103 protein-coding genes and 1 pseudogene (1 of these 104 running past the window's edge) are annotated in these 113,048 nt (G+C 64.2%); 53 read left to right on the top strand and 51 right to left on the bottom strand.

Annotation, left to right across the window (positions count from 1 at the left end):
• The 9 genes from ABIE56_RS09030 to ABIE56_RS08990 form a co-directional block, all read left to right on the top strand.
• Positions 1–339, top strand: the 3' end of a protein-coding gene (locus ABIE56_RS09030; protein WP_429243477.1) for a UDP-glucuronic acid decarboxylase family protein. Its footprint begins 612 nt before the window's first position; only the last 339 of its 951 coding nucleotides appear in the window; its start codon lies beyond the left edge, outside the window; its stop codon occupies positions 337–339.
• Positions 340–341: 2 nt separating this feature from the next.
• A complete protein-coding gene (locus ABIE56_RS09025; protein WP_429243476.1) occupies positions 342–1,289 on the top strand; it encodes a glycosyltransferase in 948 nt (315 codons plus the stop codon).
• Between the two features lie 222 nt (positions 1,290–1,511).
• Positions 1,512–1,949 carry a hypothetical protein gene (locus ABIE56_RS09020; RefSeq protein ID WP_429243475.1) on the top strand — a complete coding sequence of 146 codons (438 nt, stop codon included), beginning with the start codon at positions 1,512–1,514 and terminating at the stop codon, positions 1,947–1,949.
• Positions 1,950–1,964: 15 nt separating this feature from the next.
• Positions 1,965–4,013, top strand: coding sequence for a hypothetical protein (locus tag ABIE56_RS09015; protein WP_429243474.1), 2,049 nt, complete (start codon positions 1,965–1,967; stop codon positions 4,011–4,013).
• Positions 4,014–4,095: 82 nt separating this feature from the next.
• Positions 4,096–5,730 carry a hypothetical protein gene (locus ABIE56_RS09010; RefSeq protein WP_429243473.1) on the top strand — a complete coding sequence of 545 codons (1,635 nt, stop codon included), beginning with the start codon at positions 4,096–4,098 and terminating at the stop codon, positions 5,728–5,730.
• A 2-nt stretch (positions 5,731–5,732) separates the two neighbouring features.
• A complete protein-coding gene (locus ABIE56_RS09005) occupies positions 5,733–6,899 on the top strand; it encodes a nucleotide sugar dehydrogenase (RefSeq protein ID WP_429243567.1) in 1,167 nt (388 codons plus the stop codon).
• A gap of 48 nt (positions 6,900–6,947) precedes the next feature.
• Positions 6,948–8,945, top strand: coding sequence for an ArnT family glycosyltransferase (locus tag ABIE56_RS09000; RefSeq protein WP_429243472.1), 1,998 nt, complete (start codon positions 6,948–6,950; stop codon positions 8,943–8,945).
• A gap of 101 nt (positions 8,946–9,046) precedes the next feature.
• Positions 9,047–10,399: a hypothetical protein gene (locus ABIE56_RS08995; protein ID WP_429243471.1), complete on the top strand. Its 1,353-nt coding sequence runs from the start codon at positions 9,047–9,049 to the stop codon at positions 10,397–10,399.
• A gap of 105 nt (positions 10,400–10,504) precedes the next feature.
• Positions 10,505–11,671, top strand: a complete 1,167-nt coding sequence (locus ABIE56_RS08990) for an acyltransferase family protein (RefSeq protein WP_429243470.1) — start codon at positions 10,505–10,507, stop codon at positions 11,669–11,671.
• A 122-nt stretch (positions 11,672–11,793) separates the two neighbouring features.
• Here the strand turns inward: ABIE56_RS08990 and ABIE56_RS08985 are convergent, their stop codons facing one another.
• Both ABIE56_RS08985 and ABIE56_RS08980 read right to left on the bottom strand, forming a co-directional pair.
• Positions 11,794–12,735 (bottom strand): electron transfer flavoprotein subunit alpha/FixB family protein, encoded by a 942-nt coding sequence (locus ABIE56_RS08985; protein ID WP_429243469.1) that lies wholly within the window; start codon positions 12,733–12,735, stop codon positions 11,794–11,796.
• 24 nt (positions 12,736–12,759) lie between these two features.
• A complete protein-coding gene (locus ABIE56_RS08980; protein ID WP_429243468.1) occupies positions 12,760–13,506 on the bottom strand; it encodes an electron transfer flavoprotein subunit beta/FixA family protein in 747 nt (248 codons plus the stop codon).
• A 276-nt stretch (positions 13,507–13,782) separates the two neighbouring features.
• On the opposite strand from ABIE56_RS08980, the gene ABIE56_RS08975 reads away from it, so the two are divergent.
• The 4 genes from ABIE56_RS08975 to ABIE56_RS08960 are packed head-to-tail and all read left to right on the top strand — an operon-like array spanning position 13,783 to position 18,541.
• The gene (locus ABIE56_RS08975) at positions 13,783–14,754 is read left to right on the top strand and encodes a glycosyltransferase family 2 protein (RefSeq protein ID WP_429243467.1); all 972 of its coding nucleotides are present in this window, start codon (positions 13,783–13,785) and stop codon (positions 14,752–14,754) included.
• Positions 14,744–15,388 (top strand): class I SAM-dependent methyltransferase, encoded by a 645-nt coding sequence (locus ABIE56_RS08970; protein WP_429243466.1) that lies wholly within the window; start codon positions 14,744–14,746, stop codon positions 15,386–15,388. The genes ABIE56_RS08975 and ABIE56_RS08970 overlap by 11 nt, the downstream gene beginning before the upstream one ends.
• The gene (locus ABIE56_RS08965; protein WP_429243465.1) at positions 15,381–16,274 is read left to right on the top strand and encodes a hypothetical protein; all 894 of its coding nucleotides are present in this window, start codon (positions 15,381–15,383) and stop codon (positions 16,272–16,274) included. The genes ABIE56_RS08970 and ABIE56_RS08965 overlap by 8 nt, the downstream gene beginning before the upstream one ends.
• Complete coding sequence (locus ABIE56_RS08960; protein ID WP_429243464.1) at positions 16,271–18,541, top strand: hypothetical protein; 2,271 nt, start codon at positions 16,271–16,273, stop codon at positions 18,539–18,541. The genes ABIE56_RS08965 and ABIE56_RS08960 overlap by 4 nt, the downstream gene beginning before the upstream one ends.
• Here the strand turns inward: ABIE56_RS08960 and ABIE56_RS08955 are convergent, their stop codons facing one another.
• The 4 genes from ABIE56_RS08955 to ABIE56_RS08940 are packed head-to-tail and all read right to left on the bottom strand — an operon-like array spanning position 18,542 to position 24,451.
• A complete protein-coding gene (locus ABIE56_RS08955) occupies positions 18,542–21,331 on the bottom strand; it encodes a glycosyltransferase family 4 protein (protein WP_429243463.1) in 2,790 nt (929 codons plus the stop codon).
• 23 nt (positions 21,332–21,354) lie between these two features.
• Positions 21,355–21,591, bottom strand: a complete 237-nt coding sequence (locus tag ABIE56_RS08950) for a hypothetical protein (RefSeq protein ID WP_429243462.1) — start codon at positions 21,589–21,591, stop codon at positions 21,355–21,357.
• Positions 21,588–22,844: a glycosyltransferase gene (locus tag ABIE56_RS08945; RefSeq protein WP_429243461.1), complete on the bottom strand. Its 1,257-nt coding sequence runs from the start codon at positions 22,842–22,844 to the stop codon at positions 21,588–21,590. Before ABIE56_RS08945 ends, ABIE56_RS08950 begins: the two co-directional genes overlap by 4 nt.
• A complete protein-coding gene (locus ABIE56_RS08940) occupies positions 22,844–24,451 on the bottom strand; it encodes an electron transfer flavoprotein-ubiquinone oxidoreductase (RefSeq protein WP_429243460.1) in 1,608 nt (535 codons plus the stop codon). The genes ABIE56_RS08945 and ABIE56_RS08940 overlap by 1 nt, the downstream gene beginning before the upstream one ends.
• Positions 24,452–24,604: 153 nt before the next feature.
• Here ABIE56_RS08940 and ABIE56_RS08935 point away from each other — a divergent pair, with 153 nt between their 5' ends.
• Positions 24,605–26,005, top strand: coding sequence for an amidase (locus ABIE56_RS08935; RefSeq protein WP_429243459.1), 1,401 nt, complete (start codon positions 24,605–24,607; stop codon positions 26,003–26,005).
• A gap of 134 nt (positions 26,006–26,139) precedes the next feature.
• Here ABIE56_RS08935 and ABIE56_RS08930 read toward each other — a convergent pair whose 3' ends face one another.
• The 4 genes from ABIE56_RS08930 to ABIE56_RS08915 are packed head-to-tail and all read right to left on the bottom strand — an operon-like array spanning position 26,140 to position 29,614.
• On the bottom strand, positions 26,140–26,754 hold the full coding sequence (locus ABIE56_RS08930; protein ID WP_429243458.1) for an ABC-type transport auxiliary lipoprotein family protein: 615 nt from the start codon (positions 26,752–26,754) through the stop codon (positions 26,140–26,142).
• On the bottom strand, positions 26,751–27,689 hold the full coding sequence (locus ABIE56_RS08925; protein ID WP_429243457.1) for an MlaD family protein: 939 nt from the start codon (positions 27,687–27,689) through the stop codon (positions 26,751–26,753). Before ABIE56_RS08925 ends, ABIE56_RS08930 begins: the two co-directional genes overlap by 4 nt.
• Before the next feature lie 3 nt (positions 27,690–27,692).
• The gene (locus ABIE56_RS08920; protein WP_429243456.1) at positions 27,693–28,475 is read right to left on the bottom strand and encodes an ABC transporter ATP-binding protein; all 783 of its coding nucleotides are present in this window, start codon (positions 28,473–28,475) and stop codon (positions 27,693–27,695) included.
• Positions 28,472–29,614, bottom strand: a complete 1,143-nt coding sequence (locus ABIE56_RS08915; RefSeq protein WP_429243455.1) for an MlaE family ABC transporter permease — start codon at positions 29,612–29,614, stop codon at positions 28,472–28,474. Before ABIE56_RS08915 ends, ABIE56_RS08920 begins: the two co-directional genes overlap by 4 nt.
• A 106-nt stretch (positions 29,615–29,720) precedes the next feature.
• On the opposite strand from ABIE56_RS08915, the gene gcvT reads away from it, so the two are divergent.
• A complete protein-coding gene (gene gcvT / locus ABIE56_RS08910) occupies positions 29,721–30,827 on the top strand; it encodes a glycine cleavage system aminomethyltransferase GcvT (protein WP_429243454.1) in 1,107 nt (368 codons plus the stop codon).
• Between the two features lie 65 nt (positions 30,828–30,892).
• On the opposite strand, the gene ABIE56_RS08905 is transcribed toward gcvT, so the two are convergent.
• Complete coding sequence (locus ABIE56_RS08905; RefSeq protein WP_429243453.1) at positions 30,893–31,609, bottom strand: DUF3103 family protein; 717 nt, start codon at positions 31,607–31,609, stop codon at positions 30,893–30,895.
• A 272-nt stretch (positions 31,610–31,881) separates the two neighbouring features.
• Here ABIE56_RS08905 and gcvH point away from each other — a divergent pair, with 272 nt between their 5' ends.
• The 3 genes from gcvH (at position 31,882) to ABIE56_RS08890 (ending at position 34,691) form a co-directional block, all read left to right on the top strand.
• Entirely contained in the window at positions 31,882–32,283 is a 402-nt protein-coding gene (gcvH, locus tag ABIE56_RS08900; RefSeq protein ID WP_429243452.1) for a glycine cleavage system protein GcvH, read from the top strand.
• A 435-nt stretch (positions 32,284–32,718) separates the two neighbouring features.
• Positions 32,719–33,381, top strand: a complete 663-nt coding sequence (gene metJ / locus ABIE56_RS08895) for a met regulon transcriptional regulator MetJ (RefSeq protein WP_429243451.1) — start codon at positions 32,719–32,721, stop codon at positions 33,379–33,381.
• 224 nt (positions 33,382–33,605) lie between these two features.
• On the top strand, positions 33,606–34,691 hold the full coding sequence (locus ABIE56_RS08890) for an energy transducer TonB (RefSeq protein WP_429243450.1): 1,086 nt from the start codon (positions 33,606–33,608) through the stop codon (positions 34,689–34,691).
• Between the two features lie 88 nt (positions 34,692–34,779).
• Here ABIE56_RS08890 and ABIE56_RS08885 read toward each other — a convergent pair whose 3' ends face one another.
• Positions 34,780–36,102, bottom strand: a complete 1,323-nt coding sequence (locus ABIE56_RS08885; protein WP_429243449.1) for a serine hydrolase domain-containing protein — start codon at positions 36,100–36,102, stop codon at positions 34,780–34,782.
• A 53-nt stretch (positions 36,103–36,155) separates the two neighbouring features.
• Between ABIE56_RS08885 and ABIE56_RS08880 the strand changes: the two genes are divergently transcribed.
• The 3 genes from ABIE56_RS08880 to ABIE56_RS08870 are packed head-to-tail and all read left to right on the top strand — an operon-like array spanning position 36,156 to position 39,978.
• Positions 36,156–36,737, top strand: a complete 582-nt coding sequence (locus tag ABIE56_RS08880) for a LemA family protein (protein ID WP_429243448.1) — start codon at positions 36,156–36,158, stop codon at positions 36,735–36,737.
• 15 nt (positions 36,738–36,752) lie between these two features.
• A complete protein-coding gene (locus tag ABIE56_RS08875; protein ID WP_429243447.1) occupies positions 36,753–38,657 on the top strand; it encodes a M48 family metallopeptidase in 1,905 nt (634 codons plus the stop codon).
• 46 nt (positions 38,658–38,703) lie between these two features.
• On the top strand, positions 38,704–39,978 hold the full coding sequence (locus ABIE56_RS08870) for an NTP/NDP exchange transporter (RefSeq protein WP_429243446.1): 1,275 nt from the start codon (positions 38,704–38,706) through the stop codon (positions 39,976–39,978).
• Here the strand turns inward: ABIE56_RS08870 and ABIE56_RS08865 are convergent.
• The 3 genes from ABIE56_RS08865 to mtgA are packed head-to-tail and all read right to left on the bottom strand — an operon-like array spanning position 39,975 to position 42,176.
• A complete protein-coding gene (locus ABIE56_RS08865; protein ID WP_429243445.1) occupies positions 39,975–40,403 on the bottom strand; it encodes a CBS domain-containing protein in 429 nt (142 codons plus the stop codon). The two genes, ABIE56_RS08870 and ABIE56_RS08865, sit on opposite strands and share 4 nt — an antisense overlap.
• A gap of 49 nt (positions 40,404–40,452) precedes the next feature.
• Positions 40,453–41,427, bottom strand: a complete 975-nt coding sequence (locus tag ABIE56_RS08860) for a glycosyltransferase family 2 protein (RefSeq protein WP_429243444.1) — start codon at positions 41,425–41,427, stop codon at positions 40,453–40,455.
• A gap of 8 nt (positions 41,428–41,435) precedes the next feature.
• Complete coding sequence (mtgA, locus tag ABIE56_RS08855) at positions 41,436–42,176, bottom strand: monofunctional biosynthetic peptidoglycan transglycosylase (protein ID WP_429243443.1); 741 nt, start codon at positions 42,174–42,176, stop codon at positions 41,436–41,438.
• A gap of 104 nt (positions 42,177–42,280) precedes the next feature.
• Between mtgA and ABIE56_RS08850 the strand changes: the two genes are divergently transcribed.
• A complete protein-coding gene (locus tag ABIE56_RS08850) occupies positions 42,281–43,216 on the top strand; it encodes an Hsp33 family molecular chaperone HslO (protein ID WP_429243442.1) in 936 nt (311 codons plus the stop codon).
• A gap of 110 nt (positions 43,217–43,326) precedes the next feature.
• Here ABIE56_RS08850 and ABIE56_RS08845 read toward each other — a convergent pair whose 3' ends face one another.
• Entirely contained in the window at positions 43,327–46,221 is a 2,895-nt protein-coding gene (locus ABIE56_RS08845; RefSeq protein WP_429243441.1) for an EAL domain-containing protein, read from the bottom strand.
• A 268-nt stretch (positions 46,222–46,489) separates the two neighbouring features.
• Here ABIE56_RS08845 and ABIE56_RS08840 point away from each other — a divergent pair, with 268 nt between their 5' ends.
• Positions 46,490–47,452 (top strand): hypothetical protein, encoded by a 963-nt coding sequence (locus ABIE56_RS08840; protein WP_429243440.1) that lies wholly within the window; start codon positions 46,490–46,492, stop codon positions 47,450–47,452.
• Between the two features lie 52 nt (positions 47,453–47,504).
• Here the strand turns inward: ABIE56_RS08840 and ABIE56_RS08835 are convergent, their stop codons facing one another.
• The 5 genes from ABIE56_RS08835 to ABIE56_RS08815 all read right to left on the bottom strand — a co-directional run bounded on the left by ABIE56_RS08835 (position 47,505) and on the right by ABIE56_RS08815 (position 51,124).
• Entirely contained in the window at positions 47,505–48,416 is a 912-nt protein-coding gene (locus tag ABIE56_RS08835; protein ID WP_429243439.1) for a DUF4097 family beta strand repeat-containing protein, read from the bottom strand.
• A 28-nt stretch (positions 48,417–48,444) separates the two neighbouring features.
• Positions 48,445–48,867, bottom strand: coding sequence for a hypothetical protein (locus ABIE56_RS08830; protein ID WP_429243438.1), 423 nt, complete (start codon positions 48,865–48,867; stop codon positions 48,445–48,447).
• Positions 48,864–49,451, bottom strand: a complete 588-nt coding sequence (locus ABIE56_RS08825; protein WP_429243437.1) for an RNA polymerase sigma factor — start codon at positions 49,449–49,451, stop codon at positions 48,864–48,866. Before ABIE56_RS08825 ends, ABIE56_RS08830 begins: the two co-directional genes overlap by 4 nt.
• A gap of 258 nt (positions 49,452–49,709) precedes the next feature.
• Positions 49,710–50,636, bottom strand: a complete 927-nt coding sequence (locus ABIE56_RS08820; RefSeq protein ID WP_429243436.1) for a Nudix family hydrolase — start codon at positions 50,634–50,636, stop codon at positions 49,710–49,712.
• Positions 50,636–51,124 (bottom strand): dihydrofolate reductase, encoded by a 489-nt coding sequence (locus ABIE56_RS08815; protein ID WP_429243435.1) that lies wholly within the window; start codon positions 51,122–51,124, stop codon positions 50,636–50,638. Before ABIE56_RS08815 ends, ABIE56_RS08820 begins: the two co-directional genes overlap by 1 nt.
• A 203-nt stretch (positions 51,125–51,327) precedes the next feature.
• Here ABIE56_RS08815 and ABIE56_RS08810 point away from each other — a divergent pair, with 203 nt between their 5' ends.
• Positions 51,328–51,873, top strand: a complete 546-nt coding sequence (locus ABIE56_RS08810) for a DUF4142 domain-containing protein (RefSeq protein WP_429243434.1) — start codon at positions 51,328–51,330, stop codon at positions 51,871–51,873.
• Positions 51,874–51,880: 7 nt separating this feature from the next.
• On the opposite strand, the gene ABIE56_RS08805 is transcribed toward ABIE56_RS08810, so the two are convergent.
• Together ABIE56_RS08805 and ABIE56_RS08800 are read right to left on the bottom strand one after the other, a co-directional pair.
• Positions 51,881–52,900 (bottom strand): hypothetical protein, encoded by a 1,020-nt coding sequence (locus tag ABIE56_RS08805; protein WP_429243433.1) that lies wholly within the window; start codon positions 52,898–52,900, stop codon positions 51,881–51,883.
• 136 nt (positions 52,901–53,036) lie between these two features.
• A complete protein-coding gene (locus ABIE56_RS08800; protein ID WP_429243432.1) occupies positions 53,037–53,909 on the bottom strand; it encodes a LysR family transcriptional regulator in 873 nt (290 codons plus the stop codon).
• 93 nt (positions 53,910–54,002) lie between these two features.
• Between ABIE56_RS08800 and ABIE56_RS08795 the strand changes: the two are divergent.
• Positions 54,003–55,010: pseudogene (locus tag ABIE56_RS08795) on the top strand (NADH:flavin oxidoreductase/NADH oxidase); the annotation flags it as partial.
• A 231-nt stretch (positions 55,011–55,241) separates the two neighbouring features.
• Here ABIE56_RS08795 and ABIE56_RS08790 read toward each other — a convergent pair.
• Complete coding sequence (locus tag ABIE56_RS08790; protein WP_429243431.1) at positions 55,242–55,817, bottom strand: TetR/AcrR family transcriptional regulator; 576 nt, start codon at positions 55,815–55,817, stop codon at positions 55,242–55,244.
• Between the two features lie 255 nt (positions 55,818–56,072).
• Here ABIE56_RS08790 and ABIE56_RS08785 point away from each other — a divergent pair, with 255 nt between their 5' ends.
• Positions 56,073–57,500, top strand: a complete 1,428-nt coding sequence (locus ABIE56_RS08785; RefSeq protein WP_429243430.1) for an amidase — start codon at positions 56,073–56,075, stop codon at positions 57,498–57,500.
• Between the two features lie 88 nt (positions 57,501–57,588).
• Here ABIE56_RS08785 and ABIE56_RS08780 read toward each other — a convergent pair whose 3' ends face one another.
• The 4 genes from ABIE56_RS08780 to paoA are packed head-to-tail and all read right to left on the bottom strand — an operon-like array spanning position 57,589 to position 62,370.
• On the bottom strand, positions 57,589–58,611 hold the full coding sequence (locus ABIE56_RS08780) for an XdhC family protein (protein WP_429243429.1): 1,023 nt from the start codon (positions 58,609–58,611) through the stop codon (positions 57,589–57,591).
• Positions 58,608–60,803: an aldehyde oxidoreductase molybdenum-binding subunit PaoC gene (gene paoC / locus ABIE56_RS08775; RefSeq protein ID WP_429243428.1), complete on the bottom strand. Its 2,196-nt coding sequence runs from the start codon at positions 60,801–60,803 to the stop codon at positions 58,608–58,610. Before paoC ends, ABIE56_RS08780 begins: the two co-directional genes overlap by 4 nt.
• Entirely contained in the window at positions 60,800–61,756 is a 957-nt protein-coding gene (locus ABIE56_RS08770; RefSeq protein ID WP_429243427.1) for an FAD binding domain-containing protein, read from the bottom strand. Before ABIE56_RS08770 ends, paoC begins: the two co-directional genes overlap by 4 nt.
• Positions 61,753–62,370, bottom strand: coding sequence for an aldehyde dehydrogenase iron-sulfur subunit PaoA (paoA, locus tag ABIE56_RS08765; protein ID WP_429243566.1), 618 nt, complete (start codon positions 62,368–62,370; stop codon positions 61,753–61,755). The genes ABIE56_RS08770 and paoA overlap by 4 nt, the downstream gene beginning before the upstream one ends.
• Positions 62,371–62,660: 290 nt before the next feature.
• Between paoA and ABIE56_RS08760 the strand changes: the two genes are divergently transcribed.
• Genes ABIE56_RS08760 through ABIE56_RS08745 form a run of 4 tightly spaced genes read left to right on the top strand, consistent with a single transcriptional unit; the run spans position 62,661 to position 66,462 of the window.
• Complete coding sequence (locus tag ABIE56_RS08760; RefSeq protein ID WP_429243426.1) at positions 62,661–63,659, top strand: sulfate ABC transporter substrate-binding protein; 999 nt, start codon at positions 62,661–62,663, stop codon at positions 63,657–63,659.
• Between the two features lie 2 nt (positions 63,660–63,661).
• A complete protein-coding gene (gene cysT, locus ABIE56_RS08755) occupies positions 63,662–64,486 on the top strand; it encodes a sulfate ABC transporter permease subunit CysT (protein ID WP_429243425.1) in 825 nt (274 codons plus the stop codon).
• Positions 64,483–65,346 carry a sulfate ABC transporter permease subunit CysW gene (cysW, locus tag ABIE56_RS08750; protein WP_429243424.1) on the top strand — a complete coding sequence of 288 codons (864 nt, stop codon included), beginning with the start codon at positions 64,483–64,485 and terminating at the stop codon, positions 65,344–65,346. Before cysT ends, cysW begins: the two co-directional genes overlap by 4 nt.
• Positions 65,347–65,355: 9 nt before the next feature.
• Positions 65,356–66,462 carry a sulfate/molybdate ABC transporter ATP-binding protein gene (locus ABIE56_RS08745; protein WP_429243423.1) on the top strand — a complete coding sequence of 369 codons (1,107 nt, stop codon included), beginning with the start codon at positions 65,356–65,358 and terminating at the stop codon, positions 66,460–66,462.
• 82 nt (positions 66,463–66,544) lie between these two features.
• Here ABIE56_RS08745 and ABIE56_RS08740 read toward each other — a convergent pair whose 3' ends face one another.
• Genes ABIE56_RS08740 through ABIE56_RS08725 form a run of 4 tightly spaced genes read right to left on the bottom strand, consistent with a single transcriptional unit; the run spans position 66,545 to position 68,812 of the window.
• Positions 66,545–67,438, bottom strand: a complete 894-nt coding sequence (locus ABIE56_RS08740) for an NAD(P)/FAD-dependent oxidoreductase (protein ID WP_429243422.1) — start codon at positions 67,436–67,438, stop codon at positions 66,545–66,547.
• A 1-nt stretch (position 67,439) separates the two neighbouring features.
• Positions 67,440–67,889, bottom strand: a complete 450-nt coding sequence (locus ABIE56_RS08735; RefSeq protein WP_429243421.1) for an RrF2 family transcriptional regulator — start codon at positions 67,887–67,889, stop codon at positions 67,440–67,442.
• 42 nt (positions 67,890–67,931) lie between these two features.
• Positions 67,932–68,399, bottom strand: a complete 468-nt coding sequence (locus ABIE56_RS08730) for an N-acetyltransferase family protein (protein WP_429243420.1) — start codon at positions 68,397–68,399, stop codon at positions 67,932–67,934.
• Positions 68,396–68,812 (bottom strand): rhodanese-like domain-containing protein, encoded by a 417-nt coding sequence (locus tag ABIE56_RS08725; protein ID WP_429243419.1) that lies wholly within the window; start codon positions 68,810–68,812, stop codon positions 68,396–68,398. Before ABIE56_RS08725 ends, ABIE56_RS08730 begins: the two co-directional genes overlap by 4 nt.
• 65 nt (positions 68,813–68,877) lie before the next feature.
• Here ABIE56_RS08725 and ABIE56_RS08720 point away from each other — a divergent pair, with 65 nt between their 5' ends.
• Positions 68,878–69,885 (top strand): helix-turn-helix domain-containing protein, encoded by a 1,008-nt coding sequence (locus ABIE56_RS08720; RefSeq protein ID WP_429243418.1) that lies wholly within the window; start codon positions 68,878–68,880, stop codon positions 69,883–69,885.
• 59 nt (positions 69,886–69,944) lie between these two features.
• Here the strand turns inward: ABIE56_RS08720 and ABIE56_RS08715 are convergent, their stop codons facing one another.
• Positions 69,945–70,424 (bottom strand): DMT family transporter, encoded by a 480-nt coding sequence (locus tag ABIE56_RS08715; RefSeq protein WP_429243417.1) that lies wholly within the window; start codon positions 70,422–70,424, stop codon positions 69,945–69,947.
• A gap of 11 nt (positions 70,425–70,435) precedes the next feature.
• Positions 70,436–70,864 carry a DMT family transporter gene (locus ABIE56_RS08710; protein ID WP_429243416.1) on the bottom strand — a complete coding sequence of 143 codons (429 nt, stop codon included), beginning with the start codon at positions 70,862–70,864 and terminating at the stop codon, positions 70,436–70,438.
• Between the two features lie 100 nt (positions 70,865–70,964).
• On the opposite strand from ABIE56_RS08710, the gene ABIE56_RS08705 reads away from it, so the two are divergent.
• Positions 70,965–71,894 (top strand): LysR family transcriptional regulator, encoded by a 930-nt coding sequence (locus ABIE56_RS08705; RefSeq protein ID WP_429243415.1) that lies wholly within the window; start codon positions 70,965–70,967, stop codon positions 71,892–71,894.
• Between the two features lie 24 nt (positions 71,895–71,918).
• Here ABIE56_RS08705 and ABIE56_RS08700 read toward each other — a convergent pair whose 3' ends face one another.
• Positions 71,919–72,599, bottom strand: coding sequence for a type 1 glutamine amidotransferase domain-containing protein (locus ABIE56_RS08700; protein ID WP_429243414.1), 681 nt, complete (start codon positions 72,597–72,599; stop codon positions 71,919–71,921).
• Positions 72,600–72,692: 93 nt separating this feature from the next.
• Positions 72,693–73,301 carry a TetR/AcrR family transcriptional regulator gene (locus tag ABIE56_RS08695; protein ID WP_429243413.1) on the bottom strand — a complete coding sequence of 203 codons (609 nt, stop codon included), beginning with the start codon at positions 73,299–73,301 and terminating at the stop codon, positions 72,693–72,695.
• A 133-nt stretch (positions 73,302–73,434) separates the two neighbouring features.
• Between ABIE56_RS08695 and ABIE56_RS08690 the strand changes: the two genes are divergently transcribed.
• Entirely contained in the window at positions 73,435–74,328 is an 894-nt protein-coding gene (locus ABIE56_RS08690) for a LysR family transcriptional regulator (RefSeq protein WP_429243412.1), read from the top strand.
• Here ABIE56_RS08690 and ABIE56_RS08685 read toward each other — a convergent pair.
• Positions 74,281–75,534, bottom strand: coding sequence for a multidrug effflux MFS transporter (locus ABIE56_RS08685; protein WP_429243411.1), 1,254 nt, complete (start codon positions 75,532–75,534; stop codon positions 74,281–74,283). The two genes, ABIE56_RS08690 and ABIE56_RS08685, sit on opposite strands and share 48 nt — an antisense overlap.
• A gap of 358 nt (positions 75,535–75,892) precedes the next feature.
• Between ABIE56_RS08685 and ABIE56_RS08680 the strand changes: the two genes are divergently transcribed.
• Genes ABIE56_RS08680 through ABIE56_RS08670 form a run of 3 tightly spaced genes read left to right on the top strand, consistent with a single transcriptional unit; the run spans position 75,893 to position 77,847 of the window.
• Positions 75,893–76,654, top strand: coding sequence for a glucose 1-dehydrogenase (locus ABIE56_RS08680; RefSeq protein WP_429243410.1), 762 nt, complete (start codon positions 75,893–75,895; stop codon positions 76,652–76,654).
• Between the two features lie 19 nt (positions 76,655–76,673).
• On the top strand, positions 76,674–77,420 hold the full coding sequence (locus ABIE56_RS08675; protein ID WP_429243409.1) for a carboxymuconolactone decarboxylase family protein: 747 nt from the start codon (positions 76,674–76,676) through the stop codon (positions 77,418–77,420).
• A 19-nt stretch (positions 77,421–77,439) separates the two neighbouring features.
• Positions 77,440–77,847: a (R)-mandelonitrile lyase gene (locus ABIE56_RS08670; protein ID WP_429243408.1), complete on the top strand. Its 408-nt coding sequence runs from the start codon at positions 77,440–77,442 to the stop codon at positions 77,845–77,847.
• Positions 77,848–77,979: 132 nt separating this feature from the next.
• Here the strand turns inward: ABIE56_RS08670 and ABIE56_RS08665 are convergent, their stop codons facing one another.
• Both ABIE56_RS08665 and ABIE56_RS08660 read right to left on the bottom strand, forming a co-directional pair.
• Positions 77,980–78,411 (bottom strand): hypothetical protein, encoded by a 432-nt coding sequence (locus ABIE56_RS08665; RefSeq protein WP_429243407.1) that lies wholly within the window; start codon positions 78,409–78,411, stop codon positions 77,980–77,982.
• 74 nt (positions 78,412–78,485) lie between these two features.
• A complete protein-coding gene (locus ABIE56_RS08660) occupies positions 78,486–78,935 on the bottom strand; it encodes a DUF4265 domain-containing protein (protein ID WP_429243406.1) in 450 nt (149 codons plus the stop codon).
• Positions 78,936–79,054: 119 nt separating this feature from the next.
• Here ABIE56_RS08660 and ABIE56_RS08655 point away from each other — a divergent pair, with 119 nt between their 5' ends.
• From ABIE56_RS08655 to ABIE56_RS08635, 5 genes are all read left to right on the top strand, one after another.
• Positions 79,055–79,573 carry a sigma-70 family RNA polymerase sigma factor gene (locus tag ABIE56_RS08655; protein WP_429243405.1) on the top strand — a complete coding sequence of 173 codons (519 nt, stop codon included), beginning with the start codon at positions 79,055–79,057 and terminating at the stop codon, positions 79,571–79,573.
• Complete coding sequence (locus tag ABIE56_RS08650) at positions 79,570–80,544, top strand: FecR family protein (RefSeq protein ID WP_429243404.1); 975 nt, start codon at positions 79,570–79,572, stop codon at positions 80,542–80,544. Before ABIE56_RS08655 ends, ABIE56_RS08650 begins: the two co-directional genes overlap by 4 nt.
• Positions 80,545–80,612: 68 nt before the next feature.
• Positions 80,613–83,048: a TonB-dependent siderophore receptor gene (locus ABIE56_RS08645; RefSeq protein ID WP_429243403.1), complete on the top strand. Its 2,436-nt coding sequence runs from the start codon at positions 80,613–80,615 to the stop codon at positions 83,046–83,048.
• Positions 83,049–83,052: 4 nt separating this feature from the next.
• Positions 83,053–84,210: a PepSY-associated TM helix domain-containing protein gene (locus ABIE56_RS08640; RefSeq protein WP_429243402.1), complete on the top strand. Its 1,158-nt coding sequence runs from the start codon at positions 83,053–83,055 to the stop codon at positions 84,208–84,210.
• Positions 84,211–84,230: 20 nt separating this feature from the next.
• A complete protein-coding gene (locus tag ABIE56_RS08635; RefSeq protein ID WP_429243401.1) occupies positions 84,231–84,380 on the top strand; it encodes a hypothetical protein in 150 nt (49 codons plus the stop codon).
• A 98-nt stretch (positions 84,381–84,478) separates the two neighbouring features.
• Here ABIE56_RS08635 and ABIE56_RS08630 read toward each other — a convergent pair whose 3' ends face one another.
• Both ABIE56_RS08630 and lgt read right to left on the bottom strand, forming a co-directional pair.
• Positions 84,479–85,273, bottom strand: a complete 795-nt coding sequence (locus ABIE56_RS08630) for a thymidylate synthase (RefSeq protein ID WP_429243400.1) — start codon at positions 85,271–85,273, stop codon at positions 84,479–84,481.
• A 14-nt stretch (positions 85,274–85,287) separates the two neighbouring features.
• A complete protein-coding gene (lgt, locus tag ABIE56_RS08625) occupies positions 85,288–86,115 on the bottom strand; it encodes a prolipoprotein diacylglyceryl transferase (RefSeq protein WP_429243399.1) in 828 nt (275 codons plus the stop codon).
• A 148-nt stretch (positions 86,116–86,263) separates the two neighbouring features.
• Here lgt and ABIE56_RS08620 point away from each other — a divergent pair, with 148 nt between their 5' ends.
• The 3 genes from ABIE56_RS08620 to ABIE56_RS08610 all read left to right on the top strand — a co-directional run bounded on the left by ABIE56_RS08620 (position 86,264) and on the right by ABIE56_RS08610 (position 94,656).
• The gene (locus ABIE56_RS08620) at positions 86,264–88,246 is read left to right on the top strand and encodes an alpha/beta hydrolase family protein (protein WP_429243398.1); all 1,983 of its coding nucleotides are present in this window, start codon (positions 86,264–86,266) and stop codon (positions 88,244–88,246) included.
• Between the two features lie 117 nt (positions 88,247–88,363).
• Complete coding sequence (locus ABIE56_RS08615; protein WP_429243397.1) at positions 88,364–91,276, top strand: TonB-dependent receptor domain-containing protein; 2,913 nt, start codon at positions 88,364–88,366, stop codon at positions 91,274–91,276.
• 359 nt (positions 91,277–91,635) lie between these two features.
• The gene (locus tag ABIE56_RS08610; RefSeq protein ID WP_429243396.1) at positions 91,636–94,656 is read left to right on the top strand and encodes a TonB-dependent receptor; all 3,021 of its coding nucleotides are present in this window, start codon (positions 91,636–91,638) and stop codon (positions 94,654–94,656) included.
• Positions 94,657–94,928: 272 nt separating this feature from the next.
• On the opposite strand, the gene ABIE56_RS08605 is transcribed toward ABIE56_RS08610, so the two are convergent.
• From ABIE56_RS08605 to ABIE56_RS08590, 4 genes are all read right to left on the bottom strand, one after another.
• Positions 94,929–95,429 (bottom strand): TPM domain-containing protein, encoded by a 501-nt coding sequence (locus ABIE56_RS08605; RefSeq protein ID WP_429243395.1) that lies wholly within the window; start codon positions 95,427–95,429, stop codon positions 94,929–94,931.
• Positions 95,429–96,328: a TPM domain-containing protein gene (locus ABIE56_RS08600; protein WP_429243394.1), complete on the bottom strand. Its 900-nt coding sequence runs from the start codon at positions 96,326–96,328 to the stop codon at positions 95,429–95,431. The genes ABIE56_RS08605 and ABIE56_RS08600 overlap by 1 nt, the downstream gene beginning before the upstream one ends.
• Positions 96,328–96,951: a LemA family protein gene (locus ABIE56_RS08595; RefSeq protein ID WP_429243393.1), complete on the bottom strand. Its 624-nt coding sequence runs from the start codon at positions 96,949–96,951 to the stop codon at positions 96,328–96,330. The genes ABIE56_RS08600 and ABIE56_RS08595 overlap by 1 nt, the downstream gene beginning before the upstream one ends.
• A gap of 121 nt (positions 96,952–97,072) precedes the next feature.
• Positions 97,073–97,444 carry a diacylglycerol kinase gene (locus tag ABIE56_RS08590; protein WP_247428672.1) on the bottom strand — a complete coding sequence of 124 codons (372 nt, stop codon included), beginning with the start codon at positions 97,442–97,444 and terminating at the stop codon, positions 97,073–97,075.
• A 304-nt stretch (positions 97,445–97,748) separates the two neighbouring features.
• Between ABIE56_RS08590 and ABIE56_RS08585 the strand changes: the two genes are divergently transcribed.
• The 5 genes from ABIE56_RS08585 to ABIE56_RS08565 all read left to right on the top strand — a co-directional run bounded on the left by ABIE56_RS08585 (position 97,749) and on the right by ABIE56_RS08565 (position 102,869).
• The gene (locus ABIE56_RS08585) at positions 97,749–99,284 is read left to right on the top strand and encodes a peptide MFS transporter (protein ID WP_429243392.1); all 1,536 of its coding nucleotides are present in this window, start codon (positions 97,749–97,751) and stop codon (positions 99,282–99,284) included.
• Between the two features lie 48 nt (positions 99,285–99,332).
• On the top strand, positions 99,333–100,613 hold the full coding sequence (locus ABIE56_RS08580; RefSeq protein WP_429243391.1) for an ATP-binding protein: 1,281 nt from the start codon (positions 99,333–99,335) through the stop codon (positions 100,611–100,613).
• Complete coding sequence (locus tag ABIE56_RS08575) at positions 100,610–101,191, top strand: response regulator transcription factor (protein WP_429243390.1); 582 nt, start codon at positions 100,610–100,612, stop codon at positions 101,189–101,191. Before ABIE56_RS08580 ends, ABIE56_RS08575 begins: the two co-directional genes overlap by 4 nt.
• Positions 101,192–101,262: 71 nt before the next feature.
• Positions 101,263–102,414 carry a sialidase family protein gene (locus ABIE56_RS08570; RefSeq protein ID WP_429243565.1) on the top strand — a complete coding sequence of 384 codons (1,152 nt, stop codon included), beginning with the start codon at positions 101,263–101,265 and terminating at the stop codon, positions 102,412–102,414.
• Positions 102,411–102,869 carry a TlpA family protein disulfide reductase gene (locus ABIE56_RS08565; RefSeq protein ID WP_429243389.1) on the top strand — a complete coding sequence of 153 codons (459 nt, stop codon included), beginning with the start codon at positions 102,411–102,413 and terminating at the stop codon, positions 102,867–102,869. Before ABIE56_RS08570 ends, ABIE56_RS08565 begins: the two co-directional genes overlap by 4 nt.
• A 60-nt stretch (positions 102,870–102,929) precedes the next feature.
• Here the strand turns inward: ABIE56_RS08565 and ABIE56_RS08560 are convergent, their stop codons facing one another.
• The 3 genes from ABIE56_RS08560 to ABIE56_RS08550 form a co-directional block, all read right to left on the bottom strand.
• Positions 102,930–103,931: a sensor histidine kinase gene (locus ABIE56_RS08560; RefSeq protein ID WP_429243388.1), complete on the bottom strand. Its 1,002-nt coding sequence runs from the start codon at positions 103,929–103,931 to the stop codon at positions 102,930–102,932.
• A gap of 27 nt (positions 103,932–103,958) precedes the next feature.
• A complete protein-coding gene (locus tag ABIE56_RS08555) occupies positions 103,959–104,687 on the bottom strand; it encodes a response regulator transcription factor (protein WP_045831332.1) in 729 nt (242 codons plus the stop codon).
• A 121-nt stretch (positions 104,688–104,808) separates the two neighbouring features.
• Positions 104,809–105,423 (bottom strand): arylesterase, encoded by a 615-nt coding sequence (locus tag ABIE56_RS08550; protein ID WP_429243387.1) that lies wholly within the window; start codon positions 105,421–105,423, stop codon positions 104,809–104,811.
• Between ABIE56_RS08550 and ABIE56_RS08545 the strand changes: the two genes are divergently transcribed.
• Together ABIE56_RS08545 and ABIE56_RS08540 are read left to right on the top strand one after the other, a co-directional pair.
• Complete coding sequence (locus ABIE56_RS08545; protein WP_429243386.1) at positions 105,422–106,108, top strand: ABC transporter ATP-binding protein; 687 nt, start codon at positions 105,422–105,424, stop codon at positions 106,106–106,108. The genes ABIE56_RS08550 and ABIE56_RS08545 overlap by 2 nt on opposite strands.
• Positions 106,105–108,588 (top strand): ABC transporter permease, encoded by a 2,484-nt coding sequence (locus tag ABIE56_RS08540; RefSeq protein ID WP_429243385.1) that lies wholly within the window; start codon positions 106,105–106,107, stop codon positions 108,586–108,588. The genes ABIE56_RS08545 and ABIE56_RS08540 overlap by 4 nt, the downstream gene beginning before the upstream one ends.
• A gap of 91 nt (positions 108,589–108,679) precedes the next feature.
• Here the strand turns inward: ABIE56_RS08540 and rimI are convergent, their stop codons facing one another.
• The 3 genes from rimI to pssA are packed head-to-tail and all read right to left on the bottom strand — an operon-like array spanning position 108,680 to position 110,417.
• Entirely contained in the window at positions 108,680–109,153 is a 474-nt protein-coding gene (gene rimI / locus ABIE56_RS08535; RefSeq protein ID WP_429243384.1) for a ribosomal protein S18-alanine N-acetyltransferase, read from the bottom strand.
• 4 nt (positions 109,154–109,157) lie between these two features.
• Entirely contained in the window at positions 109,158–109,628 is a 471-nt protein-coding gene (locus tag ABIE56_RS08530) for a hypothetical protein (RefSeq protein ID WP_429243383.1), read from the bottom strand.
• A gap of 3 nt (positions 109,629–109,631) precedes the next feature.
• Positions 109,632–110,417 (bottom strand): CDP-diacylglycerol--serine O-phosphatidyltransferase, encoded by a 786-nt coding sequence (gene pssA, locus ABIE56_RS08525; protein WP_429243382.1) that lies wholly within the window; start codon positions 110,415–110,417, stop codon positions 109,632–109,634.
• 155 nt (positions 110,418–110,572) lie between these two features.
• On the opposite strand from pssA, the gene ABIE56_RS08520 reads away from it, so the two are divergent.
• Together ABIE56_RS08520 and ABIE56_RS08515 are read left to right on the top strand one after the other, a co-directional pair.
• On the top strand, positions 110,573–110,995 hold the full coding sequence (locus tag ABIE56_RS08520) for a DUF4124 domain-containing protein (protein ID WP_429243381.1): 423 nt from the start codon (positions 110,573–110,575) through the stop codon (positions 110,993–110,995).
• Between the two features lie 39 nt (positions 110,996–111,034).
• Entirely contained in the window at positions 111,035–112,735 is a 1,701-nt protein-coding gene (locus tag ABIE56_RS08515) for a proline--tRNA ligase (protein ID WP_429243380.1), read from the top strand.
• The last annotated feature ends 313 nt before the right edge of the window (positions 112,736–113,048 follow it).

The following is a 113,048-nucleotide window of genomic DNA, read 5'->3' as shown; positions in this document are numbered from 1 at the left end:
ACGATCTACGGTGATGGTAAGCAGACCCGCAGCTTCTGTTATGTGGACGACCTGATTGAAGGCATGCTTCGCCTGATGGATTCGCCGGCGGATTTCACCGGGCCGGTGAACATCGGTAACCCGGGCGAATTCACCATGCTTGAACTCGCGGAAACCGTTGTGCGCCTGGTCGGCGGCAAGTCGACGATCGAGCACCGCCCCTTGCCTTCAGATGATCCGAAGCAGCGCCAGCCCGACATCAGCCTGGCGAAGGCGACGTTCGACTGGGAGCCGAAGGTCAATCTCGAAGATGGCCTCAAGGAAACGATCGCCTACTTTCGACACCGTCTGCAGGCATGAGTATGGCAGGCGCGCAAAAAGTCGTGGTCATGCCGGTCTACGAAGATGTCGAGGCATCGACCCGGCTCTTCCAGGAGTTGGCAAGGACACAAGGCGCCGGCACCTACGTCGTCGCAGTCGACGACGGATCAGTGCGCCAGCCTCTTGATGTGGCTGCTATCGCGGCGGCGGGGCTGGATGGCGTGGTCGTGAAGCTGCGACGCAACGTAGGCCATCAGCGTGCCATCGCCATTGGCCTGAGTTACGTTGCCGAGCACTTCGGCGACGACGTCATCGTCGTCGTCATGGATTCCGACGGCGAAGACACTCCTGAAAGCATCACCGAGCTTGTCGCGGGGCTGGCCTCGCGAGAGGTCGATGTCGTGGTCGGGGCTCGAAAGAGCCGCGTCGAATCGCTTAAGTTCAAAGCCTTCTACGTCGTCTACAAGACACTGTTCTCGCTCCTTAGTGGTCGCAAGATCAGCTTCGGGAACTTCATGGCGGCGAAGATGCCGGCGGTGCGGCGACTCGCATCCATGCAGGAGCTATGGACTCACGTCGCGGCCTGCGTGCTTGGTTCAAAGCTGCGCGTAGGAAGCTGTGCTCTGGACCGTGGTCCGCGCTACGCGGGTAAGAGCAAGATGAACTTTGTTGGTTTGGCGTTGCACGGATTCAGGGCGCTGATGGTGTTCGCGGAGGACGTGCTGGTGCGTGTTGGCATTGCCTGCACCCTCGTCGCGGGCCTCTCCGTCGTCGGCGGAGTGACCGCCATGGTGTTGAAAGCACTCGGTTTCGCTACGCCGGGCTGGTTCTCGCTGGCCTTCGGCATCCTGCTTCTCGTCTTCCTGCAGACCGCCGCGCTTACGCTGATTATCCTGATGCTTTCTGGGATGGTTCGCAGCGGTGGCGTGCTGGGTATTGGCAGCTATCGCGAATTCGTCGACAAAGTACTGCATGCACGTGAGCGCTGATATGGCGCTCGACGTGTTGTTCGTTCGCCGTGCCCTCGCGAACACAGACTTGGTATCAAAATGAACAAGTACCTTCGCGCGCTGATAGCGTCAGTTGCCTATGTGGTCGTCCTACTTTTGACTTACTACATTCACATGCGGAATTTTCGCGTGAATGTAGTGTTCTATGCGACGATTCTTGACGCGGTAATCGCGTTAGTCGTTGTGGGGGCTGTATGCGCGGTGTCACGCTGGTTTGGTGACTTCTCCCGCCTGGAGTTGATCCAGCTTTGCCTGATCTGGCTTCTGGGTGGGTATGCCTTCGCGATCTCTGTGCCGACGGTGATTGATCGTTCGCTTTCCTTCTACATCCTGGAGAAGCTCGAACAGCGAGGCGGTGGCATACGCGAGGACGCGTTTCACCAGGTGTTCACCGAGGAATACGTCAAGGAGCACCATTTGGTCGAGGTCCGACTCACGGAGCAACTGCAGTCAGGCACGATCAAGATCGAAAATGGTTGCGTAACGTTGACGCCATGGGGTGAACGACTGGCGACGTTCAGCCGGTTCTACCGGAAGAACTTGCTCCCGACGCACCGGCTACTCATGGGCAAGTACACCGATGCCCTCACTGATCCCTTCCGTGATAGCCACATGGCTACCGATTACCGCTGCCACTGACGGTCTGGTTTCTGAATGTTCCCGAAGAACAATGCCCCGGAATCGGTCTGGAGTGGCAGGGTAGCTCGCTGGCTAGTCCCCGCCGCGCTCCTTGCACTTGGGTTTTGCCTCATTCCCTTGCTGCAAACGTGTGGGCTCAAGTGCTTTCCTGGAGATCTTGGGGACGCGCGTTTCAACGACGTCGTTCTCGAGCACTTCTATCGCTGGATGACGGGACAGCAGCGTAGCCTTATCAGCCCCTCGTACTTCTACCCGATGCCGGGCGCCTTGACGTTCTCCGATAACCACTGGGGATCCGCCTGGATCTATTCGATCTTTCGCATGATTGGAGCGGATCGCTACCAGGCGTTCGATCTTTGGTATCTGTCGGCATTCATTGCCAACTTTGTGGCAACGAACTACGTTTTTCGTCGACTCGGCTTTTCGGTCGTAGCGTCTGCCGTAGGCGCGTTCGCGTTTACGTTCGCCATGCCCGTGGTAGCCAAATACGGCCATGCGCAGCTGGTCTGGCGCGCACTCATCCCGTTAGCACTGTTGTGCTGGCAGCGCTTTCGCGAGACATCGGCCGTACGCTGGGTCGGGCGACTGGCAATCACGGTTGCCCTGCAGTTCTTCGTTTCCATCTATCTCGGATACTTCCTTCTTTTGTTCATTGCCGCCTGGGCGGTGTGCCAGTGGCTTATCGAAGGCTGGGGGCCGCGCAAATGGCTGGAGCCGTGGCTCCAATGGAGAGCGGCGGGAGGTCGGAAGGAACTCGTGACGGCGGGTGTCACGATCCTACTGGCGCTAATCGCGGTTGCCTGGTTGATGGCGCCATACCTGCATTTCGCCCATCTCTATGGTTTCCGTCGTTCGCGCGATGAAATCGCGTCGATGTTGCCGCGCCCGCAAAGCTACCTGATAGCGGATCTCTCTAATATCTGGCGAACGTTTAGCTATTGGGTCGGTTCGACGATTCCCATGCGCGCCGAGCAACAGATGTTCTTTGGTGCGGGAGCCATTGGGCTAGCTGTACTCGGAATTATCCGCTCGCCATCGCGCATGCGTTGGATTGCCGCTCTTTCGTTCATGGTTCTGGTCGTCCTGACGCTGAGCGTCGGTGGCCATTCCCTGTACCTCTGGCTCGTGCGGGTCCCAGGCGTCGATTCAATCCGGGCAGTCGCCAGGATCGGCCTGGTCCTGACACTTCCGCTCGCGCTGCTTATTGCCATGGCAATCGATACAGCGAGGGATTCGGGCGGTGCCGTTCGCATTCTCGCGGTGGCGCTTGTGGTGGTCATGATTTGTGAGTCGTCGACCATAAGTGTGCGCACGGTGGAGATCACAAGCGCGCGCGATCGCATCACGCGTCTCGCAGCCCAAGTGCCTGACGATCTTCCTCCGAGGACAGTCCTGTTCAATCCACTTCGCGCCGACGAATACTTCTACGTCAGCGAGCTTGATGGTGTCATTTTGGCCCAGGAAACGGGGCGACCGACACTCAATGGATACTCTGGGAACATCCCTCCGGGTTATGAACCGCGTTCCGAGCTTTCTCCATGCGCGCAGGTGCTGGCGAGGATGCGCGGATCGGCCGACTTTTTCATCGGGCGGCTGAAAAGGCCTCGCCCCCGTGGCGCTGAGAACATGCCGTTTGTTTTTGGCGCACCCGCCGGGTGTGATGAAGAAGTCATGCGGGAGCCGAGCGACGCTGAACTGGGCAAAATCTCCATGCGCGTCGAAACACTTGGCCGGGGAAGCGGTGGGATACTCGTGCGCGTCCGTGTCCACAACGGCTCAGAGCATGCGGTCAGTACCCTGGATGGTGCAAGGCATCCGCTTCGACTGTCCTGGCAGACGCTGAGCAATGACGCCGCTAGCGATCCCAGCGCCTGGGTCCCAAGAATCGTGATCCCGGGAGCGGATCCGATGATGCCGGGCGAAGATCGTGTTGCGCGATTTGTCGTCCCAGAGTCCGCAGTGCCGGCATCCAGAGTCGCCATTAGCGCCGTCCTTGAAGGGCGCGCCTGGCTGCATGATCACGGAGCGGCTCCCGTCATCGCGTCCCTCTCCGCCGGGATTTGACCAGACGTATTTGGGGAATGATTTGGAAGTCTACGCAATCTCAGCGCAAAGGCGACCGTCGCGAAAACTGGTACTTGCCCTTGTGGCTGTGCTGTTTGCCGCTCTGCTCGCCACGATCGTGGCGATCAGGCCGTTTAACAACACGCCAGATATTCGCTCCGATGGCGTTGGATATCATGCATGGGCTCACGCTATCGCGCATGGGGATGTAACGTTCTGCAAATACGGGCAGATGCTTCGCTATGTGGGCGCTATTTCTGAGCAAAGCGATGATGGCCTGCGTTGCAGAAACAAGTACCCGCCTGGGGTTGGCTTGCTACAGCTCGCGTTCTCGTGGCCTTTTCTCGCAGCGCATCCTGATGAGACCGGGTACTCAGTAGGCGAGAACCGCGTGGTCCTGTGGGGTGGTTCCGTCCTGCTGTTTGTCAGCTGCGTCTTGCTGTGTGCGACCGTTCTTCGTCGAGGTGCGTCTGCGACGGTGTCGCTTGTGGCCGTGGCGGCCATGGTATTTGGCACGGGGCTATTCCATTACGCGACGTACGATGCATCATTCAGTCACATCTACAGCGCGTTCGGTTTATCCGTTCTTCTCTGGCTGGTATATGGCCGGCCAGGCATCAGCAACGGGCGGATCGTCGCGTTCGCCCTGGTTGCCGCATGGCTCTATTCCGTGCGGCAGACGAATGCCGCCGTGAGCCTCGCCGTCGTATACGTGTACCTACGCGAGACCCCGGGCCCGCTCAGGTGGCGTGTCCTGTATGCGTGGCTTTCAGGGACGGGTTTCGCTGCGGCCGTGTTGCTGATATACGGCAAGTACGTCAGTGGGCATTCGTCGCTTTCAAGTTACGGTTCCGAAGGGTTTCCCTCATTCGGTGCGCATTTTCTGGACGTGCTCGTCTCATACGAGCGCGGACTTATTAGCTACTACCCAGCATTCGGCGTCGCGGTGATACTCGCGCTGTTCTACATCAGGAAGCCTGTCCACCACGCGTTCGTCGGCCTTGTTTGTATCTTCGCGCTTCTCTATGGATCGTGGCACGCATGGAGCCTCGGCGCCGGCTTTGGTCATCGCGGGTTCGTGGAGTTGGCGCCCTTCGGAGTGATCGTCCTGGCGGACGCGCTCAGGTCAATGTCGGCAGTCGCGCGAAAAGGGTGCTTCGCGATCCTGATCATTTGCTGCATGGCGACGACGTTTGCGATGTCGGCTTATTGGCGTGGCGAACTCCCGTTTGAGGGAGCGACGGCTGGCCAATACTGGCGGAGTGTGGTGCCTACGAGCCTCTTTCATCATCGAAAAATGGAATACACGAAGACGGATATCCAGCAAGTACGCCTTGGGTTTGACAGCGCCGAGCGTTTGGCGGACGGGCAATGGGAAGTTCGGATATCCATCAAGAACGGCAACCGTAAGACGCCCATCCTCGGCAAAGGTAGTGGTTTGCCACCACTGCGAGCTTCTTGGCGCGTCGTGTCCGCGCGGGCTGATGTTCACCAGGGGTGGGACCCGAGGCTTGAAATTCCCGAGCTAGAGCCAGGACAGGGTGCGGTCATTGTCGCGCGCGTGCCAGGCCCGGCCGAACCCGGGTCAGATCAACATTTGCAGTTCTCGCTGGTCCAGGAAGGGGTGTTCTGGGCTCATGATATTGGAGTCGCTCCTTTGGACATTCCGTGGAGCACCGACCGACTTTCCTCGTTCCAGGAGCTGAAACAACCATGACCATGAAGATCGCTATTGTTGGCACCGGCTATGTCGGCTTGTCGAACGGCGTACTCCTTTCACGCGCTAACGAAGTCGTGGCCCTGGACATCGTCGAATCCAAGGTCGCGATGCTCAACAAGGGGCAGTCGCCGATTGTCGACGCCGAACTTGAGGCTGCCCTAAAGACGGGCACGTTGAACTTTAGGGCGACGCTCGATCCAGAGGACGCGTATAAGGACGCATCATTCGTCATCATCGCCACTCCGACCGATTACGACCCCGAGACCAATTACTTCAACACGGGATCGATCGAAACCGTCGTTGCACAGGTTCTGAAGATCAATCCTGCGGCGACCATGGTGATCAAGTCGACCATTCCGGTGGGCTATACGGCGAAGCTGCGTGAGAAATTCGGCGTCAGTAACATTGTCTTTTCGCCGGAATTCCTCCGAGAAGGCAGGGCTCTGTACGACAACTTGCATCCGTCCCGCATTATCGTCGGCGATCATTCGGTTGCAGCAAAGACCTTTGCTCGGCTGCTCCAGGATGGGGCGGAGAAGAAAGACGTCCCGGTGCTATTTACTGATTCGACTGAAGCCGAGGCTATCAAGCTTTTCGCCAATACATACCTCGCGATGCGCGTGTCCTACTTCAATGAACTGGATACGTATGCCGTCACGCATGGGCTGGATAGCCGCCACATTATCGAAGGTATTTGTCTGGATCCGCGGATCGGCGGAGGCTATAACAATCCCTCATTTGGGTATGGTGGGTATTGTCTGCCGAAGGACACGAAGCAGCTGCTGGCGAACTACCAGAGTGTGCCGCAGACGCTCATTCGCGCAATTGTTGATTCGAACACGACTCGTAAAGATTTTATCGCGGATGACATTCTCAAGCGAAAGCCCAAGGTGGTCGGTATCTATCGTCTCATCATGAAGAGTGGGTCCGATAATTTCCGCTCGTCGAGCATCCAGGGGATCATGAAGCGCATCAAGGCCAAAGGCGTGGAAGTGATCGTCCACGAGCCTGTGTTGGAGACTTCGGAGTTCTTCCACTCAAGGGTCGTCAATGATCTTGAAAAGTTCAAGAGCGAGGCTGACGTCATCATCAGTAATCGGATGGCGGATGCCCTCAATGACGTCGCCGACAAGGTGTACACGCGCGACCTCTTTGGCGACAACTGAGGTCGCCGCCGCTTCGCCGGGGTTGGTTCGGAAAGGGATGTCGTGAGTATGACCAAAAGCTATACGAAGATCATCGCGCCGTTGCTGTTTGTCATCTATCTCATAATCGGTGTGCTAGTGCACGCCGATTATGGCGTCTCGTGGGACGAACCAATCTCGCGGATGAATGGATTGGTGAACCTAAAATATGTCGAGGGCATCTTTGCTCCGCAGTTGCTCGACGATGGCATGAAGAACGTTCCTGATCTGGGCCAGTGGCCGGATCGGGACTACGGTGTGGCCTTCGAATTGCCATTGGTTGCGCTTGAGAAGGCGTTTGCCGTTAATGACGACGACCTTTACGCTTTTCGCCATTTGATCATTTTCTTGTTCTCGTCGCTCGGCGTTTTGGCGATATACAAGACCGCCAGGTTGGTCTATGGAGACTACCGGTTAGGGATGCTGGCAGCGGCGTTCCTGGTTTTATCACCACGATTTTTCGCAGAGTCGTTCTATAATTCAAAGGACATCGTGTTCATGGCATCCGTAGCGATGGCCATGTATACGTTCACTCGCGTCATCTTGAGACCGAGCGTTCGATCCTCGCTGCTTCATGGCGCGATGACCGCAGTTGCAATCGATATTCGCATCATGGGGATCATGATCGTTGCGGCGACGCTGGGCGTACTGGCGGCAAAAGCGATAAAGAAAGAGATCTCCTGGGTCCATTTTATCGTGTGCTCAATCGCGTATCTCGCCGCGACCGTCCTCGTTGTCTACGCGATCTTCCCGTACCTTTGGGCAGATCCGATCGGACACTTCAGCGAAGCGCTGTCCAACATGGCGAAGTTCCGGTGGAACAGCTCGGTCCTTTATCTCGGTACCGTGTACCAGGCGACAGCGTTGCCTTGGCACTACATCCCTGTATGGATTCTAATAACTACGCCGATCGTGTTCACCGTATGCATGGTGGCTGGGGTAATCCGGTGTCTTCGATTGCTTGCACGGAATCGATTCGCACTGTGGCGTTCCAATACCGAAATGGCTGAGCTAGCCTATCTCGCTCTTCTGGTTTGTCCCATTCTCGCGATCATGGCGCTTCACTCGGTAGTCTATGACGGGTGGCGGCATTTGTATTTCGTGTATCCAGCATTCGTCCTCGTAGCGATCGGTGGCTTCGCCGGTCTGGTCAGGGCGAAGAGCGTGGGGATGGGTTGGGGGCGGCCTCTGGTGCTGGTAGTGGTCGGGTTGTCCTTGCTGGGCAACTGTTACTGGATAGTCAGGGCGCATCCGCTGCAGAACGTGTACTTCAATCGTCTCGCCGGCGGCGACTGGAAGAATCGCTTCGAGCTTGACTACTGGGGTGTGGGTAACTGGGCGGCGCTGGAATCAATCCTGAGCCGCACCGATAGCCAGGCGATTACCGTCAAGGCGATAAGCGCGACACCATTGGACCGTGCGCTACTCTCCATGCCTCGCAAGGAGAGTGATCGATTCATCCTGTCGTCTCCTGAGGCGAAGACGGAATACATACTGGATAACTATCGATTCACCGGGAAGGCGGACCTGAGCGATTACGATCTGTTCTACCAGCGTAAGGTCTCCGGGGAGAAGGTCGTATCGATTTATCGGATACGCGATGAATCGCTCGCTGACAAGGTCACTCGTAACGATCGAGCTTACACACCTGAAGAGTTCAGGCAGCTAAGTTATCAAGTGCAGCGCCGATACAAGGCGGGTGCGCAGACATATGTTGATGTCCGGATAGGTAACGCGTCTTCCAACTCGGTGGCCGTGGCATCGTCTGTCGGTAAGCCGGTCCGTGTTTCGTGGCGCTTCCTGGATGCGAGTGGCCGTCCTACCGATGGATGGAATAACCGGAGGGACCTGCCGCGTGACATTCCTGGACATGGAGGGATCATCGTGAAAATACCCATCTCGAATCGTGAGGAAGTTCCTGGGGGCACGCTCCAGATCGCGCTCCTGCAGGAAGGTGTTTTTTGGTCACATGATGTCGGCATGCCTCCGGCGTCGTTCAAATGGGCGGCGGACGACAGCGTTGAGTAACCAAGTTGCCTGGTGAAGTGCCAGGGCATGCGGTACATGACGACTATCAAGACGGCGAGCGAGTGCCCGCGCAGGGAAACGTTTGTGCAAAAGGAACTGCTGTGAGTCACGCGGAATCGAATCGTCGAGTTTTCTTCTTTGGCTGGTTTCTTGCGATTGCAATGCTGTGGCTAGCCTTTCGCGGCTCTCAGCGGCACGCAGATTTCTTGGTTACGGATCTCGCTGCGTGGCAGGGCGACTGGCAAGGCCTCATTGGCTGTCTCACGCGGGCGAGTGCCGCGGTTCCCTGCTTTGGACAGGTGAGCAAGTTTCCGTTGGCCTACCTGATCAATTCACTAATGCTTGGCGTGTCACCGGGACGTGCCCAGTTGCTTCTCACGTTAGTCAATGGCTTCGCGCTTGTTTTGCCGATCGTGGTGCTTGCGTTGACTCAGGGGCTGTCAGTCGTGCGTCACGTCGGTTGGCCATATCTGCTTGCGTTGGCCCTAAGCCCGTTGCCGATGTTTTATGTTGCCAGCGGCGCACTTGAGGTCCAGGCCGGTGTGTTCTGCGGTATCTACCTCGGTGGGCTCGCGCGAATCCTTACGTCGTCCCATCTCGACGCCGGCAAACGGACGGCGTGGGTTGTCGCCATAGCGGGATTGGTATTCCCGCTGTACAAAGACACGGCCGCCGTACTCGTCGGCTTCGGGGTGCTCGTCACGCTTGCATGGCATGCCAACGGGCTCCGTGAAGTTGCATCGACGCCGGTTGGGCGCGCACGATTGTGGCGCTGCGGATTGCTGTTTACGGGCCCCGTGCTCCTGGGACAGTTGCTTGACCTCAGCTACTGTTGGGTCAAATTCGGCGTACCGTTGCCACTGGCCTACATGAACGAAGCGGCTGAGGCCGGTCCGTCGTACGCCAGAAGCGCTGAGTTCCTAGCTGGATCCCTACTTTCCCCCAATGGGGGGGTGCTCATCTTTTGGTGCTTTCCGCTGTTTATCGCCATTGCCGGGTGGCGCGTGGCTGGCTTTATTCCCCGGCGAACGGTCGTCTTCCTGGCGATCACGTCGGCGGCTGTGTTCCTGGTTGCGCTGTCTCGCTGGTGGACACCGTTCGGCTGGGATGGTTGGGGCAATCGATTGATGATCCCGGTGATGGTAGCGACGCTTGCTGCGTTCCCATTTGCCATGCGTCCGCGGCAACTCGCGACGGAGCCTATGCTGAGCCGGCGCGTATGCCTTACATGCGCGCCATTGGTTGCGGCGTCCTTTTATTACGTGGCATTGCCCTATACGCAATCGCAGGCTCGTTCATTGCGTGATTCACTGCGGCCTGGGATGCACTGCATGCGTATGAGCGACTTCCAGGCGACGCCCCAGCCGTTGGCATTCTGGCGAAGCGATATTTATTACTCGTGCGCACGCGAGCGAATGCTTTACATACCTTGGCGGCACAGCCGCGTGCGTTGAGATCCACGAACTTCGCGTTGACAGCTCCGGTATCGCGCAGGTGTCGGTGCTGCATGACCACGTTATAGTCTGACGGTAGAATCACATGATTTGCGAAGGGCTGCGATGAGAAAGGATGCAAGTGCGGACGGACTTCGAGGCGTGGCCGCGGTCAACGTCGTGCTGTGTCACCTGTTGTTCACGATTTTCCCTGTCGGCTTCCAGTACCTGTGGCCGCATGCAGCCGAGGCTACGATACAACTTGGAGCAATGGAGCGGATCCTTTCAGCTCCTTTTCTCTCGGTCTTCTGGAATGGGAACTTCCCCGTTTGCATCTTTTTCGTGCTCAGTGGCTACGTGCTAACGGCTGTTTTTTCCGCTAACGGCGACCTTGACCAGTTGACCACGCAGGCACTCAGGCGGTATTTCAGGCTCGGCGTTCCCGTGCTTGGCAGCGTCCTTCTGGCGTACGTCGCGATGCATTTTGGCATTGCTTCGCGCCAACACGTAGTGAGCCTAACCGGCAATCACTGGCTCGCGACCTTCTGGAAGTTTGATCCCACGATTGGCATGGCCGTTAAGGATGGCGCCTACCAAGCCATGCTCACGGGCGCATCGGCATTCGTGCCGGTCCTTTGGACCATGCGCATCGAGTTACTCGGGTCGTTCCTCGTGTTCGGTTACGCTGCACTCGCGCCACGTGGTCCGTTGGCACTGCTCTTTTTTGCTGTGGTAACGGTGGCGATCTCCTCAATCGCTCCGGAGACGTGGCCTTTCTATGCGGGGTTTCTGGTCGGCGTTCATATCGGCCGGGTACGAACGTCTAATCGGAAAGCCCTCGCCATGGCAGTTGTCGGCGCCATTGTGTTCGGCAGCTTCGATGCTTCGCCGTTGTTCGACTGGTCGGTGGGTATCTCGAGCGACTTTTACTGGCGAAAGAACTTTTTCAATATGCTAGGTGGTGCATGCGCGGTGTACGCCGTGCGCTGCGGGTTTGGTGCACGGGTCCTCACCTGCCCGCCCGTTCAGTTCGTAGGTCGTATTTCCTACGCCCTATATCTTGTTCACTTTTCCCTGGTGCTAAGCCTCGAGCCGATCCTGTATGCGAGCCTGAGCGGATGGGGTTTGTCCCGGGCGCCGGCGGCCGCGATGTCCATTGCCGCCACGCTTTTTGCGACCTTCATTGTGGCGGTGATGTTTCGGCGGACCTTTGACGCTTGGGGCATTGCCCTTAGCCATCGGCTGTTTCCGGGCACGAGCCGCGTCGAATCAATCCCTAAGGTCGCGCGTTAATCACACAGGCCATGACGTCGAGGCGCGCCTCTGACTGAAATGGCAAAAAAATTGGCCTGGATGCGATCCAGGCCAATTTTCATAGCGCCAGAATCCCGTGGCGCGCTACCTGCGAGCTGGTCTCAGCCCAGGGCGGCCTCAAGTTCCGGCAGGATCTTGAACAGATCCCCCACCAGGCCGATATCGGCGATCTCGAAGATCGGCGCCTCGCCATCCTTGTTGATGGCAACGATGGTGCCGGCATCCTTGATACCCGTCAGGTGCTGGATGGCGCCCGAGATACCCACGGCGATGTACAGCTCCGGGGCGATGATCTTGCCGGTCTGGCCGACCTGCATCTCGTTGGGCACGTAGCCGGCATCCACCGCGGCGCGGGAGGCGCCCACGGCCGCACCGATCTTGTCGGCGAACTTGTAAATGATCTCGAAGTTTTCCTTCGAGCCCACGCCACGGCCGCCCGAGACCACCTTGGGGGCGCCCTGCAGGTCGGGGCGGTCGCTCTTGCCCTGCTGCAAGTTCACGAAACGGGTGTGCGAGGGCAGGGCGACGTCCAGGCTGAGCGCCTCGATCGGGGCATTGCCGGTGCTGGCCGCGGCCGGCCAGGAGGCCGTGCGGATGGTGGCGACCACCGTGGAACCGGCGTCGACCTCGACCGTGACAATGGCATTGCCGGCGTAGATCGGGCGCTTGAAGCTGTGCGGGCCTTCCACGGTCATGACGTCGCTGACCTGCGAGACGCCCAGCAGGGCGGCCACGCGGGGGGCGAGGTCCTTGCCAAAGGTGGTGGACGGGGCGAAGACGTGGGTGTACCCGGCCGCGGCCTTGGCCACCTGCGGCGCGATCACGGCCGCCAGGGCGTGGGCGTTCTCGGCGCGGGCCACGGCCAGCACCTTGGTCACGCCGTCGATCTTCGCGGCTTCAGCCGCGATGGCGTCCGGGGCATCCGAAAGGACGATGACGTCGATGGCATCGGGCTTGGCGGCGGCGGCGGCGCTCACCGCGCGCGCGGTCGAACCGTTGAGCTTGCCATCCAGGTGCTCGGCGATAACGAGGATCTTGCTCATGCTATGTGCTCCTGTCCGGCTGCTTTACAGCAGGCCCTTCTGCTTGAGGGCCGCGACCAGCTCGGCGGCATCGTTCACCATCACGCCCTTGCTGCGCTTGGGCGGCGCGGCGAAATGCGTGGTCTTGATGTGGTCGGCGGCATCCACGCCCAGCGAGCCCAGCTCGATCACATCGATGGGCTTGGACTTGGCCTTCATGATGTCCGGCAGCTTGATGAAGCGCGGCTCGTTCAGGCGCAGGTCGGTGGTGACCACGGCGGGCAGGTCGGCTTCGATGGTTTCCAGGCCGGCATCGACTTCGCGGGTGACCGTAGCCTTGCCGTCGGCGATCTCCACCTTGCTGGCAAACGTGGCCTGCGGGCGGTCCCACAGGGCGGCCAGCATCTGGCCGGTCTGGTTCGCATCGTCATCGATAGCCTGCTTGCCCAGGATCACCAGGCCCGGCTGCTCCTTTTCGACCAGCTTCAGGAAGGTGCGGGCGGCCGTCAGGGGCGAGACGGCATCGGCGGTCTGCACGTGGATGGCGCGGTTGGCACCCATGGCCAGGCCATTACGCAGGTGGGCGGTGAGGTCCGCCGGGCCGATACCGACCACGATCACTTCCTCGGCCACGCCCTTCTCGCGCAGGCGCAGGGCCTCTTCGAGGGCGATATCGTCAAACGGGTTGGCGGAGAGCTTCACGCCATCGGTCACGACGCCCGTGCCATCGGGCTTTACCTGGATGCGGACGTTGTAGTCCACGACGCGCTTGTAGCCGACCAGAATCTTCATTCGGGGGTTCCTGTACGTGGAGCGGCCGCAATGGTGGCCGCCTCTTGGGAACCCCGCATTCTAGCGAATCTTCAAACCAGCGTTTGACGCGATGCGGTAGGGGCCGATAGCCGTTGGGATGGAACCTACGGAGGAGGAGCCAACAAACTTTTAACTGACTAGGCAGTAATTACGAAAGCTTGTCATCCAGATCACGTTTGTTGCGTTTGTGTGACTGGGGACCTTTCTTGTAGCTTTCACAGGGTGGCGCCGGATGCGCCGCCGCAAGGGCAGAAAATGAAACTAATTATCCAGATCCCGTGCCTTAACGAGGAGGCCACGTTAGGGACAGCGCTCGCCGATCTGCCGAGGCAGGTGGAGGGATTCGAGACCGTCGAGTGGCTGATCATTGATGACGGCAGTTCGGATGAGACTGCGGCCGTGGCAAGGGCGCACGGCGTGGACCACGTGGTGACCCACGCGTGTAATCAGGGGCTTGCGCGGGCCTTTATCTCGGGCATCGAGGAGTGCCTGCGCTGTGGCGCGGATGTCATCGTCAATACCGATGCAGATAACCAGTACAGCGCCGCCGACATTCCATTGCTGACCGCCCCCGTGGTGGCCGGGCGCGCCGATATGGTTGTTGGTTCGCGGCCCATCAGCTCAATCGACCACTTCTCGCGCGTAAAAAAAATGTTGCAAGAGCTGGGGAGCAAAGTCGTCCGCCTGGCAAGCGGCTCCCAGGTGACCGACGCCCCGAGCGGATTCCGCGCCATTAGCCGCGCTGCCGCTCAGCAATTGATTGTCTTCAACCGTTATACCTACACGCTCGAAACCATTATCCAGGCGGGACAGCGTGGCCTTGTGCTGGAATCGGTGCCTATCCACGTCAACGACGACCTCCGGCCGTCACGCCTGGTCCGAAGTATTCCGTCCTATGTCAGGCGGAGCATCGTCACGATCGTCCGGATATTCGTGGTCTATCGGCCGTTTCGGTTCTTCGCATCGATTGGTATCGCGCTTTTCGTGGCCGGACTCATCCCCGGGATCCGGTTTGTCGTGAAATACCTGCAAGGCGATGGCGATGGCCACATTCAGTCGTTGATCCTGGCTGCCATCCTGCTGGGCATGGGTTTCCAGACCATGCTGATTGCCTTTGTGGCCGACCTTCTGGCGGCAAACCGAAGGTTGCTCGAGGATGTGCGGTACAAGCAGGCACTTGCGGACGATCGCGCGTCCGCAGCAATGGGCGATGATCATGACGCATAAGGTGGCGGGTGGCACCATCGATGCCCAAGGGCTGGTCATCGGTAACACCTTCGATAAGTATGGCTCGCGGAACATCGTGGTCAGGCGCCTCATGCAAGGCTTTCACGACGCGCTCGATGCGCTGGTGGCGCGTGCCAGCCCAGCGGCGATCCACGAGGTAGGCTGTGGCGAAGGCTATTGGATCGCTCAGTGGCACGCTGCGGGCTTCACGGTTTCTGGCTGCGATATCTCATCGGAGGTGGTAGCTCTGGCCCGTGAGAACACGGCGACTCTCGGCCTGGCGGAAGCTACGTTCGAGGTTCGCAACATCTATGACCTGGCTGGGCGCCGTGATCCCGACGAACTCGTCGTTTGCTGCGAAGTGCTAGAGCATCTCGACGATCCCGAGCGAGGCCTGCGCGCACTCCAAGCCATCGTAGACGACTACGTCATCGTAAGCGTGCCGCGAGAACCCATCTGGCGTGCGCTGAACATGGTTCGGGGAAAGTACCTCGCAGACCTTGGCAATACCCCGGGGCACATCCAGCATTGGTCCGCCGATGCATTTAAGAAGCTCGTCGTTCGTTACTTCGATATCGTCGAGGTGCGCAACCCGCTGCCGTGGACCATGATCCTGGCCCGCGCACGTGGCTGACGGGCAATCGCGCGCTCCACGCTGGAAGCGTTACGCGCATGCGGTGGGCGGACTGTTCGCTGTAGGGGGCCTTGTATTTGTTGTCGTGCAGCTCCGCCGTTACGGCGCTTCGCTTGATGCGGTCAGCGTTCGGGGCGCGGATTGGCTGGCCTTCGGCTGCCTGATCCTTGCAGGGGTTGGGATGAATGCGTGTCTGGCGCTGGCCTGGCGCGCCGTCTTGTCTGCGGAAGGAACGTACGTCACCCGACGCTGGGCCGTCGCGACGTACGCCACGACGCACGTCGCGCGCTACATACCGGGGAATATCTTTCATTATGCAGGACGCCAGGCTGTGGGGATGGCAGTCGGGTTATCCGGACGATCCCTGGCCAAGGCGTCGCTGCTTGAGCTCGTCATGGTCGGGGCGTGCGGTGTCTTGCTTGGACTCTATGCAACGCCGCTGTTGCTTCCCGCATTGGCGGTGCCCGCATGGTTTCTGGCTGTGTCGTGCATCGTCGTACTGGCGCCGTGGCTGGTCCGGCGGGTGGCTGGGCCCGCATACGCAAGGGCTACCGCCCTATACCTGGCCTACCTGATGGCGTCGGCGGCCACGTTTATCACCGTCGTATGTGTTCGCGGGGCGATCATGCCTGGTGGCGCGGCTGGGTTCGCCGCGGTGGCTGGAGCCTACGTGGCCGCATGGCTAATTGGTATGGTCACGCCGGGCGCGCCAGCCGGCCTCGGCGTCCGCGAAGCGGTCGTGCTTTATTTCCTAAGGACATCCATGGACGCGTCGACGCTTCTTTTCGCGGTCTTGGCAACGCGGATTATCGCCGTATGCGCTGACGCACTCGCTTGCCTGGTGGGGCTCGCATTACGCGGCCGGCGGCAGGAGACCATGGCATGACGGCCTGGCATCGATCGCGAGCAGCCTACGGCACGTTTGCCACCCTGGTTTTCGTGGTGGCTCTGTTCGTGAATGGAGCGATACCCGGTGTCACGGTCCCTACCCTGGGCCAGGCACTTTGGACAGCAAGCTTTGCGCAGTCATTCGCTAATAGTGGGCTGTTTTCCATCTACGCCCATAACTTCGGCGCTCCCATGCCGGCCGCGATATCGTTCGGCCTCGCGGGCGCACTGCCGTGCGCCTGGCTGATCGGCGTAGGTATGAAGCCGCTCGTTGCCTACACAGCCATGTTCGCACTGTGGCTGGCCATTGCTTACGTGGGAGCCATCGCATCTTGTTGGCGGCTTGGCACGCGCGGTTGGTTGGCATGCGCGCTAGCAGGCCTGTGGCTTTGTCTGCCCATCGTATACATGCATGCCGGGTACAGCATGCTCGGCTTGGGCATCGCGCTCTTGCCCGCCTACATGTGGGCTATCGCTGGGCTGCTTGACCGTCCGACCCTGCGTGCCGCTGCCGTGCTGGTCGCCGCCACCCTCATTTCGGCGTTCATGGATGGATACACATTCGTCATGTTCGCTGCGGGCGCGGCCGTGCTGAGCCTCGGAAAGCTCTGGGATACGCGGCGATTACCCGACGTACGCCGCCGCTTGCTCACGGTGGCTGCGCCTGCGGTGGTTATTTCGTTCGGCGGCGCGGCGGCCCTTTATAGACTCTACGTCCACGGTGGCCACTACGATACTGCGCCCCTGGCGATGTTCCGCGCATGGGGCATGGACATTACATTCGCTTGGCTACCAACGTCGGGCGAATTCTGGCTGTGGGATGTACTGGGGATTGGCCAGTTACGCGATGAAGCCACGATGTACGGTGATCGCTCGGTGTGGATAACCACGTTCGCGGCGCCGCTCCTGATTTTTGCATGCTATGCGGCCTGGCGCACGCGAAAGCACACATTGACGCGCTGGATCGTGCTGATCGCCATGGCGAGCCTTTTTCTATCGCTCGGCCCGTCGCTGAAAGTCAATTCGCATAAGCCACCTGACGTGTCAGATCCCCTGATGCCGTCGCACGCAGCCGTAACGCGAACGCATACGGCCTACCTAACGACGCACCTGCCCGCAATCCGCATGATGCGAGCGCCTTATCGTTGGGCGGCGCTTGGCTATTGTGCATGCTGGATGCTGGTAGTGATTTATTGCAGCCGCCGCCGGGAGGGGACTCGTTGGTCGGATACCGTGCTCGTCCTCGCACTCGTCGTTATGGTGTTTCCGCACCCGCGCGAGAAGTGGCACGAAGGTTTGGCGTATCGACGGATGGCCGACGCCATCGACGTGGACTGGGTCGGTGGCATGCGCCATGCGGGACTCGGACCAACAGTCGCATTTGTTCCCGTTGGCAACGATTTCCTCGCTGGCTACGCGGCCGCCAGGCTTGGCATCCGTACCTACAATGTCGGTGGTGATAAGAACGTTGGACAAGCGGTCGCTGAGTGGCCGACCGCCATGACCAACCTGGGAGATCCTGTTCGGCCCGAATTCACCGATCTTGCTACCTTCTTCCTGCTCGACGGCACGGGCGATCAGATCATCGTGCCTTACGTCGATCTATTGCGCTCGGCACTCAACTGGCCGTGTTTTGACGGTGCGAGTATTCCGGCGCACCGGCAAGTGTCGACGGCATGCATCGAAACACAGCGGGCACACTATGCGGCAGCCCTCGTAGATGTCAGCAAATCGCCTTACCTTAGCGTGGTCGATGGCCCGTTATTCGCGACCATCTCACTGAAGCCTGCGTTCAGGGATCCTGATGCGCGCAAGCAGGCACGGACTGCGGACATCGCCGCCATCAGCTACCCCGTCGTCATTGCCAGTCAGTTGCACGCGGCGCGGTTTATGCTGACCAGCGGATGGAACCCGGAGGAACCTGGCGTGCGGTGGTCCCAGGCAAAGGCGCGGATCAGCTTGCCGGTTCCCGCCGCATGCAAGGGGCAGCCTTGCAAGGTATCGCTCGGCTTCGGAGCGTTCGCGGCCTCCCCGGAACGGCCCGTGACCCTGGCCGCGCGTTCGCTCGATCGGCCTGGCATCAGTGCAACCACGACAGTAAGGGACTTGGCGAACCACGAGCTGTCGCTGACCGTCCCTGGTGACCGCGATCTGCTCGATATCGCCTTGGATATCCCGGAGGCTACCTCCCCGGCTGCCCTTGGCCTGAGCGTCGATGGTCGTGTCATTGGTATTGATTTGCGAGTCATCGATGTCCACCCCTGATCAGGGGTGATACCGGTCATCCAGGATGTGCGCCGCAAGGGTCGATGCGGACTGATCCCAACTGGGCCACTCATCCTGTGCCTCGCGTACGGGGCGCTCCGTTAGCCAGCGCGCGAGATGCGTCGCAAGTGCTGCTGGCGTCGTCCCCGAGAAGTACGAAGGGTAATCGCCTGCCACTTCCCGGAACACCTTCAACGATCGGGCTATCACCGGTTTGCCCCGTTGCGCAGCTTCGATCACCGGCAGGCCAAAGCCTTCACCGAGCGACGGCGCCAGGAGCGCCGTGCTGGCTTCGTAGATGGCATCGAGCGTGGCATCGTCGCAGCCTTCGAACCAGAACAGCCGCTTGCCTCGTTCGCTATGCCGCTCGATGCGTTCGATCAGCGGGCCGACGAGCCAGCCGCGCTTTCCGACGATAGCCAGGTTCAGGTCGGCATTGGATGCCCAGAGTAGTTCGACGGCATCCAGGGCCTGCTCGTGCCCCTTGCGCGGCTCAATCGTGCCTACCATTAGGAGTGTCGGGCGCGCCGCAAATGCCGCTTCCGTCGCCGCTGAAAGGGTGCCGCGGGCAGGCGGCGCAAGCGGCGCGACACCCGGAGAAAATACACGCAGACGTGGCGGGTGGCCTGGGTGATCCGTACCGAACCAATGGGCGAAGTCATCTGCCGTGCTCTGTGAAACGCAGTGCACGACATCTGCCAGGCTCGCCATGGCCTGTAGCCAGCGCAGAAAGGCCTCGCGCGTCTGGGGATGGAACGCCTCGGGCAAGGTGATGGGTAGCAGGTCGTGGGCGACGAAATGCATAGCGACGCCAGCGCGACGCCACGTGTGGAGCAACGGTGCGGTCGAGGGCAGACTCTCCATGGCCCAATCGAGGCCGACAAACACGTCACTTTCCGTGACAGCCACGGTATCGGCAGAAAGCCCCGCAGGCACAGCGACGTCGAGTAAGGCTGCCGCATACGCATGCGCATGCTCATAGCGCCCGTCGCGGAACGCGATTGGCTCGATGCGTACGCCGGGAGGGGGAGCCGCTAGCCACCGGGTGAGAACATTGCGGACGACGCGCTGTACCCCCGTCTTGAGGTCGTTGCGAGAGATGTGCGTGACGTCGATCAGCCATCGGTGGCCTGTGCGTGGCCGGACGCGGTCCAGCGCGTCCGCGATTCGGGCCAGGTCGCCGTCATCAAGCTGGGCGGCAAGCCGCGTGGCGATCGTGTCCTCGACGGCGCGTTGACGGACCATGGGATGGCCGGCGAAGCGTGCCACCCACGCGGCGCGGGATGCCTCGCCGTCGGTGTGCGTCACCACGGATCTCATGCCGATGGCAGCGGTGCCCCACGCGTCCGCCCGATCAACCGAAGCGGGCGCCACGATCGCGTGCCAGCCAAACGCGCGGTACATATCGAGCGGGCTCATGATGGTGCTGGCGGGGGCGGCCAGGCCTCGCCACTCGACCAGTCCTGGCCAATCGCGAAGGCGGGACGGCAGCGCCCCGATGTTGGTTGCGTCCGCGAGGTACACCGGCACCTCCACATCCACCGGGGGGGCGGACGCGGGTTCGCACGCCCGCCAGCCGGGAGGCGACGGAGGACGCGGGTGCGCTTGCTTGCCGGCCGATTCTTCGATGGCAGCGAGCGCGCGCCCTGCAACCTTCGCCCAGGTGAAGTCGCTGGCACGCGTTCGTCCGGACTTCCTTAGCTCTGCTGCGAATAAGGGATCGTCGAGGACCCGGAGCATCGCGTCACTCAACGAGGTGACATCCTCCGCGTCGAATAACGCGGCCGGATTCCCGATGACTTCTGGCAGGCTGGTCGCATGGTTTGCGATGACCGGCGCGCCGCAGGCCATCGCTTCCAGTGGCGGGAGGCCGAAGCCCTCGCGCGCGGACGGAAAAACAAACAGATCGCATGCCTGATAAAGGCGTACCAGGTCCGCATCGGCGACGTAGCCCGTGAAACGGACCTCGTGCGACTGTAACCTGGCGTCGCGGATTGCCAGGTCGAGGCGCGCTTGAGTGGCCTCATCCAGGCTGCCGGCGATGACGAGTTGATACCGTTCGCGCGTCGCTCGCGGCAGTTGCGCGAACGCCGGAAAGAGCTTCTCCACGTTCTTTCGCGAATCCGTGCCGCCGCTATAGAGAATAAACGGGTGGTCGAGGCCCAGTGGGCGAGCCAAGTCATCGCTGTGCCCCGCTCCCGCCGCACTGGGCTGGAACTGGGCATCGACGCCAGCGCCGATCGTGACGATGCGTGACGGATCGATGCCCAGGCGTTCGATTGCGTCCTTACGTACCCACTCGGATATCGCGAGCAGGAGATCGCAGGCGCGTAATGCCTCCACGCGGCGCATGTACCAGTCCCGTGCGCGCGACTGCCCAAGCTGCGCAGGCTCGTGCAGCGGAATCAGGTCGTAAAGAGTGGCGACGGTGAACTGGCGCGGGAGCCCATGGGGCATGAGCGCATCACTGCCAAACCCTTCAATCAAGCTGCTTAGCCAGACCACGTCCGCGCCATCTATGTCCAGTGCGTGAGCGAATACTCGCTCGGCCGCCTCGCGTCGCGCATCGTTTCCGGCCTTGTCGGCGGATGTATCCCGCAGGGGGCCATAGGCCCGTCGATGGGGGCGCAGGCCCGCTTCGGCAAGGTTCTCGAGCATCTCGTCTACGCCGTCGAGCGCCGCGTTGAACAGCAAATCCACCTGGTGGTGGCCTTCGGCGAGCCGTAGGAATTCGATCGTCGTGGCACGAGTGTACCGACCGATGCCGCGATGGCGGCTGGCGGTCTGCACTCCTTGCATATCGATCTGTATCTTCATTCTCGCGCCCTTGCGCGCATGCGCGTAAGGCATCGTTCGCTTCCATCGGCGAGCTGCGTGGGGTCCACGTCAAGCACTGCCTCAGGGTGCTCCACACGGTAGGCCAGGTTGCGCAAACGTGTGTCCATCCAGGGAACGCGATAGGCCAGATCGACCAAGGCTCGCTTTAGGCGTGGATGGCGCGCGATGCTGCCCAGCAGGTATCGGAGCAGCTTGCGCGGTGTGGTTGTCATGCGGTCGTTCCCAATGCATGGCGGAGGGCGTGGCGGGCGTTATCGACGGAGAAATGCCGACGTACGTTTTCAACGCTGGCATCCGACATCGCGGTCCAGATCCTCTCATCGCTGGACAGCCGGACAATGGCGGCAGCGAACGCCTCAGGGGTGTCGGCGACCAGGGCATCGACGCCATCACGCAGATGCATGCCTTCGGCCGCGATCGTGGTCAGAACGACGGGCAGGCCATGGCTCATTGCCTGATTTACCTTTCCCTTCACCCCCGCCCCGAAACGTAGCGGGGCGATCGACACCAGGGTTTGTTCGTGTAGCGGTGCGAGATCGGCCACTCGGCCGTGCACAAGCACGGCGTCGCTTTCGATCGCACGGCGTGCGATCGCGTCGATATCGCCGACCACATGCAGCCTCATGTGGGGAACGGCACTGCGCACGCGCGGGAGCACGTCGGCGATAAACCAGCGCACAGCGTCCTCGTTGGGTGGATGCCCAAAGCCACCTACGAAGAGCATGCCGTGCCGTCCAACGAAACCTCGCCTGCGGCCATGTGCATCGTGGATATTGCTGAGGAGCGCTACTTTGGATTCAGGGGCTTCACGCGCTAGAACGTCGCGCTCCTCATCGCTCACCACCAGCGTGATATCGCAACGCGCCACCATGGCCAGCTCACGATCACGCGATCGGCGCGCCTGGCGCATCAGCGCGGGGTTGCCCGTGAGCTCCGCTGCCCGCTGTTCACGGATGAAATGCAGGTCCACGGTATCGAATACCGCGCGTGCCTGCGGCGCAAAGCGGCGCACTACGTCGATGTATTGATCGGCCACCGGCAGGCGGCAAAGCATCACGGCATCCAGCGCTGCCCCTTCGCGGGCCAGCCAACGCAGGGCGGGCTCGCGAATGACGCGCACACCCAGCGTCCCCAGCCGGGCAGCATCGGCCGACGAGGCATCGGCATCGTCGGCCAGGAAATCGACCTGCCAGCCATCGCTGTTGAGCAGGGTGAAGATCTGCGAAAGCCGTACGGAGCCCGAATCGCGCGAGGGATCCGGGGTCATGGTCTCGATAACCAGGATGCGCCGTGGCGCATGGCCTGCGGCGGGCGCGCGCACCGTCACTTCCGCCGGCGCGTCGTTCCCTTCAGCTCGCGGGCGCAACGCGCGGCGCAGCGTGCCACCCCAGCCGCGGATGGCAATGCTGCCTTTGGCCCGCTGCGCGAGCCGAACCAGCCGGCGCAGCTTCCACCCTAATTCCATCACAGGTTCTGGTAATTCGGCCCGGACCCGCCCTCAGGCGTGACCCAGGTAATGATCTGGTACGGATCCTTGATATCGCACGTCTTGCAATGCACGCAGTTGGCCGAATTGATCTGCAACCGCTTGCCCGCCTCGTCATTCACGATTTCGTAGACACCTGCGGGGCAGAACCGTTGGCACGGGTTGCCGTACTCAACCGTGCACCGCTCGATACAAATTGACGTATCAGCCACCTTCAAATGAACCGGCTGGTCTTCGTCGTGCTCAGTAGCCGCGAAATACACCGACGCCAACCGATCGCGCGGCGCCAGGGTCCGATCCACATAATCCTTCTTCGGGGCTTCGTACTGGCCCAGCTTCTCCAGCGACGACCAGTCGGCGTGGTTCTTCAGCGTCCATGGCGAGGCGCCGCCCGTGAGGGTTTCCCAGGCGGCGTTGATCAGCCCGCGCCACAGGCCCTTGTTGAAGCCCGGGCGGATGTTGCGCACTTTCTTGAGTTCGGCGACGACCGCTGAGCCGCGTAGTGCAGCGTCCCAGCCAGCCGGATTCAGTTGCGACGCCACCAGATGCTCCGCAGCCAGCATGCCCGAGGCAATCGCCTGGTGCGTGCCCTTGATCTTCGGCACGTTCACGAGGCCCGCGGAATCACCAATGAGGATCGCCCCCGGCATCTCCACCTTCGGCAGCGACTGGAAGCCACCTTCGATGATGGCGCGCGCGCCGGCCGAGACGATGGTGCCGCCCTCAAGCAGGCCCTTCACGTTCGGGTGGTGCTTGAACTGCTGGAACGCCTCGAACGGGGAGAAGTTCGGATCGGGATAGTCCAGGCCGACCACGAAACCGACCGCCACCCGATCGTTATCCAGGTGGTAAAGGAAGCTGCCGCCATAGGTATCGTTCGCGAGCGGCCAGCCGGTGGTGTGCACCACCTTGCCCGCTTCGCCGCGGCCTGGCGGGAGCTGCCACAGCTCCTTGATGCCGATGCCGTAGGTCTGCGGGTCACTCGCCGCGTCGAGGTCGAACTTCTTGATCAGCGTTTTGCTGATATGACCACGGCAGCCTTCGGCCAGCACGGTGACCTTGGCCCGGATGTCGATGCCTTCGGTGTATCCCGGCTTATGCGTGCCGTCGCGCGCAATGCCCATGTCACCAATGCGTACGCCGTTCACGGCGCCGCTTTCATCGAACAGCGCCTCGGCGGCCGCATAGCCGGGGAATACATCCACGCCCAGCGCCTCGGCCTGCGGGGCCAGCCATGCGCACAGGGCGCCCAGGCTGACGATCACATTGCCGTGGTTGTTCATCTGCGGCGGAGCAATGGGCGCCTTGATGCCCGACTGGTGATCCTTGAGCCACCAGAACTCATCCTTCGTCACCGGCACACAGACCGGGGGCGGCGCCTTGCGCCATTCAGGCAGCAGCCGGTCGAGCGGGGCGGTTTCAATCACGGCGCCGGAGAGGATCTGCGCGCCGATCGTCGAGGCCTTCTCGATGACGCAGACCGCGACCTCCGGGTTGAGCTGTTTCGTACGAATCGCGAACGCGAGGCCGGCAGGGCCGGCGCCGACGACGACGAGGTCGTATTCCATGGTTTCGCGTTCGCTCATCGCTGGCTCTCGAATCTGGCTGGCAGGATCAAACGGTTATTGTCCTGTTTCCCCCCAACCCGGGCAAATCGCCGTTTGAAACAGGCCGCCCAGGGGGATTGCACGTCTTTCACATACGGGGTTTATAGTCGTCTCCAAGCGCAAGGAGATTCCATGAATACGATGTTGCCTGTCACCGCCACGGATATGCGCCGGGCCTCGCTGCTGCAGATCATGCACTGGTTGGCTATCGGCCGGGCGCAGCCGCAGGCCCTTTCCGATGCCTACCAGGACGCGATCGAGCGCCTGAATCCGGTGCTCAATGCCTACACGGATGTCAGCGTATCGCTAATCCAGGAGCAGGCCCTGGCTGCTGACCGGCGCCGCCGCGACGGCGTCATGGGCCGTCTGGATGGTCTGCCGATCGCCATCAAGGATAATTTCGATGTGGCCGGGGTACCCACGCGCGCAGGCATGCGGCGGCGCACCGTGGTGCCCGAACAGGATGCACACGCCATCGCGCGGCTGCGTGCCTCAGGTGCCGTGCTGCTTGGCAAGACCAACATGGATGAAGGCGCGCTCGGCCTCACCACGAATAATCCGTTTTATGGCGCAACGCACAATCCGCATCGCCTGGGTTACACGGCCGGCGGTTCGTCCGGCGGTGCCGCTGCGGCGGTGGCCGCGGGCATGGCGGTAGCGGCCATCGGCTCGGATACCCTGGGCTCGATCCGCGTCCCCGCCAGCTATTGCGGCGTGTACGCGCTGAAGCCCACCCACGGCGAAATCTCGGCCCGCGGCCTGGTGCCGGCCGCCCGGCGCCTGGATGCCGTGGGCTTGCTGGCGCGCGGCGTGGACGACCTCACCGTGCTGCTACAGACCCTGGCGGGGTACGACGCCGACGATGCGCGTTCGCGCCGCCGCCGCGTGGCGTTCCAGCCGCCCGATTGGGAACCGGGCAACCTGCGCACCGGTTTTCTGCCTGACCTGGCGTCGTTGGGTGTCGAACGCGACGTTATCGATGTATTCGACAACGCGCTTTCCCAACTGAAGGGCGAGTTGGGCGAACGTCGCGCCGTAGACTTCTCCGACTGGGATTTCGCCCGCACACGCCGTGCCGGGTTGCTCCTGATGGAAGCGGAGATGCTCAACACGTTTGCCGACGAGCTGGCCGATGAGGCCTACCCGGTATCGCCCGGGTTCCGTCAGATGGTGGACTTCGCGGCGAAGAAATCCGCGGCAGACTACGTCGCGGCCGACCTTGTGCTCGATGCCGCTACGCTGAAGATGCGCCGCTTGTTCGCCCAGGTCGATGTGCTGGTCATGCCGACCACATCGCAGGGTGCGTTCCCATTGGATCAGCCGGCACCGGCATCGCAGGCCGATTTGTGCAGCTTCGCGAGCCTCGCGGGTTGCCCCTCGGTGAGCATTCCCATGGGCACGCTGCCCAATGGTTTGCCCATCGGCATGCAGCTGGTGGGTGCGCGCGGTTCCGATCTGCGCCTGCTCGAACTGGCGGCGGTATGCGCTTCGTCGCTGGATGCCGAGCCGGCGTACCCCGTCGAACCCAAATAACCGGCGGCTGTTGTAGGAGCGCGCTTGCGCGCGATTCAAGGTTGCCGCGAGCACCCATCGCGCGCAAGCGCGCTCCTACAGTACACAGCGGCGCGACCAGTACGCAGCGGCGCGACCAGTACACAGCGGCGCGATTATTTGCTGGGCGCGGCCTGGTACGTCCAGCCCATCACATCCCGCGACAGCTTATCCATCGCCCGCCCAAAGGCCTGCACCACCTGCGGCACCTCTTTGCCGTCCACCGGTTCCCGAACCTCAAACCGCTGGCTGGCCACGATCTGGTGCTTGTGCGAATTGGCCAGCATGGCATCGAAGCGGATCACCACCTCCGGCTTGCCATCGGCGTAGTCGGTCTGGAAAGCCGCGAGGTTCCCGCCAAGCTCGTAGTCGGCGGCCAGGTTGCTGTCATCGGTGCTCAGCGCCGTCACGCGGCCGCTGTCGCGGAACGCATCGGTCAGGCGGTCACGGAACACATGGGGCGCACTGTCGTTCCAACGCGCGCCTGCATACACCGTAATCGTGTTGTCCGAGGGCACCACGGCGATCCGTGCGTTATCCAGCGAGCGCGGTGCGTTCGGCGTGGCGACGCGCAGGCCCCATGGCACCGGCGCGGCAGCGGCGGCGGTCGGTCGGGCGCCCGGTGCGGCCGGCAACGTATAAACGCTGGGCTGCTCGGCCTTCGGCAGGATGGAGCAACCCGCGAGCGCGGCAAGCATCAAAGCGGAAAGGGTGAACCGCATACGGCTCATGGGGTGAACTCCTTGGTTTTCTCGCGCCCGAACAGGTAGCCGCTGGGGTTCTCATCCAGGCGCCGCGTGATCGAACGCAGCGATGAAAGGGTGTCGCGCAGTTCGCGCAGGGCCGGCGCCAGGTCGCCCAGGCTGGCGGCGCCGCCATTCAGCGCATCGCTGTTGTCGTTGATCAGGCGATCGATCGAGGCCATGGAATGTTCGAGCGACGCCATGGCGCGCTGCGCGCTTTCCAGGGTGGCCTTGCCCTGGCCCTGGACCAGGCCGTTGGCGTTGTGCACAAGATCCTTGCTCTCGGCCAGGGTTTCGTTGGCCTGCTTCGTCGCCACGTCCAGCTGCTTGATCAGCGAGCGGATGTCCTCGCGCTCATCGGCGATCACCCCGGTGGTTTTGTCCAGGTGATCCAGCGTGCGCTCGATCCGGTGCACGTTCTCGGGCGATAGCAACTCGCTGGCGTGCGCCGCCGCCTGGTTGATATTGGTAATGAGGTCTTCGCTGTTGGAGAGCAGCTTGGCCAGCTGCGAGGTATCCGCATTAATGATGGGCACCTCGCCATCATGCCCCACCAGCAGCGGGCTGCCGGGCGAGCCGCCGGAAAGCTGGATGATCGCCACGCCAGTCACGCCGGTCAGCGCGAGCTTGGCGTGCGTATCCTTGCGCAGCGGTGTATCGCCACTCACGCGGATGCGCGCGAGCACCCGCCGCGGATCATTCGGGTCCAGCCGCAGCTGGTTCACATCGCCAAGGCGGATGCCGTTGTACTGCACCGCGGAACCCCGCGACAGGCCGGTGACCGCCTCGTTGAAAACCACGTCGTAGTAATTCCACTCCTGGTCGGAGTGCGCCTTGGCCAGCCACACCCCGAAGAGCAGGCCGCCTATGACGATGACAAGGGTGAAGATGCCGATGAGGATGTGGTGCGCGCGGGTTTCCATGTGTCAGTCCTTGCCTTGGCGGGCGGCGAAGGTGGCCGCGCGGCCGCGCGGTCCGTTGAAGTACGCCTGCACCCAGGGATCATCGGTGCGGGCCACTTCATCGATCGGGCCTACGGCGAGCACGCGGCGCTGGGAAAGCACGGCGACCCGGTCGCAGGTGGAATACAGCGTGTCCAGGTCGTGGGTGACCAGGAACACGGTGAGCCCCAACGCATCGCGCAGGGTGACGATTAGGCTATCGAAGGCGGCCGCACTGATCGGGTCGAGCCCGGCCGTGGGTTCGTCGAGGAAGACGATTTCCGGATCGAGCGCGAGCGCGCGGGCCAGGGCGGCACGCTTGATCATGCCGCCGGAAAGCTGGGCGGGCCATTTACGCCCCGCATCCACGGGCAACCCCGAAAGCGCGAGCTTCACGCCGGCCAGGCGCGTGGCATCGGCGCGATCAAGCTTTGCGTGTTCGACCATGGGCAGCGCCACGTTCTCGGCCACCGTCAGTGAGGAGAACAATGCGCCGCTCTGGAACAGCACCCCGAAGCGGCGTTCCACCAGCGAGCGTTTCTCCTCGGGCAGAGAAAGCAGGTTCTCGCCGAACACGCGCACCTCGCCGGACACGGGGCGTACCAGGCCGATGATCGTCCGCAGCAGTACGGATTTGCCGGTGCCCGAACCGCCGACGATGCCGATGATCTCGCCGCGCCGTACATCCAGGTCCAGGTTCTCGTGCACGGTCTGCGTGCCGAACCGGTTGGTGAGGCCGCGCACTTCAATGACGGTTTCGGTGCTCACCAGCCCATCTCCATATAGAAGAGGGCCGCCACCGCATCGAGCAGGATCACGACGAAGATGGATTGCACCACGGCCGAGGTGGTGTGTTCGCCCACGGACTGGGCGCTACCGGATACCTTGAAGCCCTCCATGCAGCCGATCACCGAGATCATGAAGGCGAACACCGGCGCCTTGGCGATGCCGACCAGGAACTGGCGCAGCTGCATGTCCTCCTGGAACATGTTCAGGAACATGGAGGGCGACATCTTCAGTGTGGCCAGGCAAACCACGCCGCCGCCGACGATGCCGGCAATCATGGCGACGAAGGTGAGCAGGGGCAGGGCGATGAGCAGGGCCAGCACGCGCGGCAGTACCAACAGCTCCACCGGGTCCAGCCCCAGCGTGCGGATCGCGTCGATCTCCTCGCGCGCCTTCATCGAGCCGATCTGCGCCGTGAACGCACTGGCCGTGCGGCCCGCCAACAGGATGGCAGTGAGCAGCACGCCGAACTCGCGGAGGAAGGCGAAGCCGACCAGGTCGACCGTGAAGACGCTGGCGCCGTAGGCGGCCAGGGCGGTGGAGCCCAGGAAGGCGACAACGGCGCCGACCATGAAGGACAGCAGGGCCAGGATGGGCACGGCATCCAGGCCGGTCTGCTCCAGGTGGGACACCAGCGAGGTGACCCGCCACCGGCTGGGGCGCCAGGCCGTCGCGGCAAACCCCTGCAGGGTGATGCCGATGAATCCCAGCAGCTTCGCCGTCTGCTTCCAGAACGAGGCCACCGCACGGCCAATCCGCTCCAGCATCACCACGAACCCGGCATCGCGCTTGCGCGGTACGCCCTTGCAGTACGTATCGATCGCGTCGCCCACGGTCTTCAGCAGGGCACGCCGCGCCGCCGGCAGGGCCTCGTCCTGGGCCAGCGCCTGGGTGCGCGAGCTGCCCAGCAGTTCGGCGATAACGAACGCCCCGGACGTATCCATGGCGTGGACATCGTGGATATCCACCTGCACCCCGGCACCGAGGGAGCCGGCCAGTTCGTTGGCCCGCTTCTGCAGGGCCTCGTAAAAGGGCAGGGTCCAGTCCCCGCGGAGCACGAGACGCTCGCCGCCGGTATCGCGGGTGAGGGTGACCGTGCCGGGCAGCGAAGGGGTATCCATGGAGCCGAAGGCTAGCAGGAAGATGTTGCGGCGCGCTTGGACTTGGCGCTCGCTGCCGGGATAATGCCGGGCTGGCCCCCATGCCCTATCCCCTGAAGGTAAGACAATGACCGACAAGACCGAACTCAACGCCACCCACCGCGAGCTCGGTGCCCGCATGGTCGATTTCGGCGGCTGGGATATGCCCATCGCCTATGGGTCGCAGATCGAAGAGCACCATGCCGTGCGTAACGATGCCGGCATGTTCGATGTGTCGCACATGACCGTGGTGGACCTGACCGGCGAAAAGACCCGCGATTTCCTTCGCAAGCTGGTCGCCAACAATGTCGACAAGCTGGCCAAGCCGGGCAAGGCCCTCTACACCTGCATGCTGGACGAGACCGGCGGCGTCATCGACGACCTGATCGTTTATTTCCTGCGTGAAGATTTCTTCCGCCTGGTGGTGAACGCGGCCACCCGCGCGAAGGACCTGGCCTGGATCGAGAAGCAGGCTGGCGCGTTTGGCGTCAGCGTCCGCGAGCGCCCGGAGTTCGGCATGATCGCGGTGCAGGGCCCGAACGCGCGCGAGAAGCTGATCGGCCTGCTGCCGGCGGAAGTGCAGGAGAAGGCCCGCAAGCTTGGCAAGTTCGCCGCGCTGGAAACGGAAGGCCCCGATGGCATGCCGCTGTTCCTGGCCCGCACCGGCTACACCGGCGAAGATGGTTTCGAAGTGGTGGTGCCGAACACCCGCGTGGTCGAGCTGTGGAACGCCCTGCGCGAAGCCGGTGTGGCGCCGGCCGGCCTGGGCGCGCGCGATACGCTCCGCCTCGAGGCGGGCATGAACCTCTACGGCCAGGATATGGATGAATCCGTATCGCCGTGGGAAGCCGCACTGGCCTGGACCATCTCCCTGGATGAGGGCCGTGACTTCATCGGCCGCGACGCGCTGGAGAAGCACAAGGCCGATGGCGTGAAGCGCGTGATGGTGGGCCTGGTGATGGATGACAAGGGCGTGCTGCGCCACGGCCAGAAAGTTCTCACGGCGGCGGGTGAGGGCGAGATCCTCTCCGGCGGTTTCGCCCCCACGCTCGGCAAGTCCATCGCGTTCGCACGCGTGCCCGCCGGCGAGCTGGGCGATGTGCGTGTCGATATCCGCGGCAAGGAAGTGCCGGTGCGCGTGGTGAAGTTCCCGTTCGTGCGCGATGGCAAGCCGATGGAAGGCATCGCCGGCTGATCACATACATATATATACGTATGTGAAAGAGAGGGCGGCCCTGGGCCGCCCTCTTTGTTTCCGCTTCAGCCGATGGCCACGGGCTTCAGCGTGACCTTGGCGTTGCGGGCGGCGCCAAGGCGATCCTTGTAATACTCGCCTCGCTCGATCGTATAGAACGAGTCCACGTAGTCGTGATCGTCCTTCAGCCAGCGGGTGCCCATGCTATCGAGCACGGCATCGCCGATTTTACTGACGAGGCTGAGCGCCGCTGCCGTGCGGCCCGTCGCCACCGATAGCACCTTGCCTGCCGCATCGCTGATGTCGCGGACCACCGAGCCGTTAGCGTCCTTCGTTCCCTGGTCGCTATCACCCTTGTCCTTCTCCACCGGCGTGTCGGTTCCGGCGGCGGTGGTGCCGCCGGTGTCCGTCGCGTTCGCTGGCGCGCCCGGAATGAGCAAGCCACCCAGGTCACCGACCGAGCCGACCAGCGTGCGGGCGAGCACGTTGAAGTCCAGGTCACCGTCGCGCTCGAACAGGTGGATGTTCACATACCGGGATGCGAAGTCGCTCCAGTGGATCAGATCCATATTCGGCGTACGTGGCTGGTTTGCCGCCGTGAGAAATGGCAGCTGGTGGACGGTGACCTTGGGCTGGCCACCCATGCCGACACCCGAGATCACGGCGAAGATCTCCGCATCGCCCTTGGGGAAGGATTCCTTTGCATCTTTCAGTTCGATGCGCTGCAAAACGGTGAGGGCTTCTTCACCTGCCGCATCCGTGCGGGGGGTCTGTGCATCCATGGCAATTCCTTGTGTCGTTGGGGGAAGCACCCGCCGGGTGGGCGGGTGTGGCCAAGACTTTGCCGTGGCGCACGCCCACGCTCTGTCGGCCGGCGCCGACGCGTGCGTGCGAATTCGATGTGTCAAAAGTCCGTCACCGCCTGCGTGCTGGTCGGGCAATGACTGATGGCAGGGCCAGACGCCGGTGCGACGCAGGGCGCTTCCGCATCGCGCCCGGACCGGTACAATTACGGCTGCTACCACCGCCCCCTCCCGAGAACGAGGCATACCCCATGAGCGAAATCCCAGGCGATCTGCATTTTCTTAAGTCCCACGAGTGGGTGCGCATCAACGATGACGGCACCGCCACCGTTGGCATTTCCGACCACGCCCAGGGCGCACTCGGCGATCTCGTATATGTCGAGTTGCCGGAAGTGGGTAGCACGGTCGAGGCGGGCAACGACAAGGGCGTTGCCGTCGTCGAGTCCGTGAAGGCCGCGTCGGATATCTACTCGCCGCTCTCGGGTGAAGTCGTCGAGGTGAACGAGAAGCTCTCGGACGCGCCGGAAACGATCAACAGCGATGCCTACGGCGACGGCTGGATCTTCAAGATCAAGTACGCCGACCGGAGCGAAATCGACGACCTCCTGGGTCCCGATGAGTACAACGAACTGGTCGAAAACGAAGACCACTGACGGTCGGTCGGAACGTTCGAACCTGGTGCCGGTCGTCTTCGACCGGCATTTTTTTGTCCGCGGCACCCCTTTGGGGAAAATTTTTTTTGGCCGTCAGTCGACTTCCGTTCATCCCCGCGAAGCGCCCTTCGAGGTCACTCGGCAGCACGCCGATTGACCGTGCGACAACTCGACGGCCGCGCGTACGCGTTTCGCAAATCGGTTCACGAAATGCCTTTATTCAAGGTGTTTTTGTAAACGTGCGAATCGCTGAAAATGATTTGCGAGCAAACGGAAAATCGATTGAGGGAGGTCCGCAAACCTCCCTCCGGTTATCTCCCGACGCCCTTCGGGGTCGCGTGATCTAGCCGCAAGGTCTTCAATCTAGAGCCAAAATTTATTGACAGCGGATTTGTTCAGGAATAGCTTTTGCGTCAATTGACGGGGAACCCGGAAATGGAAACTGATAACTTCATCCGACCGTATGTGGAGCACGGTTCGAAAGCGGGAGCGGTACGCAAGATCACGGTATCGATTCCGCTGCACATCCTCCGCCTGCTTTCTGATGAACGCACCCGCCGACAGGTCAACAATTTAAGGCACGCAACGAACAGCGATTTGCTGGTTGAAGCGTTCCTACATGCTTTTACTGGGCAACCACTGCCAACTGATGAGGAGCTGAGACGAACCATGGCCACTGCCAAGAAAGCCACTGCCAAGAAGTCGGCCGCCAAAAAGGCGACCAAGAAGTCCACCGTGAAGCGCACGGCTGCCCGCAAGGCACCGGCGAAGAAGACTGCGGCCCGTAAGGCTGCGGTGAAGAAGACCGCCCGCAAGGCTGCGGTCAAGAAGACCGCCCGCAAGACGGCGGTGAAGAAGGCTTCGACCCGTAAGGTCGCTGCCAAGAAGGCCGTCAAGAAGGCCGTCCGCAAGGCTGCGCCGAAGAAGGCTGCAGTGAAGAAGACCGTCCGTAAGGCTGCCGCGAAGAAGGTTGCCCGCAAGGCTGCTCCGCGCAAGGCTGCTGCGAAGAAGGTTGCCGCTGCCAAGGCTCCTCGTGCGACCAAGGCGGCCAAGGCCCCCAAGGCGCCGAAGGCCGTCAAGGCACCGAAGGCTGCGTAAGCAAAGCACCACCTTCTAATAAGAAAGCTGTTTGCGAATTAGCTCCCCGCGGTGCCCAGCGCGGGGAGCCACTTCGAAAATTGACCCCGGCCCGGCCGGGGTTATTCATTTCCAGCGCCAGCGTATATTCCTGCCCCCGGAAAACCTCCTAGGCCCGCGGGCTGGATTCACGCCCCCATTACGGTTACCTTTCCTGCCACGCGCTGCGTGGGACGGGGGGTCCCATGCGTCAAGCCATCAGGGGGCGCGCGTTCATTCCGGAGTCCAGTCCCGCCGCCATGGATACCCGTCATCGATTCCCGGTGCGCCACCGCATGCGCGGTGCCATCAATCCGGTCACGCTCGCCGTCCTCGCCATCGTCGTGGTGCTTGGCGTGGCTGCGTATTTCCTCATTATTAAGCCGTACCACGATGCCAACGTGGACCTGACCCAGCAGGGCGCGACCAGCGCGACCAAGCAGGGTGCATCCCGCGAGGCACCGCCGGCCAACGTCGATGCGCTGAGTGTCGACCAGCTGCTGGCCGAGGCGCGCACTGCCATGAACGACCAGCGCCTGGTCGCCCCGGCAGGCAACAACGCCTTCGAGTTTTATATGAAGGTGCTGCAGAAGCAGCCGGGCAACGCCGTGGCCGCCGATGCGCTGCGTGAAACCTTCTCGTACGGCGCTGCCGCGACCGAGCAGACGATTAACGCCCGCGACTTCAACGAGGCGCAGCGCGAGATCGACCTGCTGGCCAAGGCCGACCCGGCGAACTACACGCTCACGATCCTTCGCTCCAAACTGGATGCGCAGCGCAAGACGTTGGATCGCGAGCAGCAGCAGGCCCAGGATGCGCAGAAGGCGCAGCTCGCCCAGCAGAACGCAGCGGCAACGGCGAAGGCCCAGGCTGAGCAGCAGGCGGCCGCTGCGGCGGAAGCGCAGCGCCAGCAGGCCGCACGTGACCAGGCGGCGCGCGTGGCGCAACAGCAGCCGGCAGCACAGCCACAGCAGGTTGCCCGCCCCGTCGCGCCGACGCGCACGGCCGATGCGGAAGCCATTACCGATGCCGTGCTGGTGCGCCAGGTGAACCCGCGCTACCCGACGGCGGCGATGCGTTCGAACCAGGAAGGCTGGGTGGACGTGGAGCTTACGGTCGGCACCGATGGCACTGTCAGCAATGTGAACGTGGTGGATGCCCAGCCCAAGCACATCTTCGACCGCTCGGCGATCGATGCGGTGAGCCGCTGGGAGTTCAAGCCGGCCATGCGCAACGGCGAGCCGATGACGGTGACCCTGCGCCGCAGGTTGCAGTTCAACCTGGGCCGCTGACCGAAACAGCGATCCAAGAAAAAGGGCCCCTTCACAGGGGCCCTTTTTTTTGCGCCCGTCGTCACCGGGCATTTTTCCAACAAAGGCCTTATTTCTTCTTCTTGGGGGCTGCTTTCTTCTTGGCCGGGGCGGCCTTGGTCTTCGTCGCCGCCTTGGCCGGTGCCTTGGCAACGGGCGCCGTGTGCACGCTGCCCTCCACGCCCGCCCAATCCACGTGGGGCAGGCCGAGCAGATCATCGAACACCATGGGCATCAGGCCTGCCGGGATAGGCGCCGCGGCATTCCACATGGTGACCACGCCCGCGTGGTACTTCGGGAAGAAGCCGATCATGGTGCGGTAACCCGAGACGGCGCCGGCGTGGTAGACCAGATCCTCGTTCGCATAGGTGAAGACGCGCCAGCCGAGCGCATAGTGCGCATCGGTCACGCGCGCGCGGCGCCAGGGCTGCGAGTGTTCTTCCGAAGGTGTGGCCACGCCCGGCGCGTGCAGCACATCGAGCGACGGCGTGGGCAGCACATCGGGGCGGCCGCCCATCTGCGCCATCAGCCACTGTTCCATATCGCGCAGGCTGGCGTTCACGCCGGCCGCAGGGGCCACGCGGTAGTACGCATCGTTCGGCTCGTACGGGATCCAGTTGTGCGGGCCGCCACGGTGCGGGCGTGCCCAGCTCTTGCTGGCCTCCAGGGCATCGCGGCCGTAGCTCGCGGTGGTCATGCCCAGCGGCGCGAAGATGCGCCGTTCCACCTGGCGGAAGAAGTAGTCGCCGGTGGTCGCGTAGATCACGTCGCCGATCATGCTGAAGGCGACGTTCTGGTAGCCGTAGCACGCGCCGACCTTGCACGACAGGTCCACCTCATCGAGCTTGCGGACCAGCTCCTCGTAGGGTGCATCGGCCTCGAGCATGGCATCGTAGGTATTACGTGGCAGGCCCAGGCGCTGGCCGAGGATGTCGCGCACCGTCGCTTGTTGCGCCGCCTGCACATCCTTCAGTTTGAAGTAGGGCAGCGTATCGGTGAGCTTGGTATCCCAGTTCAGGAAACCGTCGCGGACCAGCACGGCAGTGACGCCCGTGGCGAACGCCTTGGAGAGCGAGGCCAGGCGGAACACGGTTTCCGGCGTCGCCGGTTCCTTCGTCTTCGCGTTGGCGTAGCCGATGGCGCGCTCGTAGACAACCTTGTCGTCGACGATGATCGCCGTAACGATCGCCGGGGCGGCGTCGCGGGCTTCGGCGGCATCGAGCCAGCGTTTGTAGTCCTCGACGGTCTGCTTCACGCGATCGGCGGGAATCTTCGCCGCTTCCGGATCCACGTGGACGACGGGTGGTTTCGGCGGGGGTGCCGCGAGGGCGGCAGGGACGGCAAGTGCAGCGGCAAGCGCGCAGGCGAGCAAGGAGGCGGAACGAAACGGCATGCTATTCTCGCGGCACATCAGGCGTGGGGGCACGCCGCGGAGGGAAGGGGACCATGGCACTGATCGTGTTGCTGATCATCGTGATTGGCATTGTCGTGTACTTCATCGGCATCTACAACGGACTGGTGACGGCGCGTAACGGCTACAAGAACGCCTTTGCGCAGATTGACGTTCAGCTAACGCGGCGCCACGACCTCATTCCCAACCTTGTGGAAACGGCCAAGGGCTACCTCGCCCACGAGCGCGGCACGCTGGAAGCCGTGGTGCAGGCGCGAAACGCCGCCGTGGCGGGCCTGGCGGCGGCGAAGGGTCATCCCGGCGAGGCTGCTGCGATGCAGCGCGTGGCGGAAAGTGAAAATGCCCTCGGCCAGACGCTCGGGCGGTTGTTCGCGCTTCAGGAAGCCTACCCGGACCTGAAGGCCAACCAGACCATGATGCAGCTTTCGGAAGAACTTGCTTCGACCGAGAACCGCGTCGCTTTCGCCCGGCAGGCCTACAACGACGCCGTGATGACTTATAACAACCGCCGCGAGACGTTCCCGAACTCGCTGGTGGCGGGTGGCTTCCCGGCCGCTGAACCGCTGCAGATCGAACAGCCCGCCATGCGCGAGGCACCGAAGGTGTCGTTCACGTAAGGGCGGCGCGCGCGCATGGATTTCTTCCAGCGCCAGGAACAGTCGCGCCGCATGGGGCGCTGGCTCGTCGTGCTGTTCATCCTGGCCGTGCTCGGCACGGTGCTCGCCGTGGATGCCGTGGCGTACCTCGCCGGCATGATCTTCAGGAAACAGACGCCGCCGTGGTTCTGGGCCGCCTGCGCCACGCCGGCGGTGCTGCTCGTGATCGGGGTCGCCATGGCGTGGCGCATGGGCAGCCTGTCGGCGGGCGGCGCCGTCGTGGCCAGCGATCTCGGGGGCGTGCCGGTGGATCCCGCGACCGCGGATCCTGCGCTACGGCGTCTGCGCAACGTGGTCGAGGAGACCGCGATCGCCGCCGGCATGCCGGTACCGCGCCTGTTCGTCATGGAGGGCGAGGCATCGATCAACGCGTTCGCCGCGGGCTACGGGCCCGACGATGCCGCCATCTGCGTCACGCGCGGATGCCTGGACCAGCTCGATCGTGACGAGCTGCAGGGCGTCATCGGGCATGAGTTCAGCCATATCCTCAATGGCGATATGCGGCTGAATATCCGGCTCATGGGCTTGCTGTTCGGGATCCTGGTGCTTTCGGTGGTCGGGCGCGAGGTCATGAGCTTTACCGGGCGCGGCCGCGACAATTCGGTGCGCGTGGTGGCGTTGCTTGGCCTGGGGCTGTGGCTGGTCGGGTCGATCGGCTTGTTCTTCGCGCGGCTCATTCAGGCGGGCGTCTCGCGTTCGCGCGAGTCGCTGGCGGATGCATCCGCCGTGCAGTTCACCCGGCAGACCCGGGGCCTCGCGGGCGCCCTGAAAAAAATCGCTGGCCTGCCTGGCGGTTCGACGCTCACCTCGCCCAAGCGCGCTGAAGTCGCGCACATGCTGTTCGGCGAAGCGTCGGCGGTGACCTCATGGTTCGCCACCCACCCGCCGATCATCGAACGGATCAAGGCGCTCGATCCTGCGTTTCGTGAGGCGGATCTTGCCGATGCGGTGGCTGCGGCCGCCGCGCATGCCGACGCTGGCGTACCCGACGAAGACGTGCAGGCAGCCACACGTGGCTTTGCCGCGACCACTGCCGGCGGCGTTGCCTACGCCACCGCGGTGGCCAGCCGCGTCGGCACGGCCGAACCGCGGGACCTGGAACACGCGGGAAGCGTGCGCGCCGGCCTGCCGCCCGCGCTGGTGGCGGCGGCGCACGATCCGGTGAGGGCGCGCGCGCTGGTGCTCGCGATGCTGCTGGCGCCCGCCGGTCAGGCCGATGTCCACGCGCAACAGGTGAACGCACTGCGCGTGGTGCTCGGCGAGGCGGACGTGGGTCGGCTCATGGAGCTGCAGCCGCTGGTGGCTTTGCTCGCGCCCGCGGCACGCCTTCCGCTCGTCGATATCGCCGCCCCCGCGTTGCGCACATTGGCCGCGCAGGACCGCGAGGCGCTGCTGACCCTCGTTCGCGAGTTCGTCATGGCGGACCGCCAGGTGGATCTGTTCGAGTACGCGCTCTCGCGCCTGTTGCGCGCGCGGCTGGTGGGCATGGGCGACCCGCGAGCGGCAGCAAGGCCGGGTGAGCGCAAGCTGCGTGATGCGCGCGATGCGTACAGCCGCCTGTGCGCCGTGGTGGCCACCTTTGGCAACCCGGACCCGCTGGCTGCACAGCGGGCATGGCAGCTCGCGCAGCGCGAAGCCTTCGGCGAGACGGGAGCAGCCATGCCTTCCGTGCCCGACTGGCGCATGGCCTTCGATGGCGCGGTGATCGAACTCTCGCGCTGCAACCCCGCGTCGAAAGAACTGGTGGTCCGTGGCCTGTGGCTGGCCATCGCCGCCGACGGTGTGGTCACGGTGGCCGAGGCCGAGTGCCTGCGCGCCATCTGCGCCAGCCTGGGCTGCCCGCTACCGCCGGAGTTCGTGGACGAAGCGCGCGGCGCCTAAGGCCCGTGCTAGGCTTTTGCGGCCTCCTCCGGAACCGCCGGCCACCGTGAACGTTCGCCGATCCCCGCTGGGCGAGGGCGCCACCCTGGCGCTTTCGATCATCGCCTTCTTCTTCGTGATGACCTCGTACTACGTGCTGCGCCCCCTGCGCGACCAGCTCGTCGGTGCGGTGGGATCATCCTCGCTCCCTTGGTTCTACGCGGTGGTGCTGGTCACCATGCTGGCGCTTACACCGGTGTTCGGCTGGCTTGTCGCGCGTTTCCCGGGGCGGCGCGTGGTGGCCACGAGCTACCTTGCCTTCATCGCCTGCATGGTCGCCTTCATCCCGGCATTCGTCGCGCAGGACACGATAGGCGCGAAGACGCTGGGCGTGGTCTTTTTTGTCTGGGTGAGCGTCTTCAACCTGTTCGTCGTGTCGCTGTTCTGGAGCTTCATGGCGGATATCTTCCGTAGCCGCCAGGCGCGCCTCGTTTTTCCGTTCATCGCCTTCGGTGGCATGGGCGGCGCCCTGCTGGGCCCGCTGATCACACGGCTGCTGGTGGAGCGTATCGGCGTGCCATCCATGTTGCTGATCTCGGCGATCACGCTGCTCGCGGCACTGGGCGCGCTCATGGCGCTGTCCGCACGCCCCGGCGATGCCGGGGCCGCGCATGGCGAGGCGGTGGGTGGCTCCATCCTTGAGGGCGCGAAGTCGGCCTTTACGCAGCCGTTCCTGCGCTATATGGCCATCCTGATGCTGCTCAGCGATGGCATCGGCACCATGGCCTACGCGCTCGTGGCGGACTATGCCAAGGCCCACTTCACCGACAACGCGGGCCGCACCGCGTTTTACGCCAGCCTCGATCTGTGGGTGAACGGCCTGGGCGCCATCATGCAGCTCACCCTCACACCGCTGCTCCTGCGCGGGCTGGGCGCGGTATGGGCGATGGTGGTGCCATCGCTGGTGAACTTCGTGCTGCTGGCGTTGCTCGTCGTGTTCGGGCCAGCGGATATCGGCGTGATGGGCTTTACGGTGCCGCTGATTGCGGTGGTGATGATCGGCAGCCGCGGCATGACCTACGGCATGATCAAGCCGGCTTCGGATTCGCTGTACACCCGCATGCCGCGCGAGGCGCGCTACAAGGGCAAGAACTTCATCGAGACCGCCGTGTGGCGGTTCGGCGACCTTGCCGTCACGAGCGCGCTCACCGCCGCCCGCATGGCTGGCGTGGGCATCTCGACCATTGGCCTGGTCTGTGCCGGTGTCGCCGCCATCGCCACGGAAATCGCACGGCGCGCGGCGACCTCGCCCGACCTGCTGCCGGAAGATCGCGATCGCTAGCTCGTGATGTAGGCCTCGAGCTGGTTGATCGTTTCCTTCTGCTCGTCGATCGTCGCCTTCACCAGGTCGCCAATGGAAACGACCCCGACCACGCGGCCGCCATCCAGTACGGGCAGGTGGCGCAGGCGGCCGTTGGTGCACAACCGCATGCACTCATCCACCGTGGCATCGGTCGCTACGGTGATGACGCTGGCGGTCATGATGTCCGCGACGGGTGTGTCGCGTGACGAGCGGTCCTTCAGGATCACTTTCCGCGCGTAGTCACGCTCGGAAATGATGCCGACCAGTTCGCTGCCCTTGATGACCACGAGTGCGCCGACATTCTTCTCGGCCATCTGCTGCACGGCCTCGTACACCGAGGCATCGGGCGCGACCGCGAATACTTCCTTGCCTTTGGCTCCCAGGAGATGCTTGACCTGCTGCATGCTCGACTCCCCGGATGGGCGCGGCGCGGATCGCCGCGATAGCCAGAGTCTACGCCTGCCCGGGGCCATGGGAGTCATGGCCGGGTGAAGGGTGGCCGGCACCGCGCCGGTCCTCCACGTAGTAGAGCGGCCGGCGCTTGGATTCGGCGTACGTACGGCCCACGTACTCGCCGATGATCCCCAGCCCCATCAACTGGGCGCCACCCATGAACAGGATGACGACGAGGAGCGTGGGGTAGCCGCGTACCGGGTCACCCCAGATAAGCACCTTCAGGATCACCCACAGGCCGTACAGGAAGGCGACGCCAGCCGCCGACATGCCCAGCCACGTGGCCATGCGCAGGGGAGCGACGGAAAACGACGTGATGCCTTCGATGGCCAGGTTCGTGAGGCGCCAGTAGTTCCATTTCGTATCGCCCGCCACGCGTGCATCGCGGTGGTAACGAAAGGACACCTGGCGGTAGCCGATCCAGGCGAACAGCCCCTTCATGAAACGCTGGCGCTCACGCAGCTCGCGCAGCGCCGCGACCGCGCGCCGTGACAACACCCGGAAATCGCCGGTATCGCGCGGCATCGGGTTGTCGGAAAGCCGCTCCATGAGCCGGTAGAACGCCGCGGACGTGAAGCGCTTAAGGCGCGTCTCGCCCGCCCGGTCTGCACGCGTGGCGTACACCACGTCGTTCCCCTCGTGCAGGCGGGCGACCAGATCGGGAATCAGCTCGGGGGGATCCTGCAGGTCGGCATCGATCACCACCACCGCATCGGCATCCACCGCGTCTAGCCCGGCGGTCATCGCCGCTTCCTTGCCGAAGTTGCGTGACAGTCGCAGCCCGACAACGCGTGGATCGGTCTGCGCCAGGCGATCGATGATTGCCCAGGTGTCGTCCGCACTGCCGTCATCGATGTAGATCACCGATGCGTTCACATCCATGCCATCGAACACCGCTGCAAGACGTCCGTGGAAGCGTTCGAGGACGGCGGTTTCGTTGTAGGCCGGCACGATGACGGCGAGCGAGGGTGGCATGGCAGTGCTCATCGGACGCGCCCCGAAACAGGCGCGGGGCGGCTAAGGTACGCCGGGCCACCCAGTTGGGCCATCTGCTGCGAGATCCATGCCGTGCGGCGCAGCACATATGCGCTGGGCGCATCCACACGGAACCGGCGCGGGTTGGGCAGCACCGCGGCAAGGCGGGCCGCCTGGGCTACCCCGAGCCGCGACGGCGGCACGTGGAAGAATGTATCGCTCGCCGCGCCAACGCCGTACACGCCATCACCCAGCTCCACGGTGTTCATGTACACCTCGAGGATGCGCCGCTTTGGCCAGGTCGCCTCGATCAGCACGGTGAAATACGCTTCCAGCCCCTTGCGGATGAAGCTGCGGCCATTCCACAGGAACAGGTTCTTGGCGGTCTGCTGGCTGATCGTGCTGGCGCCGCGCAGCCGCTTGCCTTCATCGGCGGCGTCGATCGCATCCTGGATCGCATCCACGTCGAAACCGTGGTGGAAGGGGAATTTCTGGTCCTCGCCGGCGACCATGGCGATGCCCACCTGCGGCGAGATCTCGTCCCAGGGCACCCAGCGATGGCGCAGCGTAAAGCCCTTCTCGCCGGTGAGAACCGCCTCAACCCGGCGCTCCATCATGAATGCGCTGGTCCACGGTGGCACGAAGCGCAGCACCAGTACCACGAGCCACGACAGGGCCAGCCAGGCAATGGCCAGCAAGGCGACGAGGCGGACGATGCGGCGGAGCAGCGAGCGGGGCGTCGGGGGCATGGCGGCGCGATGGCGAAGGATGGCGCAGTATAAGGGCCAAAGGCGCCGGGCTTGTCGCATGCGCGCTCCGCCCCCATCTTTCGTCGGATCACCAGGAGGCTACCGTGACCGATTCCCTTGTCGAAACCCTCGTTTCTGACGACGTGCTGCACCGCTTCATGCTTGAGAAGGCGGGCGTGCGCGGCGTGCTTGTGCGGCTGGGACACAGCTGGCAGGAAATCGCCTCGCGCGTGGATTACCCCCAGGGCCTGCGCGATACGCTGGGGCAGGCCGTGGCAGCCAGCGCGCTGCTGACCGGCAACATCAAGTTCGAAGGCTCACTCTCCCTTGAGTTCAAGAGCCAGGGTGCCGTGCGGCTGCTGTTCGCCGAGTGCACCGACCAGGGCCGTGTGCGTGGCCTTGCCCGCTTCAATGCGGAAGGCGTGGATGAGGCCGTGGCGGGCGATACCGTGAAACTCGGCACGCTGGACGAGGCGATGCTCGCGATCACCGTGGGCCATGCCGAGAAGGGCCGTTACCAGGGCGTGGTGGAACTGGCCCAGGATGCGTCGATCAGCCAGGCACTGGAGAGCTACTTCGAGCGCTCCGAGCAGCTGCCCGCACGCATCGTGCTGGCCGCCAACGGCACGCATGCCGTCGGCTTGATGCTCCAGCCCATCGCGGGCGAGGGCGGCCACAGCGCGGCCGATGCCGATGACGACGCGTGGAACCGCGTGGGCCAGCTCACCGCCACGCTGGGGGCGAAGGAGATGCTGGAGACCTCGCCCGAGCAGTTGCTGTACCGCCTGTACCACGAGGAATCGGTGGGCCTGTACGATCCCCGCGCACTCGCCTTCGGCTGCACGTGCTCGCGCGAGCGCGTGGAAGGCATGCTCCGCGCGCTGGGCCGCGACGAGGTCGAGGCAACCCTTGAGGATCGTGGCGGCGAGATCGAAGTCGTCTGCGAGTTCTGCGCCACGCGCTACACGTTCGATCGCGTAGATGCGGAGCAGGTGCTATCCGGCGCCGATAACCCGCCGGCACCTCATACCTTGCAGTAAGAGCATCGCGCGCAGCGCGCTCCTACAGCAGCCCGCGTTGTAGCTACGCAGCGGGAGGTTGTAGGAGCGTGCTTGCACGCGAAAAGCCAACAAAGCGGCGAGGCGGGACCCTAAGCGTCCAACGACAACGGCGACCCCAGCCATTTGCTCGCCGGTGCCGGTTGCGCGAACAGGAACCCCTGGCCGAACCGGCAGCCGATGCGGCGAAGCGCACGCATCTGCGATTCGGTTTCGATACCTTCGGCGATCACCTGCATCCGCAGCGAATTGGCAAGCGCCTGGATCGCACGTACCACGGCCGTGCTGTGGCCTTCGCTTTCCTCGGCCGGCAGCTCAATGATGAACGAACGGTCGATCTTCAGGGTCTCGATCGGGTACTGGTGCAGGTAGCTCAGCGACGAGTAGCCGGTGCCAAAGTCATCCAGTGCCACGCCCACGCCGTGCTGGCGCAGGTTTTCCAGGATGCGCTTCACCTGGGCCGGGTTTTCCAGCAGCGCACGCTCGGTCACTTCCACGCGGATACAGCGGGCAGGTACCTCGTGCTCGGCGAACAGATCGAGCAGGCGCTGGTCGAGGTTGGGTGAGCGGAAATGGCTGCCGGACACGTTGATGCTGATGAAGCCTTCATCGCGTGTGAGCGCGCGCGCCTGGCGCGCCACCTGTTCGAAGATCTGCCAGTCGATGGCCTCCGCACAACCGGTGTCCTCGGCCACGGCGAGGAATTCGGCAGGCGGGAGCAGGCCGCGCTCAGGGTGGCGCCAGCGCAGAAGCGCTTCATACCCGACCACGCGGATGTCCTCCAGATCCACGATGGGCTGGAAGAACGGTACGAATTCATTGCGCGCGATGGCGCGGCGCAGGTCGCCTTCCAGTTCCAGTAGCAGCAGGGCTTCGCGGCGCAGCCGGTCATCGAAGACGGCCGCGCGGTGGCGGCCCTCGGCCTTGGCGCGATACATCGCCGAATCCGCATCCCGGAGCAGCTCTTCCGGCCGGGTGTAATCCTGCGTGGGCAGCGCGATACCAATGGAGGCGGAGGTGAAGATCTCCTTCGCGCCCAGGCGGAACGGTGTCTGTAGCTGCGCGATAATGCGTTCGGCGATATGGGTGGCGGCCTGCGGATCGGTAATGCCTTCCACCAGCACGGCGAACTCATCGCCGCCCAGGCGGGCCACCACATCGCGGGTCTTCAGGCAGGCGCGCACGCGGCCGCCCACCTGGAAGAGCAGGTCGTCGCCCACCAGGTGGCCCACGGAATCGTTGATCACCTTGAAGCGGTCAAGGTCGATGAACAACACCGCGAACAGGTCGGCCGGGGTTTCACGGTAGTGGTTTAGCGCCTGCTCCAGGCGTTGCAGCAGCAGCGTGCGGTTGGGCAGGCCGGTGAGCGAATCGTGCAGAGTTTCGTACTTCAGCCGGCGCTCGACGCGCTCACGCTCAGCGATCTGTTCGCGCAGGTCGCGGTTGGCCAGGGCCAGCGCGCGGGTGCGTTCGGTGACGCGCCGCTCGAGGCTGGCGTACGCCTGCTTCAGCGATTCGGTGGTGTACTTGCGCTGCAGCGCGTTAGCGATGTGGTAGCTCACGAAGGTGAGCAGTTCCTGGTCGCGTGCGCTGTAGGTATGTTCCGGGGTGTAGCTCTGCACCGCGAGCACACCCATCGATTTCTCGTTCCAGATGAGCGGCACGCCCAGCCAGTGCAGCGAGCGTGCACCGCTGGTGGAAAGCACCTGGTCGCGGTTGAGGCGATCGATTTCCTCGCGATCAGCGAGCAGCGCCTTGCCGTTGCGCAGCACGTACTCCGTGAGGCCGCGGCCCAGCTCGCGTGGTTCGCGCACGCCATCCAGTTCGTCGACCGAATACGGGAACGTCAGCTTGTTCTGGTCTTCGGAAAGCAGCGCGATGTAGAAGTTGCGCGCATAGAGCAGGCCACCGATAACCCGATGCACGGCGGCGTAGAAATTTTCGATGCTGTCGGAGGTGTTTGCGAGCTCCGCAATACGGAACAGCGCCGCCTGCAGGCGTTCACCGCGCTGGCGCTGAAGCACCTGCTGGCGGAGCACGCGGTTCGCTTCGCGTAGCGCTGCGGTGCGCGTGGTCACGCGCCGCTCCAGCTCCTCGTGCGCCTGCCGGCGCTCCAGTGCCGTCTGCACGTGCTGCGCCACGTAGGTGAGCAGCTCACGGTCGTTCTGTGTGTAACGGGTATCCGGGCGGTAGCTCTGCACCACCAGCGCGCCGACCACATCGTCGCCACGCTTCATCGGGACGCCCAGCCAGTCATCGCTGGGTGGGCCGATCGGCACGCGCGGGCCGGGCAGGTTCTTTTCCAGGTCGGTGCTGGCGCCCATCATCGATTTGCCGCTCTTGAGCACATGCCAGGTCAGCGTGTTCTCAATGGCCTCGATGGGGCGAATGCCTTCCGGATCCGGAATATCCGGGTCCACCGAATCGACGAAATACGGGAAGCGCACCGTGCGGTTTTGCGCGTCGTACAGCACGATGAAGAAATTCTCGGCGTACATGAGGCTGCCCACGATCCCGTGCAGCGCGCTCATCATGTCGTTCATGTTGTGCTCTGCACCCGCCTGTTCGGCGATGGCATAGAGCGCGCGCTGCAACCGTTCGGCGAGCGCAAGGCGCGAGATGGCCTCGTAAAGGTTGGCGGTCTCGGCAAGCTGGCGCAACCGCGCCGAGGCCAGCCGTCCCAGCCAGCCGATCATGTCGGCCCAGGAGGCGGCATCCTGTTCGCTGGTATGGAGTTCGAGGAAACGCTCGGTTTGCGGATCGCTACCGAGTTCGACCACCTGCAAGCCACGCTCGGGTTCGGCCAGGGCCTCGCGCCACGCGATGCGGGCCTCCGGCAACAGGCAGCGCGCGAAAGCCTCGCATTCGTTGCGAACGCTCTCGGCGTCCGCCGCACGCAGCAGGCGCTCCACGGCATCGTGCAAGGGCTCGATCTCGCCGGAACCGGGCGCCTGCAACGAGGGGCTTTGGGATGGAGCGATAGTCATCGCCTGCATGGTTTCCGGTCGTGGTCGGTTCAGTCTATATGCGATCAGGCCGGGGCGCGACGGGCCCACGGGGCGCCAGTCTCACGCGCCCTGCGCCAGTCATCAATAGAACACCCCCGTGTTTAGTCATAAACGGCAGGTAATCTTTTTTCTTAAGGCGCCTGCGTCGGGGTGTTAGTAAAAAGTAAAATGGGGTATGCTTCTACCATCCCGCCAAGGCTGGTGCGGGGGGACGGGGAAAGCCAGCCATTTGCCTGAAAAGGTCCTCATGCGTAAGTCCTTGCTCACCACGCTTCTGTTCATGCCGCTCGTCGCGGCAGGGCAGGTCGTGCCGGTGGGTTCGGACACATCGCCGGCCCGCCTGCTGGCGGCGCCCACCGAGGGCGACGGCGGCCAGGCAGCCGTGCCGCTGTGGCGCAGCCAGGATGGCCGTACGCTCTCCGCCACCTCCGATGATCGCACCGACCCGACCAGCTCGCTGGCCGTGCGCCCCGTGCAATCGGGCCCGTTCCTCTCCAGTGGCCTGCAGTACGACCTTGGCCCGCGCGTTTCCGCGCATGCCAACGTCAGCAACCAGGGCTGGATCAATTCGGCCGAATCCTGCGGCACGGCCGCGGCCGCCGCCCACAGCGATGGCCGCTGCAGCTCGCCGGGTACGCCGCCGCGTATTGTCGGCAGCGAAGTGGGCGCCACGTACCGCGGTTCCGGCTATAGCGTAGGCATCGGCCTGGGTTCGGCGCGGCCGAGCGGCGCGAACGTCGCCCTGCCGCGTGTCGTATCCGGCCTGACCACGACATCGGGGCTGCCTTACAGCGCGCTCTCGTCGAGCACGGAATTGAATGCGCATGGCCGCCTTGAGCTCGGCGGGCGTAGCGGTATCGATCTGGGTGCCAGCGTGGGCCGCGTTCGCCTCACCCCGGGCAATCTGCTGGGCGTCGGCGCTGTCGATCAGAAGTCGCTTAGCCTGGGTGTCGATCGTGGCCCGCTGTATGGCGCGATCACGGGCCGTACGATGCAGCCGGAAGCGGGCGCGGTGAATGCCCTCAACGGCGACCGCCGCTGGAACGCCATCGACCTGGGCGTCACCTTCCGCCTGCCGTGGCGCGGTGAACTCTCCGTCGGCGCGCAGAACGTGTGGTCGTCGGGTTCGGGCGAGGCTCCCAGCGGGCCTAACCTCCGCGAGCCGGATCAGTCGCGTACACCGTACGTGCAGTACCACCAGGATCTATAAAAAAAGCCGCGGATTCCGCGGCTTTTTTTCTAAGGAGCCCACCGGGAACGTGTCAGTTCCCGCCGCGGCGGATCTTCACATCACCGCTGAAGGCTTCCAGGTGGATGTGCCCGGCGCCCGAACCGATCGTCGTCTTCAGCTCCTTGCCCGGGCCATCGTCGCCCTTGGTCGGGTTGCCGAAATCGCTGCGCAGGTCGCCGCTGAAGGTCGATGCCTCGAGCCGCGCTGACGTGTTACCGGGCAGGCCCAGTTCCACATCGCCGCTCATCGAATCGACGGTGAGCTTGCCGCCATCGGCGATACCGCCCTGGATCTTCGTATCGCCCGATACCGTGCTGAAGTTCGCGTCCTTCCAGGGGCCGCCGCCGATCGTCATGCGCCCGGAAACGGTCTGGGCTTCGATCTTGTCGGCGATGGCCGGCGCAGTGATATCGCCCGATACCGTCTGCAGGTCAGCCTTGCCCGCGCTGCCGGCCAGATCGATCGTGCCGCTCACGGTCTGCATGCTCACTTCGGGGGAGCGCACGCTGGCGCGGATGCGCCCGCTGACCGAATCGACCTCGATCTTGCCGCCATCCAGGCCATCGATACTGACCGGGGCGCTGACCACGTTGATCTCGATCTGCACGGACTTGGGTACGCGCACATTCAAAACCGTGCTGCCCATGCGGGTGTCATTGCCCCAGCCGCCGAACCAGCCGTTCTTGCCACCGTTGGCTTCGACATGGATATCGACGTTGTTGGCGTCGCCCTCGAGTTCGAGCGGCTTGGCGCCATCGGCGAGCGTGCCGGTGACCTGCACCTGGTTCTTGTCCCAGGCGGTCACCGTGACTTCACCCTTGGTGTTATCGATGGTGATCTTTGCCGTGGGCCGGATGTCTTTCGACAGGTTGATCGGCGTCGAGGCGTACGCCTGACCGATCGACAGCGCCAGCAGCAGGGGAGTGATGTAGAGCGTTTTCATGGGATGGATCCTGGCGGTTGTCGCGGTTTTAGCCGGCCTGCTTGTCGATGGTGCGCAGGCGGTCACGCTGGCGTTCGGTTTTCTGCAGCAGGCGCTGGAGCGCTTCGGACTGCGGGGAATCCTGCATGGCCTGGGTAAGTTCCATGCGGGCGGCATCCAGTTCCACCGCGGCGCCGGTCAGGCGTGGATCGGTGGGCTTCCAGTTGGTGTGCGCCTCGGCCACGGCATCGCTGCCGCCGGGTGCCAGGTGCAGGCCTATGCCGCCGCTGATAACGGCAACCGCGGCGATCGCGGCGGCCATCAGCCAGGGCTGGGCGCGTCGGTGGCGCGAAGGCGCCGCGGCAGCGGGGGCTTCATCCAGCCGGGCGTCGATGCCCGCCCAAAGATCGCGGCGGGGCGCAACCGGGCGGTTGAGTGAGCGCATCTGGCGCAGGTATTCGAGTTCGTTCATGACCTTTCTCCCAGCACGCGGCGGAGCAGGCCGCGCGCACGGTGCAACTGTGCTTTGGAGGAGCCCACCGCCATCTGCAATTCGATGGCGATCTCCTCGTGTTTCCAACCTTCCACGTCGTGCAGCACGAGGACGGCACGGGCCCTCGGGGGCAAGCCCGAGATGGCCTTTTCCAGTTCGTCGCGCTCGATGGAGCGCAGCGGATTATCGGTATCGGTGATTTCCGGCAGGTGTTCGTCATCGACGATGCTGACCGGATCGGCGTTGCGGGCGCGTATCGACATCAGCGCCACGTTCACCGCCAGGCGGTAGACCCAGGTGCCAAAGGCGCTCTCGAAGCGGAAGCTTTCCAGCTTCTGCCAGGCGCGGATGAAGGCTTCCTGGGTGAGATCTTCCGCCCGGGCGTGGTCGAACGCGGCCAGGCGAAGGATGGCGCCATACACCCGATCGGCGTGGCGGCGGTACAGCACCTCGAACGCCTTGCGGTCGCCCGCCATGGCGGCGCGCACGGTGTCGTCATCCGACACGGCGGCGGGCAGCTCAGGCTGCATGAAGGAAGTGGCGGCGAGGCATAGGGCGTTCATCTTGCCAGCTTGGATGCCGGCTGGGGACAAACGGTTTAACGGGGCGCCAGCGTCGATGCGCGCCCGTGTGTGATCTGGACCCATTACGTTGCCGTGCGCGGGGCCCCGGGCGCTTGTAGGAGCGGGGGGGGGGGGGGGGGGGGGGGGGGGGGGGGGGGCGCCGCCCCCCCCCCCCCCCCCCCCCCCCCCCCCCCCCCCCCCCCCCCCCGCTCCTACACAAAGCCCGTCTACGCGAAAGCGCAATGACGCCACGAGCGGTTACATGAAGCCGGTGATGCCGGCGACACCTTGCCCGGCATGCATGCGCGCCATGGGCAGGTCGGCTGGGCCAAGGCCACCGAGGGCGTAAACAGGTAACGATGCGTTCTCGGCCCATTTCGCGAAGCGGGGCCAGCCCAGAGGCGCGGCATCCGGGTGGCTGGCCGTACCCTCCACGGGCGATAGCGTGGCGAAGTCGCAACCGAGCGCCGAGGCGAGCGCCAGCTCGTCCGGGTCGTGGCACGACGCTCCGACCAGCTGACCCAGCGGCAAGGGACGCTGCTTCAGCTCGCGAAGCTGAGCCGATGAGAGGTGCACGCCCGTCCCCAACGCTAGAGCGCCTTCGACATCCCGGCTCAGTAGCAGTCGCGCACCGAACCGGCCAAGCTCCGGTAGCAGGCCCTCGGCACCTGCCCTTGCTTCGCCGGGCGTTACACCAGGCAAACGCCACTGCAGCAGCCTTTCACCCCGCGCCAGCGCGGCACGTAGCAACGTCGATGCGTGGGCGACCGATGCGTCGGCGGGGGTAATGGGATAGTGCTCCGGCAGGCGCAGTGCAGCCAGGATGGGCCGGTCGGCCGGCGCAAGCATGGCCGGATCGATATCCCACGGCAGCCGCCACGCAATCGCGGCCGCATCCAGGGCCCGCGGCTCTCCAGTCCAGGCACGTACCACCACGGCTTCCAGCAGCATGCTGCGTTCGCCATAGGTCCAGGGCACCCGGATCAGGTCCTCGAACGAGAGCGGATCCACCGCGATGCCGAGCTCTTCATCCAGCTCGCGCTCCAGCGCAGCCAGCGGGGCCTCGCCGGGCTCGACCTTGCCGCCCGGGAATTCCCACATGCCCGCCAGGTGCTTGCCGGGCGGGCGCTGGGCAATGAGGATGCGTCCGGCGCCATCGAGGAGGACGCCGGCCATCACGTGCATCAGACGTTCCTGACGTATTCGACCATGTCGAACGGGTGCGCGTGGGTCTTATCCGCCTTGTGGTGGACACGCGAGACCTCTGCCCATTCCTTGAAATCGATGCCGGGGAAGAACACATCCGCGCCATCCACCGCGGCATACACCCAGGTCAGGTACAGCGTGCGTGCGTAGGGCAGCGCCTCGCGGAACACCTCACCGCCGCCGATCACCATCAACCCGGTGTGGCCACAGCTGGCCTGTGCCTCGGCGATGGAACGCACCGTGATCTGGCCCGGGTACGGTGCCTCGCCCTTGCGGGAGAGCACGTAGTTCACGCGGTTCGGCAGGGCGCGGCCGATGGATTCAGCCGTCTTGCGGCCCATCAGCACGGACTTGTCGGTGGTCAGGGTCTTGAAGTAACTCAGGTCGTCGGGAAGGTGCCAGGGCAATCCGCCCTGCTTGCCGATGGCAAAGTTTTCGTCGAGCGCGGCAACCAGGTGGACGGCCATGGAACTTCCTTTCGCAGAAATGTGAGGAACCGGGCGCAAGGCCCGTGCGATGCAGATAGTAGTCCTAGGAATGTGATGGTGGAACAAAACATGCGTTTGAAGATGCATGGCCGGCGATTGTGACGGTGCCCTGCCCTGCGGCTGCACACCCTGTTGATGCCGGCGGTGGCACACCCGGTTGCACCCATCAGCGGGAGTTCGCCATGACCATGTACCGCGCTTTCCTCGCCGCCATGCTTGCCTCCATGTGCTCCACCGCCGCGTTTGCCCAGGACACGCCGCAAGGCGCGCCCACGCCGGATGCCGCCTTCGTCAAAGCGGCAAGCGCCGCAGGCCTCGCGGAGATCGCACTGGGGCAGATGGCCACGAGCGAGGGCAAATCCGACGCGGTAAAGACATTCGGCGAGCGGATGGTCACTGACCACACCAAGGCCAACGCCGATTTGAAGGGCATTGCCGACACCAAGGGTCTTCAGGTTTCCACGTCGGTCACGACCCAGGACGACGCGGCAAGCAAGGCCATCGGTGCGAAATCCGGCGACGCCTTTGATAAGGCGTTCGGGCAAAAGATGATCATGGACCATCGCAAGGCGGTGGCGTTGTTTGCCAGGGAGGCGACCAGCGGCAAGGATCCGGAACTGAAGGCATTCGCGGAGAAAACGCTGCCGACCCTGCGGGAGCATCTGGATATGGCGCGCAAACTGCCCGGTGTCACGATGACCCACGCGGCAAAAACCGAAACACCCTGAGAGGGCGCTACGGCTGCGCCAGCGCCTCGTCGAGACCTCGCGCGCGGATCACCATGCGCCGCGCTTTCAGGTCGATGGTCGTCGCGTACCACGGGTGCGCTGGCGCCTCACTGCTGGTGTCCTCGAATACCCGGCCGTCCGCCTGACGACCGCGCAATATCACGAAGATCGCGCCGTCTGGCAGTGCGACGTCGCGCGTTCCGCCCCACGCCACGTCACCCACCGGCAGCGGAACGCTCGCCTCTGCGCCGGTATCGCCAGTGTTTACCCGTGCGGTAGCATCGAAGCCGCCAACGGTGCTCGGGATCACCGCCAGCGCCAGGGTGTAGTGCACGGGGGCGGGATCGGGGCGGAACCAGGCCATCATCGCCGCCCACCATGGCTGCGACGGATAGGTTGTCAGCGTCATCGGCACGTAGGCCAGGACATGCCCGTGGGCAGACGCGGCCAGCACGCAATGAAAGCGAAGCTGCTCTGCGCCGGCGTCGCGCAACTCGCAGGGCTTGCCCTCCACGTTGAGTTCAGGCCCATGGGCATCCAGGGCATGGCCGGTAACGACCAGCTCCACCGACGCCGCGGTGGCTGGCGCCACCACATAGCGAGGACTGAAGTCCGTAATGCGAGGGAAGCGATAGGTCGCCGCGAGCGTACTGAGCAACGCATCGGCCTGGGCCAGCATGGCGGTAGCCTTCTTGCGCGGATAGCGCTCGCTGCGGCGCATGTCGTCGGCCGCGTTGAGCGTGCCGTTCAGAAAAGACTGCTGCACATCGTTGAGGTCACCGACCCATTTGCCTTCAGTCGCTGCGCCAACGGCAGCAAGCTGCGGCACGAGCAGCTCCGCGTTCTGGCGCGCAATGAAGGCGCCGATGCCGAATTGGCCGCCGGCGTCGCGGATAATCTGCGCGGCGGCACCGTGGGCTTCTTCCAGTACGGACGCGACCGTGCGCGGCCCAGGCGCATCCGCATCGCCCGCGACCACCGCGGATGTACACGCCAGCACGCACCACCCAAGGCAGCGCTTGTCCATGAGACCTCCCCAGCCGGTCCGTCCTGGCCGGTGGGATCACTCTCCGCCGCTACCAGACGGTTCGCAAGCAGGCGTACGTGAAGGGCATGGCGCGAATGTGGCCAGCCGCGAGCAACACGCTGTGGCGGCGTGCGAATCAGTCCTTCGCGAGCCGCAGGTGCAGTTCGTCGACCACATGGCGCGCCCGGCGTGGCAGCTCCCATTCGGCGCGGTGAATGAGCCACAGGGTTTCTACCACCGCCCGGTCGGCGTCGAGTACCCGGATGGCATCCTGCCGCGCAAAGGCCCGCCGGGCATGGCGGGGCAGGACGCTGAAACCGAGCCCGCGGGCCACCGGCTCGAGGATAAGGGCGATCTGATTGGTAAAGCCCGTCACCGGCACTTCGCCGAGGCGCTTGCCCGGGTAGCGGCGAGCAAGAAGGCGCGTAGCCATGGACTGGCCATCCGGGTGGTCAATGAAGCCGAGCCGCAGCAGGTCGTCCCATCCGCTCACAACGGCCTCTACCGGAACGACCAGCTCGAGCGCTTCCTCGCAGAAGCGCTCTACCGCCAGTCGCTCATCATCTGGCCGGCGCGAGACGATGCCCATGTCGAAGCGATTATCGAGCACGGCCTGCAGCACGTCCTCCTCCGGAGCGAAGCGATGTCGAATCACGAGGCCCGGCGTTTCGCGCTGGATATCGAGCAGCTTCGGATAGGTCGAGAGCCCGACGCTGCCCGGGGTAATGATCGATACGACACCATCCAAGGCATCAGCGTCGGACAGGCGTGATGCCAGGCAGCGACCCGCACGGGCCACTTCCTCACTGTAAGCAAGCAGCGCGTGCCCCGCCGGGGTGAGTTCTACGCCACGCGGCCGCCTGATGAGCAATGGCCCGAGCTGCGTTTCCAACTGGCGGATGTGCTGGCTTACGGCAGCCTGGGTCACCTCAAGCGCTTCCGCAGCGCGGGTGAACGTGCCTTCGGCAGCCAGGGTAGTGAACGAGCGGAGCCATGCCGGGTTTAGCATAACGAATTCTTATAAGAACCATTAGTTGATCGCGCTTCTTATTATAGTCCTCACCCCCTATCTTTGGCGCATTCTGTTGCCCAAGGTGCATCCATGGCCGCCCTGTTCACCCCCTTCACCCTGAAGGACGTCACGCTCCGCAACCGCATCGCCATCCCACCCATGTGCCAGTACCGCGCCGAGGATGGCTTCACCAACGACTGGCACCAGATCCACTACCCGGCCATTGCGCGCGGCGGCGCGGGTCTGGTGATCGTCGAAGCAACCGGTGTCTCGCCCGAGGGCCGCATCACGCCGGCGTGCCTGGGCATTTGGGACGACGCGCATGTCGAGGGCCTTGCCCGCATCGCCTCGTCGATCAAAGCGTCTGGCGCGGTGCCGGGCATCCAGATTGCCCACGCCGGCCGCAAGGCCAGCGCAGAACGCCCCTGGGAGGGCGATGACCACATCGATGCGGCCGATCCCCGCGCGTGGGAAACCATCGGACCGTCCGCGCTCGCCTATGGCCGCGGCCTGCCGCGTGTGCCGCGCGCCATGACCCTGGATGACATCGCCCGGGTGAAGGCGGATTTCGTGGCCGCCGCCAAGCGTGCCCGCGCCGCCGGCTTCGAATGGCTGGAATTGCACTTTGCCCACGGCTACCTGGCGCAGAGTTTCTTCTCCGCTCACTCAAACCAGCGCGACGATATCTACGGTGGCAACGCGGAAAACCGCGGCCGTTTCCTGCTGGAAACGCTCGCTGCGGTACGCGCCGTGTGGCCGGAGAATCGCCCCCTGACCGCGCGTTTCGGCGTGCTTGAGTACGACGGCCGCGATGAGGAAACGCTCGCCGAGTCGATCGAACTGGTGCGCAAGATGCACGGCGAAGGTCTCGACCTGCTCAACGTCAGCGTGGGTTTCACCCTCCCCGAGACGAACATCCCGTGGGGCTCCGCGTTCCTCGGCCCGATCGCCGAACGCGTACGCCGCGAAGCGGGCCTCCCTGTCGCATCCTCGTGGGGCATTGATGATCCGCACGCCGCCAACCGCGTCGTCGCCGATGGACACATGGACCTGGTGATGATCGGCCGTGCGCATCTCTCCGATCCACATTGGCCGTACAAGGCCGCCATGGCGCTGGACGTGCCGCGCCCGTCGTGGACGCTCCCGCCATCGTATGCGCACTGGCTGGAACGCTACGCGCCGATGCGTGCGTAACCCGCACGGGCTGGATACCTACGCACGACGATACCTGTAGGAGCGGGGGGGGGGGGGGGGGGGGGGGGGGGGGGCCCCGCCCCCCCCCCCCCCCCCCCCCCCCCCCCCCCCCCGCTCCTACAGGGGTTTGCGACCCTATTCCGGTAGCAGGCCGGCGGTCTGGTAGTTCTTGATCATCGCGTCATAAAGCTTGATGTCGTTACGGCCGCGCGCCATGAGCTGCGCGCCGGCCACCGCGGCGAAGATTGCATGCGCGCGTTTCTTCGCATCCTTGGCACCGACGATGCCCGCCTCGACCAGCGTCTTGGCTAGCCATGCGACATTCACGTCGGTAAACACCTCAACTTCTTTCTTGACCACATCGGGCAGGTCATCGAACTCGGCGGTCATGAAGCTGCACAGGCACATGCGGTTTTCGTTGGCGAGTGCCGCGCGGAACGTGCCCGGATACTTGCGCAGGCGCTCTGCGGGATCGATGAATCGCGCCGTTATCGCTTCCAGCCCCGCAGCGGCGTCTTCCCAATAGCGCCGGGCCACCGCGGTAGCGAGATCCGCCTTGCTTGGGAAATGGTGGTAAAGGCTTGCTGCCTTGATGCCGACATCATCCGCCAAGCCGCGAAGATTCAATCCGCCGTACCCATGGGCCTGTGCCATCAGCGTCGCCGCCTCAAGGATCGTGTCCTTGGAATTCCTGCCTGCCTGACTATCCACGAGCCGTACCCTCGATGACATGAACCGGCCTGGGGACGAGGCGGTTCACTGGTTTAGCCCGCGCACAGGGCACTAGCCCTTTGCCGGGCCGGATCAAACTTTCGAAGCCATTCTCTCAAAAGCCGGAAGAAGGGCCAATTCACGCGGGAAAACCCGTTGACGCGACCCATTGCCAGGCGTATCGTTTTCCCTAACAAACGTTAGGTAGGCGCGCGACCTGACCTTGTTGCCTCCCCCTCAACGCTGAGAGATCCCATGAATTCCGGACTCGTTTACCAGGACGCGACAAAGCTCGCCGACCTGATCCGCACCAAAGAGGTTTCGCCCGTCGAAGTGATGCAGGCGCACCTGGAGCGTATTGACGCTGCCAACCCGCACCTCAACGCCATCGTTACCGTTGCCGAGGACGCCATGAAGGCGGCCAAGGCTGCTGAAACGGCCGTCATGGCCGGCGTTGGCCTGGGGCCGCTGCACGGCGTGCCCTTCACCGCAAAGGATTCGTTCGACACCGCTGGCGTCTTGACCCAGCTAGGCTCCCCCATCTTCAAAGGTCGCATCCCCGATAGCGATGCGACCAGCGTGGCCCGCATGAAGCACGCCGGTGCCATCCTCCTTGCGAAGACGAACCTACCGGAGTTCTCGTACTGGATCGAAAGCGACAACCTGCTTTCGGGCCGAACGTTGAATCCCTGGAACAGGGACCGTACACCGGGCGGCTCCAGCGGTGGCGAGTCCGCGGCGGTGGCGGCAGGCATGTCGCCTATTGGCCTCGCCACCGACGTCACTATATCTGTACGCGGCCCCGCCGCTCTAACGGGCGTCGTTGGGTTCAAACCGACCCACGGGCGCATTCCCATGACGGGCATCTGGCCACGGGTACCACGCCGGCTATGGCATGCAGGCCCGATCGCCCGCTCGGTCCGCGATGTGGCTCTTGCCTATTCGCTACTGGCTGGGCCAGATGGGGCCGATGGTTTCTCCGTCGCCCCTCCCCAGTTCGATACGGGTGTTGGCCCAACCCTGGGGCGCCCGTTGCGCGTAGGCTGGCTGGTCGAGCCGGGGTTTGGCCTGGTGGATAGCGATGTGGCGGCGACCGTGCAGGCCGCGGCCGAAGCCCTCAAGAACGCAGGCCTTACCGTCGATCCGGTGCGCATTCCTGTGTTGGAAGAAATCAACGCTTTGGAAACCGTGTGGAAGCTGCAGGCGATGGAAACCAAGCCCGCCTTCAAGGCGGCCACGCGCGGACACGAGGACCTGATTTACAAGCATGTGCAGGCCGTCTTTGACACGCCGGATACGTCGATTGAGGACTTTGTTCTGGCAGAGCAAAAGGTCGAGCAAATGCGCGATGGGTTCGCCCAGTATTTCCAGCGCTATGATGCGCTGCTTTGCCCGGTGACGCCGGTGCCAGCACACGGCCACGATGCGACCGAGTTCGTCATCGACGGCCAGACGGTCTCGGCCCTGCATGTCATGGATGCCACCGCTCCACTCAGCGCCACGGGGTTGCCGGGCCTGACCCTGCGATTCGGCACGAGTCGTGATGGTCTTCCGATCGGCGTGCAGTTGGTCGCACCCTGGCTGGCGGAGTCGACGATCCTGCACCTGGGCGCCCTGTTGGAGCTCATGAGCCCGGTACGCAACCAGCACCCCAGCCTGGCTGCCATGGGCATGGCGGCCTGATAGCGATGTTGAGGAGTGCGCTTGCACGCGATGGGTGCTTGCCGCAAGCCATATCGTGCGCAAGCGCGCTCCTACCGTGTTCGCGGTGTTAGTGGATCGGGCGGCCGGTGTGGCTGAGGGCGAGGCCATCGCGGTTGTGCCGCGTGGCCATGATTTCGGCGACGATGGAGAAACCGATTTCGCGGCTGGTGTTGGAACCGATATCGAGACCGGCGGGCACGCGCAACGCGGCGGATGGCACGGCACTGGCGATCGTACGGGCACGGCGCTGTGAACCGAGGGCGCCGAGATAGAAGGCACCGAAGGCCGCCCCAGCGCGCAGATAGGCGATATCCCTATCCAGGTTGTGGGTCATGCTTACCAAGGCGGTAGAGCGATCCAGCCGCACCGTAGCCGCGAGGTTCTCGGGCCGGGCTTCAACCGCCCACCACCCGGGTAAGTCCAACGCCATCTGCGCCAGGCGGTCGGGCGATGTATCGACGATGATGCCCCGCCAGCCCAGGCGCGCGGCAAGGGTCGCCAACTCGACGGCTTCATGACACGCGCCAGCGACGACGAGCGACACTGGCGCATCAAAGGTCTCGATTAGCCGGGTGCCACCTTCCCATGACTCGCTTTGAGCGTTGTCGCGCGTGGTAGCCAGGCCATCGGCCTGCAGCGCCGTGCACTGGCGCGAAGGGGACACTGCCGCCGGCGACGCCGGAAAATGGGTAACGATCTGGAAGGCCTGGCTTGAGGCGAGCAGCGCATCCAACGCATCCACGAAGGCCGGTACTGCCGGCTCAAGCGGTTCGATGGCCACTTCAAGCTCTCCGCCGCAACCCGCCTCCAGGAGCACATCCAGACCCTGCTCGGCGTTAAACGCTGCATACGCCAACTCGCCTGTCGCCATGACCTGCAGGGATCGCTCGACGATCGCCCGCTGCGGGCAACCGCCAGCCAGCGGGTTCACGATGCTGCCATCGGGCCGCACAAGCATGGCGGCACCCACGCGACGGAAGGTTGACCCCGACGTGTGCACAATGGTGACCAGCGCTGCACGCTTATCCGAAGCGTTGGCCAGGCTCCGCCACGCGGCTGCCAACCTGCGTAACTCGTCGTATGACTTCATGCAGCCGGTAGCTTGTCCAGGAGTTTATCGAGGGTCACTGGGTAATTCCGCACGCGCACGCCCGTCGCGTTGTAAACCGCATTCGCCACGGCGGCAGCAACACCGCACAGGCCTAGCTCGCCTACGCCCTTCGCCTTCATCGGTGACGACACCGGATCGGCCTCGTCCAGGAAAACGACGTCCTGATGCGGGATATCCGCATGCACAGGCACCTCGTACCCCGCAAGATCGTGGTTCACGAAGAACCCGAGTCGCTTATCGACCACCAGCTCCTCCATCAAGGCAGCCCCCACACCCATGGTCATCGCGCCGATGACCTGGCTACGCGCCGACTTGGGATTGAGGATACGCCCTGCTGCGCATACCGCCAGCATCCGGCGGACGCGGATTTCGCCGGTGGCCGCATCGACGCCGACTTCGACAAAGTGCGCGCCGAACGTCGACTGCTGGAACTTCTTCGCCAGATCCCCGTACTCCATGCTGTCTTCGGCGACGAGTTCTCCGCCTGCGGCCGCTTCCGCGATGGCCCTGCTCCTGCCGCCAGCAGATATTTTGCCGTCCTCGAACACAGCGCCTGCCGGGTCCATGCCCAGCGCGCCAGCAACCGCTTCGCGCAACTTCACGCAGGCTGCATAGACGCCCGCCGTCGAGCTGTTGCCGCCCCACTGGCCGCCCGAACCCGCCGAAACAGGGAACGAGGAGTCACCGAGCAGGACGGTGACCTGCGCCATCGGCAGGCCCAACATCTCGGCGGCGGTCTGTGCGATGACGGTATAGCTGCCCGTACCAATATCGGTCATGTCGGTTTCAACTGTCGCCCGGCCATCCTTACCAAGGCGTACACGGGCACCCGACTTCATGACGAGATTGTTCCGAAATGCAGATGCCACGCCCATGCCGAGCAGCCAACGGCCATCGCGCCTGGCACCCGGCGTGGCGGAACGTTGGTTCCAGCCGAACCGTTCGGCACCGGTGCGCATGCATTGCACGAAATTGCGCTGGGAGAACGGGCGCTCCGGTTTCTCCGGATCCACCTGGGTGTCGTTGAGCACGCGAAAGTCCACGGGATCGAGTTTGAGCTTTTCAGCCATCTCGTCCATGGCGATCTCCAGAGCCATCAGCCCCGATGCCTCGCCGGGCGCGCGCATGGCGTTGCCTTCGGGAAGATCCAGCGTGGCCAGCCGGGTAGCCGTCATCCGGTTCGCACCCGCGTACAACAGCCGGGTCTGCTGCACGGCCGTTTCCGGACCACCGCCCGCCAGATCGCCCGACCACCCTTCGTGACCGATTGCGGTGATCTTGCCGTCGGGGGTTGCGCCGATGCGGATCCGCTGGATCGTAGCCGGACGATGCGTTGTGTTGTTAAACATGACCGGGCGCGGCAGAGCAACAGCCACGGGACGGTTTGCCGCCTTCGCACCCAGCGCCGCGAGGATCGCGTCCGCCCGGACAAACAACTTTCCGCCGAAGCCGCCGCCAATGTAGGGCGATATAAGGCGAACGTCATCCGGCGACAAACCCAGGGTCGTTGCCACATCGCCTTTGCCCCAATGGATCATCTGGTTGGAGGTCCAGATCGTGAGCTTGCCGCCTTCCCATGCGGCGATGGAGGCGTGCGGCTCCATCATGGCGTGGGAATGGTCGGGCGTCGTGTAAGTGGCATCGAGCTTCACGGGCGCCGCGGCATACGCACCCGCAAAGTCGCCCACGGCCGTATCTGGCTCGCCATCATCGGGCTTTACCGCCGCGGCCTTCGCCACCGTGAGATCGAATGCCCCCGGCGTACGCGCGTAGTCCACGCGAACCAGCGCCGCGGCCGAGCGCGCCTGCTCAAACGTCTCTGCGACGACGACGGCCAGCGCCTGGTGGTAGTGCTGCACGTCCGGCCCACCCAACAGCATGGCGGTGTTGTACTTGCCTTTGGCGAGCTTGCCCGCCTCTTTGGCAGTCACGATGGCGAGCACGCCTGGCGCCACCTTCGCACGCGAGGTATCGATCGATACGACGCGGCCCTTGCCGATGGTGGCCGGCACGATGTAACCGTAAGCGTGCACGGGAACCGCATCATGCCGTTCGTAGGCGTAACGCGCCGTGCCTGTGGTCTTCAGCGGGCCATCGATACGATCATGCGGCTGGCCGACCACCTTGAGGCGATCGATGGGGTTGACGGTGGCGGGCGTCTCGAATTTCATGCGCCGGTCCTCGCTTCATTCATCACCGCGCCGAGGGTGCGTTCCACGAGCGTTGCCTTCATCGCGTTCTGCGGGGTCGTACGTGCATCGGCCAACAGAACCGATGACACGGCCTTCGCGCCCTCCTGCATGCGGGCATCCGCTGCCTCGGACCGCCAGGGCATGGGGGCCACACCGCCGAGCGCGACACGACCGCTGCCGTCCTTCTGCACCACCGCTGCAACCGAAACAAGCGCGAAGGCATAGGACGCACGATCGCGAACCTTGTGATAGATGTGCACGCCGCCTAGTGGCTTGGGCAGCGTGACTGCCGTGATCAGCTCAGCCGGCGCCAGTACGTTCTCGATGTGCGGCGTGGAACCGGGGAGTTTGTAGAACCCCGCGAGGGGAACCCGCCTCACCTGCCCGCCCGGCTGGATGGTCTCCACCGTGGCATCGAGCGCGCGCATGGCCACGGCCATGTCGCTGGGATGCACGGCAATGCATGAGTTGCTCACACCCACGATCGCGTGCGACCGGCTGAAGCCGCCAAGCGCGGCGCAACCGCTGCCGGGAAGCCGTTTGTTACACGCCTGGTGCGTGTCGTAGAAATACGGGCAGCGCGCGCGCTGCAGCAAGTTGCCCGCTGTCGTAGCCTTGTTGCGCAACTGGCCCGAAGCGCCAGCAACGAGGGCGCGCGCGAGCAGAGCATAATCGCGCCGCACACGGCTATCCGCCGCGAGGTCGGTATTGCGAACGAGGGCACCAATGCGAAGACCGCCCTCCGCCGTGGGCTCGATCGTATCCAGACCCAGGCCGTTGATGTCCACAAGGTGCTCAGGTGCTTCGACCTCGATTTTCATCAGATCCAGCAGATTGGTACCGCCGGCGATAAATTTCGCATTGCGCTCCTTCGCGACAGCAGCGGCCGCCTGGGCCGGATTCGTTGCCCGCTCGTAAGTGAAGGGCTTCATGCCTGGCTCCCGGCAAATTCGCTCACCGCCTCGACGATGTTCGAGTAGGCCCCGCAGCGGCAAATGTTGCCGCTCATGCGCTCGCGCAGTTCGGTGGTACTGAAAGCCGCCTTCGCCGTGATATCGGCGGTGGCGTGGCTCGGCACATCGCGGTGGATTTCATCCAGGGCGCCCACCGCGCTACAGATCTGCCCAGGCGTGCAATACCCGCATTGGTACCCATCGTGCTTAACGAAGGCAGCCTGCAATGGGTGCAGTTTCTCTGGTGTACCCAGGCCCTCGATGGTGGTGACCTTCGATCCCTGGTGCATCACCGCGAGCGTCAGGCAGCTGTTGATCCGCCGGCCATCGACCAGCACCGTGCAGGCACCGCACTGGCCGTGATCACAGCCCTTCTTGGTGCCGGTAAGGTGCATATGCTCGCGTAAGGCATCAAGCAGCGTGGTTCGCGTATCGAGCGCGAGGGTGGATTCCTTCCCATTGACCTGCAGGACCACCTGGTGCATGACAGGCGCCCTGCCGCCATCAGGGGTAGCTGCCCTGGCCACGAACGGGGGCGTGACGGCCACCGTGGCCGAAACCGCCGTGAGCTTGAGAAAACCACGACGGGAGATAATCAGGGGGTTATTCGTATCCAAGGCGTTGCCCTCATGCCGGCGGGTCTGGGGTATCGCACGCATTGCCATCCTACCCTTTGCTGCGTCGCCGGACTGTCATGAATTCCCGCACGAAGCGTTGAAATTCCCTGTAGAAGCAGCCCTACGCGCGGTCGACCGACTGGCCAGCACCCATCTCGCGCAAGTGCTCTCCTACAAACCCTGCCATTTCACGCCGTACTGACACGCCACCCCGCTTCATCGATACTCCCCCAAGCCCCTAACCCTGCTAAGCAAGGAGCATGGCGATGAAGCTGCGCCCCATCCTGCTATCTCTCGCGGCCGCCGTCGTGGCGCTGCCCGTGATGGCCAAAGACATCACACTGCTGAATGTCTCGTACGATCCTACCCGCGAGCTTTACAAGGGAATAAATGCCGCTTTCGCCGCCGACTGGAAGGCGAAACACGGCGACAGCGTGACGATCCAGATGTCGCACGGTGGCTCTGGCAAGCAAGCCCGGGCCGTTGTCGATGGCTTGCCTGCCGATGTCGTAACCCTGGCGCTGGCCTACGATATTGATGCGGTGGCCGACCGGGGGCTGCTCGGCAAGGACTGGCAATCGCGCCTGCCCGATAACGCATCGCCCTATACCTCCACCATCGTCTTTCTCGTACGCAAGGGCAATCCGAAAGCGGTCCGCGACTGGGGCGATCTGGTGAAGAACGGTGTCCAGGTCATTACGCCGAATCCCAAGACATCGGGTGGCGCGCGCTGGAACTTCCTTGCAGCATGGGGCTATGCCCTTAAGCAGCCCGGCGGCAATGACGATAAGGCCAAAGCCTACGTAAAAACGCTATTCCAGCACGTCCCAGTGCTCGACACAGGCGCACGCGGCGCCACGAACACCTTCACCCAGCGCGGCATCGGCGATGTGCTCGTGGCATGGGAGAACGAAGCCCTGCTCGCCAAACAGGGCCCGGGTGGCGACCAGTTCGATATCGTGATCCCGTCGGTGACGATCGTCGCCGAGCCCCCGGTAGCGGTGGTCGACAAGAACGCCGCCGCCCACGGCACGCAAGAGGTCGCAGATGCTTACGTAAAGTTCCTGTACTCGCCGCAGGCGCAGGATATCGAAGCGCGTAACTTCTACAGGCCACGCTCACCCGAGGTCGCGGCGAAGTACGCCGCGCAGTTCCCCAAGGTGAACACGTTCACCCTCAACGAGGTGTTTGGGGACTGGCGCAAGGCGCAGGCGAAGTTCTTTGCCGAGGGCGCGATCTTCGACCAGATCGGCCCGGGCAACTGAGCATGCGGCGGCGCGTATTGCCCGGCTTCGGGTTAAGCCTTGGCTATGCCGTCGCGTACCTGGGCCTCATTGTCCTTTTACCGCTGGCTGCGCTGGCCTGGAAAGCCTCGGATGTCGGGTTCGCCGGGATCCTGAAGCTGCTCTCTTCGCCACGTACGCAGGCGGCATTGAAGCTCAGCTTCGGCGGTGCCCTGATCGCCGCTTGCGTCAACGTGGTCATTGGCCTGGCGGTGACATGGGCGCTGGTTCGATATCGGTTTCCCGGGCGCCGCATCCTGGATGCGCTTATCGACCTGCCGTTCGCGCTTCCCACCGCCGTCGCCGGCATCGCGCTGACGGCCATCTACGCGCCGAACGGCTGGCTTGGGCGCTGGCTGGTGCCATGGGGTATCCAGATCGCCTACACCCCACTCGGCGTACTCATGGCTATGGTGTTCGTCGGCTTCCCCTTCGTGGTGAGAACGCTTCAGCCGGTGCTGCAGTCGCTGGAGCAGGACGTGGAAGATGCTGCCGAGAGCCTGGGGGCGAGCGCACTGCAGACGTTCCTGCGCGTGATCCTTCCCACGCTGGTACCCACCCTGCTCACGGGCTTCGCGCTCGCGCTGGCACGCGCCGTCGGTGAATACGGCTCGGTCATCTTTATCGCAGGCAACATCCCGCTGCGCTCGGAGATCGCGCCGCTGCTGATCGTGCAAAAGCTGGAGGAATTCGACTACGCGGGCGCCTCGGCCCTCGGTGTGGTCATGCTGGCGTTCTCGCTGGTGCTCCTGGTGTTGGTATCCGCCGTGCAGCGCTGGACGCGGCGGTGGGCGGAGCCATCGGCATGAGGCCGCGCCCGGACAAACGCCGTGCCGGCGTCGCGCGGCGGCTGGGCCGCGCGTTCATCATCGTGCTGGCCAGCCTCTTCCTATGCCTGTTCCTGGTGGTACCGCTGGCCTCCGTGTTTGTCGAAGCCTTTCGCCAGGGCGCGCACGCGTTCGTCGAAAGCCTGGACCAGGCCGAAGCCGTGGCGGCGATTCGGCTCACCCTGCTGGTCGCGGTGATCAGCGTGCCACTCAACGTGGTCTTCGGCATCGCGGCGGCCTGGGCCATGACCCGCTTCGAATTCCGCGGCAAGGCACTCCTCGGGGCGTTCATCGATTTGCCGCTCTCGGTATCGCCCGTGGTTTCTGGCCTGCTGTACGTGCTGATGTTTGGCGCCCAGGGTTGGTTCGGTCCGTGGCTCACGGCGCATGGCATCCAGATCATCTTCGCCGTGCCCGGGCTGGTGCTTGCCACCATCTTCATCACCCTGCCCTACGTGGCGCGCGAGTTGATCCCCTTGATGCAAGCGCAAGGGAGCGAAGAGGAAGAGGTGGCACGCGTCCTCGGCGCGAGCGGCTTGCAGACGTTCTTCCGGGTCACGCTGCCCAATATCCGCTGGGCACTGCTCTACGGCGTACTGCTTTGTAACGCGCGCGCCATGGGCGAGTTCGGTGCCGTGTCGGTGGTCTCCGGGCACATCCGCGGGCTCACGACCACCATGCCACTGGAAGTCGAGATGCGTTACAACGAATACAACTACGTGGGCGCCTTCGCGATCGCCAGCCTGCTCGCCCTGCTGGCACTGGTTACGCTGGCGGTGAAATCCTTCCTGGAATGGCGCTACCACAATGACTTGGACACGACGGCGCCACGGCGCCGCTGAGAACGGCTGATGACACTTGCCCTGCAACGGTTGACCCGCCACTTTGCCGACCTCGCGGCGCTTGATGACGTGAGCCTCGATATCGCCGATGGTGAGTTCCTTGCGCTGGTCGGGCCTTCCGGCTCGGGCAAGACCACGCTACTGCGCATCCTCGCCGGGCTCGACTACCCAGATGCGGGCACGGTCACCCAGAATGGCCACGATTTCCTCGCGGCGACGGCACGCGAGCGCAACGTTGGCCTCGTGTTCCAGCACTACGCCTTGTTCCGTCACCTCACCGTGCGCGAGAACGTGGCGTTCGGCCTGCGCGTGCGCCCCCGGCGGCGCAGGCCGTCGCGTAGCGATATCCGCGAGCGAGTCGATACCCTGTTAAAACGCGTGCAGCTGGGCGAGTTGGGCGACCGCTACCCTAGCCAGCTTTCCGGCGACCAGCGCCAGCGTGTTGCGCTTGCACGCGCATTGGCCATCGAACCCGATGTGTTGCTGCTGGATGAGCCCTTCGGCGCCCTCGATGCGCAGGTGCGCACCGCTCTACGCCGCTGGCTACGCGAGCTACACGAAGATCTTGGCCTCACCACGGTCTTCGTGACCCACGACCAGGAAGAAGCCCTGGAGCTTGCCGATCGTCTCGTCGTGATGAACCGCGGCCGCATTGAGCAGGTCGGTCCGCCGCACGTGATCTACCAGGATCCGGCGACGCCGTTTGTCTGCGAGTTCATCGGCCGCACCAACCGCATTCCGCTCGAGCGTCACGACGGCCTATGGGTTACCGGCGCGTGGTCAACACCCGCCGCCACAGCGCACGGACGCTTCACCCACGCGGTGGCGTATATCCGGCCCGAACATCTCTCGCTCGCGGTGCCCGAAGGACAGCCCGCCTGGGATGCGCGCCTTCGCCACATTTATCTCGCGGGGAGCGTCGCTCATCTCGATATCCAGGTGGCGGAAATCGACCAGACGCTGGAGGTGGATGTGGCCAGCGAAGACTTAGGGCGGCTTTCCCTGCAACCGGGCGCGCAGCTACGCATCGCACCGACCGCGATGGTGGCCTTCCCGCTCGATGGCAGCCACGCCGTGCAGCCCATCGCCGGCGAACGCTGGGTGCTCCGCACCTGACCTGTAGGAGCGCGCTTGCGCGCGATGGATGCTTGCCACACGATCCATCGCACGCGAGCGCGCTCCTACACGAACACGTCGATCAGACCATCAAGGATTGATGGGCGCCCACGCCGGCCAACGTACCTGAGGCCATCGCAAGGCTGGCGTTATGCATCGCCTGCGCGCTGTCGCCGGCGGCGTACACACCCGGCACGCTGGTGGCCTTCCAGTCATCCACTTCAATGTACGGCCCCATCATGCCGTCGGCGATCGTGCACCCAAGCTGCTCGGCGAGCGGGCTGGCGATGCTTACGCGCGGGGCGACGAACAGCGCGCCCATGTCCAGTAAGCGGCCATCGGCGAGCATCACGCCGTTCAGGCCCGGCGCGTCGCCGTGCAACGCCACGATAGGGGTACGCTCGATGCGCACACCGCGGCTTACAAGCAACGCGAGTTCTTCGGGTTCCGGCTCGAACTCGCCCTGGGTGAAGAAGGTTGTCGGGCCCCAGTCGGGCAACATCTTCGCTTGATGCCACGCGTGTGGCGAAGCGGCCAGCACGCCGATCTGACGATCGCGCACTTCGTAGCCGTGGCAATACGGGCAGTGGATAACCGTGTTGCCCCAGCGATCCCAAAGGCCATCGATCGCGGGCAAATGATCTTTCACACCGGTGGCCAGCACCAGCCGTTTTGCCGATTCGCGACTTCCGTCGGCGAGCGTGACCTGGAAGCCTTGCTCCAGCGGCTCCGCCTTCACCGCCTCCGCGTCCATGAACGCCGCGGTGGGGTAAGAAAGCAATTGCCGTGTCGCCTCCTGAACGATGGCCCGCGGCGGCTTGCCATCGTGCCCCACGATGCCATGCGCCGCTTTGGCGAAGCGGTTGCGTGGCGCGGCCGCATCAATCACCAGGACGCGGCGGCGCGCACGCGCCAGCTGGATAGCAGCCGCCTGGCCGGCAAAACTGCCGCCCACTACGATCACATCGAAAGACATTTCAGGCTCCCTTGAGTTTGTGGCCTGTAGTGGCCGAAATCCGCTGCACGCGCTGCGCAAGATCGGCCAGGGTGAGGCTCGCGAGGCGCGCTTCCAACACGCGCTCGGCCTCGGCCAGCGCATCATCGACGGCATCGATCACCGCGCGCTCCACGAGACACCCGGGTGATTCCTCGCGTACGGCAAACGGCAGGATTCGCTCGCCGAGGGCGCGCTGCACGTCGACGAGCGCGATGTCGGCTGCCGGCCTGGCCAGGCGCCAGCCGCCGCCGTGCCCCTTGTCGGAGCTGACGATGCCTGCATCGCGGAGGCCGGCGAACGTGCGCCGGATAACGACAGGGTTGGTTTCGACACAGGCGGCCATTTCGGCCGAGGTCATTGGGCTGCCATCTCGCTCGGCCATATGCAGGAGCACGTGCAGGGCGACGGAAAGGCGATCGTTACGCTTCATGTAACTAACACTATTACATGAAATCCGCCAAGGCAAGCTACCTCAGTTTCCGCGGGTATTTCCAAGCGGCCCTAACGAAAGCTTGAACCGCTCGCGTGCCTCTCCGCGGGCACCCATCGCCTGATAAAACCCGATCGCTTGCGTATTCCACACGGGCGTGACCCACTCCATGACCACGCAACCCGCCTCCCGCGCATCGGTGGCCACGGCATTGATCAGTGCTTTGCCCATCCCCTCGCCTCGCGAATGCGCGGCGAGATATAGGCAGTCCAGGTTGAATTGCTTCGCGCCGAGCCAGGTGCTGTACGCCACGCTACCCGAGGCGTAACCGACGACGGCGTCGTTCTTTTGCGCGACCCACGCCCACAGCACCGGGGTGGGTCCGAACAAAGCATCCGCCAAAGCATCGTGGCTCGGCAGCCGGGGGAGCGGAGCGCTTTCGTACACCGCATGGTCCCGTATCAACGGAATGATGGCCTCGATATCCGCGGCGAGCGCACGCCGTATCATGCGGATTCCGCCGCTGCTCCCGGTGTTTCGAGCGCAAACCCTTCATCCAGCCAACCCGTGACACCGCCAATCATTAACTTGACTGGCAGGCCGAGCGCCGCGAGCCGCGCCGCCGCCTTATCGGCGCCGTTGCAGTGCGGGCCCGCGCAATACACGACGAACCGGGTATCTGGTGCGAAGGCTTGCATCTTGCTCGCCACGATCTTGCCGTGTGGCAGGTTCTGCGCGTGGGGAAGGTGCCCCCGCTGATACAGATCGGGTGAGCGCACGTCGAGCAGGACGAAATCCGCAACGCCATTCGCCAGCGAGGCATGAACATCCCAGCAGTCGGTCTCGAAGTGCAGCTTGCTCTGGAAGTGCACCAGGGCTGAGGCCGAGTCGGCCGCGTTGAATTGAAAGGCGGGGCTAGGCATGTGGGTGCTCCGGGTAGGTGATAGCCATAGTGTCCGCTCACCAGCGAACGGGATACACTGGCAGCATGGACAAGAAGCGGTGGAAATCTGCCAAGCTGCAAGCTCCTCATCGGGTGGTCGCCCTCGCCTATCCCAACCTCTGCCTGTTCGAATTTGGCATTGCTGCCGAGTTGTTCGGCTTGTCCCGGCCAGAAATTACAGCGCCGTGGTATGCCTTCCACGTGGCGGGTGTCAGCAAGAGTGCACGCACCGCCATCGGCAACCTGCAGGTGGGCGCCCAGGGCGGGCTCGATCTGCTGGATGACGCCGATACCATCATCGTGCCCGGCTGGAGCGGGCCCGAGGTGCTGCCAGGCAAGGCACTGAAAGCCGCCATGCAGCGCGCCGACGCGCGCGGCGCACGCTTTCTGTCCATCTGCTCCGGCGCGTTCCTCCTCGGGCACTGCGGCATTCTGGATGGACGCGAAGCCGCCACGCACTGGCGCTACGAAGCGCTTTTCACGCAGCTCTTCCCCAAGGCGCAACTGGTGCGGGATGCGCTTTACGTGGAATCGGGCCGGGTCATCACCTCCGCGGGAAGCGCTGCTGGCATTGATGCCAGCCTGCACATCATCCGGCAGGACCATGGAAGCCGTATCGCTAACCAGGTCGCGCAGCGGCTTGTGATGCTTCCCCACCGCCAGGGCGATGCCCGCCAATACGTGCCGGCCGCGGTCGTCGAACGCAGACACGATCGTTTCGACGGCATCTTCGATTGGGCCAGGGCCAATCTCCAACGGGCCATCACCGTCGACGACATGGCAAGCGTCGCGGCGATGAGTGCCCGTAATTTCCACCGTCGTTTCTGCGAGACAGTGGGCGTCACCCCGGCTACCTGGGTTCTGGAGGAACGCCTGCGACACGCGCGTGCCCTGCTCGAAGAGAGTAACGGCGGCCTGGGTGAGATTGCCGAGCAATGTGGCTTTGCATCCGTCGAAACGTTTCGCTCAGCCTTTCGAAGGCGTATCGGCATTTCCCCATCGGCCTACCGCGATAACTTCGGGCAGGTGGCGTCGGCTACGACACCCTTGTAGGAGCGTGTTTGCACGCGATGGGTGCTCGCGACAACCGTTCGTCGCGCGCAAGCGCGCCCCTACATGTCCACGCATGGTCCGGCATTCTCGCGCCGCAACCGGGTATTGCTTCGGTAGATCAACACCAGCGCAACCGCGAGCAGCGCCATCGCCGCGTAGCGTGCGCCATTCAACCTGATAACTGTATTGCCCAGCCAACCGAAGTGATCGATAAGAAGGCTCATGAGCAACTGGCCACTGATGACGGCGACAGTCGCCGCCGCGGTCCCGATCCGCGGAATGGCAAACACAATCACCAGCATGTAGACGACGCCAAAGAACGCGCCGGTGATCTGCCAACGCGGCACGCTGAAAAGTGTGAACGCATGATGTGGCTCAAACAGGAATGCGTAGAGAAAACTCAGCATGGCGCCAAGCGTGAATGTGAGCCAGGCACTCTCGAGCACGCCGACATGGGAACCAAGGCGGCCGTTGATCGCCGATTGCGCACAAAGCGTCGCCCCACTAAGCACGACGAGAAAGATCATGAGAAGCAGCATGAAGCGATTCCTTAGTGAATGAGCCACAGGGCCAACAGGATGGCGATGAGTGCCCCGACACGGTGTCCGTCGACCGCTCGCTTCGCGCTCCCTAGCCAGCCGAAGTGATCGATCACCAGGCTGGCCGCGACCTGCCCGAACAGGATGCCCACCATGGTCAGGCCGACGCCCACTACGGGGGTCGCAAGGGTCAGTGCCGCCACATAGATCGGGCCAAGGATGCCGCCCGTGAGGAGCCACCGGGGCTGCGCAAACATAAGCGCAAGCCGCGGGCGGCCGAAGATCAGGCCGAAGGTAAGCAGCAACGAGCCAAGGGCGAAGATGCCCAGCACGGCCCAGCCGTGACCGACCTCCTCGCCTAGCGGGCCGAGCAGCCCCGCCTCGACCGAAAGGCCCATCCCGGCCGCGACGACCAGGGGGAGTAACCAGATGTGTTTCACGTCCTAGGTTCCGCTATGGGGGAACCGCCAACGTAGGGTGATGTCGAATCGGGAACAATTAGGGCAAAATGAAAAACATCATTGCGATTCGGGCAACTTCATGCAGCTCAATGCGCTCCGCTATTTCGCCATGGTCGCTGCCACCCAAAGCTTCATTGCCACCGCGCGGCACTTTCGCGTGCCCGCCTCCTCCGTGTCCCGCCAGATCGCCGCGCTGGAAAAGGAGGTGGGGCAACAGTTGCTCTACCGGCACACGCGGGCCGTTCGCCTCACGGATGCCGGCGAGCGCTATTACCTGATGGTTCGCGAAGCGCTCAATCTGCTTGATCGGGCCGCGGAACAGGCATCTGACGCAGATACGGATGCCGCACTGAAGGGCGTGCTCCGCATCAATGCGCCCGTTGCACTCGGCCGGTTGCATATCGCGCCGCTGCTGAACCAGCTGCAGAAAACCCACCCCGCACTCAGCGTCCAACTCACCCTCACCGACGCGTTTATCGACCCGGTGCAGGAAGGCGCGGACATCACCGTGCGCGTTGGAACACTCGAGGATTCCGGCCTGGTTGCGCGCGCGATTGGCCCCCAGCGTTACGTCGCGTGTGCAAGCCAGAGCTACGTGCAGGCCCACGGCGCACCCGATAGCCCGAAGGCGCTGGACCAGCACAACTGCCTGGTCTATCGGGGGCACCGTGGCGCGCAACGCTGGTACTTCCGCCGCCATGGCAGTACGCGTTACGACGCATACGACGTGGAGGGGAGTTTCCAAAGCAATAACGCCGAGGCACTCGTTTCGGCAGCTGAAGCGGGGCTGGGCATCGTGCTATTCCCCACGTGGCTGTTCCATCCGGGCAGCTTCAGGAAAGGCCGCCTGGTCCAACTGCTGAGCGACTGGGAAGGCTCGGTGGAGGCGGAACCGCCTGGAATCCACCTCGTCTCCCCCGAGAATCGCTCTCGCTCCCGCAAGGTGCGTACGGTGATGGACTTTCTTCTGGAGCAGATTGGTTCGCCGCCCTTTTGGGATCGCGTGTGAGGCCCAAACGGCGACGGATGGCCGTCACGCCGAGAGCTGCTTCATCAGCACGGCCGCCGCTTCGGTGGACGAGGCCGGGTTCTGACCGGTGATCAACAGGCCGTCGGCGACCACGTACGAACCCCAATCAGGACCCTTCGTGTAGATGCCGCCCTTCGCCTTGAGCTCGTCCTCGACCAGGAACGGCACAACGTTGGTGAGACCCACGGCTTCTTCCTCGGTATTGGTAAAGCCGGTGACCTGCTTGCCTTCCACCAGCGGCTTGCCGTCGGCTGCCTTGACATGGCGCAGTACGCCAGGTGCATGGCAGACCAATGCAGCCGGCTTGCCCGCTTCAATGAACGACTCGATAAGGGCGATCGAATGCGCATCTTCTGCCAGGTCCCACAGAGGACCATGACCACCGGGATAGAACACAGCATCGAACTCCGCCTGAGCCACGCTATCGAGGCGAAGCGTGTTGGCCAGCTGCGCGTTAGCCGCGGCATCGGCCTCGAAGCGCCGGGTAAGATCGGTGCGGAATGAGGGCTCGTTGCTCTTGGGATCCAACGGCGGCTGGCCACCCTTGGGCGACGCCAGTACCACCTCGACCCCGGCATCCTTGAACGCGTAATACGGTGCGGCCAGTTCTTCGAGCCAGAAGCCGGTTTTACGGCCCGTGTTGCCCAGCTCGTCATGCGAGGTCAGAACGATAAGCACTTTCATGGGAGGTTCCTGTGTTGATTTTAGTAGACCGGTCGTCTAGTAATTCGACCCGATAAAAGACACTCCAACGAAGTGCCTGCTGAAACCCTCCCCTCAGGAGGGGAGGTGCAAAACCTGTCGCGTGGTCGTCATGGCATAACGGAAGGGCTCGGTATTCCGAACGACCTTCACCATGATGCTAGCCCCCAGCCACAGCTGGTACAGGCTCTGTGCAACCTCTACCGGTGGCTGCTCCACCGTGAGCGAACCGTCGGCCACACCGGCCTCGATCGCCCGCGCCATATACGTGACCACGCCTGCCGTTCCGCGCTTCATCGCTGCGCGCATGGCTTCAGAGAGATCGGCAACTTCCGCGCCCAACTTCACCGCCAGGCATTTACCCTGGCAATCCTCGAAGGACTGATTGGCTTCCCACGCCTGGAAATACGATACCAGGCGCTCTGCGCCCGTACCGCCGGCCTGGATCAACATCCGGTCCATATCCGTCAGGTAATCCTCGAAGTATCCCTCCAGGATCGCCTGACCGAACGCTTCCTTCGATCCGAAGTAATGGTAGAACGAGCCCTTGGGCACGCCTGCGGCAACAAGGATTTCGTTCAGGCCGACCGCCGAAAAGCCCTTCGCACCCATAATCCGCTGCCCCGTCGCCAGGATATTTTCGCGAACGTCGGAGGATTCGGTGGTGGCGGCGGCTGGGCTCATGGGTACGGACTGTACACAGAATTAGACCGGTCGTCTACTACGATCGACGTGTGGCACGACGACCCCTGCTCTCAGCTTGCCCGAGTGAGCCATCGAGCTATAGTGCGAATCAATCCATGAGGAATGCTCATTAATGGCTCGCGAGAACTACGGCGATCTGGTCGCATTCCTGGCGGTGGCGCGGGCGAAGAGCTTCACGCGTGCGGCCGCGCAGCTTGGCGTCTCGCAGTCGGCGCTGAGCCATGCCATGCGCCAGCTGGAAGCACGTCTCGATGTTAGGCTGCTTACACGCAGCACACGAAGCGTTGCGCCCACGGAAGCCGGCGAACGGTTGCTTGCCTCGATCACACCGCGCTTTGAAGAGATCGATGCGGAAGTGGCAGCCATTCGCGAACTCCGTGGCAAGCTCACCGGCACACTGCGCATCACCACGGCCGACTACGCTTTCCACACCGTGCTCTGGCCAACCTTGCAGCGGCTGCTTCCGCTACAACCTGATCTGAAGATCGAAACGATCATCGATCACGGCTTGACCGATATCGTGGCCCAGCGTTTCGACCTCGGCATCCGCTACGGCGACCAGGTAGCCAAGGACATGATCGCCGTGCGTATCGGGCCAGACATCCGCATGACGGTGGTCGGCTCGCCCACATACCTGGGTAAGCGGATCCGCCCGAAAACACCGCAGGACCTTACCGAATTCCAATGCATCAACCTGCACCTGGCTTCGTACGGGGGCCTCTACGCGTGGCAATTGGAGAAAGGCAAACGCGAAGTGCAGGTCCGCGTTGATGGCCAGCTCAACTTCAACGGTATTCTGCAGGTGGTCGATGCCGCCGTAGCGGGCTTCGGGCTGGCGTTCATCCCCGAAGACCTGGCCGAACCGCATGTCCGGGCCGGCAACCTCGAGTACCTGCTGCGCGACTGGTCACCGATCTGGCCCGGCCTGCATGCCTACTACCCTAGCCGCCGCCAATCGTCACCGGCGCTGCGGCTGGTAGTCGATGCGCTCCGCTACCCGCGCTGAGCTGGCGCCACGGTGTGCCATGAACGCGCAGAGCGCGCAGCCCGCGGCGGCAACCAGCATCACATCCATCATGGGCCCTGGCGTGCCATCGGCGAAAACACCGACCGATGCCGCACCGACGATGCCGCCACCGTACTGAAGGGCCCCCAGCAGCGCGGATGCCGCACCGGTACTTCGCGCATAGGCGGCCAATGCCGCGGTTACCGCATTCGCCACGATGAAGCCGGTGGTGCCAACGAAAGCGATGGCCGGGATAAGTACGGCCCACGGGCTGTCGATATGCAGCGCATGCGTAAGAACCATCACGGCGATCGCGGCCACGGCACTCATCGATCCAGCGCGCAAGAGTTTCTCCGGCCCCCAGGCTCCGACAAGCCGCCGATTGCCGATATTCGCCGCGATCATCCCCACGATGCCGCCCGAGAAAATGAGCGCGTAGGTCGCCGGGGACAGCTTGAAGTACGCGATATACACGAAGGGCGACGCGGCGATGTAGGCGAACGTGGCGGCAAAGAAAAAGCTTAGCGCACCGGCAAAAGCCAGCAGCTGACGCTGACGCAGCAGCATGCCGTACGCGTTGAACGCCGAACCGATGTTGCCCAGCTCACGTCGCGAGGGCGGAAGGGTCTCCGGCAACGTCCACACAGCGACCACGGTGGCCAGGCCCGTGACCACCAGGATCGCAAAGATCAGGCGCCACGACCCGCCCCACCCCAGCACGGCACTGCCGATCACAGGGCCCAGCAGCGGCGCCAGCGCCATGATCGTCATGAGCGTGGACATGACTTGCGCACCACGCGTGCCCTCAAAGCGATCACGCACCATGGCCCGGGCAATCACGACACTGGCGCAGGCGCCAATGGCCTGCACCGCGCGCCAGCCCACGATCGTGACCGCGGACCCCGCCAGGGCACAGCCAGCGGACCCCATGGCAAACACCACCAAGCCAACCATCAGCGGCGCGCGCCTGCCAAAGCGATCGCTCAGGGGGCCCCACATCAGTTGCCCGAGGCTGAAGCCCACCAGGTACATGGATACCGTCATGGCGGCCAGGCCTGGGGCGATATGCAGCTCGCGCGCCATGGCCGGCATCGCCGGAAGGTAGAGATCGGTTGAGATAGAAGCGAATGCCATGAGCAGGCTCAGCACGGCCATGAACCGGTATTCGGCGAACAGCCCGTGGCCGCCCAGCCTACGGGTGTTCATAGCCTCGCCCTTTGTGAGCACGGTTGATCGAGGCGCTGGGCCATAGGTTCCGCTCATTCAAAAAAGATCCAGAGGTGCCGAGACCACTCGCCCCGAACGACGACCACCAGCGTATCGACGCCGGCGCCCAGATAAAGCCGCCAGGAACGATTGACGCTATGAGCAGGGCTCATGAACCGTATGGCGCGCCCTCAACAGCCGCGCAAGGAATTCATGAACCGCTTTCATAGGCCCAACCGCTTCCATGGGCTTAATCCCGGGCGATTGCGTTGCTAAAAAGACCTGCTTCCAGGCACACATCAGGGATGCCGCGAACGATCACGCGCGGTCGCTTCCCAACCATTCCGGAGTCACAGTCATGAGTAGTTCCTTCAAGGGCAAAGTCGCCTTCGTCACCGGTGCCGGCATGGGCATGGGCCTGGCCACCGCCGAAGCATTCGCCGAACAAGGCGCGGCCGTGGTGCTAGCCGACGTGAACTACGACGCCGTTACGGCTGCCGTTGAACGCATCACGGCAGCGGGCGGTCAGGCGTTGGCCTTGCAGTGCGATGTATCCGACGAAGCCGCAGCGAAGGCTGCTGTCGAGAAGACGGTGGAAGTGTTCGGCCGCCTTGATGCCGCGTTCAACAACGCGGGCATCCAGACCCCGAGCGCCGACACGGCCGATGCACTAAGCGAAGAATACGATCGCACCATGGCCGTGAACCTGCGGGGCGTATGGAACTGCATGAAGTACGAACTGCAGCAGATGCGACGCCAGGGTTCGGGCGCCATCGTCAACTGCTCGTCGCTAGGCGGCCTGGTGGGCTTGCCGAACCGCGCGATCTATCACGCTGCCAAGCACGGTGTCATCGGGCTCACCAAGAGTTCCGCGCTGGAATACGCAGCGCGCGGTGTCCGCATCAACGCGGTATGCCCCGGCATCATCGATACACCGATGGTCGCAAAGATGTTTGAAGTCGGCGAGCTGAAGATGAGCGATGTCGCCAGCGTGCAGCCGATCGGCCGCCTGGGCCGCGCGGATGAGATCGCCAGCCTGGTGACTTTCCTGTGCGGCCCCGGCTCCGAATTCATCATCGGGCAATCCATCGCCATCGATGGCGGCTATACCGTTCCCTGAATCATAGGCGAGCTTACCCATGAACACTCTCACCGACGCGATGCAGGTGGTATTGCAAGCATCCGACCCTGAACTCGCGGCGATCGCCACCCGCGTTGCCGACGATATCGACGCTTCCTCGTCCATCGACCAACCCACCCGGTTTGTGGTGCAGCTGGGCGCCATGGTGGCAAGCGGCGGCATGCGCCAGTTTGCCGTTTTACTTGATGCAGCGCAGGCCTCCGGCCTGGAGATCGCGACCCTGAAGGAAGTGGTCTATCAAGCGGTGCCCTATGCTGGCATGGGGAAAGCCCTGGAAGCGCTCGGCGTGCTTAATGCCTTCCTCGTCCGAAACGGCCTGCCCGCCACGCACGAGGGCTACGCCACGGTAAACGCCAACGACCGCCAGGAAAAAGGGCTCGCCCTTCAAAAGCAGATCGTTGGCGCCGAGACGATAGAGACGCTTTACGCGACCTCGCCGGCTGATCTCCTGCATATCCAAACGCTGCTTTCCGCGAACTGCTTTGGCGACCACGTCGCCCGCGCAGGCCTGAGCGTACCGCTTCGCGAACTGCTTACGCTGGCCATACTGGCGGCGCTGGGTGGATGCGAACCGCAACTGAAGGCCCATGTGGCCGCGAATGCCCGCGCAGGCAACGGCCGCGCCGTGTTGATCGCTGTCATGTCCCACCTGTTGCCACTGATTGGCTACCCGCGCACATTGAACGCGCTACGCATCATCGGTGAAGTGCTGCCCCCCGAACCTGGTTTGCCCGCCGTCCCCTGATTTCTCCGTGGAGCACCCCATGAAACTTATCCGCAATGGCTCGCAGCCGTCGGCCAAAGGGCCGGAAGACTATTTCACTGGCACGGTCCGCATCGACATGCCCTTCAAGGGCGAAGGTGCGGCGACCGTCTCCGGTGCGTTCGTCACCTTTGAGCCGGGCGCCCGCAGCGCCTGGCACACCCACCCGGTGGGGCAGATCCTGATCGTGACCGCAGGCAAGGGCTGGACCCAATGCGAGGGCGAGGAGATCGTCGAGATCAACGCCGGCGACATCATCGTCTGCCCACCCGGCCACAAACACTGGCACGGCGCCACGCCGGCCACCTCGCTCACGCACATCGCCGTGCAGGAAACGTTGAATGGCTCGGCGGTGACCTGGCTGGAGAAAGTGACCGACGAAGAGTATCTGCGCGGGCCAAAGGCCTAGCCCGACTTTTGCAGGAGCGCGCTTGCGCGCGATACGGTCTTGCGGCAAGCACCCATCGCGCGCAAGCTCGCTCCTACAAGCCGTCTTCGGGGGCCGATATCGTTCAGAGCGCGCCGCCCTCTGCTATCGGACCTACACGAATCGCGTGAATACGTTCTCTACGCCGAACGTCGCGGCCACTGACGCTGCTTGCTCTGGGGTGATGCCAAACAGCATCACGGATGTGCTATCCCAGAACACGATCTCGAACAGCGCTTCAGCCATTTGGGGTCCAACGCCCTCGTCCCACAAGCCAGCGTTTCCATCGGCCCATGGTTCAACGGCAACCGGGCTGCGAAACCCTCGCGGTACAGCATCGAACACTCCCCATTTGAACTGAATCGCCTCGCACTCCAGTTCAGCCTCCAGGTCCATCCCGGTGACCCACCCACCCTTCAGCCCGTCGCGATGGGGGAGCGCATCGATGTCCGCCAGATGCCAGTCAACGTCACACAAACGGAATGCAAGGGCAGCCACGACGGTCGTGAGATCGGGTACATGGACGGTGCGGATCTGTAAGTTCATGGACACATCCCAGTTTGACAAGATCGCGTTGATGACCCCACGTCGGCCACTGACAGCTCGACGCAGATCGCAACTCAAGCCTCGCCGGAGCCTCGAACGATCGGTTCTTCATAATCAAGGCAGCCGGTCGCTGCTTCCATGTCGAGGAATCTTTCAACATGGCCCACCAAGCTATTCGGAACCGAGACCGCTAGAAGCTTCCGATCCTCCCAGTATTCCGTCAGACATCCGAGATGCGTCAGTTCGCGATCAACACGATCTTTCTGCGCGAGGTCGAAAAAGACAATCCGCATCAAAGAACGCGGGGACGCACGGACAATCTGGCGAAACCACAGAACGCCGTCTCTTTCATCGACTGACACGACATCACCGAGATTCGCATCGACAGCAAAAAAGGGAATGTTGTCTAACGTGAATAGCCGCTCGTCTTGATCAGGCAGAGCCCATACGGATTCAGTGCCGACGCCCGGATATCCGTCCTCATCCTGCTCTATTTGAAAGAACACCTTGGCCTGATCTCGCATTAATCTGCGGTCTTGTCGACATTGGATGCTCCACAGGGTACCTGACTTGCGAGCCCGGCCAGCCTTGGCGCTACCAACACGCCCTTCCAGCTGCGAACCATTCCCATTTACAATTGGGTATGCGATCCCGGCTCCTCCCCTCCCCGGCCCCCGGCCATGCCGATGCGCACCGCATCTACGGCGAACACCAGCCGTGGCTGTTGCAGCGGCTGCAGGCCCGGTTGCAGCACCGGCAGGATGCCGAGGACCTGACCGCGGAAACGTTCGTGCAACTGCTGACCCAACCCGACCTGGCCAGCATCAGGGAGCCGCGCGCGTTCCTGACCACGCTCGCGCGGCGCCTGCTGTTCCACTTCTGGCGCCGCCGCGACCTTGAACAGGCCTACCTGGATGCCGTGCGGCAGATCGGCGATACGCATGCCATCGGGGCGGATGAGCAGGCCATGCTTACGGAAGCCCTGGTACGCATCGATCGCGCACTTGATGGCTTATCAGCCACCGCCCGCAAGGCGTTCCTCTTCAGCCAGCTGGATGGGCTGACCTACGCCCAGATCGCTACGCGGCTTAATATTTCGGTGATGACGGTGCGCCGGCATGTGGCGCGCGGCATCGCCTGCTGCTGTGCGGTGGCCCCGTGACACAGCACGATACCGCCACCCGCCAAGCGATCGATTGGGTGGTACGGCTCGGCTCGGGCGAAGCGACCGACGCCGACCAGCACCGTTTCGATACTTGGCTGGCCCAGCACCCAGACCACTCCGCCGCATGGGCGCGCGTAGGCCACGCACTGGACGCCACGCTCGCCCCACTACGTGCCGGGGGCAACACCGGCGCAGCCGTGCAAGCGCTGCGGCAGGCCCTGGTCAAGGCACCTGCCCGGCGGCGCTTCCTGCGTGGCAGCCTCGCCCTGGCGGGCCTGGGTGCCGGAGGCGCGCTCGTGCTTTCGGCCGGCCGCTGGTTCGATGGCCGGGGTTCGGCCCTCGCCACGGACACCGGCGAACGGCAGCGCTTTGCCTTGCCCGACGGGAGTTCGGTACTACTCAATGCACGCTCACGCGCGGTGCCGGATGTCAGCCCGGCATCCCGTGGCCTGCGCCTGGAGCGTGGCGCCGCCCTCGTGGATGCTGCCGCGGGGCGACTGCCGTTCCTGGTTCGCAGCGGCGAAGCACGCATTGCCAGCGACGGCGGCCAGTTCATGGTCAGCCGCGATGACGAGCGAAGCCTTGTGGCCGCGATCGACCGCCCCCTGGTCGCGACAGCCCCCAATGGACACGCGATCTCACTGCAGGCGGGGTCGTCAGCATGGCTGGGCGTGAACGGCATCGACGCGTCCGACCGCGATGCCCGCTCGCTGGCCGCCTGGCAACGCGGCGTGCTGGAAGTCGGTGACCAGTCGCTTGGCCAGGTCATCGATGCGTTACGGCCCTACCGAACCGGACTGCTCCGCGTGGCATCACGCGCCGCCCGCTTGCGCGTCATGGGCCTGTTCCCGCTGGACGATACCGAGCGGGCGCTGGACATGCTGGCAGCGACGCTGCCCATCCGCGTCGAACGCTACAGCCGCTGGCTGACCCTGGTGGAACCGCGCGACGAGGATGCCGCGGCCTGAACACTTTTGCGTGGCTCGTTACACATGGATTGCGACGTACCTCTTGTGATCCTTCCGCGAGCCTATCCATGCCACGACACCTGCACCGCCCGGCGCGCCTGCGCGCCCTGACCCTGGGCCTTTCCCTCTGCCTCTCCTGCCGCCTGCTGGCGCAGGACGCACCCGTATACGATTTCGACCTGCCGGCGGCCCCGCTTGGCGCGAGCTTGATGCGTATCGCCAGCACCAGCGGCCACCTGCTCGCTGTGGATCCCGCGCTGGTAGCCAACCTCCGCGCCGCGCCGTTGCACGGGCGCTATTCGGGCCAGGCCGCCGCCGAAGCCGCGCTGGCGGGCAGCGGCCTCGCCTTGCGCACCACGGCGGATGGGGCGTGGACACTGGTTCCCTCAGCGACCCCGGCGGCCGGCACCACGGCGCCATCATCCCCAACGCCAGCGCCGGCGGCCCGCGTATCCACTCGCACACTCGAAGGCCTGCAGGTCTACGGCAACTACGAGTCGGGCTACGCCGCCAACACCACCCGCGCCGGCACCAAGACCGACGCCAGCTTGCTGGAGACGCCGGAGGCAATCTCCATCGTCACGCGCGCCCAGATGGATGCACAGGGCGTGCAGAACATTCCGCAAGCGCTGCGTTACGCGCCGGGCATCCTCACCGCGCAGCGTGGCTTCAGCCAGGATGGGGGTGGCCAGGAAGAAATGTATGTGCGCGGCTTCCTCGTCGATCAGTATCTCGATGGCTTGCGCCTGCCCAGCCGCTCCGTCGCATCGTATGGCGCATCGGCCGTGGACCCTTACGCGCTGGAGCGCGTGGAACTGGTACATGGCCCGGCTTCGGTCCTGTACGGGCAATCGAGTCCTGGCGGCCTGGTGAACCTCGTCAGCAAAACGCCGACCGATACACCGCTGCACGAGGTCGGCATACAGACGGGAAGCTACGCTCGCAAGCAGTTGCAGTTCGACCTGAGCGATGCGCTATCGGACACCGTGGATTACCGCCTGGTGGGCCTTGGCCGGGATTCGAACACCCAGGTGGATCACGTCAACGACAAGCGCGTGATGTTCGCGCCCTCCGTTCGCTGGAAGATCAGCGATGCGACGGCGCTCACCGTCATGGGTGGCTACCAGCACGATCCCGATGCGGGCTACTACAACACGCTGCCTTACGTGGGCACCGGCAAGCCGGCGCCGTTCGGCACTCTCTCCAGCCACCTCGACCCAGGTGACCCGGATTTCGACAAGCACCGCCGCACGCAGTACTGGCTGGGCTACCGCCTGGAGCACGCCTTCAGCGATAGCTGGAAGTTCGTGCAGAACGCCCGCTACATGGAAAACCGCGACACGTTGCAGGCCGTGTTCGTCAACGGCTGGGCGTGGAACGACGGCAGCCTGGATGACCACACGCTCGGCCGCTATGCCCTCGCGATGCACGAAGCCACCCGCACGCTGACGGCAGATAACCAGTTGCAGGGGCATTTCGATACCGGCAGTGCGACCCACGATGTTTTGCTGGGTATCGACTACCAGCGCACGTTGTATCGCCAGAGCTATGGCTACAACTGGTTCGGTGTGCCCGGCCTGGACGTGCTTGATCCGGTGTATGGCGCCAGCATCGATGTACCGGACTACTCGGCGGATCAACACACGCGCCTGTCGCAGACCGGCGCCTACGCGCAGGACATCATCCGCTGGGGCCAGTGGCGCGCGCTGGTATCCGGCCGCGAAGACTGGGCCAGGGCGGACACCACCGACAGCATCGCCGGTACCGCGGTGGACCAGTCCAAACACAAGTTCACCACCCACCTGGGCCTTACCTACGTCACGGACTTCGGGCTGGCCCCGTACCTGAGCTATGCGACCTCGTTCCAGCCGCAGGCCACGGCATCGCTCGAGGGCGGCGGCACGCCGGCACCCACCACCGGCAAGCAGTACGAACTGGGGGTGAAGTACCAGCCGGCCGGCAAGCAAAGCTTCATGAGCCTGGCGGCGTACCACCTGGTGCAACAGAACGTGCTGACGACGGATCCGCTCACCCTGTTGCAGTACGTGACCGGCGAAGTCCGCTCGCGCGGTATCGAAGCGGAGGCGCACGCGCAACTGACCGACGGCCTGGCCATCATTGGCAGCTACACGTGGCTGCAGCAGCTCAACACCCGCACGCGTGAGCCCGATGAACAGGGCAAGCGACCGATCGGCATCCCGCGCAACACAGGAGCGCTATGGCTTGATTACCGGGTTCAAGCGGGCGATTTCCAGGGTCTTGGCCTAAGCCTTGGCGGACGCTACGTCGGTGGCAGCTACGGCGATGCGACCAATACCTTCACGACACCCGCCTATGCGGTGCTGGATGCAGGGGTGCGCTACGAGCGGCAGGGCTGGAACTATTACCTGACGCTCTCCAACCTCAGCGATCGCCGCTACGTTGCCTCGTGCCTTTACTCGCAGAGCGCGTGCAACTACGGTTCGCGGCGCACGGTGCTGCTGGGCGCGAACTACCGCTGGTGATGGCATGAGCCTGTCGGTTCGCCGCTGGTCGGCCATCCACCGCTGGAGCAGCATCGCGTGCACGGCGTTCCTGTTGCTTCTGTGCATGACCGGCCTTCCGCTCGTCTTCCACGACGAGATCGACGCGTGGCTGGCACCCCACCACTACGCAGCAATGCCGGCCGATACGCCACCGGTCAGCCTGGATACGCTGGCCGACACGGCCCGCCAGCGCTATCCACACGATGTCATCGCCTCCATGCAACTGGATGACGACGAACCGCAGGTCGTGGTGTGGATGGTGCCCTCGTTCGCCGCGATGAAAGCCGATTTCACCGTGATGCATGCAGTGCGGTTTGATTCGCGCAGCGGGGCGCTGCTGCAGGCATTGCCCTCGCGCGCCAGCGAGACAGGCACCTTCACCGGACTGATGCTCGCCCTGCATACCTCATTGATGCAGGGTGCCATGGGCGAATGGTTTCTCGGCGCCATGGGCCTCGTGTTCGTGCTGGCGGTGGTCTCGGGCGTGGTGTTGTACGCGCCGTTCATGAAGCGCCTGCGCTTTGGGACGGTGCGGCACGACAAGTCGGCTCGCACGCGCTGGCTGGACCTGCACAACCTGCTCGGCATTTGTACGGTGGCCTGGGCCGTGGTGGTAGGACTGACCGGCGCCATGAACGAGCTCTCCACGCCACTGTTCCAGGCCTGGCAGCAGCACGATGTGCAGCCATTCCTCGCTACGCACGCGCCGCCATCGGACGAACGTGGTTCGGTTACCACGTCGTTCCAGCAAGCGCTGGACAGCACACGGCATGCAGCCCCAGGCATGACCATCCTCAGCATCGCTTATCCGGGTAATCCGTTCGGCAGCCCCTATCACTACCTCGCATGGATGCAAGGCAACGAGCCGCTCACCTCGCATCTGCTCACCCCGGCATTGATCGATGCGAGAACGGGTGCCGTGACAGCCACCCTGCGCATGCCCTGGTACCTGCGCACACTGGAACTCGCACGCCCGCTGCACTTCGGTGATTACGGCGGGCTTGCCATGAAGGTGGTTTGGGCGGTGCTCGATGGGCTCACCATCGTTGTGCTGGTGAGCGGGCTCTATCTGTTCGTGGTGAAGCGGCGGCGCCGCGATGCGGGCAACGCAGCGGCTAACGTTCCCGGCGGTGTCACGTGAAGCGCCAGGAGGTATGGCTCATGCCTATCGTGTTGAACCTCATGGCCACGGCCGGCCTTGGTTGGGCCCTGCTATCGGAAGGCTGGGTAAGCAAGGCCATGGCAACGCTTCTGCTTGCGACGCCCATCACCATAGCCATCTACAACGCAACGAAGATCCGCTCTCTGTAGGAGCTCGCTCGCGCGCGATTCGACGCGTGCAGCAAACCTTCATCGCGTGCAAGCACGCTCCTACAAGGATGCGGTCGAGCCATGCAGCGATCGCGAGGTCAGACGGCCACGGGTGCCTTGATCGCCGGGTGCGGATCGTAGTCGACAATCGACACATCCTCGAAGCGGAAATCGAAGATGCTGTTCACTTCCGGGTTCAGCACCAGCTTCGGCAACGCACGCGGCTCGCGCGCCAGCTGCTTCTGCGCTTGTTCGATGTGGTTCGAATACAGGTGTGCATCGCCCAGGGTATGCACGAAATCGCCCACTTCCAGCCCAGTGACCTGGGCAATCATATGGGTGAGCAGTGCGTAGCTGGCGATATTGAACGGGATGCCGAGGAAAATATCGCCCGAGCGCTGGTACAGCTGGCACGAGAGTTTTCCGTTCGCCACGTAGAACTGGAACATGGTGTGGCACGGCATCAGAGCCATCTTCGGCAGCTCGCCCACGTTCCATGCGGAAACGATAAGGCGGCGCGAATCCGGGTTGCGCTTGATCTCTTCCACCACCCAGGCGATCTGGTCCACCACCTTGCCATCGGCCGTGGGCCACGCGCGCCACTGGCGCCCATACACCGGGCCCAGGTCGCCGTTCGCATCAGCCCACTCATCCCAGATGCTGACACCGTTTTCCTTCAGGTACGCGGTGTTCGTATCGCCCTGCAGGAACCAGATCAGCTCATGGATGATCGAGCGCAGGTGCAGCTTCTTGGTGGTGACGAGCGGGAAGCCCTTCGACAGGTCGTAGCGCATCTGCCAGCCGAACACGCTGCGCGTGCCGGTGCCGGTGCGGTCGGCCTTTTCGGCGCCGTGCTCAAGGACGTGGCGGAGCAGTTCGAGGTAGGGCTGCATGGCGAAGGACGATATCAGGTGGCAGTAGCGGTGGGTGCTGCGACCGGCGCGTAGGGTGCGCGGCGCGACATCAGCAGCCAGAGGATGCCCAGGGCAATGAGCGGCAGCGAGAGAATCTGGCCCATGGTGACCCAGCCAAACGCAAGGTAACCCAGCTGCGCATCAGGCACGCGTACGAACTCGATCGTGAAGCGGAACACGCCGTAAAGCAGCGCAAACATGCCCGACACCGCATAGCGCGGGCGCGGCTTCATCGAGAACACCCACAGCACGGTGAACATCACCACGCCTTCCAGGGTGAACTCATACAGCGGATTCGGGTGGCGCGGCAGCATGTCCGGCGCGTGCGGGAAGATCATGCCGATCGGCAGATCGGTGGGCTTGCCCCACAGCTCGCCGTTGATGAAGTTGCCGAGGCGGCCAAGGCCCAGGCCCAGCGGCACCAACGGTGCCACGAAATCCATGGTGTCGAAGAATTTTACGCCGTTGCGCCGCGACCACCACATGCCGGCCACCAGCACGCCCAGCAGGCCGCCATGGAAGGACATGCCGCCATCCCACACCCGGAAGATCGCCAGGGGGTCGGTCCAGATCCAGTTGATGGCCGTGTAGAACAGCATGTAGCCCACACGGCCGCCCAGGACCACGCCCATCATGGCGTAGAACATCAGGTCGCTGAACCGATCGGAGTTCACCGGCAGCCGCCCCTGGCGCCGGCGGTACTCGCCCAGCGCCCACCCGCCAAGGAAACCGCCCAGGTACATCAGGCCGTACCAATGGACCTGCACCGGGCCGGCGTGGAAGGCGACGGGATCGAACTGGACGACGAACGGAGAGGCCATGGACGGGCACGCAAAGGGGCGATCCCCAAGTGTACCGCCCCCGCTTGCGGCACGCCGCCTTGTGAAGACGCCGCAACTGAGCTATAGAGCCAACCGGACTGCCATCCGGGGGGATGGCGGACAAGGATGCTTCAAGGGGAGAACCTAGATGACGATTCGCCTCGCTCGGCCGTTGCTGGCCGCGCTTTGCCTGGCTGCGTGCCCGGCCGCGGCCCTGGCGGCCGACCTGATCCCGACTGCGGATTTCGCGCGGCACTCGCCGATCACCGACCCGCATCTCTCGCCGGACGGCCTGCATGTATCGGTGTCTTTCCACGACCCGGACGGCAAGACCCACGGCGTGGCCATATTCAACACCAGCGACATGAGCAAGCCGATCTCGCTGATCCGGATGCCGCCTTATGAAATGCCGCACGACGTCATCTGGGCGAGCAACACCCGCCTGGTGGTAGCGCGTGGCAAGAAGGATGGCTCGATCGGGCGCGAAACGTTCACCGGCGAACTGATGGCTATCGATATCGATGGCAAGAACCCGGATTACCTTTACGGTTCCGAAGCCGTGGGCAAGCGCGCGGGGACGCGCGCCCTTGACCAGGGTTATGCCGAAATCGAAGGGCGCCCACCGCAGGCCAATGGCCACTTCTACATGCGCACCACCTCGTGGAGCGACCGCGACCGCAGCACGCTCTACGACGTGGATGCCCAGAGCAGTTCACGCCGGCAGGTAGCCGATATCGGCATTGGCCAGATGAGCTTCATGCTCGATCCCCAGGGAACGCCGCTTTACACGTTTGGCGTGGACAAGGAGCACCACTGGGCCGTGTTCCAGCGCGATGCGGGTGGCGGTTGGAAGAAGATGAGCCTGGACCGCGACTTTTCACGGTTCACCCCCATCGCCCAGGCGGCCGGTGGCAACCGCATCTACGCCGAGTACAGCCCTGATGGCGTCGGCGGCGCACTGGCCGAGCAGGATCCTAACGGAGGCAACGCCCGCATCATCCGGAAGGATGCGTTCAGCCAGGTGAGCTCGAACGGACTGTGGACGGCCGCCCCCTTCCGCCCGTTTGCCACCCGCGCTGAAACGGGCCTGCCGACGGTTACCTATGTGGACCCGCAGGATCCGACTGCCAAGCTGCACATGGCTATCTCGCAGAAGTTTCCCGGCTACGGGCTCAACTTCATTTCGTATAGCGAGGATGGCAGCGAACTGATGTTTGCCATCTGGAGCGACCGGGATCCGGGCCGCGTCATGCTGATCAACACCAAGACCTACAAGGTGAGCGCGCTGTTCACCGTGCAGCCCTGGATCGATCCGGCGAAGATGGCCGAGCGCCGCCCGCTGCGCTTCAAGGCCAGCGATGGGCAGGAGATCGAGGCGATCCTGACCTTCCCGAAGGGCAAGCCCGAAACGAACCTGCCGATGGTGCTACTGCCGCACGGCGGCCCGTTCCAGGAAAAGGATTCGTGGGCCTACGACGAGGATGCCCAGTTCCTGGCCAGCCGTGGTTATCTGGTGCTGCAGGTGAATTTCCGCGGCTCCAGTGGCCGCGGCCAGGAATTCATCCAGGCCGGCTTCAAAAAGTGGGGCACCCTGCTCCAGGATGACTTGATCGACAGCGTCAAATGGGCGATCAGCGAGCACTACGCCGATCCGAACCGCGTGTGCGTGTTCGGCGCCAGCTTCGGTGGCTATTCCGCACTGATGGCGCCGATCAAGGCCCCGGGCATGTTCAAGTGCGCGGTGGGTTACGCGGGCATCTACGACCTGCCCATGATGTACGAGAAAGGCGATATCGCCGAATCGAAGAGCCTTACCAGCGAACTGCAGATGACCCTGGGTACCGACCAGGCCGTGCTCGTGGCGAACTCGCCCGACCGCATGGCCGAGAAGCTGAACCTGCCGATCATGCTGGTGCATGGCGAGGACGACGAGCGCGCCCCGTTCGCCCAGTTCAAGGCGATGAAGGCAGCCCTGGATACGGCGCACAAGCCATACGAGACGCTGACCAAGTCCGGGGAGAAGCACGGCTTCGTCAAGCCGGAGAATGTGGAGGAGCTCTACAACAAGCTCGCTGCCTTCCTGGACCGTAATATCGGCGATGGCGCAGGAGCAAAAGCGGCGGCACCCTGACCGGGCGTGGGCAACCGCCGTGACCCCTGGCGGTTGCCCCTTGCGCCCGCAAGCGTTATGTTCGCGTGATCGCTGGGCCCGGGTGGTGCCTGGCGGGGATCGGGAGGTTGTCGGGGTATGGTCGTCAGTAGTGGGCAGAAGCGCCACGTCGCGGCGCGGCGGGCGGTGCTTGCCGTCGCCCTGCTCGGCTGCCTTGCGCCCGGCCCCCTGCTGGCGCAGGACGCCAGCTCGCCCGCTGAAATGCTGGCCCCGGTCAACGTGACCGTCACCGGCTCGCGCATCCGCGGTATCGATGTCGAAACCGCCCAGCCCGTCTTCACCATGGACCGTGCGGCCATCCGCGCCACGGGCCTTACCAGCCTGGGCGATATCGTGGCCCGCATGCCCTCAGCCGGCACACCCGAAGTCACCCCGCAGGACACCCTTTCATCCAGTAACGATGCAGGCGGCCGCTACGCCAACCTGCGCAACCTGGGTGCGGTGCGCACCCTGGTGCTGGTGAATGGCCGCCGCTGGACCACCAGCCTGGGCGGCCTTACCGATCTCTCCACCATTCCCGTATCCATCGTCGAGCGCATTGAAGTCCTGAAAGACGGCGCCTCCTCGATTTATGGCTCCGATGCGATTGGTGGGGTGGTGAACATCATCACCACCGATCGCTTCGAAGGCGCATCGGCCGATGTGCTGTACGGCGTGAACGGAAAAGGTGACGGCGCCCAGAAGAATGGCAACTTCACCTGGGGCCGCAGCACCGAGCGCTCATCGATCATCCTGGGCGCCAGCTACGAAGATGGCGATTCGCTGGACGACGACAAGCGCGCACTGACCAGCACGGCCTATGGCCCACGCCACCCGCTGGATGGCTACAACATGGGCGCTTACGGTGGCGTGGTGGATCCGCGCGCTGCGGGCACGGCGGGTGCAGGCAGCTACGCGGCCGATGGCAGCTGGGTGCCAAACCGCTACGTGATCAACCACGGCGCCACCGATACCGCCAGCCTGGCGAACTATCACCCGTACGATGTCGACAGCACTGCCGACAAGTACAACACCCAGCGCGACATGACCTTCCGCGCGGGCAGCAAGCTGCGCAACCTGTTCGCCACCGGGCGCTACAACCTCACCGACGACATCACGTGGCGCGGCATGGCCAACTACGGTGTGCGCGATACGCGCAGCCAGGCGGCGGGCTATCCTTTGCAAAGCGCCACCGGCCGGGCTGAAGGGCTGGATATCGATCCGGCCAACGCCTACAACCCGTTCCCCGGCTACGACACGTCGTTCTTCCGCCGCACGGTGGAAGTGCCACGCATGACCTGGGCCAAATCGAAGGTGTTCCACGCCGATACCGGCCTGGAGGGCACGTTCCTGTGGGGCGACCACACGTGGAGCTGGGATGTTACCTACGCCTACTCCGAAGATCGCGCCAGCCGCACCACCAGCGGCAATATCAACCTGGTGAATGCACGCAAGGCACTGGGCGCCACGACCACGATTGATGGACAGGTGGCCTGTGCCGATGCCGCCGACCGCGCGGCGGGCTGCGTGCCCTGGAATATCCTGGCCGGCCCGGGTGGCACGCCCGATTCGGTGTGGCGCTACGTATCCTCAACCACCACCGCGCACGAAACCACCCGCACCAACGATGTCATCGCCAACCTCACCGGCGGCATCGTCGATTTGCCTGCAGGCACCTTGCGCGTAGCCGGCGGCCTCGAACATCGGCGGGAAGATGGGCGCTACGAACCCGATCCGGCGGATTCCGCAGGGCTGACGACGCAGTTGGCGAGCGATCCGACCCGCGGCGGTTACATCGCGAACGAAGCCTATCTCGAGTTCGATGTGCCCCTGCTGGCCGACCTGCCTTTCGCGCAGGAACTCGCGGTGAACGCCTCTTCCCGCTATTCGCACTACACCGCGTTTGGCGGCCGCACCAACAACAAATACAGCTTCCGCTGGAAGCCGCTGGATGACCTGCTGCTGCGTGGCACCTATGCGCAGGGCTTCCGCGCGCCCACCGTGTCCGACCTCTACGGCGGCTCCGCCGAAAGCTTCGAAAGCTTCCTGGATCCGTGCGACAGCGCCTTTGGCGCCTCGGCCACCGATGCCGCCGTGCGCTCGCGCTGCGCGGCCGCCGGGGTGCCGGCGAATTATCGCCAGGTCGATCAATCGGGCGCGCAGATCACTTCGAATACCGGCGGCCAGAACCCATCCGCGTTCCGCACGGGCGCCAACCCGCACCTGAAGCCAGAATCGTCGATCACGCGTACCCTGGGCCTGGTCTACAGCCCCATGTACATGGACGGGCTCGATGTAACGCTGGATTACTACAAGGTCGATATCCGCGACGTCATCACGCCGATCCTCGCGGGCGACATCCTCAATTTCTGCTATGTCCGCAATGACCCGACGTATTGCGGGCGCTTTACGCGTGCGGCAGATGGTCGCATCACCTCGCTGGATGAGAGCCTGGTCAACCTGGGCTCGCTGCGTACCGAAGGCTACGACCTCGGCATGCACTACCGCTTCCCGCAGACGCGTTTCGGCGAATTCACGGTGCTATCCGATAGCACCTACCTGAAGGACTATACGCAGCGCAGCAGTGCCAGCGCGGAACCACGCCAGCTCGCCGGCTACATGAACGGGGTACAGGGCCTGTACCGCGTGCGCTCCAACCTTTCGCTCGACTGGGGCTGGAAGCACTTTGGCGCGACATGGACCGTGCGTTACTACTCGGGCCTGAAGGATTCGTGCTGGTCGACGACGGTGGAATGCAACCAGCCGGATACGTTGAACGTAATCAGCGGCGTCACCGGCGTGAGCCGCAAGGGCGGCGTGGCATTCAACGATCTGCAATTCCGCTGGACCACGCCGTGGAACGGCAACGTACGCGTGGGCATCAACAACGTGTTCGCGCGCAAGGGGCCGTTCTACTACAACGTGGCCAGCGCGGGTGGCGGCAGCCCGCCGTATAACCCTGCGTTCGATATCGACCGGTATTTCTACATCGGGTATCAGCAGCGGTTCTGAGTGCGTGGATCGCGCGCAAGCGCGCTCCTGCAAATTAGCCGCGCAGCCCTGTAGGAGCGCGCTTGCGCGCGAAAAGCCTACGCAGCGGTGGAGCTGCTACCTGAGAACCACTCTCATCTTGCGCCCCGTCGCAGCAACGCGCGATATCCGCTTGTTTGTGCACGAAATGCCGCAAATGCTTGCAGTCGCATGACGACGGCGTTATGTTCGTGTTACGTCGCCATTCGCCCTGAGGTGGGCGCGACGTCGGTGTCCCCACGCCGTTTACCTCACACACCCACAACCGAGTGCCGTCCCACGGCGCTACTACAAGCTGTTCAGCCTTGCTGAAAATGCAGGGCCAGGGAGTTTTTGACCTCATGACAAGCACCACCCTGCTCACGCGCTCTCGCGTGTTGAAGCGCACTGCGCTCGTTTCCGCGCTCGGCGCCTGCCTGCTGGCCGGCACGGCCTTCGCGCAGAGCACCGTTGGCGACATCTACGGCACGGCCTCGGCCTCGCAGACCATCCAGATCCAGAACCTCGGCTCGGGCGCTGCGCGCACCGTCACCGCCGATGCAGACGGCCATTACCGCGCCTCGTCGCTGCCGATCGGCAGCTACCGCGTGAACGTGATCGAGAACGGCGCGACCGTTTCGACCCGTGACATCAACGTCGTCGCCGGCCAGTCGGCGCAGCTGAACTTCGCTTCCGCCAACGGCGGCAGCACCAGCGCGCAGGCCCTCGACACCGTGACCGTGTCGGCCAACGCGCTCTCCGCCATCGACGTGGCATCGGTCGAGTCGCGCACCAGCTTCACTGCCGACAAGCTCGACAAGCTGCCGGTGCCGCGCAACGTCGTCGACGTCGCCGCACTGACCCCGGGTACCGTCAAGGGTGACTCCGCGTTCGGCAACCTGCCGTCGTTCGGTGGGGCCTCGGTCGCCGAGAACAGCTACTACGTCAACGGCTTCAACGTTACCAACCTGTACAACAACCTGTCGTTCTCGGAAGTGCCGTTCCAGGCCATCCAGCAGCTCGATGTGCAGACTGGTGGCTACGGCGCGCAGTACGGCTTCTCGACCGGCGGCGTGACCTCGGTGATCACCAAGCGTGGCACCAATGAGTGGAAGGGTGGCGCATCGTGGGTTTACACCCCGGCATGGGGCCGCGAGCAGCAGCCGACCACCTACACCAAGGACGGTACCCTGTACCGCACCTACCAGAAGAACAGCGACAACGACAACGTGTACTCGGCCTGGCTGGGCGGCGCGCTGATCAAGGACAAGCTGTTCTTCTACGGCATTTTCCAGTCGCACAAGGAAACCGAGACCGCCTACCCGGGCGCGACCTCTTCGGCTCCGGCGCAGCGTAACGAGTACAGTGATCCGTTCTATCTCATCAAGATGGACTGGAACATCAATGACTCGAACATCCTCGAATGGACGGGGATGAACAACACCAAGCACACGACCAACCAGTACTACAACTCGGAAATCGGCGCTGACGGCAAGCCGTCCACCACCGATTACCTGGGTGACCGCCACGTCAAGACGGGCGGTGCGGTGAACGTGTTCAAGTACACCAGCTACATCACCGATGACCTGACTGCCACCGCGCAGTGGGGCAAGATGAAGTCCAAGAACTCCTCGGACTACACCTCGGCCGATGGCACCGTCACCAAGTACGACGGCAACATCAACAGCCCGAACCAGGGTTGCCCGTACGTGATCGATCGTCGCAGCAGCACGCAGAGCGGCCTGACCGATCCGGTCCACTCGTGCTACCTCGCCAGCACCATCGATCGCTTCAACGGTGAAGACCAGCGTACCGCTTACCGCGTCGACCTCGACTGGAAGGTGGGCGACCACGACCTGTCGGGCGGTTTCTCGCGCGAGAAGTGGAAATCCGATTCCGGCCAGAGCTACGCCGGCGGCGCCCTGTACTACTACCGCACGAATGCGGCAGGCCAGGATTACGTCTCCGAGTACAACTACCGCACCGGTGGTTCGGTCGCGATCGACCAGAAGTCCTGGTACCTGCAGGACAACTGGCAGGTGACCGACAAGTTCCTCGCCTACATCGGCGTGCGCAACGACTCGTTCAACAACCAGAACGGTGCTGCGCAGAACTTCGTGCGCCAGGGCAACATCTGGCAGCCGCGCCTGGGCTTCTCGTACGACGTGTTCGGCGATTCGAGCACCAAGATCTTCGGTACCGCCGGCCGCTACTCGCTGCCGATCGCCGCGAACGTCGCCCTGCGCGCCGCCACGGCGTCGTACTACACGATCCAGAACTTCTCGTACTCCGCCATCGATCCGGTGACCGGCGTGCCGACCCTCGGCGCCCCGCTGACCGACAAGTCGATCGTGAACGGCGAGAACGGTTCCACCCCGGATCCGCGCTCGGTCGCCACGAAGGACCTGAAGCCGTACTCGCAGGATGAGTTCATCCTGGGTATCCAGCACCGCATCACCAGCGATAACGACTTCCTGAACGACTGGGTGGTCGGCGCCAAGGCAACCTACCGCAAGCTCAACAACGCTATCGACGATACCTGCGACTGGCGTCCGTTCTACGCTTACGGCAAGTCGATCGGCCTGGACATGGACGCCAACGGCGACCAGTTCACCCCGCCGTCCTCGATGCCGGGCTGCTTCATCTACAACCCGGGCAGCAAGGTCACGGTTGACGTCGATCTGGACGGCAGCGGCCAGCTTCGCCAGGTCTCGATCCCGGGCAAGGCGTTCGGCGAGAAGGCCAAGCGCACCTACGAAGCCGTCACCCTGTCGGCTGAGAAGGCCACCGATAACTGGTACGTCAATGCGTCGTACACCTGGTCGAAGAACCGTGGCAACACGGAAGGCCTGGTGAAGTCGGATAACGGCCAGGACGATACCGGCACCACCAGCGCGTTCGATTACCCGGAACTGATGGTCGGCGCGACCGGCTACCTGCCGAACGATCGTCGCCACAGCTTCAAGGTGTACGGCGGCTGGCGCATCACCCCGGAATGGCAGGTTGGCGTGAATGGCCTGCTTGAGTCCGGTCGTCCGACCAGCTGCTTCGGCGGCGGCGACGAGACCGTGGGCGGCATCCCGAGCTACAACTCGGAGTTCTTCTACTGCGATGGCAAGATCTCGCCGCGTGGTACGGCCAAGCGCCTGCCGTGGAACTGGTCGATCAGCCCGAACGTCGTCTACACCCCGGCTTTTGCCAAGGGCGTGACGGTGCAGCTGGACGTGATCAACCTGTTCAACAACGACAAGAAGACCGCGATCAACGAGATCGGCGAGAACGGTTCGGATACGAACTACTACAGCACGACGTACCGCGTGCCGACGTACTACCAGACGCCGCGTTACCTGCGCCTGATGGTCCAGTACGACTTCAGCCTGTAATTCATCGCAAGCTGGACACAGAAAGGGCCGCCCATCTGGGCGGCCCTTTTTTTGGTTCATCGCGCATGTCCGGGGCCGCTGGCGCAGCCGGCTCTTTGAGGCGGTTCATTCGCTTTGCGAATGCATGCTTCCAGCGGCTTACGCGGCCTCCGGCTTGCCGGGTTGAGGAAGCCGCATGAGACATGCATTCGCGTCAGCGAATGAACCGATAACGATGCCCGACGCAAAAAATGCCCCGGAAATACGCGAAGAACCTTTTTCATGCTCCTGCGTCAGAGCAGAAGCGGCTGATCCGGCAGTTCGTTCGTTCGGGGCGTGCCATCGGCCGGGAAGTGCCGCGCCAGCAACGCACCCGCCTCGTTCACGCCGGTGAGCACGGCCTCGCGGAAATGCCCCTTGGCGAACTCATCGCGCATGTGTGCCGTGATCGCTTCCCACTCGGCCGCCGACACCTTCCGCGCGATGCCGCGATCGGCGACGATTTCGATGCGGTGTTCCGCGAGCAGTACATAAAGAAGTACGCCACAGTTGTCTTCCGTATCCCACACACGCAGATGGGCAAACAGCTCCGCCGCGCGATCGCGCGCGGTGACGCCATCGGTCACCGCAGCAAACGGTAGCCGCGATTCCACAGCGACACGCAGCTCGCCGCGATGGGTCTTTTCACCCGCGGCCACGCCGGCCGCAATCGCGTCGAGTGCTTCCTTGGGAAACTGCCGGCCGATCTGGAACCAGGCGCCAAAGAGGTTGGCCGAGATGCGTTGCATATCCATCACCAGCTCCCCGACGAACCGCCGCCACCAAAGCTGCCACCGCCGCCGCTGAAGCCACCACCACCGCCACCGCCAAACCCGCCGCCACCGCCGAAGCCACCACCACCGCCGAAACCGCCCCAACCACCCCATCCGCCGCCACCAATGGAGCGGCCGGCGCCCATGGGGATGGCCATGAGCAGCGCGCCGCCGACGAGGCCGAGCACGCCGAAGAACAGGGAGTTGAGTAGCAGCCAGCCGAGGCCGCCGGCAATGAGGCCGCCAATGGGCGCACGCACGCCGAGGGGCGCGCGGCCAAGCACGCCGCGCAGGAACAGCACGCCGAACAAGAGCGGGATCAGGAAGTGCCCGCCGCCGTTGCCGCGGCGCTCATGGCCGTCATCCGGGTTTACAGGGGGAGGCAGCGTTTCGCCCTGCACAATCTGCGTGATCGCGTTGAGGGCTTCCGTGATACCGCCGTAGTAATCGTTGACACGCAGCTTGGGCGCCATGTATTCGCGGATGATGCGCGAGGCGATGGCATCGGGCAGCGCGCCTTCCAGGCCGTAGCCCACTTCGATGCGCACGCGACGATCGTTTTTGGCCAGAAGCAAGAGCACGCCATCGTCGGTGCCCTTGCGGCCCACCTTGTTGGTCTCGGCCACATTGAGCGAGTAGCTCTCGAGGTCGTCGGGTTGCGTGGTGGGCACCATGAGCACCACGACCTGGGCGCCCTTGGCCTTTTCCAGTTCAACCAACCGGGCATCCAGCTGGTTCACCTGATCGGCGGTGAGCGTGCCGGTCAGGTCGGTGACGTGCCGGGTGAGCTTGGGAACGGCCGCCGCATCATCGGCCAGTGCCGCCAGGGGCGGCACCAGCAGCGCGAAGGCGAGCAGCAGCCGTGCCGCGAACCGGCGCATCAGTGCGCGGCCGAGGCCGCCGGTGCCGGGGTGCTATTGAAATCGACCGTAGGCGCCGTGGAGATGGCCTTTTCGTTCTCGACGCTGAAGTTCGGCTTCACCTGGTAACCCATGACCTTGGCGGTGAGGTTGTTCGGGAATGAGCGGATCAGCGTGTTGTACGACTGCACGGCATCGACATAGCGCTTGCGGGCGACGGTAATGCGGTTTTCCGTGCCTTCAAGCTGCGCCTGCAAGTCGCGGAACGAACCGTCAGCCTTCAGCTGGGGGTAGTTCTCGCTGACCACGAGCAGGCGCGAGAGCGCGCCGGAGAGCTGGCCCTGGGCAGCCTGGAACTTGGCCAGGGCTTCCGGATCGTTCGCCTGCTCCGGCGAGAGTTGCACCTGGCCCACCTTGGCGCGGGCGGCGGTGACTTCGGTGAGCACGCGCTCTTCGTGCTGCGCGTAGCCCTTCACCGTGTTGACCAGGTTAGGCACCAGGTCGGCGCGGCGCTGGTACTGGTTGAGCACCTCGGACCAGGCGGCCTTGACGGCCTCGTCCTCGCGCTGGATCGAGTTGTAACCACAGCCGGACAGGATGCCGGCGAACACGACGAGGGCAAAGGTACGGAGGAGTGTCTTCATGGCAGCGGTTTCCTTGGGTGTGCGGAGCACAACTTACCCCAAACCACGCGCCAGCGGATTGTGCCTTTGGGCGTATGCGCCCCCGCGCCCGGCGCCGTTCAGGCCGGGCGACTAACCGGCTTCAGAAATACCGGGGAATCAGGATCAGGGCCCAGCTGATGCCGACCATGAGCATGAGCAGGAACACCGCCGCGGAGCCCATGTCCTTGGCCCGGCCAGCCAGTTCGTGGAACTCCGGGCTGACCTTGTCCACGATCGCCTCGATCGCGGAGTTGAGCAGCTCGGCCGCCAGGACCAGCACCGGGAAGGTGATGAGGATGATCTTTTCGACCCCACCCTGCCCCAGCCAGAGGCCCAGGGGGATGACCACGATCGCCAGGGAAAGCTCCGCCCGGAACGAGGCTTCGTACTGGTAGCAGGCTTTCAGGCCCTTCATGGACCACTGGAAAGCCGCGTAAATCTCGCGCGGACCGCGACGGACGTTCGATGCCATGGCGTCAGGCCTGCCGCAGGGCGGCCGGGCGGGTAGCCGGGACGGTGAGATGGTAGGTGCGCTGCGGCATGGGACTCGGCGGCCGGAGGGTTCGGGTTGGCCCCCTATGATGCCACAGGCGGCCTTCGCACGAGCTTACGGCCCCCGGGGCCCTTGTGGCGTATCGCCGCGCCCCTCTGGCGCTGCAGCACAACCCGGCGGACCATTTGTATTACGCTTGAACGGTTGTGGCCCCGTTCAGGGTCATGGCAACGGGAACGGCCATTCGTGGCCGTTCGCTGTTTCCAATGTGTCCGGAATTTAAATGGCAATCCAGAATCCGCCCGTTTCACAGACCAAGTCGTTCAGCACGGTCTTTCTAATCGAAATGTGGGAGCGCTTCGGCTTCTACGGCATGCAGGTGCTGATGGTCACCTACATGGTCAAGAAGCTTGGCTTCGCCGAAAGCGACTCCAACCTGGTCTGGGGTGCTGCCGCAGCCCTGATCTACGCCACCCCCGCCATCGGCGGCTGGATCGGCGATAAATTCCTCGGTACGCGCCGCACGATGCTCAGCGGTGCCGTCGTGTTGATGATCGGCTATGCCCTGCTGTGGGTGCCCACCGATAACGCCATCTTCCTGTATGTCGCCCTGGGCGTGATCGTCCTTGGCAACGGCCTGTTCAAGCCGAATGCCGGCAACCTCGTACGCAAGATCTATGAAGGCGATGCGGTCAAGATCGATAGCGCGTTCACCATCTACTACATGGCGGTGAACGTCGGCTCGACGATATCGATGCTGCTCACCCCGTGGATCCGTGATTACGTGGGTGAACATTACGGTGATGCGCTGGGCTGGCACACCGCGTTCGGTGTCTGCTCTATTGGCCTGATCCTTGGCCTGGTCAATTACTTCTTCATGCGCCACACCCTGGCGCACATCGGTTCGGTGCCGGACGAAACCCGTCCGCCGATGAAGAACGTCCTCGGCGTGATCGTCGGCGGCCTCCTCATCATCGGTGTTTCGGCCCTCATCCTGCAGAACCAGACCATCGCCAAGATGTGCGTTTATGCCGCTGGCGTGCTGATCCTGTTCATCTTTGCGCACCTCATCCGCTCGGTCGAGCGGAGCGAGCGCGCTGGCCTGATCGCCGCGCTGGTGCTCACCATCCAGACGATCTTCTTCTTCATCTTCTACCAGCAGATGTCGACCTCGCTGAACCTGTTCGCCCAGCGCAACGTTGATCTGTCGTTCGGTATCTTCGGCTTCGAAATCTTTCGCTGGATCCCCGAGCAGTTTCAGTCGCTCAACGCGATCTGGATCGTGATCCTCTCGCCGATCCTTGTCTGGATGTACAACACACTGGGCAAGCACGGTAAGGATTTCCCGGTCGCCGCCAAGTTCGCCCTGGGTTTCGTCGCCGTGGCCGCGGGCTTCTTCATGTACGGCCTGGGCGCCCACACCGCCGTGGATGGCAAGATCTCGTCCTGGTACATGGTCTGGGGCTACGGCCTGTACTCACTGGGCGAGATCCTGGTGAGCGGCCTGGGCCTGGCCATGATCGCCCGCTACGTGCCGGCACGCATGGGCGGCTTCATGATGGGCGCCTACTATGTGGCTGTCGGCGTCTCCCAGTACCTGGGTAGCGTGGTGGCGAACTACGCCGCGATCCCCAGCGACATCAACGATCCGCTGCAATCCCTGCCGATCTACACCAGCCTGTTCAACAAGCTGGGTTTCGTCGGCATCGGCTGCACGGTGCTGGCCGTGGCCATGCTGCCGCTCATGCGCAAGCTCTCGCTTGATCATGCGCTGGCCGATGTCCAGCCGGTACCGCCGGTTCATAACGAAGACCTGTAACGCGGCAAGGGCCGCCCCACCCGGGGCGGCCCTTCGCTTTAAGAGACCATGAGCGACCACCTACACAGCCCCTCTTCACGCTCCGGTCCGTTTGTCCTGGCACGCACCCTTGCCTGGCTGCGCCTGTGCGCCATCGCCGGCCAGAGCGTCGCGATCCTCTCCTGCGTCACCCTGCTCAAGCTCGATGTGCCGCTGCTGCCGCTGATGATCGGTGTGTGCGTGCTGGCGGTATTCGCCGCCGCTGCCTCGTTCCGCCTTGGCATGCCATGGAAGATCAGCGAGGGCGAGGCGATCGTGCACATCGCCTTCGATACGCTGGTGCTCGGCTACCTGCTCTATTTCACGGGCGGTGCGTCCAACCCGTTCGTCACCCTGCTGCTGGTGCCCATCGCACTTTCCGCGGCCGCGCTCTCCATCGTGGGCGTCGCGCTGGTTTCGATCCTGACGGGCGTGGCGTACGTGCTGCTGGTGCCTTACCACCTGCCGCTGCCCACCCTGGGCAACAAGAGCCTCGATTTCGACCTGTACGTGGCCGGCCTTGGCGTGAACTTCGTCATCATGGCCATCCTGCTGGGCGTGTTCATCAGCAACCTGGCCAAGGCGATCCGCGTGCAGCAGGATGAAGTGAACCGCGTACGCGAACGTGCGCTGCGCGATGAAGGCATCCTTGCCATCGCCACCCAGGCCGCGGGTGCCGCGCACGAACTGAACACCCCGCTCTCCACCATGCGAACGCTGCTGCCGGAGATTCGCCGCGAGCACGCCGGTGATAACGCGCTGGGCGACGACCTGGACCTGCTCGAGGGCCAGGTGGAGCGCTGCCGGACGATCCTTCGCGAGATGGTGGCGTTCGGCCAGGCGCAGCTATCGCAGGAGCCCGAGCGGCTCTCGGTCGGTCAGTTCATCCATGTGTGCATGGAGCGCTTCCAGTTGTTGCGCCCCGAAGCCGATGTAGCGCTGAGCGTGGAGCCGGGCGCGGAACGCCTTGCCCTGCGCTCGCCAGCGGGCTTGCGCCATGCCCTGATCAATCTGCTCAACAACGCCGTCGATGCCTCCTCGCTCAATGGCAGCGCGTTCGTCGGTTTCGATATCCGCGTAGAAGGCCCCTGGCTGGTGCTCACCGTGACCGATGAAGGCCCGGGCTTCGATGAGGTGGATGAACTGGGTACGCTAGGCCTGTCGCAGAAGGCGACGGGCCTGGGCATTGGCCTTGCCCTGGCGGAAGCGACCGCCGAACGCCTCGATGGCGAACTGGCCGCCAGCAATACCGGGCATGGCGCGCAGATGCGCCTGCGCCTGCCCCTTTCGGTCATTGGAGACCATACATGAACGAACTTGTCCCGCCCGGCGGCCGTCCCCTGCTCATCGTCGATGACGATCCCACGTTCGCGCGCGTGCTCGGCCGCGCCCTGAGCTCGCGTGGCTTCGAGGTCATCACCACCGATAACGCCGACGACGCTCGCGCGCTGACCCGCCGGCACCAGCCGCGCTACTGCGTGCTCGACCTGAAGCTGGGTGACGAGAATGGCCTGCGCCTGATTCCGGAGCTGCAATCGCTCGTACCGGATATCCGCGTACTGCTGCTCACCGGCTATGCCTCGATCGCTACGGCCGTGGAAGCGATCAAGCGTGGCGCCCACGATTACCTCGCTAAACCGGTCGATGCCGACGCCGTGGTACGCGCGCTGCTCGATGGTGACGCCGGCCCCGCCGAAGGCGATGACCTCGTCGACGCCCCGGACGCCCCCCTGCCGCTGCGCCGCCTGGAGTGGGAACACATCCAGCGTGTGCTCACGGAGTGCGAAGGCAACATCTCCGAGACGGCCCGCCGCCTCGGCATGCACCGCCGCACATTGCAGCGCAAACTGAGCAAGCATCCCGTGCGCGAGCGGCCGGACGAGATCTGATGAACACCATGCGAGAAGCGATCGCGCGCAAGCGCGCTGCGCGCCCCCCTGTAGGAGCGCGCTTGCGCGCGATGCTCCTGCTCCTGGTGCTTGGCCCTGCCGCGCACGCCCACGACATGGCCGCGATGGGTAACGAAGCCCCGCTTGGATTCGACGCCACCATCGACGACGCGGGTCACCTCTGGGTCGTCGATACCGTGGGCGAGCATGTCCGCGTCCGGCGTTCGGATGACATGGGCCGCGACTTCGCCCTCTCCACCATCGTGAACCCCACGGGTGAGCCGATCTACGCCGAGGGCGAGAACCGGCCGAAGATTGCACTGGGCCCGAAGGGCGAGCTGTACGTGACCTGGTCGCAACCACGCAAGGCCCCGTGGACCGGATTCGTGCGGTTCTCGCGCTCGCTCGATGGCGGCACCCATTTTGATGCGCCGAAAACGGTGCATGCCGACCGGGCGGAGATCACCCACCGCTTCGATTCGCTCGCGGTGGATGGCAAGGGCAACCTCATCGTTGCGTGGATCGACAAGCGCGATCTCGAGGCAGCGACGAAGGCGCATAAACCATACCTTGGCGCGGCAACCTATTACAGCTGGTCCACGGACCGCGGTGCGACGTTCGCGCCCGAGCAGAAGATCACCGACCAGAGCTGCGAGTGCTGCCGCATCGCACTCGCGCGCGCGCCCGATGGCCGCATCGACGCCTTCTTCCGCGCCATCTATGGCGACAACATCCGCGACCACGCCTTCGCGACGTTACCGGTGGGCGGAACGCCTGCCGTCTCGAGGGCGACGTTTACGCAATGGCATATCGAGGGCTGCCCGCACCATGGCCCTTCGCTGGCCATCGATACGGCCGGCACGCGCCACGCAGTGTGGTTCAGCGCCGTTGATGGCAAGCCGGAGATCACTTACGGTCAGCTCCAGCCGGGGAAACCGCCGGTGCATGCGTTCACCGTGGCGGGCAACGGCGCCTCGCACGCCGACCTCGCTGTGGATGGCAAGCACGTGTGGATCGCCTGGCACCAGATGTCGGCGAACGGCCTGCAGCTGATGCTGCGCGAATCGAATGATGGCGGCATCACATTCAGCGAGCCGCGTGCCATCGCGCATACCACGGGCCCCTCGGGCTGGCCCCGGTTCGTGCTGCACGATCACCGCGCCTTCGTGGCGTGGAACCCGGGCGGACAGTTCCGGCTGGTGCCCACGGAAGCGTTGCAGTGAGGCGGCTGCTGCTTGGTGCGGCGATCTTGCTTGCGCCACCGGCGTTCGCTGCCGCGCCGCAGCCGCTCGACTCGGCAAGTGTCCCGGCGCTTGTCGCGCCGCCGGCCAAGGGCAGCAAGGTTCTCGCCCTGTGGTCGCTCGATTGCGCGTACTGCGAGGAAAACCTGGCCGCGCTCCGCACCTACCAGCGCCAGCACCCGGACACCACGCTCATCTATGTCGCGACCGACCCGATGCGCGAACGCGAAGCACTTGAGGCACGCCTGAAGCAGGCAAGGCTGGACGATGTGCCGTCGCGGGCCTACGCCGATGCAACGCCGGACCGGATGAATTTCCTGATCGACCCCACCTGGGGTGGCGAGACGCCGCGCACCCTGGTGATCCACGCCGATGGTTCGCGCAAGGCGTTCAGCGGCGCACTCACCGCCGAGCGTATCGCGAAACTCGTGCCGTGACCTGTAGGAGCGCGCTTGCGCGCGAGCGCGCGCAAGCGCGCTCCTACCGCGTAGCGTTGCTCACGCCTCGATCGGCTGCGGGTTCGGGAAGCGCACGCTGGCAACGCGCGATGCACCAGGCAACGCGCGCAACTCGAGCGGCCACTGGAACCGATCCGACAACCGCCGCGCGATCGCCAGGTCGAAGCCATGCCGGTCGACGGCCGCATGCCTTCGGGTACCCGGCTCCGGCGCATCCACCGCGGGATTGATGACACTGACGCTGCCAGGCATCACCGTGACCACGATCGTGCCCTGGTCGGTCTGCTGCAGCGCGTGGCGGATAAGCTGCCCACACAACACGGCGAATACACGCGGCGAGGCATGCAGCGCGAACGCTGCCGGCTCATCCAGGATCAGCTCCACCGGCCGACCCGCGATGAGTTCGCGCGCGTAGTCCACTTCCTGGCGTAGCACCTTGTTGACGATGAAATCTTCCTCGGCAAGGCCCTGGTCGGACTCACGCGACAGGATGAGGAAGGCTTCCACCAGCGATTCGAGTTCCCGCGTGGAGCGGCGGATGCGCTCGAGCGAACGGTGGCCGAATTCGGACAGGTCCGTTTCGTCGGCCAGCATATCGGAGGACATTTTGATGACGGTGAGCGGGCTGCGCAGCTCATGGCTGGCATCACGGGTGAAGTTGCGTTCCCGTTCGCCGAAGCCTTCGATACGCGACGCCAACCCGTGCAGGCCACGCACCAGCGAAGCCACGTCACCATCCTTGCCCTTGCCCTTGCCTTCTTCCGCCGCCAGCCCTTCCATGTCGGGGTGGTCGGGATCCCAGCCGTTGAGCAGCCGAGCGAGTGCGGCGATGGGCAACCACGCCCGTGACACGGCCAGCCATGCCAGTGCGCCCGAACAGAGCATGATCGCCAGCGCCGCACCCAGGGGCGCGACGTTATAGGCGGCCATCAACGAAGCGATGACCACCACCAGCATCTGCAAACCAAAGACGATGGCGATGCGGGCGCGGAATGATCCGCGCCAGCCTCGCCCTGCCCCCTGCGATGTCCTGCCTTCCATCGATTACTTCCGGTCCCGCACCTTCGGTCAGGCCGTCTGGGAGGCGGCAACCTCGGAATCGAGGTCAGCCAGGCGGTAACCCGCGGAGTGGATGGTGTGCAGCAGCGGGCGATCGAACGGCTTATCGATCACGCGGCGCAGGTTGTACAGGTGCGAACGCAGGGTGTCCGAATCAGGCAGCGTATCGCCCCAGATCTCGCGTTCGATATCGCGGCGGCTGACCACGCGCGGCGATTCGCGCATGAGGATGGCCAGCAGCTTCAGGCCGATCGGCGAAACGGTCAACTCCTGGCCGCCGCGGGTAAGGCGCAGCGTGGCGGTATCCAGGGTCATGTCGCCCACGGTGAGCACTTCCGACGACACCTGGCGGCGGTCGCGGCGGATCAGGGCACGCAGGCGGGCTTCCAGCTCGCGCACTTCGAACGGCTTGACCAGGTAATCGTCGGCACCCGCTTCCAGGCCCACCAGCTTGTCTTCCAGCGTGTCGCGTGCGGTCAGCATCAGGACCGGGGTGGACTTCTTCCCGTCCTTGCGCAGCTTGCGACACACGTCCAGGCCATCCATGCCCGGGAGCATGAGATCGAGCACGATCACGTCGTAACTGTTGGATACCGCAAGGTGCAGGCCACTGACGCCGTCGGCCGCGTAGTCGACGGAGTAGCCCCGGCGTTCAAGGAATTCGCCCACCATTTCGGCGATCTGACGGTTGTCCTCAACGAGGAGGATCAGGCCAGCTTGTTCGTCGCGGTTGCTCATCGCTCCACTCTCCTTTCGGTGATTCACAAATGTGAAGAGTTAACGGCCGGACCGGTGAGAACAGCGTGAAGACCGAAAACAAGCATTCATTCTGGGTAGGACAACGTCGACGTTTCGTGGATTACATGAGCATCGGTGCAAGCGCTTTCCATACATTCTCCGCTACCCGCGGTTCACCCTTGGCCGTGGGGTGCAGGCCATCGTCCTGCATCAGCGCAGGATCCAGCGCCACGCCGTCGAGGAGGAAGGGCACCAGGGCCGCGCCGTGCTTCGCCGCGGCATCGGCGTAAACCTTGCGTAGCCCGTCGCGATATTGCGGGCCGTAGTTCACCGGTAGTTCGATGCCGAGCAACAGCACCTTTGCGCCCGTTGCCTTGGCAGCAGTAATCATCGCATCCAGGTTCTCGGCCAGCTTGCCCAGCGGAAGGCCTTGCAGGCCATCGTTCGCGCCCAGTTCGATCACCACTACGCCCGGCTTCTCCCGGCTTAATAGGCCCGGCAGGCGGTTGCGGCCGCTCAGCGAGGTTTCACCGCTGATGCTGGCATTGACCATTGTCCACGGCGCCGCCATGTTCGAAGTGCGCGCGTCCAGCAGACGCACCCAGCCGGCCTCCACCGGTATGTTGTGCGCCGCCGACAACGAGTCCCCGAGCACCAGCACCTTCCGCGGCGCGCCCGCCGCGTGGGCGATGGCGCAGCAAACCATAAGCAGCAACAGGACAAGGCTACGACGCATGAGCGATTCTTCCCGGGTTCTTCTAGAAGTGGCCGATGTTAGCAAGTCGGTTTTCGGGCCGGAGGGCCAGCTGGATATCCTGTCTGGCGTGAACCTGGCGGTGACCGCCGGCGAAAGTTTTGCCATCGTCGGCGCATCGGGCTCGGGCAAGACCACGCTGCTTGGCCTGCTGGCCGGCCTGGATGTGCCCACTGCCGGCACGATCCGCCTGGATGGCCAGGCCCTGGATGCGATGGATGAGGAGGCCCGCGCCGCCGTTCGCCGGCGCCTGGTCGGATTCGTCTTCCAGTCGTTCCATCTCCTGCCGGCCCTGACCGCGGAAGAGAACGTTATGCTGCCGCTGGAACTGGAGGGCGACGACAACGCCCGCGACCGTGCGCACGCCGCGCTGGATGCCGTGGGCCTGGCGGCCCGTCGGCGCCACTACCCGGCCCAGCTCTCCGGTGGCGAGCAGCAGCGCGTCGCCCTGGCCCGCGCGTTCGTGCACCGCCCACGCATCCTGTTCGCCGATGAGCCCACCGGCAACCTGGACCAGCACACCGGCGAACACGTGGGCGACCTGCTGTTCGATATGAACCAGCAGCACCAGACCACGCTGATCCTGGTAACCCATGACCCGCGCCTGGCCGCGCGCTGCGCCCGCCAGGCGGAGCTGCGCGAAGGGCGCCTTGGGGTGCCCGCATGAACGTGACCCGGCTTGCCCTGCGCACGCTGCGTCGCGAATGGCACCTCGTGGAGCTGCGCACGCTGGCGGCATCGCTGGTGCTGGCCGTGGTCGCACTCGGCGTCGTGGCAACGCTGTCCACGCGTATTGAACGCGGCATCCTGGCCAGTGCCGCCGAACTCATCGGTGGCGACGTCGGCGTATCCGCACCGGCGCCCTTGCCCGATGCCATGGCTGCCTCGGCCCGCGCCGATGGCCTGGGAATGACCCGCGGCGCCCAGTTTCGTAGCGTGGCCTTCGTGGGTGAGCACAGCCAGCTGCTGGATGTCCTCGCCAGCGATGCGGCTTACCCGTTGCGTGGCACGCTGGAAGTGAGCGCTGCCGATGGCCGTAGCCGCGTCGCTCACGGGCCGCCGCGCGGCGAGGTCTACCTCGATCATCGCGCCATGGTGGGGCTGGGCATCAAGCCCGGGCAGCGCGTACAGATCGGCGGGCAGGACCTGGTCGCCTCCGCCGAGCTGGTGCGCCAACCCGATGGCGGCGAACTGTTCGCCCTCGCACCGCGTGCTGTCATGAACCTCGATGACGCCAATGCGGCTGGCCTGCTCGGGGTAGGCAGCCGTGCACGTCATCGCTTGCTCGTGTCGGGCCCCCCGGCGGCCGTGGCGCGCTGGCGTGCAACCGTCGAAGAAGGTGCGTTGCCCGCCGGAGCCGACCTGATCACCCCCGAAAAGATGCAGGAGCGCATGCGCAGCGCATTTGATCGCGCCAGCGCGTTCCTGCGCCTCACTGCCCTGCTGTCGGCGCTGCTTTCAGGCGTGGCGATCGCACTGGCGTCGGCACGCTATGCGCGGCGCAAATCAGGCGAAGTGGCGTTGCTCCGTGCGCTTGGCACGCCCCGGCGCAAGGTGGCATCGCTGCTGGTCATGACGCTTGCGGCCCTTGCACTGCCTGCCGCCGCCCTGGGCGTGGTGATCGCGCTAGGCCTCACCGAAGGCGCCTGGTATTTCGCGCGCCAGCTGTTCGACAACATCCCGACCACGCTGCCACTGGCCCCGGCGTTCGCCGCGGCCGCGATGGGGCTCGCCGTGCTCGCGGGCTTCGCCCTGCCACCGCTGGTGCGCCTGGCCGAGGTACCGCCCGTCGCCGTGTTCCGTGAATCCATGCAGCGCCGCCTGCGCCGGTTCGATGTGCTTTACCTCGTACCGTTGGCCACGGCGATTGGGCTGCTCTGGCTGCAAAGCGATTCGGCGAAGCTGGCCGGGATCCTGGCCGTGAGCCTGGGTGGTGTCGCCGCCATCGCCGCCCTGCTTGCCGCACTGCTGCTGGTCATCGCGCGGCGCGTGGCGCCGGGCGCCCACCCAGCGCTTCGCCTGGGCCTGGCGGCCCTCGCCCGCCGCCGTGGCCTTTCGCTGGTGCAGGCCACGGCCTTGTCGCTCGGCCTGTGCGCGCTCCTGCTGCTCGCCGTCATCGCACCTTCCCTGCTCGAAGGGTGGCGCCGCGAATTGCCTGCCGATACGCCCAACTGGTTCGCGCTGAACCTGCAGGAAGACCAGCGCGATGCGTTCGCGCAGCAGTTGCAGCAGATCGGTGCGACCAAAACCAACATGATGCCGCTGGCCGTGGGCAAGCTCACCGCCATCAATGGCACGCCGGTGGACAAGCTGCCGTTTCTCGAAAATGACGAAGCCCGCGATGCCGCCGACCGCCAGCTGCGCCTGTCGTGGACGGCCGACCTGCCGCCCGCCAATGAGGTCGTCGCGGGTCAGTGGCCGGGTGCATCGCCCGCGGGTGCGGAGGTTTCCGTCGACACGTCGTGGCGCGATCGCTTTCACCTCAAGCTTGGTGACACGCTGCGTTTCGAAGTAGGCGAAGGCACGCTCGATGCGAAGGTGACCAGCGTGCGCAAGGTGGACTGGACATCGTTCCGGGTGAACTTCTTCCTGATGGTCGATCCAGCGCATGCGGGAGACATCCCGCACACGTGGCTTACCAGCTTCTACCTGCCGCGCGGCCACGGCGATCAGCTTTCGAAACTGTCACGCGACTACGGCAACCTCAGCCTGATCGATGTGGATGCCCTGCTCGATCGCGTGCGTGAAATCGTCGACCGCGTGGGTGGTGCCGTGCGCTGGGTGCTCGGCTTCAGCCTGCTTGCCGGCGCACTGGTGCTTACCGCCGCGCTGGCGGCGAGTGCCCAGGAGCGCAGGAAAGAGGCGGCCCTGCTGCGCACGCTCGGCGCCACGCGCACGCAACTTCGCGCTGCCGCGGCGTGTGAGTTCGCACTGTTAGGCCTGGTCGCTGGGCTCACCGCCGGGCTAGGCGCCGCGGGCGCCGGCTTTTGGCTGGGCAAGGCGGTCTTCCGCCTGGAGGATTTCGTGCCGCCGTTGTGGCCGCTGTTCGGCGCGGCGGCGGTCGCTGCCTTCGTGGTGATGCTGATCGGTTTGTTTGGTACCCGCCGCGTGTTGCGGACGTCGCCGATGGCGTTGCTGCGGGAATGAGGCCAGACCCATCGCGCGCAAGCGCGCTCCTACAAAAAGCGCGGCGGCCCTGTAGGAGCGCGCTTGCGCGCGATCCGGGCCGCGTCACCACTCAATCAGCGATGTGCATCTCCAGCGCCATCACGATCGCTTCTTCCCGGCCGTTCTTCGCGGGGTAGTAGGCTGGGCGGCGGCCGATCTCGGTGAAGCCCATGGATTCGTAGAGCGTATGAGCCACGGGGTTCGAGGGGCGCACTTCGAGGAAGATGCGCTCCGCACCGTACCAACGGGCCAGGTCCACCAGGCGGCGCATCATGCGCCGGCCGTAGCCAAGGCCGCGGTGCGCATCGCCGATGCAGACATTGAGCACATGGGCTTCGCCCGCTGCCACGGAAAGGATGCCGTAGCCGGCAATCTCGCCGTCGTGCACGATCACCCAGCAGTTGTGCCCCGCCTGCAGGCAATCGCGGAAGATGCCCGCGCTCCAGGGGAACTCGTACGAGGCGTGCTCGATGGCAACGACCGCATCGAGATCTTCGCGGCGCATGGCACGGACTTCGGTCGAGGGGCGAGCGACGGCAACCATGGCGTTAGCCCCTGCCGAGCGACCGGCCGAGGGCACGCAGCCCGTTCCACAGTCGCCGTTTGGCGGCGGCATCGGCCAGCAGGGCCGAAGGCGGATCGACGAGCACGATCTGCGCGGCGCTCATGACGGCGGCGGGCAATTCGTGGCCCAGCGCGCGCGCCTGTGCCTCACCAAACACGAGGTAATGTGCGGCGACCGGCACCTGGCCAAGGCCACGTTCCCCCGCTTCGAGCCGCGCGGCGCGGCCCATGACCGGCCCGAACGCCCGCAAGGCACGGCCAACCAGTTCGAGTTCACGCTCGCTCGCGCCAGCCGGCAACACGACGACGCAAGGCACGCGGCCATCAGGCGCGGGATCGTTTTCCGCATAGGGCACCTCCGCCGCGACTGCCACGCCAGCACCGCGCAAGCGCCACGGGGTAACCCCCATGACCTTGAGCAGGCGTTCGCGGCGCTCGGAGGAGATGGCGGCCATGGCCTATTCCACCGACCGCGCGTGGCGGCGCGCGCGGCGCCGATGGGCGGCGCGGCCCCACAGGGTCATCACCGGGCCGGAGATGGTGTAGATCACCGTGCCGGCGAACAGCACGCGTGCCGGATCGATAAACAGCAGCACGACGATAAGCACCGCGGCGATCAGCCAGATGAACGGCACGCGATCGCCCTTGGGCCACGCCTTGAAACTGTAGTAGCGCACGTTGCTGACCATGAGCAGGCCCGCGATGACCGCCAGCGGCAGGGTGAAGAACGCCACCTCCGCGCCGGTGATATCGAACTTGGTCATGGTCCAGACGAACGACATGCACAGCGCCGCCGCAGCCGGGCTGGCCAGGCCCTGGAAGTAGCGTTTGTCAGCCACCCCCACCTGGGTATTGAAGCGCGCCAGGCGCAAGGCGGCGCAGACCGCATAGATGAATGCCGCCGCCCAACCGATCTTGCCCCAGGTGCGGCCGTACTCGGCCAACGATGACAGCGACCAGGTGTACATCACGAGGGCCGGGGCGAGACCGAAGCTCACCAGGTCGGAAAGCGAATCGAACTGGACGCCGAACTCGCTCTGGGTATTGGTCAGGCGCGCGACGCGGCCATCCATGCCATCCAGGATGCCAGCCACGAACACCGCGAGGGCGGCCGTGCGGAAATCCCCGTGGAAAGCGGACACGATCGCGTAAAAGCCGGCGAACATGGCGCCAGTCGTGAACAGGTTCGGCAGGAGGTAGATACCGCGATGGCGGGGCCCCCGGGCTTGGATCGGATCGCTCATCGGCTCAGTCGTCACTTGGGCCTCCAGTTTAGCCCACCCGCTGTAAACCGTCAGTTGGTGCATTCCCGGCACAAAGCGGGACGCAGTCGCTTGCGTGGTCCGAAAGCGGGTGATAGATGTGTCGCCCACATTCATCTATGCCCGGGTACCGCCGCATGCGCCGCTGCATCGCCATTCTCCTGCTCGCCGCCGTCTGTCCGCTGGCCTTCGCCCAGGCCTATAAATGGAAGGACGCCCAGGGCGTTACCCACTACTCGGATTCGCCGCCCCCGGAAAGCTCGGCCAAGGTGGAGAAGATCAAGATGACGGGCGGCGTGAACGCGCCCTCCCCGGCCCAGCCGGCACCAGCGAAATCCAGCACGGCTGGCAACCCGCCCCCGGGCAGCCCGGTGGCGGACAACCCGGCTAACCGCGCCAAGCTCTGCGACTCACTCCGGAAGAACATGGAGGTGCTGCAGAAGGAAGCGGTCGTGAGCATGGACGACGGCAAGGGCGGCACCCAGCAGCTCGACGCGGCCGGCCGACAGCGCCAGGTGGAGACCACCCAGGCCCAGATGACCCTCTACTGCAAGTCATAACCCCCTATAATTCCGCTTTTCCCCGACGATATCCGCCCGATGCGCCTCAGCCAGTACCACCTCGCCACCGTCAAGGAAGTTCCCGCCGATGCGGATATCGCCAGCCAGCAGCTCATGCTGCGCGCCGGCATGATCCGCAAGCTGGCCTCGGGCCTCTACACGTGGTCGCCGCTGGGCCTGCGCGTGCTGCGCAAGGTGGAGGCCGTGGTGCGCGAGGAAATGGTGCGCGCTGGCGCCATCGAGATGCTGATGCCGTCGGTGCAGCCGCGTGATCTGTGGGAAGAGACCGGCCGCTGGGAAAAGTTCGGCGGCCAGCTCCTGAAGATGAAGGATCGCAAGGAGCAGGAGTTCTGCTACGGCCCGACGCACGAGGAAGTCATCACCGACTTCGCGCGCAACGAGCTGAAGAGCTACAAGCAGCTGCCACTCAACTTCTTCCAGATCCAGACCAAGTTCCGTGACGAGATCCGCCCGCGCTTCGGCGTGATGCGTGCGCGCGAGTTCCTCATGAAGGATGCGTACTCATTCCATCTCACCCCGGAATCGCTCGGCGAAACCTACAAGGTGATGTACGACGCGTACTCGCGCATCTTCACCCGCCTGGGCCTGGAGTTCCGCGCGGTGGATGCCGATACCGGCGCCATCGGCGGCAGCGCCAGCCATGAGTTCCAGGTGCTGGCCGATTCGGGCGAAGACCACATCGCGTTCTCGGATGCCTCGCCGTATGCGGCCAATATCGAAAAGGCCGAAGCCCTGGCGCCGGCCGGCGAGCGCCCCGCCCCGTCGGCGGAGCTCAAGCGCGTCGATACACCCACCCAGCGCACCATCGATGAGGTGACCGCGTTCCTGGGCGTGCCGGCCACCAAAACCGTCAAGACGATCCTCGTTCGCGGCGTGGAGGGCCTGGTCGCCCTGTGCCTGCGTGGCGACCACGACATCAACGAAGTGAAGGTGTCGCACCTGCCGGAGCTGGGCGACGAACCCGAACTGGCAAGCGAGGAACAGATCCTCGCCGCCACCGGCACCCGCCCCGGCTTCATCGGCCCGGTGGGCCTGCCCGACAGCATTCCGGTCATCGTGGACCGCAGCGCCGCGCTGCTCGCCGACTTTGTCTGTGGTGGCAACCAGGATGGCACGCACTACACAGGCGCCAACTGGGTGCGCGATGCGCGTATCACCCGAGTGGAAGATATCCGCAAGGTGGTCGATGGCGATGCTTCGCCGGATGGCAAGGGCACGCTGCGCCTGGCGCGCGGCATTGAAGTGGGCCACATCTTCCAGCTCGGCCAGAAGTACGCGGAGGCCATGGGCGCCAGCGTGCTCGATAGCAACGGCAAGATGAGCACGATGTACATGGGCTGCTATGGCGTGGGCGTGAGCCGCATCGTGGCGGCGGCGATCGAGCAGCGCCATGATGACAACGGCATGATCTGGACGGATACGATGGCGCCGTGGCGCGTGGCGGTGTGCATCATCAACCCGAAGAATGATGCGGCGGTGGCTGAGGCGGCGGAGTCGCTTTATCGCGAGCTGTCGGAAGCGGGCATCGATACGGTGCTGGATGATCGCGGCTTGCGCTCGGGTTCGATGTTTGCGGATATCGAGCTGATTGGTATCCCGCACCGCGTGGTGGTGAGTGGCCGTGGCCTTGAGGCGGGCACGTTCGAGTACCGCGCACGGACGGATGCGGAAGCCCGCAACGTGACCCGCGAGGAGTTGCTGGCCTTGCTGAACGGCTGAGCTAGCCCTCCGCACGAAACACGAAAAGGCCGCGAGCGATCGCGGCCTTTTTGTGTTTCGTGCTCTCGAGAAGGCTCGCCTGCGGCTTCGCGAGGCTCGGCTTTGCCATCGCTTTGTACACTTGAACGTATGGGCGAAGAGCCCTCGGTGCCCACCCTCGCTGCTCAGACAGGTCTCCAGCGTTCGATAAGGATGCCGCTACGCGGCCATGTACCTATTTGGCCTACGGCCGCGAACCGGCCGCCGTGAGGGGCTTTTCGACGAGACATCCGTGTCTCGTCAAAAAGGAACGGCCATCCATGGCCGTCCCCCT

It is taken from the genome of Luteibacter sp. 621, from assembly GCF_050435445.1.
Taxonomy (GTDB): Bacteria; Pseudomonadota; Gammaproteobacteria; order Xanthomonadales; family Rhodanobacteraceae; genus Luteibacter.
The sequence above is the reverse complement of the archived record's forward strand: the minus strand, read 5'-3'. Positions and strand labels throughout refer to the sequence as shown.

Excerpts from the sequence above, each read along its gene's own strand:
- ABIE56_RS09025 (WP_429243476.1), top strand. The coding sequence starts at position 342 with ATGGCAGGCGCGCAAAAAGTCGTGGTCATGCCGGTCTACGAAGATGTC.
- ABIE56_RS09015 (WP_429243474.1), top strand. The coding sequence starts at position 1,965 with ATGTTCCCGAAGAACAATGCCCCGGAATCGGTCTGGAGTGGCAGGGTA.
- ABIE56_RS09005 (WP_429243567.1), top strand. The coding sequence starts at position 5,733 with ATGAAGATCGCTATTGTTGGCACCGGCTATGTCGGCTTGTCGAACGGC.
- ABIE56_RS09000 (WP_429243472.1), top strand. The coding sequence starts at position 6,948 with ATGACCAAAAGCTATACGAAGATCATCGCGCCGTTGCTGTTTGTCATC.
- ABIE56_RS08990 (WP_429243470.1), top strand. The coding sequence starts at position 10,505 with ATGAGAAAGGATGCAAGTGCGGACGGACTTCGAGGCGTGGCCGCGGTC.
- ABIE56_RS08985 (WP_429243469.1), bottom strand. The coding sequence starts at position 12,735 with ATGAGCAAGATCCTCGTTATCGCCGAGCACCTGGATGGCAAGCTCAAC.
- ABIE56_RS08980 (WP_429243468.1), bottom strand. The coding sequence starts at position 13,506 with ATGAAGATTCTGGTCGGCTACAAGCGCGTCGTGGACTACAACGTCCGC.
- ABIE56_RS08975 (WP_429243467.1), top strand. The coding sequence starts at position 13,783 with ATGAAACTAATTATCCAGATCCCGTGCCTTAACGAGGAGGCCACGTTA.
- ABIE56_RS08970 (WP_429243466.1), top strand. The coding sequence starts at position 14,744 with ATGACGCATAAGGTGGCGGGTGGCACCATCGATGCCCAAGGGCTGGTC.
- ABIE56_RS08960 (WP_429243464.1), top strand. The coding sequence starts at position 16,271 with ATGACGGCCTGGCATCGATCGCGAGCAGCCTACGGCACGTTTGCCACC.
- ABIE56_RS08950 (WP_429243462.1), bottom strand. The coding sequence starts at position 21,591 with ATGACAACCACACCGCGCAAGCTGCTCCGATACCTGCTGGGCAGCATC.
- ABIE56_RS08945 (WP_429243461.1), bottom strand. The coding sequence starts at position 22,844 with ATGGAATTAGGGTGGAAGCTGCGCCGGCTGGTTCGGCTCGCGCAGCGG.
- ABIE56_RS08940 (WP_429243460.1), bottom strand. The coding sequence starts at position 24,451 with ATGAGCGAACGCGAAACCATGGAATACGACCTCGTCGTCGTCGGCGCC.
- ABIE56_RS08935 (WP_429243459.1), top strand. The coding sequence starts at position 24,605 with ATGAATACGATGTTGCCTGTCACCGCCACGGATATGCGCCGGGCCTCG.
- ABIE56_RS08930 (WP_429243458.1), bottom strand. The coding sequence starts at position 26,754 with ATGAGCCGTATGCGGTTCACCCTTTCCGCTTTGATGCTTGCCGCGCTC.
- ABIE56_RS08925 (WP_429243457.1), bottom strand. The coding sequence starts at position 27,689 with ATGGAAACCCGCGCGCACCACATCCTCATCGGCATCTTCACCCTTGTC.
- ABIE56_RS08915 (WP_429243455.1), bottom strand. The coding sequence starts at position 29,614 with ATGGATACCCCTTCGCTGCCCGGCACGGTCACCCTCACCCGCGATACC.
- gcvT (WP_429243454.1), top strand. The coding sequence starts at position 29,721 with ATGACCGACAAGACCGAACTCAACGCCACCCACCGCGAGCTCGGTGCC.
- ABIE56_RS08905 (WP_429243453.1), bottom strand. The coding sequence starts at position 31,609 with ATGGATGCACAGACCCCCCGCACGGATGCGGCAGGTGAAGAAGCCCTC.
- gcvH (WP_429243452.1), top strand. The coding sequence starts at position 31,882 with ATGAGCGAAATCCCAGGCGATCTGCATTTTCTTAAGTCCCACGAGTGG.
- metJ (WP_429243451.1), top strand. The coding sequence starts at position 32,719 with ATGGAAACTGATAACTTCATCCGACCGTATGTGGAGCACGGTTCGAAA.
- ABIE56_RS08890 (WP_429243450.1), top strand. The coding sequence starts at position 33,606 with ATGCGTCAAGCCATCAGGGGGCGCGCGTTCATTCCGGAGTCCAGTCCC.
- ABIE56_RS08885 (WP_429243449.1), bottom strand. The coding sequence starts at position 36,102 with ATGCCGTTTCGTTCCGCCTCCTTGCTCGCCTGCGCGCTTGCCGCTGCA.
- ABIE56_RS08880 (WP_429243448.1), top strand. The coding sequence starts at position 36,156 with ATGGCACTGATCGTGTTGCTGATCATCGTGATTGGCATTGTCGTGTAC.
- ABIE56_RS08875 (WP_429243447.1), top strand. The coding sequence starts at position 36,753 with ATGGATTTCTTCCAGCGCCAGGAACAGTCGCGCCGCATGGGGCGCTGG.
- ABIE56_RS08865 (WP_429243445.1), bottom strand. The coding sequence starts at position 40,403 with ATGCAGCAGGTCAAGCATCTCCTGGGAGCCAAAGGCAAGGAAGTATTC.
- ABIE56_RS08860 (WP_429243444.1), bottom strand. The coding sequence starts at position 41,427 with ATGCCACCCTCGCTCGCCGTCATCGTGCCGGCCTACAACGAAACCGCC.
- mtgA (WP_429243443.1), bottom strand. The coding sequence starts at position 42,176 with ATGCCCCCGACGCCCCGCTCGCTGCTCCGCCGCATCGTCCGCCTCGTC.
- ABIE56_RS08845 (WP_429243441.1), bottom strand. The coding sequence starts at position 46,221 with ATGACTATCGCTCCATCCCAAAGCCCCTCGTTGCAGGCGCCCGGTTCC.
- ABIE56_RS08840 (WP_429243440.1), top strand. The coding sequence starts at position 46,490 with ATGCGTAAGTCCTTGCTCACCACGCTTCTGTTCATGCCGCTCGTCGCG.
- ABIE56_RS08835 (WP_429243439.1), bottom strand. The coding sequence starts at position 48,416 with ATGAAAACGCTCTACATCACTCCCCTGCTGCTGGCGCTGTCGATCGGT.
- ABIE56_RS08830 (WP_429243438.1), bottom strand. The coding sequence starts at position 48,867 with ATGAACGAACTCGAATACCTGCGCCAGATGCGCTCACTCAACCGCCCG.
- ABIE56_RS08825 (WP_429243437.1), bottom strand. The coding sequence starts at position 49,451 with ATGAACGCCCTATGCCTCGCCGCCACTTCCTTCATGCAGCCTGAGCTG.
- ABIE56_RS08820 (WP_429243436.1), bottom strand. The coding sequence starts at position 50,636 with ATGCACGTGATGGCCGGCGTCCTCCTCGATGGCGCCGGACGCATCCTC.
- ABIE56_RS08815 (WP_429243435.1), bottom strand. The coding sequence starts at position 51,124 with ATGGCCGTCCACCTGGTTGCCGCGCTCGACGAAAACTTTGCCATCGGC.
- ABIE56_RS08810 (WP_429243434.1), top strand. The coding sequence starts at position 51,328 with ATGACCATGTACCGCGCTTTCCTCGCCGCCATGCTTGCCTCCATGTGC.
- ABIE56_RS08805 (WP_429243433.1), bottom strand. The coding sequence starts at position 52,900 with ATGGACAAGCGCTGCCTTGGGTGGTGCGTGCTGGCGTGTACATCCGCG.
- ABIE56_RS08800 (WP_429243432.1), bottom strand. The coding sequence starts at position 53,909 with ATGCTAAACCCGGCATGGCTCCGCTCGTTCACTACCCTGGCTGCCGAA.
- ABIE56_RS08785 (WP_429243430.1), top strand. The coding sequence starts at position 56,073 with ATGAATTCCGGACTCGTTTACCAGGACGCGACAAAGCTCGCCGACCTG.
- ABIE56_RS08780 (WP_429243429.1), bottom strand. The coding sequence starts at position 58,611 with ATGAAGTCATACGACGAGTTACGCAGGTTGGCAGCCGCGTGGCGGAGC.
- paoC (WP_429243428.1), bottom strand. The coding sequence starts at position 60,803 with ATGAAATTCGAGACGCCCGCCACCGTCAACCCCATCGATCGCCTCAAG.
- ABIE56_RS08770 (WP_429243427.1), bottom strand. The coding sequence starts at position 61,756 with ATGAAGCCCTTCACTTACGAGCGGGCAACGAATCCGGCCCAGGCGGCC.
- ABIE56_RS08760 (WP_429243426.1), top strand. The coding sequence starts at position 62,661 with ATGAAGCTGCGCCCCATCCTGCTATCTCTCGCGGCCGCCGTCGTGGCG.
- cysT (WP_429243425.1), top strand. The coding sequence starts at position 63,662 with ATGCGGCGGCGCGTATTGCCCGGCTTCGGGTTAAGCCTTGGCTATGCC.
- cysW (WP_429243424.1), top strand. The coding sequence starts at position 64,483 with ATGAGGCCGCGCCCGGACAAACGCCGTGCCGGCGTCGCGCGGCGGCTG.
- ABIE56_RS08745 (WP_429243423.1), top strand. The coding sequence starts at position 65,356 with ATGACACTTGCCCTGCAACGGTTGACCCGCCACTTTGCCGACCTCGCG.
- ABIE56_RS08740 (WP_429243422.1), bottom strand. The coding sequence starts at position 67,438 with ATGTCTTTCGATGTGATCGTAGTGGGCGGCAGTTTTGCCGGCCAGGCG.
- ABIE56_RS08735 (WP_429243421.1), bottom strand. The coding sequence starts at position 67,889 with ATGAAGCGTAACGATCGCCTTTCCGTCGCCCTGCACGTGCTCCTGCAT.
- ABIE56_RS08730 (WP_429243420.1), bottom strand. The coding sequence starts at position 68,399 with ATGATACGGCGTGCGCTCGCCGCGGATATCGAGGCCATCATTCCGTTG.
- ABIE56_RS08725 (WP_429243419.1), bottom strand. The coding sequence starts at position 68,812 with ATGCCTAGCCCCGCCTTTCAATTCAACGCGGCCGACTCGGCCTCAGCC.
- ABIE56_RS08720 (WP_429243418.1), top strand. The coding sequence starts at position 68,878 with ATGGACAAGAAGCGGTGGAAATCTGCCAAGCTGCAAGCTCCTCATCGG.
- ABIE56_RS08715 (WP_429243417.1), bottom strand. The coding sequence starts at position 70,424 with ATGCTGCTTCTCATGATCTTTCTCGTCGTGCTTAGTGGGGCGACGCTT.
- ABIE56_RS08705 (WP_429243415.1), top strand. The coding sequence starts at position 70,965 with ATGCAGCTCAATGCGCTCCGCTATTTCGCCATGGTCGCTGCCACCCAA.
- ABIE56_RS08700 (WP_429243414.1), bottom strand. The coding sequence starts at position 72,599 with ATGAAAGTGCTTATCGTTCTGACCTCGCATGACGAGCTGGGCAACACG.
- ABIE56_RS08695 (WP_429243413.1), bottom strand. The coding sequence starts at position 73,301 with ATGAGCCCAGCCGCCGCCACCACCGAATCCTCCGACGTTCGCGAAAAT.
- ABIE56_RS08690 (WP_429243412.1), top strand. The coding sequence starts at position 73,435 with ATGGCTCGCGAGAACTACGGCGATCTGGTCGCATTCCTGGCGGTGGCG.
- ABIE56_RS08685 (WP_429243411.1), bottom strand. The coding sequence starts at position 75,534 with ATGAACACCCGTAGGCTGGGCGGCCACGGGCTGTTCGCCGAATACCGG.
- ABIE56_RS08680 (WP_429243410.1), top strand. The coding sequence starts at position 75,893 with ATGAGTAGTTCCTTCAAGGGCAAAGTCGCCTTCGTCACCGGTGCCGGC.
- ABIE56_RS08675 (WP_429243409.1), top strand. The coding sequence starts at position 76,674 with ATGAACACTCTCACCGACGCGATGCAGGTGGTATTGCAAGCATCCGAC.
- ABIE56_RS08670 (WP_429243408.1), top strand. The coding sequence starts at position 77,440 with ATGAAACTTATCCGCAATGGCTCGCAGCCGTCGGCCAAAGGGCCGGAA.
- ABIE56_RS08665 (WP_429243407.1), bottom strand. The coding sequence starts at position 78,411 with ATGAACTTACAGATCCGCACCGTCCATGTACCCGATCTCACGACCGTC.
- ABIE56_RS08660 (WP_429243406.1), bottom strand. The coding sequence starts at position 78,935 with ATGCGAGATCAGGCCAAGGTGTTCTTTCAAATAGAGCAGGATGAGGAC.
- ABIE56_RS08655 (WP_429243405.1), top strand. The coding sequence starts at position 79,055 with ATGCGATCCCGGCTCCTCCCCTCCCCGGCCCCCGGCCATGCCGATGCG.
- ABIE56_RS08645 (WP_429243403.1), top strand. The coding sequence starts at position 80,613 with ATGCCACGACACCTGCACCGCCCGGCGCGCCTGCGCGCCCTGACCCTG.
- ABIE56_RS08640 (WP_429243402.1), top strand. The coding sequence starts at position 83,053 with ATGAGCCTGTCGGTTCGCCGCTGGTCGGCCATCCACCGCTGGAGCAGC.
- ABIE56_RS08635 (WP_429243401.1), top strand. The coding sequence starts at position 84,231 with ATGCCTATCGTGTTGAACCTCATGGCCACGGCCGGCCTTGGTTGGGCC.
- ABIE56_RS08630 (WP_429243400.1), bottom strand. The coding sequence starts at position 85,273 with ATGCAGCCCTACCTCGAACTGCTCCGCCACGTCCTTGAGCACGGCGCC.
- lgt (WP_429243399.1), bottom strand. The coding sequence starts at position 86,115 with ATGGCCTCTCCGTTCGTCGTCCAGTTCGATCCCGTCGCCTTCCACGCC.
- ABIE56_RS08620 (WP_429243398.1), top strand. The coding sequence starts at position 86,264 with ATGACGATTCGCCTCGCTCGGCCGTTGCTGGCCGCGCTTTGCCTGGCT.
- ABIE56_RS08615 (WP_429243397.1), top strand. The coding sequence starts at position 88,364 with ATGGTCGTCAGTAGTGGGCAGAAGCGCCACGTCGCGGCGCGGCGGGCG.
- ABIE56_RS08610 (WP_429243396.1), top strand. The coding sequence starts at position 91,636 with ATGACAAGCACCACCCTGCTCACGCGCTCTCGCGTGTTGAAGCGCACT.
- ABIE56_RS08605 (WP_429243395.1), bottom strand. The coding sequence starts at position 95,429 with ATGGATATGCAACGCATCTCGGCCAACCTCTTTGGCGCCTGGTTCCAG.
- ABIE56_RS08600 (WP_429243394.1), bottom strand. The coding sequence starts at position 96,328 with ATGCGCCGGTTCGCGGCACGGCTGCTGCTCGCCTTCGCGCTGCTGGTG.
- ABIE56_RS08595 (WP_429243393.1), bottom strand. The coding sequence starts at position 96,951 with ATGAAGACACTCCTCCGTACCTTTGCCCTCGTCGTGTTCGCCGGCATC.
- ABIE56_RS08590 (WP_247428672.1), bottom strand. The coding sequence starts at position 97,444 with ATGGCATCGAACGTCCGTCGCGGTCCGCGCGAGATTTACGCGGCTTTC.
- ABIE56_RS08585 (WP_429243392.1), top strand. The coding sequence starts at position 97,749 with ATGGCAATCCAGAATCCGCCCGTTTCACAGACCAAGTCGTTCAGCACG.
- ABIE56_RS08580 (WP_429243391.1), top strand. The coding sequence starts at position 99,333 with ATGAGCGACCACCTACACAGCCCCTCTTCACGCTCCGGTCCGTTTGTC.
- ABIE56_RS08575 (WP_429243390.1), top strand. The coding sequence starts at position 100,610 with ATGAACGAACTTGTCCCGCCCGGCGGCCGTCCCCTGCTCATCGTCGAT.
- ABIE56_RS08570 (WP_429243565.1), top strand. The coding sequence starts at position 101,263 with ATGCTCCTGCTCCTGGTGCTTGGCCCTGCCGCGCACGCCCACGACATG.
- ABIE56_RS08560 (WP_429243388.1), bottom strand. The coding sequence starts at position 103,931 with ATGGAAGGCAGGACATCGCAGGGGGCAGGGCGAGGCTGGCGCGGATCA.
- ABIE56_RS08555 (WP_045831332.1), bottom strand. The coding sequence starts at position 104,687 with ATGAGCAACCGCGACGAACAAGCTGGCCTGATCCTCCTCGTTGAGGAC.
- ABIE56_RS08545 (WP_429243386.1), top strand. The coding sequence starts at position 105,422 with ATGAGCGATTCTTCCCGGGTTCTTCTAGAAGTGGCCGATGTTAGCAAG.
- ABIE56_RS08550 (WP_429243387.1), bottom strand. The coding sequence starts at position 105,423 with ATGCGTCGTAGCCTTGTCCTGTTGCTGCTTATGGTTTGCTGCGCCATC.
- ABIE56_RS08540 (WP_429243385.1), top strand. The coding sequence starts at position 106,105 with ATGAACGTGACCCGGCTTGCCCTGCGCACGCTGCGTCGCGAATGGCAC.
- rimI (WP_429243384.1), bottom strand. The coding sequence starts at position 109,153 with ATGGTTGCCGTCGCTCGCCCCTCGACCGAAGTCCGTGCCATGCGCCGC.
- ABIE56_RS08530 (WP_429243383.1), bottom strand. The coding sequence starts at position 109,628 with ATGGCCGCCATCTCCTCCGAGCGCCGCGAACGCCTGCTCAAGGTCATG.
- pssA (WP_429243382.1), bottom strand. The coding sequence starts at position 110,417 with ATGAGCGATCCGATCCAAGCCCGGGGGCCCCGCCATCGCGGTATCTAC.
- ABIE56_RS08520 (WP_429243381.1), top strand. The coding sequence starts at position 110,573 with ATGCGCCGCTGCATCGCCATTCTCCTGCTCGCCGCCGTCTGTCCGCTG.
- ABIE56_RS08515 (WP_429243380.1), top strand. The coding sequence starts at position 111,035 with ATGCGCCTCAGCCAGTACCACCTCGCCACCGTCAAGGAAGTTCCCGCC.